The following is a 110737-nucleotide window of genomic DNA, read 5'->3' as shown; positions in this document are numbered from 1 at the left end:
GCCCACCTCTTCCACCCGGCCGGCGATGCCGCCGTTGGTGACCACCTCGTCGCCCTTGGCCAGCGCCGAGACCATCTGGCGATGCTCCTTCTGGCGCTTCATCTGCGGGCGGATCATCAGGAAGTACATCACGCCGAACAGCACGATCAGCGGCAGGAAGGTCAGCAGCGGGTTCGCGGCCTGGCCGGCGGCCGGGGCGGCCTGGGCGATCACGGAGGTCATGGCAAAACTCATCTGGTTGTCCCGTAAGTGACGGCGCCAGCTGCTGTTTCCGCTGAACGCCCGGTAAAAGATCCCGGATTATGCCATGCCCCCCGGGGGGCTGCACCGGAACCGGCCGACAGCCCCTCGCCGCCGGCATGCCGCTCCATGGAGCGCCAGCGGCACCGATTGGTTCCCCGACCCCGCGCCGGTCAGGTCTTCGCGCCCTGGCGCAGGGCGTAGAAGCGTGCGGTGAAATCGTCCAGCGTGCCGGCCTCGATCGCCGCGCGCAGCCCAGCCATCAGCCGCTGGTAGTGCCGCAGGTTGTGCATGGTGGCCAGCTGGCTGGCAAGGATCTCGTTGCAGCGGTCCAGGTGGCGCAGGTAGGCGCGGCTGAAGCCGTTGGCGCAGGCGTAGCAGTCGCAGCCTTCCTCGATCACCCGCGTATCCATGGCGAACTTGGCGTTGCGGATGCGCAGGGTGCCCTCGGGCACGAACAGGAAGCCGTTGCGCGCGTTGCGGGTGGGCATCACGCAGTCGAACATGTCGATGCCGCGACGCACCGCCTCGACGATGTCTTCCGGACGGCCCACGCCCATCAGGTAGCGCGGCTTGTCCGGCGGCAGCAGCGAGACGGTGAAATCCAGCGTGTGGTTGCGCTCGGCCTCCGGCTCGCCCACGGCGAGGCCACCGACCGCGTAGCCGTCGAAGCCGATGGCCACCAGGCCCTCGGCCGAGCGCCGGCGCAGCGGCTCGTACACGCTGCCCTGCACGATGCCGAACAGGTTGTTGGGGTTCTTCAGATCGTCGAACGCACGGCGCGAGCGCTCCGCCCAGCGCAGCGACAGTTCCATCGACTCGGCGGCGACCTTCTCGGTGGCCGGATACGGCGTGCACTCGTCGAAGATCATCGCGATGTCCGAGTCCAGCACGGTCTGGATCTTCATCGACACTTCGGGCGACAGGAACACCTTGGAGCCGTCCACCGGCGAGGCGAAAGTCACGCCCTCCTCGGCCAGCTTGCGCTTGTGCGCGAGCGAGAACACCTGGAAGCCGCCCGAGTCGGTGAGGATCGGCTTGTTCCAGCCGATGAACCGGTGCAGCCCGCCGAACTTCTCCACGATCTCCAGCCCGGGGCGCAGGAACAGGTGGAAGGTGTTGCCGAGAATGATCTCCGCACCGATGTCGACGATGTCGCGCGGAGTCATGGCCTTGACCGAGCCATAGGTGCCCACCGGCATGAACGCCGGGGTCTGCACCGTGCCACGGGCGAAGGTCAGCTGCCCGCGACGGGCCGCGCCGTCGGTGGCCTTGAGATCGAAAGTCAGGGAAGTCATCCGGTGCATTGTAGCCGGGCCGGGTGCAGAGCCGCCCGGTGCCGCCGGCCCGGCCGGCTATACTTGTCGGCCCACACGGCAAGCACAGGCGTCACATGCGCGAGGAACACGTCCGGGAACTGGTCGACCTGCTCGAACTGGAACGGCTCGAAGACAACCTGTTCCGCGGCCAGAGCCGGGACATCGGCACCCGCTACGTGTTCGGTGGCCAGGTGCTCGGCCAGGCGCTGTCCGCCGCCCAGCGCACGGTGGACCCGCGCCGCGAGGCGCACTCGCTGCACGCCTACTTCCTGCGCGCCGGCGACATCGAGGCGCCGATCGTCTACAACGTGGAGCGCACCCGCGACGGCGGCACGTTCTCCTCGCGCCGGGTGGTGGCGATCCAGCACGGCCAGCCGATCCTCAACGGTTCGGTTTCCTTCCAGGAGCCGGAGAAAGGTTTCGAGCACCAGACCTCGATGCCGGAAGTGCCCTCCCCGGAAGACGTCGAACCGATGCGCCACCTGTCGCCGGAGGAACTGGCCAAGTTGCCGGTGAAGCTGCAGCGGTGGCTGGGCATCGACGGGCCGTTCGAGTTCCGCCAGGTGTGGCCGCGCGACGACCTGCACCCGGTCAAGCGTCCGCCGATCCAGCACATCTGGTTCCGCCTGACCGCGCCGATCAGCGACGCGGCGATCCTGCATCGCGCGCTGCTGGCCTACGCCTCTGACTTCCATCTGATCGGCACGGCCACCCTGCCGCACGGCATCTCTTACATGACCCACAACGTGCAGATGGCCAGCCTCGACCATGCGCTGTGGTTCCACCGCCCATTCCGCGTGGACGAGTGGCTGCTGTACTCCTTCGACAGCCCCACGGCGCAGGGCGCGCGCGGCCTGGCGCGCGGACAGATCTTCACCCGCGACGGCCGGCTGGTCGCCTCGACCGCGCAGGAAGGCCTGATCCGCCTTCACGGCGACTGAGCGGAGTCCCTCCATGCGCCAGCTGTTCACCTCGCCCCACCAGGCCAACATCGACCGCCTCGTCGCCCTGCTCAGGGAGCAGGGCATCGAATGCTCGGTACAGAACCTCTCACGCTGGAACAAGCGGGCCCACCAGCGCTTCAGCTACCAGCAACAGCGCGAAAGCCGCGAACAATGGCCACAGGTATGGGTGACCCATGCCGACGACTACACCCGTGCGCGCGAACTGCTGAAGGAGATCGGCCTGGAGCCGGTGATCCGCCACGGCGACGTGTTGGCCGAGGCGCGCAATCCCTCGCCGGTGGCGCAACGCCGCGACACGGTGACCCGGGTGCGCCGGATCGTGCTGCTGGCGGTAGCCGGCGCCTTCCTGCTGGTGATGCTGCGTTACATGGGACTGCTCTGAGGCCAATGCTGGCCTCCTGACGAGGCCCCGGCGCAAACCCGGGGCGTCCCGGCCGAATCCGCCACCGGGGCGGTTGATCCGCATGCCGCGGCGCGGCATAGAATCGAGCCATGCGCTCCGAACGCGTCCGCCTGTTCCAGACCCTGCCCCATGCCTGCGGCTATTTCGCCGATCGCACGGCGCAGAACCTGGTCATCGACCCGGCTGCCCCGCAGTTGGACCAGCTGTATGGGCCGGCGCTGGAGCGCGGCTTCCGCCGGGCGGGCGGGCACCTGTACTACCCCAGTTGCCCGCAGTGCCAGGCCTGCACGCCCTGCCGCATCGACGTCGAGGGCTTCCGGCCGGACCGCGCGCAGAAGCGCTGCCTGCGCCGCAACGCGGATCTGGCCATCACCGAGTCGATCCCGGGCTACAACACCGAGCGCCACGCCCTGTACGAGCGCTACCTGCGCACCCGCCACGCCGGCGGCGGCATGGACGAGGCCGAGGCCAGCGACTTCCGCCGCTTTCTCACCGCACCGTGGAGCCCGACCCTGTTCCTGGAGTTTCGCCAGGGCACGCGGCTGCTCGGCGTGGCGGTGACCGACGTCTGCCTGACCGGCATCTCGGCCGTCTACACGTTTTTCGATCCCGAGGAGACCGCGCGCAGCCTAGGTACCTTCGCCATCCTGCAGCAGGTGGACCTGGCGCGCCGGCGCGGCATTCCCTGGCTGTACCTAGGCTTCTGGATCGAAGGCCACCCGAAGATGGACTACAAGCGGCGATTCCGTCCGCTGCAGATCCGCGGGCCGGACGGCTGGAAGCCGATGCCGGAGCAGGACTGAACGACCACCTCAGCCACGCGCGACCAGGCGCGGCATGGGCAGGATCTCCACGCTGAAGCCGATGCCCGCCTGCATGACAGGGTCGCGTTCGGCCAGCGCCTGGGGGTCGACACCGTCTTCCAGGGTGACCACACCGATACCGTAGGCTCCCCGCGGATCGGCCACCGGACCGAACGCGACCACTTTTCCCTCCGCCAGCAGGGTGCTCCAGTACGCCACGTGCTCCCGCATGGCCGCGGCTTCCGCCGCGGTCAGGGCGCCGTGACCGAAGTCCTGACGCGGCGGGAGCAACCGGAAAAGGTAGCTGGCCATGGTGACCTCCCGGCGTTGGCTCAGGGCCGGTGACCGGCCGGATAGGGGAACAGCTTCACCAGCGGCACCGAGACGCCATCGTCGCCCATCACGCGGCAGTGCGTGCGATCGAGCTGGCGCGGATCGTCCAGCCCGCAGCTGTGCGCGATGATGCCGACCTCATGCATCACGTTGCGCGCGTAGTTGGCCACCTTCTCGCGCTTGTCGGTCACCACCAGGCCGCGCTGCAGCCGCGGGTTCTGCGTGGTGATGCCGGTCGGGCAGGTGTTGCGGTTGCACTGCAGCGACTGGATGCAGCCCAGCGACAGCATGAAGCCGCGCGCCGAGTTGACGAAGTCCGCGCCCATCGCCAGCGCCCACGCCACGTCGTAGGCGGTGATGCACTTGCCCGAGCAGATCACCTTGATGCGCTCGCGCAGGCCGCGCGCGATCAGCGTGTTGACCAGCTCCGGCAGCGCCTCGCGCAGCGGCAGGCCGACGCCCTCCATCAAGGTCTGCGGTGCCGCACCGGTGCCACCCTCGGCGCCGTCGACGATGATGAAATCCGGCGCGCTCTCGATGCCGCGGCGATCGATCTCGTCGCACAGCTGCTCGATCCAGGCCATGCCTCCGAACACCGCCTTGAAGCCGGTCGGCTTGCCGGTGAGTTCGCGGATGTGCGCGGTGGCGTCCATCAGTTCGGCGACGTTGCCGATGTCCAGGTGGCGGTTCGGGCTCTGCGAATCGGTGCCGACCGGGATGCCGCGGATCGCCGCGATCTCCGGCGTCACCTTGGCCGCCGGCAGCAGGCCGCCCATGCCGGGCTTGGCCCCCTGACCGAGCTTGATCGAGACCATCTTGACCTGCCTGTGGGCGCACACCACCTTGAGCTTGTCGTCGTCCAGCCGACCGTCCGGTGTGCGCACGCCGTACTTGGCCGTGCCGATCTCGAAGACGATGTCGCAGCCGCCCTCCAGGTGGTAAGGCGCCAGCCCGCCCTCGCCGGTGTCCATCCAGATGCCGGCCTGTGCCGCGCCCTGCGACAGCGCACGCACCGCCGGCGCCGACAGCGCGCCGAAGCTCATCGCCGAGATGTTGAAGAACGCCGCGTGGTCGTACGGCTCGCGGGCGTAGGGGCCGATCCGCAGCGGCTTCGGCTTGATGTGCCGGTCGCCCAGCGCGGGAAACGGCGCGTTGACGAAGAACGGCACGCCCTCGGCATGCAGGTCGCGGGTGGAACCGAACGCGTTGGTGTTCTCGGCGTTCTTCGCCGCGCGATACACCCACACCCGCTCGGCGCGGTTGAACGGCAGCTCCTCGCGATCGCTGGAATACAGGTACTGGCGGAAGAACTCGCCCAGGCGCAGGAAGCCGTAGCGGAAGTGCCCGATCACCGGGAAGTTGCGCAACACCGAATTGGACGTCTGGTTGCGATCAACGAACCAGGTCACCAGCACCACCAGCACCGCCGCCACCAGCAGCAGCAGGGTCAGCGCGGCGAACACCTCCACCACCACGACCAGCCAATGCGCGAATCCAGACGTCTCCATCCCTGCCTCCGTTGTCTTGCGTGGGTTTGTGTGGGGTGTGTGCGATCAGTCCTGCAGCAACTCCACCTTGAGCGCCGCGGCCGCACGGATCGCCTTGGCCTTGGCCGCCTCGATGCTCTTGTCGCAGGCCAGCGTCACCGCCATGCGCCGGCGGCCCTTCACCGCCGGCTTGCCGAACAGGCGCAGTTGCGTGTCCGGCTCGGCCAGCGCCTCGGCCACGCCGAAGTATTGCGGTGCCACGCCTTCGCCCTCCACCAGCTTCGCGCAGGACGCGGACGGACCGAGCTGGCGAATCGCCGGCACCGGCAGACCGAGGATGGCGCGCGCATGCAGGGCGAACTCGGACAGATCCTGCGAGATCAGCGTGACCAGACCGGTGTCGTGCGGACGCGGGCTGACCTCGGAGAAGATCACCGCGTCGCCCTTGACGAAGAACTCCACGCCGAACACGCCCCAACCGCCCAGCGCGGCGGTGATCGCCGCGGCCTGACGCTGCGCCTCGGCCAGTGCCGCGTCGCTCATCGGCTGCGGCTGCCAGGACTCGCGGTAGTCGCCGTCTTCCTGGCGGTGGCCGATCGGCGCGCAGAAACTGGTGCCGTCGCGGTGGCGCACGGTCAGCAGGGTGATCTCGTAGTCGAAATCGACGAAGCCCTCGACGATCACCCGACCCTTGCCGGCGCGACCGCCGGACTGGGCATAGTCCCAGGCGACCTGCAGCTGCGGGGCGTCGCGCACCACGCTCTGGCCCTTGCCGGACGAGCTCATCACCGGCTTGACCACGAACGGAAAGCCCAGCGCCTCGGCGGCGGCGCGATACTGCGCCTCGTCGTCGCAGAAACGGTAGGGCGAGGTCGGCAGCTGCAGCTCTTCGGCGGCCAGCCGGCGGATGCCCTCGCGATCCATCGTCAGCCACGCCGCGCGCGCGGTCGGTATCACCTTCAGCCCGCCCTGCTCCAGTTCCACCAGGGTCGGCGTGTGGATCGCCTCGATCTCCGGCACCACCAGGTCCGGCTGCTCGGCCTCGATCACCGCACGCAGGGCCGCACCATCGAGCATGTCGATCACGTGGCTGCGATGCGCCACCTGCATCGCCGGCGCATCGGCGTAGCGGTCCACCGCGATCACCTCCACCGCGAAACGCTGCAGTTCGATCGCCACCTCCTTGCCCAGCTCACCGGAACCGAGCAGGAGCACGCGCAGCGCGCGGCGGGAAAGAGGTGTACCGAACGGCTTCATGGGGCGATCTCCAGGCAGGGGCGGCCCCGCATTCTAATGCCCGCTGCACCGCGCATTGACGGATCCGGCACGACACGCTCCACTGGCCGTACCGTTCGGCCCAGGAGCGATCCATGCGCCCGACTGCAGTCATGCTGCTGTACATCGGCCTGGCCGGCCTGTCCCTGGCCCACTCCGCGGCCGACACGCGTCCACCGCACCAGACCACCTGGATGACTGTGCTGATCGACGGCCGCAAGATCGGCTCGCTGCGCGTGGACCGGGACTTCGACGGCGCACGGATCACCACCACGCAGACTTTGTCGATCGAGCTGCTTCGCGCCGGCAAGCCGCTGCGGCTGCAGAGCGTGATCGGCACCACGGAGAGCATCGACGGCGAGCCGCTGGGGTTTTCCGCGACCAGCGCACTGTCCTCGGTCGACAACACGGTCGCGGCCGAACGCCTGGGTCCAGGCACGTTCGAGGTCACCACGAGCGTCGGTGGACAGCACCACGTGGGCAAGGTCACGCTGCCGCCCGGCACGCTGATGTTCGACGGGCAGCGCCGTGCGATGGAGGCGGCCGAGGGAGAAAAAGGCACCACCTACCAGCTGCGCCAGTTCGACCCGGTCAGCCAGCAGATCATGCAGGTGGAGATGCAGGTGATCGGTCCGGAGACCGTGAACCTGCCCGACGGCTCGCGCACGCTGAGCCACCAGCGCCAGCGGTTGCGCCTGCCGAATGGAGACCAGGTCGTCGACCTCTGGCTGGATGACCAGGGCATCGCGCAGAAGGGCGAGCTGCAACTGCTCGGCCAGCGACTGGACATGCTTGCCTGCGACAAGGCATGCGCGCTGGCGCCGGTGCAGCGCGTGGACATGTTCCGCACGGCGATGGTGGAGTCGCCGCGACCGCTCACGGTGAACCTGCGCGCCGTGCCGCTGACCTACCGGATCAGGCTGGGCAAGGCAGCCACCAGACTGCTCATCCAGACCGACGAACAGGACGTCCGCCCGATCGACGCCCGCGAGGTGTTCCTGGACGTCCATCGCGCGCAGGCTGGCAAGGAGGCTGGCCCGGTACCGGCGGACACCGCCGCCAATCCCTGGGTGCAGTCCGATGCACCGGCGATTGCCGACCTCGCGGCCAAAGTGGTCGGGCATGTGCAAGACCCGCGCGACAAGATGCGCCGGCTGCGCATGTTCGTCAGTGGCTACGTGACCGAGCACGGGTTGGACGTGGGCTATGCCTCGGCGCTGGAGGTGCTGAAGAACCGCCGGGGCGACTGCACGGAATTCGCCGTGCTGCTCGCCGCACTCGCGCGCGCGCAGGGCATTCCGACCCGGGTGGTGACCGGCATGGTCTACGCCGACCGCTACGCGGGTACCTTGCGGGTATTCGTTCCGCACGCGTGGGTGCAATCCTGGGTGGACGGTCGCTGGGAGAGCTACGACGCTGCGCTGCGCCAGTTCGACTCGACCCACATCGCGCTCACCACCGGCGATGGCGACCCGTCGAGGTACTTCAGTGCCACCCAGTTGTTCGGGCAACTGAAGATCGAAAGCGTGCGCCCAAGCAACGAGTTCAATCCGCCGGTGTCGCCCCCGACCGCCCCACCACCGACGACGGGTACGCCCACGGGCCGCGGCTAGCACTTGCGATAGATATCTTTTTGATATCAAATCCCCCTAAATCAGAGGGAGACAAGTGTCATGAACGAGCGTCAGGGATTTTCCGTAGCAGGCATTCCGTTCGTGGTGGCGTGCCTGGTACTGGCCGGCTTCGGCATCAGCCAGCTGATCGGCCTGAAGGATGGCGGCGCCCCCGGGACGCCGCTGTTCGTGGGCGTCGGCCTGCTCGTGCTGGACGGCCTCCTGGTGAAGGGTTTCTTCCAGGTCGCGCCGAACGAGGGCCAGGTGCTGCAGCTGTTCGGCAAGTACGCCGGCACCGTGCGCGACGAGGGCCTGCGCTGGACCAACCCGTTCTACAGCCGCCGCCGCGTCTCGCTGCGCGTGCGCAACTTCGAGAGCGGCAAGCTGAAGGTCAACGACAGCGATGGCAACCCGATCGAGATCGCCGCGGTAGTGGTGTGGCAGGTGCTGGACACGGCCGAGGCGGTGTTCTGCGTGGACGACTACGAGAACTTCGTGCACATCCAGAGCGAGTCGGCGCTGCGCCAGATGGCGCAGAACTACCCGTACGACGCGCACGACGACAAGAAACCCTCGCTGCGCAGCCATGGCGAGGTGATCAACAACCACCTGCGCGACGAGATCCAGGCGCGGCTGGAGAAGGCCGGCGTGCAGGTGATCGAGGCACGCATCAGCCATCTGGCCTACGCCCAGGAAATCGCCCAGGCGATGCTGCAGCGCCAGCAGGCCAACGCCATCGTGGCGGCGCGCGAGCGCATCGTCGAGGGCGCCGTGGGAATGGTCGCGATGGCTTTGGACAAGCTGCGCGAACAGGGCGTGGTCGAGCTGGACGAAGAGCGCAAGGCCGCCATGGTCAGCAACCTCTTGGTGGTGCTGTGCGGCGATCGCGCGACCCAGCCGGTGGTGAACGCCGGCAGCCTCTACAACTAATCGACGGAGCCAACCATGTACGCCATCGCCATCTTCATCGTCCTGTTCGTCGCTGCGGCGGCTTCGCGGCGCCATCGCGCCCGCTGAAGGCGCATGGCAGCGGAAAAAAAAGCCTATCCCCTGAGGATAAGCGCGGCCGTGCTCGAAGCGGTGCAGCGCTGGTCCGAGGACGAGCTGCGCAGCGTCAACGCGCAGATCGAGTATCTGCTGCGTGATGCCTTGCGCAAGGCCGGCCGGCTCAAGCCGGCCAGGCCCGACCCGGTGGAAGACGACGAATAGGGAGATTCCTGTGCAGAACCGAGTAATGCAGGCTTGCCTGCTGATGATTGCCACGTTGGCGGGAGCCCCTGCCCACGCCAGGGTCGATGACCCGGCCACACTGTGCCGCACCCGGAGCGCCGCCGTGCTCGAGGCACTGCGCGATGGCCGCTATGCCGATGCCACCCGCCATTTCGACGCGCGCATGTCCGCCGCCCTGCCCGCTTCGAAGCTGGCCGAAGTATGGGGCACGATGCTACCGGCCAAGGCCGGCGGGTTCGTGTCGGGCGGATCGCCGAGCGTGACCCAGGCCGGGGGCATGCCGGTAGTGCAGACTCCGCTGCATTTCGCGCAGGGCGCGCTGATGATGCGGGTCGCCTGCCAGGCAGACGGCAGCATCGGTGGCCTGTTCTTCGCGCCGCTACCCGCCGAAGCCGATGCGGCGCCCGCCGCCGCCCCGTCGCACGGCATCCGCGAGGTGGCAGTGGACGTGCCCTCGCCGCCCGGCAAGCTGCCGGGCGTGCTCACCCTTCCGGCGGGCGAGGGACCGTTCCCGGCCGCCGTGCTGGTGGCCGGCTCCGGTCCGAACGACATGGACGAGACGATCGGCCCGAACAAGCCGCTGCGCGACATCGCGCTCGGCCTGGCCGAAGCCGGCATCGCCACGCTCCGCTACGACAAGCGCACCCATGCCTACGGGCCGCAACTGGCCGGCCAGCCGATCACCATCGACCAGGAAGTGACCGACGATGCGCTGGCCGCACTGCACCAGCTGCGCACGCTGCCGCGTGTCGATCCCTCGCGCATCTTCGTGGTGGGCCACAGTCTGGGGGCGCTCATGGCACCGCGTATTGCGCGGCGGGACGGCCACCTCGCCGGCGCGGTGCTGCTGGCTGCTCCCGAGCGCATGAACCTGGAACTGGTGATCCACCAGATGCGCTACATCGAAAGCCTCGGCGGCGCCTACGCAGCGGCCGGCAAGCAGATCCCCGCGGCGGAAGCCGCACGCGACGCAATGGCCAAGGCCGACTCCGGGCATCCTCCCAAGGGTCTGTACTTCCATGCTCCGGCCGCCTACTGGCTCAGCCTGCGCGACTACGATGCGATCGACACGGCCCGCGCCCTCCACGTGCCACTGCTGGTCCTGCAGGGACTGGCCGACTACCAGGTCGGGCCGGATTTCGCACGGTGGCAGCAGGCGTTCCGCGGCAGCCACCGCGTGAGCCTGCGCGGCTATCCTGGGCTGAGCCACTTGTTCATGCCGGCTGGCACGCCACCCTCGCCGGCCGATTACGGCAAAGCCGGACACGTCGAGCCGGGGGTGATCCGCGACATCGCGGCGTGGATGCTCGCCCGGCACGCCGTGCGCTGAAGCGCCCGGCGCTTGCCCGGCATCAACGCGCGGCCAGGCCCGCGGCGTGCAGATCCGGAAGAATCAGCACTTTTGCCGGTCCCTCGCCCCCCTGCACCAGCAGACGATCGCCGGCACGCGCGATCGAATCGACCTCGCCCAGACCATCGTCGGCGCCCAGCCGCTGCAGCGGCGAGCCGGTGCGAGCGTCGTAGACCACCAGCTCGTGCGACGAGCGATCCGCCACCAGCAACCAGTCGCGCTGGGCGTCCTGCCAATGGACCAGCCGGTTCACCTGCACATCGTCGCGCGTTGGCGCATCGGTCGGAGCGGCTGACGCCAGCCAGAGCCCGGCCAGCACCGCCAGGACGGCCAGCGCGGGCATCAGGGCGCCACGCCATGCGCGCGCGGTCGGGAGCGGGTGGGCAAGTGCAGCCATGGCGCAAGCGTGCGCCATCCCGGTGACAGGGCGATGACGGTCAGGACCGCTCGGACAGGCTCAACGAGCGGCCCAGCGCGATCCAGCCGACGACGAAACCGATCCCGCCCAACGGAGTGATCGCACCGCACCAGCGCGGCGCACCGAGGGCGAGCGCGTAGAGACTGCCGCTGAACAGCACGATGCCGATCGCGAAGGCCACTTCGGCGATGCGCCCGGCGCGCCCGCGTCCGGCATGAACGGCAAGGGCCAGCGCGAGCGCGTGCCACAACTGGTATTCCACCGCGGTGTGCCACCATTCCATCGCCGCGGCGTCGAGCCGACCGCGCAGGGCATGCGCACCAAACGCACCCAGCAGCACTCCGCCACCGCCAGCGAGCGCCAGCCACCAGGCGGCGCCGCGGGCGACAGGATGTCGCAGGCTCCTGCGTTTTCCGGCGTCGTGCGGGTCAGTGCTCATGGGCTGGCGTATGCTGGAAAGATGACGATCTCCGATTCTCGCATGAAGCCATCCGCACTCTTCCGCTGGCTGCTCCTGTCGATGCTCATCGCCACGACCGCGCTGCTCGCCGGCTGCCAGCACGACGAGCCCCTGCCGTTCCGGCTGACCCAGGTGACCGGGCACATGCCCGACCTGGACTTCCAACTGGTCAACGACGAGGGCAAGCCGGTGACCGCAGCGGACTACCGCGGCAAGGTCGTCCTGCTGTACTTCGGCTACACCCACTGTCCGGACGTCTGCCCGCTGACGCTGGCGCACCTGCACGTGGTGATGCAGCGCCTGGGACCGCTGGCCGACGGCGCGCGCATCCTGTTCGTTTCGGTCGATCCGACCCGCGACACGCCGGCGGTGATGCATGCCTACGTCAACGCCTTCGACAAGCACGCGGTCGGCCTGACCGGCTCTCCCGGCAACGTCGAAGCGCTGGTCAAGCGCTACCGTGCCTCGTTCAGCCGCGAGCCCGCCCAGGGCGACGGCAACTACGAGGTCAGCCACAGCTCGGCCATCTACATCTTCGATGCCCAGGGCCATACCCGCCTGCTCGCCACCCCGGCCGACTCGCAGGACACCCTGGTCCACGACCTGCATCTGCTGCTTGCCCCCGGAGTGAAATCATGAAGGCACACCCATACGCCGCCCTGATCGCCGGCCTGCTCCTGGCCGGTGCCGCCCATGCCGACCAGGCCTCGCAGATCCGCGCCGAACATGCCTGGATCCGCGTCATGCCCGCCGGACTGCCCGCCGGTGGCTACGTCACCCTGAGCAACGGCGGCGACGAAGCGGCCACGCTGACCGGTGCCAGCAGCCCGGAGTACGGCCACGTGATGCTGCACGAAAGCACCACCGAGGGCGGCATGGGCCGGATGAAGATGATCGGGAAGCTGGCGATCCCCGCCCACGGCCAAGTCGCCCTGGCGCCGGGCGGCTACCACCTGATGCTGATGCATGGCTCGGCGCAGGTGCATCCCGGCGTGCAGGTGCCGGTCACTCTGCAGTTCGCGGATGGCTCGAAAACCACCGTGCCGTTCCTGGCGCGCCCGGCCAACGCGGTCGATGCCGGTCCGGAATCTGCAACTGGCCACGACCACTGAGTCGTTGCGGGATCAGCCCGCCGAACGAGCCGCGCGCGCGGCCGCCGCGCGCCGGCGCTGCCCGCTCTCGCGCCGGATACGCCCGCTGCGTGACAGCCGCAGCCACTGCTGCAGGGCCAGCAGTCCACCGATCGACTCGATGATCGCCGCGGGCACCCACATGATCACGCCACCGATCAGCTGCCCGGTGAGGACGTTGAAGGTGAAGGCGCGGCCGCAGATCTCGAAGATCGGGTAGAGATCGGTCTTGGAGAACGTGACAATGGCACCGGCGACGATCTGCGGCGTCATCGTGATGCCCGGCGACAGCACCCGCATGCCCGGGATCATGCGTCCCGGCGGACGCGGCCGGTGGTCGAGCACCAGCCACCAGTAGATCAGCCCGCTGACCACCATCGACCAGTTCATGAAGCGATAGACGCGCCAGTCCAGCATCGCCAGCGTCTGCATGTGCGGGATCAGCCAGACCAGGATGAAGGCGACGAAGGTGAGCGTGGCGACGGTGGGATTGAGCAGTACTGCCGCCACCAGTCGCACCGGCCAGGTCCGCGCCAGCCAGCGGAGCCAGATTCGCGCACGCAATGGGACCCCGGCGCGCAGCACGCTGCCCGGATAGGCCGCGATGATGAGCAGCGGTGCCAGGTGATGCAGCAGCACCTGCTGGATGCGGTGCATGAAGAACTCGTGCTCCGCGTAGTAGTCGAAATAGGTGTGCAGCGAGGCGTACACCATCGCCATGCCGATCCAGAACGTCAGCTGCCGCGAGCGCGGCACCGCAAGGCGCCGCGTGCCGCGCACGTACAGCGTGCAGGCAAGCACGAAGGTGACCAGGAACACCCACGAGAACTCCCAGGGCACCAGCCATTTGAGCAGTATCGACATCACCCTTCCGGTCCCGGCCGGCATCCGGCAAGGCCAGCCAGCTTAGCGAGCCGGTCCCGGATGGCGGCGCGACAGATTGCCACCCCTCAGCCCCTGCGACGTCGGCTGCGGCGCGTGCGCCGCCACCCGTAGAGCAGCCCGAACAGCGTCACCAGCGCAGGCATCACCACGATGTTGATGAACTTCACCTTCAGGCCGAGCGCGTCGATCTCGGCGTTGAGCTGGTGCTGCACGTCGCGCAGCTCCTTGCTGATCGCCAGCTTGCGCTGCAGGAACTGTTCGATCTCGCGCTTCTGCTCGGCCGACGCCTGCCCCTCGCGCGAGCCGCGTGCGGGCTGCAGCTCGTCCAGCCGGCTGCGCGTCTCGGCCAGCTCGCGCTCCAGCTCCTGCTTCTTGAGCAGGAATTTCTGGTCGGCGGCGCTCTGCAGGGCCTGCACACGGGTGAACGGCCGCTGCGAGGTCGAGCGTCCGCGAATCGACAGCAGCGCCGACGATCCGCTGAGGTTGTCCACCAGGTTGGCGACGAAGTCGCCATTGCTGGCGAACGCGTTCAGCATCGGCTGGCCGAGGAAACTCTGCGTGTCCACCCACAGGCGGTCGCTGAGCAGGTCGGTGTCGGCGACCAGGATCACTTCCGCATTCGCCGCCGACTCAGCCAGATGCCCCGGCGAGGTGCGCTCGGGAAAGGCGCTGGCGAACGGCCCGCGCAGCCGCGCCGCCAGCACGTAGCGGGTGTTGTCCGGCGTGTAGCCACGCAGCAGCAGCGAGGGATCGCTATTGGCCTCGAGCACCCGCTGCACCGGCACCACGTGTGCTTCGGCACTGGTCTGCAGCAGGGGAATCAGCCGCGTGGTGGCGTCCTGCGCCAAGTCGAAATACCCAGCCGAGGACACATCCACCTGCTGCAGGCTGGCGGTCACCGCGTCATTGCGGTTGAGCTCCTGCGCACCGAGTCCCAGCATCGCCGGATGACTGAAGCTGGTGTCGCCCAGCTCGATCTTCAGCGCGCGCGAGCGGTCCAGCACCACCTTGTGGTCGTCGTAGACCACGCCCCAGGCCTTGAACAGCCGCGGCAGATCGGAGTTGTGGTCGTCGGTGACGCCGGTGGATGCGTCGACGAACGGCGCGTTGTCCAGCTCGGCATCGGGATCGACGAACACCACCAGGTGGCCGCCCCCCAGCACGTACTGGTCAAGCGCGTACTGCGCGTCGTCGGACAGGTGCTTCGGGTGCACCAGCAGCAGGACTTTCAGGCTTCCGTCCACGTGCTTGAGCGTGGCCGGATCGATCGTCTGCACCGAGAACAGCTGCTGCAGCTGGGCCAGCACCGTCCAGGCCGGCTCGCCGATGACCGGGTTGCCGGCGATCGGCAGCGAACTGATCAGCCCGATCTTCGGCTTGCTGGTCTCGTTGAGCTCGTACAGCAGCTTGGCGATGTCGTATTCGAGGAAGGTTTCGCGAGCCGGATCGAAAAACGGCACCGAAAGGGTCTTGCCGCCCGCGCTGCCGGGTGCGGCATCGGCCGGCAGCGTCGTACCGACCAGGCCGAAGAACACCCGCTCCCCGTTGCTGCCGCCGCTGAGCGGAGTGAGTCCGTTGCCCTCGGCACTGGCCTCGTCGTCCGAGTAGGGCACCGGGTCGACGATCTGCAGGCGCAGCTTGCCCGAGGAGCGAGCCACCATCTCCTGCAGCATCTCGCGCACCCGCTGCTCGTAGCTCCGCAGCTGCGGCAGGTCGCGCGCGGCGTGATCGGAGAAGTACAGCGTCAACCGCAGCGGCCGGTGCAGGGTGCCGACGATCTGTACCGTGCCGGGAGACAGCGTGTAGAGGCCGTCGGCGGTCAGATCCACCCGCGGCACATGCACCCAGCGGCTCAGGGCGAGCGTGAGCGCCACGAACAGCACGATCAGGGCCGCGAGCGCGAGGCGCAGGCGGCTGCGGCGGGAAGGCGACCGACGCGACATGCTCAGCGACTCCGGCGCAGGTCGAGCAGCAGCGCGCCGGCGAACAGCCAGGCCACGATGCTGAGCACGAAGTAGGCCAGATCGCGTACGTCCAGCACGCCACGGGCGATCGCCTCGAAATGACGCAGCAGGCTCAGGTGCGCCACCGCGTTCACCAGACGCCGCGGCAGCGCCTCCTGGAAGAAATCCACAACCTGGGCCTGACCGGCGAGCAGCAGCAGCACGCACACCAGCGCGCTCAGGATGAACGCCACCACCTGGCTCTGGGTCACCGTCGAGAGGCATGCCCCGATGGCGAGGAACGCGCCGGCCATCAGCCAGCTGCCGAGGTAGCCGGCGAGGATCACCCCGTTGTCAGGATGCCCGAGGTAGTTCACCGTAAGCCAGATCGGAAAGGTCAACGCCAGCGCCAGCCCGACGAACAGCCATGCAGCGAGGAACTTGCCGAGCATCGCCTGCCACAGCCGTACCGGCAGGGTCAGCAGCAGTTCCAGGCTGCCCGCCTTGGCCTCCTCCGCCCACAGTCGCATCGATACCGCCGGCACCAGGATCAGGTACAGCCACGGATGCATGGCGAAGAACGGCTGAAGATCGGCCTGCCGCCGCTCGTAGAAATCGCCGGCATAGAACGTCAGGATCCCGGCCAGCGCCAGGAAGATCACCAGGAACACGTACGCCACCGGGGTGACGAAATAGCTGCGCAGCTCGCGCCGCACGATGGCCTGGAGCGGGCTCATGACTGCACCTCCGGCGCCGTGGTGATCTGCCGGAACACCTCGTCCAGGCGACCGCGCTCGAGCTGGATCTCGGACACCTCCAGTCCCTGTGCCCGCAGCAGCTGTTCCACCGGCTCGAGAATCCGCTCGCCCGGCCGCGGAAACGCAGTAATGCGCCCGTCGAGCGGGTCGACCTCGATCGCCGCCACCTGCGGCAGCCGGCCGAGCATCTCCTGGGAGACGGCGCTACCTGGCGCACTGAACGACACCGCGCCGTGGTACCGCGAACGGGCCTCCAGTTCTGCCGGCGTGGCATCGGCCAGCAGGCGGCCGCGCGCGACGATCACCACCCGGTTGCACAGTGCGTGCACTTCCTCGAGCAGGTGGGTGGACACCAGGATCGTGCGCTCGCGCGCCATCGCGTCGATCAACTGGCGCACGGCATGCTTCTGGTTGGGGTCCAGGCCATCGGTGGGCTCGTCCAGCATCAGCACCGGCGGGTCGTGCAGGATCGCCTGGGCGAGCCCCACGCGCCGACGCAGACCCTTGGACAGGGTGTCGATGCACTGGTCGAGCACCTCTTCGAGCTGAAGTCGTCCCACCACGTCCTCGAAGCGGCGACGGCCGGCCGCGCCCTTCAGCCCGCGCATGCGGGCGATGAACACCAGGAACTCGCGCACCGTCAGTTCGCCGTAGCTGGGCGCACCTTCAGGCAGGTAGCCCAGCGCACGCTTGGCGGCGATCGGATCGGCCTGCACGTCATGTCCGCACACCCGCGCGGTGCCCGAGGTCGGCGTGAGGAACCCGGAGATCATCCGCATCGCGGTGGTTTTGCCGGCGCCGTTGGGGCCGAGCAGGCCGAGCACCTGCCCGGGCTCGGCACGGATGCTCAGGGCATCGACTGCGGTGAACCTGCCGTAGCGTCGGGTGAGCTGGTCGGTCTCGATCATCGAAGGGCCAGGAAAGCGGGCGGTTGCGCGCCCTGTCCCGGAATATCCGGCGGCAGGCGCGCGTGGCGAATCAATGTAGCGCAAGCGCCGCCGCGAACGAAAAGATCGACGGAGGCAACGCGGACAACAAAAAACCCCGTCCGCGAACGGACGGGGTTCGTTTGACCGGCAACGCGCGGATCAGTTCGACGCTGCGCTGGACGAGTCCGCCGGCGCGGTGGCGGTCGACGACGAGGCCGGGGCGGCGGCGGTGCCCGAGGAGGCCGGCGCGTCGAGGCTCGGCGGCTGCATGCCGGCTTCCTGCTCCGGGGTCTGCTCCGGCGCGTCGCTCAGCGGCAGGTAGACGTCGTAGCGCGCGTACTGGGTGATGTTGTTGTTGGTATCGATCTGTTCCGGGCGGGCCAGGATGTCGTAGAAGCGGTTCACCACGGTGTCGTACTTGTAACCGTGGGTCTGCGCATACGCTTCCAGCTCATCGCGGGTCTGCGGCACGCCAGCGTAGGTGCCATTCCACTCGCCCTTCAGTGCCGGGCCACCGGGCAGCATGGTGGCGCGGACATCCTGGTCGATGATCAGGCGGCCGTACTTGTCGTTGCTGCCCGGGGTATTGACGGCCACGTCGGCCGGCGCGGCGGCGGACGAAGACGAAGCCGGGGCGGCCGCACTGCCGGCGGCTGCCGGAGCGGCGTTCGGCAGCTGCGGCTGGGCCGCGGCAGTCAGGTCATGGCTCTGGCCGGCAACGGTGATCGTGGTCGTGTCGATCGGCAGTGCAATGTCGAAGGTGAAGGTCTGGTCACCGTAGTTGCTCACCACGAGGATGCGCGGACCGGTGACGTTGACGCCCAGCTTCTTGGCGGTGTCGGTCAGCAGCTTGACTGCGTCGTTGGTGGTCTCGTTCAGCGCATCCAGACCGCCCTTGCGCTCGATCTGGGTCGACACCATCAGCACCGGCGTCGGCTTGGTCTGCACGATGTAGGGAATGAGGTCGGAATAGTCGACGTTCTTCACCGAGGCCATCATGTTCTGCAGGCCGCTCAGGCTGTACTCGATGAACGCGTCGGGCGCACCGTGAATGTACAGGTTGGAGTAGCGGTCGATCAGGTTCCAGCCGTACTGCACGTCATAAGCCCAGTTCACGCGGGTCAGCTTGTGCGTGCGGCCCTCGCGCGACAGGTCGAGGGTGAAGTGCTTGTCGGCACCGCGCCAGTCGCTGTCCAGGTTCCAGACGATCTTGGCAGTGTTCACCGAGGCGTCGATCTTGGCGAAGCCAGGTTCGGCGCTGGCCACGGTCAGCTTGCCGTCGCCGGCCTTCTTCGGGTCGCCGGTCCAGTCGATCTCGGCGCCCGGGCCGTAGGCCTTGCCGGCGAACTGGTACTTGATGCTCGGATCGCTGCCGTTCAACTCGGAGTAGTCCGGGAAGCGGCGGAAGTTGTTCAGCACGTCATAGACCTGACGGATGTCCTTGCCGATGACCAGCGACCTCTCCACATGGCCGCTGCCGGGCATCGCAATGCCCACCACCACGGCCAGCACGGCCACGATGACCAGGGCCATAAGTAATTCAAGAACACGCATCATTCCAGGGTTCTCCGAGCGTCTCTACGCAGCACTTGAAAGCATCGCCGTCTCCGCCAAGAAGACTTCCCGGGGAAACCGGCCGTGGGGGGGAGGCATATGCCGAAGCGACGGATGTTACTTGCTCGCGCGGAGGAACGCCATCCGCACCCGCAGCACCCGCGCCATGGCCGAAAACGAGGCGCAGCGGGCCTCTGCGGCCCATGCCCGGACCGCCAACATGCGTTGCCGGATGGACGGCCGGACGCCCGAACCGCTCAGACGATCCCCAGCTCCAGTGCCTTGAGCACGGCCCGCGTGCGATCGCGCACACCCAGCTTGGAGAGGATGTTGGACACGTGGTTCTTGACCGTGCCCTCGGCCACCTTGAGCGAGTTGGCGATCTCCTTGTTAGAGTAGCCACCGGAGAGCAGGCGGAGGATCTCGGTCTCGCGCTCGGTCAGCGGGTCCGGCTGTTCCAGGCTGGTGAACTGGTTCTGGATCCGCCCCACTCCGGCCAGCAGGCGCTGGGTGACCATCGGCGCCACCAGCGAGCCACCGGCGGCGACGGTGCGGACCGCCTCGACCAGCTGCTCCAGCGAGACGTCCTTGAGCAGGTAGCCGCGCGCACCGGCTTTCAGACCCTGCAACACCAGCTGGTCGTCGTCGAAGGTGGTCAGGATGATGGTGGGCGGCAGCTCGTTGCGGGCCGACAGCGCCTGCAGCACTTCCAGCCCGCTCATGTTGGGCATGCGCAGGTCAAGCAGTACCACGTCCGGCTTGATCCGGGGAATCTCCAGCACCGCCTGGGCACCGTCGGCGCACTCGGCCACCACGCGGATGTCCTCGGCCAGGTCCAGCAGCGAGCGCACGCCCTGGCGCACCAGGTTCTGGTCGTCAACGAGACAGACGGAAATCATTGCGGATCCTCAACGCGTGGATGACGATGCCGGCCCGCTCCTGCGGACCGGCGCGGCGGACGCACCACGGCCCCTTGCCGTGGCCATTCTGGCATGGTGCTTTGAAGCAGGGGCGCGACCGCCTCACGGCAGGCTCAGGGCCGGTGGTTCGAAACGGCTGGGGGCATGGGCAATGGCACTGGCCTCGCCCAGCGGCAGGCGCACGGTCAGCGAAAAGCCCTGCATCGGCGCCGTATCCACCATCACGCTGCCGCCGAACTCGGCCAGGCGCTCGCGCATGCCGCTCATCCCGTTGCCGGGAGAGTAGTTGCTGGCTCCACGGCCATCGTCGCGGGCGTGCAGGCCGAGCATGCCGTCCTCGGCGTAGGCGAAATGCAGCCACAGGTTGCGTGCCCCGGCGTGACGCGCGGTGTTGGTGATGATTTCCTGCGCACAGCGCAACAGCACCTGCGCCCGGCGCGGATCCTCCACGCTGAACCGGGGTGGCGTCTGTACGTGCACGGCCAGTCCCGGCACGCCCTCGATCAGGCTGCGCAGGGCCTGGGTCAGGTCGACCGCATCGTCCTGGCGCAACTCGCTGACCGCCTCGCGCACGTCCGAGAGCAGATGCTTGGCGGTGGCCTGGGCCTTGCGCACGTGCTCGCCGGCCTTGGCGTCGGCCAGATGACTGGCGACCTCGAGGTTGAGGCTCAGGGCGGTGAGATGGTGGCCGATCAGGTCGTGCAGCTCGCGGGCGATGCGCATGCGCTCGGCGATGCGAGTGGACTCGGCCAGCAGCGCCCGGGTCGCGCGCAGTTCGGAATTGAGCCGGCGCTGCACCTCGCGCTCCTCGGCCTGCTGGGTCGCTACGGTCGAGGTGATGAACACCAGCGCGGACAGGCCCAGGTACATGCAGACCTGCATGATCGCCATGCCGACTGTCCAGCCCTGGTAGCTGGCGATCACCGGGATCAGCAGCAGATTCTGCCCCAGCATCCAGACCAGGCCGGCGACCACCGGCAGGTGCCACGGCAGAACCACGGCGATCACCAGCATCAGCATCGCCGACAGTCCGCTCTGGCTGAACCAGCCCACCGCCACCGCCGCCAGCGTGATCAGGGTGACCAGCAGCAGCTTGGTCGCGGACAGCCGGGTGCGCCCCGGCTCGAGCTGGCTGGGCCGGGTGAGCAGGACGTAGGCGACCCCGTAGACCAGGTAGGAAACGACCCATCCCGACAGCTTCGGGTTGCTCCACCACCACACGTTGGCCTGTCCCAGCCCCCAGTTGCCCGGCCACAGCGGCAGGCTGACACACAGGTACGTGAACAGCCCCGTGAAACGGAGCACGCGGATATGGTTGAACTGGAACCAGGGCATGCCCCGCATCATAGGCCGCGCCCGGCCCGCTGCAATGCGCGGGAAGTCATGCCGCCGCCGCATTTACAACCGCTTTACATTGATGCGCCGGGCGTGTGGGGGACGGCGCCCCGTGCCATAATGCGCCGCCCTGCCCGCCGACCGGCGCGGCAATCGATTCGACACCCAAGCGGAGCAACGAATGGCCCTTGCCATCCGCGACGTGCGCGAGCACGACCTGGATGCCGTGCTGGCATTGAACAACACCGCCGGCCGCTCCATCCTCGCCATCGACGCGGCGCAACTGCGCTACTTCTACGACCACGCGGATTATTTCCGCGTCGCCGAGATCGACGGCCAGATCGCCGGCTTCCTGATCGCCATGCGCGAAGGCGGCGCCTACGGCAGCCCGAACTATCGCTGGTTCTCCGGGCGCTACCCGCAGTTCGTCTACATCGACCGCATCGTCATCGCCAACGCCTTTCGCCGCCACGGCCTGGGACGCATCTTCTATTGCGACGTCATCAGCTATGCCGAAGTGCGGGTGCCGCTGCTGGCCTGCGAGGTGTTCCTGGAGCCGCGCGACGACGTGGTGGTGCTGTTCCATGGCACCTATGGCTTCCAGGAGGTCGGCCAGCAGCGCATGGGCGAGGACGGCCCGCAGGTCAGCCTGCTGGCCCGCGAGCTGCCCAGCTTCGGCTACGTGCGCGACACCTACCTGGAGCACGGCGGGCTGCCGGACGTTCCATGGCTGGCCGAACGCCTGGCCCGCCCCTCTCAATCACCTGCATGAACGCCAAGATGGAAACCTCCGACGCCTGCGACCTGCGCTTTGGCCAGGTCGGCATCGCCTGCGTGCGCGTGCGCCGACCCGACGCCGCGGCGCTGTGCGACGAACTGGAGCGCCGCGTGCGCTCCGCGCCGCAACTGTTCTCCCGCGCTGCCGTCGTGCTCGACCTCAGTCACCTGCTGGACCTTCCCGACGACGGCACGGTCGATGCCCTGCTCGAAGCCGTGCGCAGTGCAGGCATGCTGCCGGTCGGCCTGGCCTACGGCACCAGCGAGACCGAGGCACTGGCGACCCGAATGGGTTTGCCGCTGATCGCCAAGTTCCGCGCCGCCTACGAGCCGGAACACGGCAACGTGGCGCCGCCGGCCGCGGCCGAACCGGCCCGCCCGGCGCCGGCGGCCAGTGCACCCGCCCAGATCGCACCACCGGCGTCCCCTGCGCTGGGCGCGCAGCACCACGAAGGCGCCGTGCGTTCGGGCCAGCAGGTCTATGCGCGCGACCGCGACCTGATCGTCACCGGCGCCATCGCCAACGGCGCCGAGGTGATCGCCGATGGCCATATCCACGTCTACGGCAGCCTGCGCGGCCGCGCCATGGCCGGCGCCCAGGGCGACGAGAAGGTGCGCATCTACGTGTCGGACTTCCGCGCCGAACTGGTGGCGATCGCCGGGCACTACCGGGTGTTTGAACAGATCCCCAAGGAACTGGAAGGCCACCCTGTGCAATGCTGGCTCGATGGTGAAAAATTGATGATCGCGCGCCTCTGAGCGCGCGATCCATTACTACAAGAACGATTTCCCGGGAGATGAACCCTTGACTGCACAGATCATCGTTGTCACGTCCGGCAAAGGCGGCGTGGGCAAGACCACCACCAGCGCCTCGCTGGCCACCGGCCTGGCCATGGCCGGCAAGAAAGTCGCGGTGATCGATTTCGACGTCGGCCTGCGCAACCTCGACCTGATCATGGGCTGCGAGCGCCGCGTGGTGTACGACTTCGTCAACGTGGTGCACGGCGAGGCGACGCTGAAGCAGGCGCTGATCAAGGACAAGCGCCACGACAACCTGTTCGTGCTGGCCGCCAGCCAGACCCGCGACAAGGACGCGCTCACCCAGGAAGGCGTGGAGAAGGTGCTCGACGGCCTGTCCGAGGACGGCTTCGACTACGTGGTGTGCGACTCCCCTGCCGGCATCGAGAAGGGCGCGCACCTGGCGATGTACTTCGCCGACCAGGCGGTGGTGGTGGTCAACCCCGAGGTCTCCTCGGTGCGCGACTCGGACCGCATCCTCGGCCTGCTGGCGAGCAAGACCCGGCGCGCCGAGCGCGGCGACGGCGCGATCACCCAGCACCTGCTGCTGACCCGCTACAACCCGACCCGTGTGGCCGCGCAGGAAATGCTCAGCGTGAAGGACGTCGAAGAGATCCTCGGCATCAGCGTGATCGGCGTGATCCCCGAGTCGGAGAACGTGCTGGCCGCGTCCAACGCCGGCGTGCCGGTGATCCTCGACGACAACTCGATCGCCGGCCAGGCCTACGGCGATACCGTGGCGCGCATCCTTGGCGAGGAACGCCCGCTGCGCTTCACCGAAGTAACCAAGAAGGGCTTCTTCCAGCGCGTGTTCGGGAGCTGATCGGCATGGGTATCCTCGATTTCCTCAAGCGCAAACCGGAAGCCAGCGCCAGCGTCGCCAAGGAGCGCCTGCGCATCATCGTCGCCCAGGAACGCTCCACCCGGGGCGCGCCGGATTACCTGCCGATGATGCGCAACGAGCTGCTCGAGGTGATCAAGAAGTACGTGCAGGTCGATATCGAGGCGATCTCGATCAATCTCGAGCACGACAGCGGACACGAAGTGCTCGAGCTGTCCGTGGCCCTGCCCGACGGCAAGCCCGGCCCCGCGGCCTGATCCGACCCATCGCCCGGTCCTGCCGGGCGCGTTACTCCCCATGCATTCCGAACATCCCGCTCCCGACCCCGGCAGCGTGCTGCGCCTGGCCGACATCGGTGAGGACGCTCCGCGTTCGCTGCTTGCGCGTTTCGGCCTCATGCTCGCGCCGGTCCCCGACGGCGAGCCGATTCCCGGCAGCTTCTGGGGCGACGAGGAGGCCGGCATCATCGGCACCACCGTCTACGCCCGCGGCGACACGCCGGTGCACTCGCTGCTGCACGAGGCCGGCCACCTGATCGTGCTGCCTGCCGAGCGACGCGCCCAGGTGCATACCGACGCCACCGATTCGGTCGACGAAGAGGACGCCACCTGCTACCTGCAGATCGTGCTCGCCGACGCCCTGCCCGGCGTCGGGCGCGACCGGCTGATGGCCGACATGGATGCCTGGGGCTACACCTTCCGCCTCGGCTCGTCGCGCGCGTGGTTCGAGCGCGACGCCGAGAACGCGCGCCGCTTCCTGCTCGATCGCGGCCTGCCGGTCGACCTGCGCGGCTGAGCCCGGCGCCGCTTCAAAGCTCGAAGCGATACGAGAGCTTGACCAGCAACTGCTCGCTGTCGCGCAGGTCGAAGCTCTGGCGGAATTGCGAACCGGCCTCTTCGTAGCGCGGGTCGAGCAGGTAGCCGCCGCGCGCGTAGACCACATAGAGATCGGACAGCGGCGCCAGTTCGTAGCGGTAGCGCACCTGGAAGCCGAGGTTGCGCACGCTGAAATCGTTGACCGGATCGTTCGTGCGCACGGCACGGGTGTCCGGCATCACGCGGTAGGCGCCGCGCAGGTGCGCATCCAGACCGAGCGCCTGCAGCTTCACCCGCAGCTCCTGGTGACCGCTGATGTTCCAGTTCACCCCCGCGTCGAGCAGGATCGAGTGGCTGTCGAAGCTGCCGATCAGGTTGTCGTGCTGCCACACCAGCCACCCGGGCTGGAACTTGCAGTCCGGCCCACCGAAGAAGCTCAATTCGTCGCTGAAGAAATAGGTCGGCTCAAACATCACCTCGTAGCCGATCCGGCGCATGCCGGCGAAATCGCTGCCGGCGGCAGTCAGTTCGCTCTTCCAGGCCCAGTCGCCCTTGCGCGGGCTGGTGCGCTGCCAGTCCAGCACGTGGATCGCCGGCGTGCGCAGCACGCCGTGGCCACGGGTGAGCAGGTCGTCGTAGGCCGGGGTATTGAGGTTGAGCTGGATGTCTTCCTCGCCGCCGTCGCGCAGCTGGCTCTGGCGGATGATCCGCAGCTGCCGCTCCAGCTTGACGCCGCGGTCGTCGTCGATGCCGATGATGCGGAAGCGCCAGCGATGCGAGGCATACCTGGAGTCAGCCGGCAAGTTACTGTAGCGACGCTGCACCTCCCAGTGCAGGTAGTTCAGGCTGTTGCGCGGCAGGTAGCCGAAGTCGTTGATGTCGAGCCGGTCATCGAAATGCATCGCCAGCCATTGTTGTGTCCACCGCTCGTTCATCTCGTACTCGACGACGCTGGTGGCCCCCATCCCGGTGACCAGATGGCCCTGCTCGTCGATGTGGCTGCCGACCACGTTGCTGGTGACGGTGAGCTTGTCGTTCGGTTGCCAGCGGTGGTCGATGCCGAGCACGTTGGCCTGGCGATCGAGGAACGGCCGGTCCACGCGGGTGGCCAGCAGCCCGAGCGATTGCGTGCCAAAGTCATGCTCCACCCGCAGCGCGCCGAAACTGCGCCCGGCATCGCCGTTCTCCTGCGCCGCCAGCACGCCGTACTCCGTGGCGCCGACGCTGCCGTTGAGCTTGACTGCTCCCGCCACGTCGGCCGCGCCGTGGCCATCGTCCGACGGACCGCCGACGCGACGGGTATAGATCAGCTGGCTGTTGTCGATCAGCAGGCTGAAATCGAAGATGCCCTGGTTCTCGGTGAAGAACGGCCGCTTGTCGGTGAAGAAGGTTTCCTCGGCACCGAAGTTCACCACCAGGTCGTCGCTCTCGACCTGGCCGAAATCCGGATTGATGGTGGCGGTGAGCTGGGTCTGCCCGTTCGGCTTCCAGAAGATGTCCGCACCCGCATTGCCGTGGTTGCGCCCGGCCACCTGGTCGCGCACGCCCACGACATACGGCGTGATCGCCAGCAATGGCTGGTTGTAGGCCGGCAGCGTCACCGGGGTGAAATCGGACAGGAAGCGGGCCCGGGTGAAGCTGGCCACCGGCCAGGCATCGCGTTCGCCGGTGGCGCCGATCACCCGGTCCAGGTACATGTGCACGGTACGCTCGCCGCCATCGGCCGCCTTCATCGGCGCGATGTACCAGGGAATGAGCATCTCCACGCTCCAGCCCTGCGCGTCCTCGCTCACCGCGTGCTTCCAGTTGCCGTCCCAGTCGTTGTTGAACGTGGTCTCGCCGGTGATCACTCCATCGTCGATGTCGTTGCTCAGGGTGACGGTGAAGTCGTAGCCGGTACGGCCATCCCCGTTGAAATCGATCATCAGGTTGACCCGGTCCACCTGGGCGTTCTCGTCGCGGCGGATCCGCTGCCGGGTGCGCGGCACGCCGGGCGGCTGGGTGCAACGGAAGGCGATCGCCAGGCCCTTCGGCGTGGACAGCACCCAGGCTTCCGTCGGCAGGCTGCCCGGCTCGCCGTTGAGCGGCTGCACCTTGCGGAAATCGGTGATGTGCCTGGCACCGCGCCACTCGTCCGGATCGATGTGGCCATCCACCTTGACCGGCAGCGGAGCGGCTGCCGCATTCGCCGCAAGCAGCAGGGGCACGATGACCGGCAGGCGACTTCGGTCGCATGACATGGAGGGTTGTCGGGGCATGGCGTGGGCGCAACGTGGGGAGCACGCAGCCTAAGCGGCCCGTTCGCCACGGCCGAATGGCAGAAGTCATGCCAACCGCGGGGATGCCACATGCGTCGCAACCCGCACGGGAATCGGCGAGGAGGGCGGGCCCACAGCGGCGGGCCCACCCGGGAGCAACCTACCGACGCCCCCTCAGCCACCCGTCGGCGGCGGCGACGCCATGCCGGGGCTCGCCTTGCCCTGGGCCGGCGGCATCTGGCCCACGTGCACCGCCACCACCGCGCCCTTGGCGTCGCAGGCAACCTCGGCACCAAGCTCGCCGCGGGCGTAGGTCATGGGAAGCAGCACCACGGTCACACCGTTGACCTTCTGGCTCTGCGCGGCACCGAAGCCGGCACGCTTGCCGAACTTGTCGGCCAGGGACGACCAGCCCTTCCGCAGGGCGTCGTCGGTGAGCTGCTTGTGCAGCTTGGGATCGAAAGCACGAGTGGCGGTGGCGACGTCGCCGTGATCGAGCGCTCCGATCATCGACTTGGCGGTGTGCGTGCACTGGGCTGCCGCGGCCGGATCGGCCGGTTGCACCCGCGGTGCCGGCGGTGCGGCAGGCGGCTTGGCGCTCTGCGCCGATACGGCGCCGACACCCAGCGCGACGGGAAGTGAAACGAGAATCGAACGGATCGGGGAGGACATGCAAAGTCTCCTGCGTGGAGGCGGAACACGGGACGCCGAGGCGCCGTGCCGTTCCGCGGGGAGTGGCTCCGCCCTCGGCGGGGCGGCGGCTGAACCCGCCAGAGACGGGAGCTTTTCAGCCTCGCAAGCGGTGCCATGCATGTCAAAGATCGGCGCCGCCGCCATTCATCTTCAGCAACTACCCGGCGTCAGCGCGGCTCGGCGATCTGCGCCTGCAGCTCCACGTCGCGCAGCGGTGGCGAAGGCGGCTCCTCGCGCAGGGTCACGTGGTACCAGTGCCAGGCCAGCCAGCCGATCGCCGTGAGCACGCAGCTGCCCAGGGCCAGCGGCAGCAGGCTGGTCGACAGCAGCGGCGACAACACACCGGCCACACCGGCATTGAGCAGCAGGCTGACGAAGGCCTGCACCGAGGAGGCGCCGCCGCGACGATGCGGAAAGCGATCCAGCAGCAGCAGCGTCAGGGTGGGGAACGCGAGCTGCACGCCGATGCCGTGCAGCACCAGCGGCAGCATCGACCAGGGCAGCACGCCGCGCGGCGCCAGCAGCCCACCCGCCAGATGCAGCACGCACGCTGCCCCCATCGAGGCGTAGCCCAGATTCACCGTGAACGCCACGCTGTGCCGCTCGGCCAGGCGTCCGGACAGCCAGGCACCGAACACCAGCCCCACCACCACCGGCAGGAACAGCCAGGGAAACCCCTGCGCCGACAGGTGCAGCAACTCGCGCACGATGCGCGGTGCCGAGGCGATGAACAGGAACAGCCCGCAGAAGTTGATCGTGCTGGAGATCAGCAACGGCAGGAACGGCCGGTCGCGCCCGAACGAGAGGTAGGTCGCCACCAGCTCGCGCGGCACGAACGCGGTCCGGCTCGCCACAGGATGGGTTTCCCTGAGCAGGGCGATCAACGCCACCGCCATGAACACGGTGAACGCGGTGAGCAGCCAGAAGATGCCGTGCCAGCCGTCCAGCCACAGCAGCTGCGCGCCGACCATCGGCGCGATCACCGGCGCGATGCCGAAGATCATCATTACCCGCGACATCAGTCTCTGCGCGGCGGCGCCCTGCAGGCAGTCGCGCACCACCGCGCGCCCCACCACCAGGCCGGCGCCGGCACAGGCGCCCTGCAGGGCGCGACAGCCGAGCAGCATGGCGAACGAGGTCGACAGCGCCGCGCCGGCGGAGGCCAGCGCGTAAAGCAGCATGCCGCCGACGATCACCGGCTTGCGCCCGATCGCATCGGAGATCGCGCCGTGAAACAGGCTCATGGAACCGTACGTCACCAGGTACACGCTGATCAGCTGCTGCAGCGCGGTGTCGTCCACGGCGAAGTGGCCACCGATCAGCGGGAAGGCCGGGAACACCGCGTCGATCGAGAATGGGCCGATCATCGACAACCCCGCCAGCAGCCACGGCAGGCTGCGCGGAACGGTGGGGGCGGCATCGGTCATGGGGCGACAGGCGGGTATCGTCAGGGGCGGCCAGCATATCGCCTGCAGGGCCGCGCTTGACCGGTCCGACCGGCTGTTTGCTAACATCGTGGGACGCAAGGGAGATGGCATGCCTCCCCGAACCGCCGCAAGGCTGATGATGCCTGGTCGAACCCCTCGCGGGGTGGCCGGGCATTTTTTCGGGCGATCCCCGACGATGCCCGCCGCACCCGCTCCACCCTTACTGGAATCCGGATGCGCATGGATCTGATCTCATTGCTGGCCGTCGGCCTCGGTGCCTTCCTCGGTGCCTTGCTGCGCTGGGCCCTGGGCCTGATGCTCAACCCGCTGTTCCCAACCCTGCCGCTGGGCACGCTGAGCGCGAACCTGCTCGGCGGCCTGCTGATGGGCATCGCGATGGGCGTGTTCGCGCAATATGGCGCGCTCTCTCCGGCGACCCGGCTGTTCATCGGCACCGGATTCCTGGGTGGCCTCACCACGTTCTCCACCTTCTCGAGCGAGACCATCACCCTGCTGCTGCGCCAGCAGTACGCCTGGACGGTGGCGATCATCAGCGCCCACCTGTTCGGCACGCTGGCCATGACCGTGGCGGGCCTCAGCCTCGTGCGCGTGCTGACGCGCTGACCGGAACCTGATTGGAGAACCCGACGATGAACGGCTACTCACTGCGCTTCTACATGCACGAAAACCAGAAGCACCACGGCAAGCTGCTTTACGAATGGCTGCTGGAAGCGGCCCGCAAGCAGGGGGTGCATGGTGGCTCGGCGTTCAAGGCGATCGCCGGCTACGGCCGGCACGGCCGCATTCACGAGGCGACCTTCTTCGAGTCGGCGGGTGAGCAGACCGTGCTGGTCGAGTTCCTGGTCAGCGCGGCCGAGGCCGACACGCTGACTGCCCTGGTGCGCGAGGACAAGGCGCCACTGTTCTGGGCGCGCTTCCCGGTGGAATTCGGCGTCGCCGGCACCGACTGACCGGCACGCCGTCGTCACGACGCGCCGCGGTAGCATCCCCTCGACGCGGGCGCCCGCCCCGGGGGCCGCTCCGATCGCGAAGGAGGCGCCATGAGTTCCTACTCGCTGCGACAGAGGGCCGAGCAGTTGCTGGCCCTGGCCGGCATCCGCATCGACGGTGACCGGCCCTGCGACCTGCGGGTACACGACGACAGGCTGTACGCCCGGGTGTTCTCGCACGGTTCGCTGGGCCTGGGCGAGGCCTACATGGACGGTTGGTGGGACGTGGCCGACCTGCCCGGCTTCTTCACCCGCATCCTGGGCGCGCAGCTGGACCAGGAGCTGAAGACCCTCGACACCCTGCTCGCCCACCTCAAGGCCCGCTTCCTCAACCTGCAGCGCGGCGAGCACGCCTACGAGGTAGCCGAGACCCACTACAACCTCGGCAACGACCTGTTCCGCGCCATGCTCGGCAGGCGGCTGGTCTACTCCTGCGGCTACTGGGCGCAGGTGGACAACCTGGACGACGCGCAGGCGGCCAAGCTCGACCTGGTCTGCCGCAAACTGCAGCTCCAGCCAGGCCAGCGCGTGCTGGACATCGGCTGCGGCTGGGGCGAGGCGCTGAAGTTCGCCGCCGAGCGCTATGGGGTGGAGGGCGTCGGCGTGACCGTCTCCAGCGAGCAGGCCGACTACGCTCGGGGGCTGTGCGCAGGCCTGCCGATCGAGATCCGCCTGCAGGACTACCGCGAGATCGAGGACCGCTTCGATGCGATCTGGTCCATCGGCATGTTCGAGCATGTCGGTGGACGCAACTACCGCACCTACTTCGAGACCGTGCGTCGGTGCCTGCGCCCGGACGGCCTGTCGCTGCTGCATTGCATCGGCAGCAACGGCGCGCCGGCGCAGACCGATCCGTGGATCGAAAAGTACATCTTCCCGAACTCGATGATCCCGGCGGCCAGCCAGGTCACCGCCGCGCTGGAAGGGCTGTTCGTGGTGGAGGACTGGCACAACTTCGGCACCGACTACGACCGCACCCTGACCGCCTGGCGGGAGAACTTCGATCGCGCCTGGTCGGACCTGGCGGCGCACTACGACGAACGCTTCCGCCGCATGTGGCACTTCTACCTGGCCTGCTCTGCCGCGGTGTTCCGCAGTCGCCGGGACCAGCTGTGGCAGCTGGTGCTCAGCCCCGACGGCGTCCCCGGCGGCTACCGGTCGCCGCGCTGAGGCGCCTTTGGTCGATCTTGCGGGCCGTGGTCCGGCGAGGGATAGTCCCCCGCACGCTCTGGGGGAGATATCCAATGAACAAGCTTGCCGCCCTGCTGGCAGTCTTGCTGCTGCCGTTCGCCGCCGCCGCGCAGAGCGCGCCGCCGGCCAGCTACTACAGCCACGTCGGCCACGACGACGTGCTCTCCGGCGGGGTCAAGATGGTCCCGATCACCACCCCGCTCGGAAAATTCCGGGTCTGGACCAAGCGAGTGGGCAACAACCCGAAGCTGGCCGTGCTGTTGCTGCACGGCGGCCCGGGCATGACCCACGAGTACTTCGAGGCCTTCGACAGCTACCTGCCGGCGGCGGGCATCGAATACATCTACTACGACCAGCTCGGCTCGGCCTACTCGGACCAGCCCAAGGGGCCGGGCACGGACGCACTGTGGACCACCGACCGCTTCGTCGAGGAGGTCGAGCAGGTGCGCCGGGCGCTGCACCTGGACAGGAACAACTTCTGCCTGCTCGGCCACTCCTGGGGCGGCATCCTCGCCATGGAGTACGCGCTCAAGTACCAGCAGCACCTCAAGTGCCTGGTGATCTCCAACATGGTCGACTCGATCCCCGAGTACAACGACTACGCCAAGCACGTGCTCGAACCGGCGATGGACCCGAAGGAGCTGGCCGAAGTGAAGGCGATGGAGGCCGGGCATCGCACCGACGATCCGCGCTACATGCAGATCCTGATGCGCATGCACTACGAGAAGCACGTGCTGCGCATGCCGGCCGACCAGTGGCCGGAGCCGGTGCTGCGTTCGATGAGCCACGTCAACGAACACATCTACACGCTGATGCAGGGCCCCAGCGAGCTGGGTGCCAGCGGAGTGCTCGAACACTGGGACCGCAGCAGGGACCTGCACACGATCACCGTGCCGACCCTGGTCATCGCCGGTACCTACGACACCATGAATCCGGCGTACATGGCCGACATGGCGAAGAAGCTGCCGCACGGCCAGCTGCTGCTGTGCAGGAAGGGCAGCCACATGGACATGTACGACGACCAGAAGACCTACTTCACGGGACTGGTGAAGTTCCTCAAGGGCGTGGAAAACCGCTGACCGTACGGCGACGCGCCGCTCCGCCGGAGGGCTTTGCCAGCGGCCACCGGGCACTGGCATAGTCACGTCGCCGATCCGGTCCGTCGACCGCACATCGGGAAGGGGGACGGGCATGGAGCATTACCACTTCGGGCGCCTGCGCGCCCTGGCCCACATGGGCGCCGATCGCAGCGGAGCGTTCCGGTACGGCGCCCTGGCCGTTGCCTGGCTGGCGCTGTGGCGCCTGTCCGCCGTGATGCAGTACGACCCGCATGCCAGCCTGTGGTTTCCACCGGCCGGGCTCACCCTCGCGGCCATGCTGGTGATGGGCTGGCGGGCGATTCCGGTGCTGGTGCCCTGCGCGATCGTCGCCACGTTCTGGATCGACCGGATCTACGGTACCGGCCTGCCCGCGCGCGCGCTGCTGGTCTCGGGAATCGTCTTTGCGCTGGCGCATTGCCTGTCCTACGGACTGGGCGCGCTGGTGATGCGGCGGGCCATCCGGCGCAGCACCAGTCCGTCCACGCCGGTGGTGGTGACGGCCTTCCTGCTGGTCAGCGCGCTGGCGTCGCTCAGCGCGACCGTGCTCGGCATCCGCGGGCTGGAAGCGACCGGCCTGATCGCCGCATCCGCCCCGCCACTGTGGCTACCCTGGTGGATCGGAGACCTGGCCGGGGCGCTGGTGCTCACGCCGTTGTTCGTCGGCCTGCTCAGCTGGCGCTATCCGCAGATCGAGCCGTGGCTGGGCGGTCTGTCCTTCCTGCCGCAGAGCCGCGGCAGCGGCACGTACGCCGGCAAGCTGGCGCTGGAGATGCTGGTGGTGATCGTCGTGCTGGCCGCCAATGCCTACCTGGGCACCCCCGAAGCCGCCTTCGCGATGTTCTTCCTGATCCTGCCGCAGATGTGGGTGGTCTACACCGAGAGCCCGTTCCGCGGCGCCCTGAGCATCGCCCTGGTGAGTACCGCGATCGCCGTGCTGGTGGCGCTGTTCGGCATCACTCGCGACGCACTGGTCTACCAGTTCGCGATCTGCGTGATCGCGGCCAGCGCCTACTTTGGCTTCGCCGTACCCGCACTGGTGGCGCAGAACCGCCACCTGAGCGAACTGGCTGCCACCGACGGCCTCACCGGCGCGGCCACCAAGACGCACTTCTTCGAGTGCAGCGAGCGCGAGCTGGCCGACGCGCACAGCCAGGGTCTGCCGGTCTCGCTGCTGGTGATGGATATCGACCGGTTCAAGGCCATCAATGACGGCTACGGCCACGCCGCCGGCGACCAGATCCTGCTGAACCTGGTCCGCACATTGCGCCACCAGTTGCGCCAGTCCGACCTGATCGGCCGCTTTGGTGGCGACGAGTTCATGGTGCTGCTGCCCGGGCTGGCACTGGATCGCGCCGAAGCCACCGCCGAGCGGCTGCGGCGAGCGCTGACCGAACTGCGCATGCCGGGACCGGGGCTCGGCTTCTCGGTCAGCTTCGGCGTGGCCGCGATCGGCGACGGCGAGAGCATCATGGAGGCGTTCCGCCGCGCCGACGAGCGCCTGCTCGCGGCCAAGCGGAGTCCGCACCCTGCCGACGAGACCGTTACCTGACGCCCGGGCCGCTTGCGCAGTGTCGCCGACGACCGTACGGTCGCGGCATGATCAAGCCCCTCTCCCCGACCGATGCCGCCGCCCGGCTCGACGAATGGTGGTCGCCGCGGGTGCTGGCCGAGGTGGACGATGCCTACGTGAAGGTCGCCAGGGTGCAGGGCACCCTGGCCTGGCACAGCCATGCCGACGAGGACGAACTGTTCTATGTGCTCAAGGGCGCGCTGCGGATCGAGCTGGAGGACGGCGTGGTCGAACTCGGCGAAGGCCAGATGTGCGTGGTGCCCAAAGGCGTGCGGCACAACCCGGTGGCCGAGCAGGAGTGCCACCTGCTGCTGATCGAACGCAAATCCACCCGTCACACCGGCGACGAGGTCACCGCGCTCACCCGCTCGATCGGCGAGCAGCGGCGACCACTTTGAATACCCTCACCCGGTTCCGGCGCCTTGGCGCGCGCGTGCTGGTCGCGGTCGCCCTGCTGTTTCCGGCTGGCGCCATCGCCCACCCGGCGCTGTGGGTGGTGCGGGGCGCCGACACCACGATCTACCTGTTCGGCACGGTTCACCTGCTTCCCGGCAACACGCCGTGGCGCTACCCGGCCCTGGATCAGGCGCTCGCCAGCAGCGACGCCCTGGTGGTGGAGATCACCGACGACAGTCCAGCCAACATCACCGCCCTGGTGCTGCGACTGGGCATGGATCCCGCGCATCCGCTGTCCTCGCTGCTGTCGGCCGGCGACTATCACCGGCTGGAGCGCGCCGCGCGGCTGGCCGGCCTGCCCGGCATGGGAGCGCTCGACGCGATGCGTCCCTGGCTGGCCGCGCTGACCATCGCCATGGCCCCGCTGGCCAAGGCCGGACTGGATCCGCAGCAAGGCGTCGACCACCTGCTGCGCGACGAGATGACCAGGGCCGGCAAGCCGGTGCGTGCGCTGGAGACCGCCGAGGAGCAAATCCGCTTCCTCGCCGACATGCCCAGCGCGCTGCAACTGGACATGCTGCGCCAGACCCTGCACGAGACCGACGCGTCGAAGCTCGAGTTCAAAGAGCTGGTCGAGGCCTGGGACAAGGGCGACGTCGAGGCCATCGCGCGACTCGAGAACAGCCTGATGAAGCGCGAGACCCCGGCGCTTTACCAACGCCTGCTGGTGACGCGCAACGCGACCTGGGCAGGGAAGATCAGGGCGATGCTCGACACCCCCGGCACGGTGTTCATCGCCGTCGGGGCCGCGCATCTGGCGGGCCCGGACAGCGTGCAGGCGCAACTCCACAAGCTGGGCGTGGACGCCACGCGCGTCGACACGCCCTGAGCACCCGCTGGCGCTTCAGGCCGCGGCCACCTGCCCGCACACCGACGGCAATCCGGCGGCATCGGCAGCCTGCACCAGCCAGCCGGCGATGCGCTCGCCCCACGCGCGCTGGCCGGCCTCGTCGGCAATCAGGTCCTGGCGCACTTCCAGCTCCACGTGTGGCAGACCGCGCTGCTCGCCATACACGGGGATCGCGTAGTCGGTGGCGTCGCTCACCGCATACGGCTGGTTGTCGCCCACGCACCAGCCGTCGGCCCGCATGACCTCCAGCAGCGGCCGGGCCAGCCGCGCGTCGCGCTGGTACAGCACCCCCAGCTCCCACGCGCGGGCCTGGTCCATGAAAACCGGCGTGAAACTGTGCACGGTGACCAGGATCGTGGAACGGCCTTCGGCGGCGCGCCGGTCCAGCTCCTCCACCGTGCGCCGGTGGTAGGGCATGAAGATTTCCTCGCGTCGCGCGGCGATCGCCGCGCCGGAAAGACCACGGTTGCCGGGCACCTCGGTGCGCTCGCTCGTCGTGACGATCGAACCGGGGGCATCCAGCGGGCGGTTGCAGTCGATCACCAGCCGCGAATAGGTCTGGCAGATCAGCCAGGCATCCAGTGCCTCGGCCATCGCCCGCGCCAGGCCGGCCGCGCCGATGTCCCAGGCGATGTGGCGATCCCACTCCGGCGCCGGCACGCCGAGGTCGCCCAGCGCGGCGGGTACCGCGCGGCCGGCGTGGTCGCAGGTGAGCAAGAACGGCGAGCGCCCTGCGAGCCGGTGGACGGAGAAGGGGGCGGGATCTCGGGGGCCGAGCAGGCTGAGCGATGGCATGGATGGGGAGTGACCGGAAACGTGCGCGTCACGATACGTCCGCCCCCGGGCCGCGGCCAGCCCCCGGCGCAGATTCTGCGACGGCAGCACGGCAGACTGCACTGCGCAAGCTGTCCGCCCCCAGTCCGTTCTGGCACCATCGGCCGGCTATTCGCGCTCCCGGCGCGCCAACCGATTGATCGAAGAAAATGAACCTGCAAGCCAATTTCGAACAGATCCCGCTCAAGGAATACGCCGAGCGCGCGTACCTGGACTACTCCATGTACGTGGTGCTGGACCGCGCCCTGCCCTTCGTCGGCGACGGCCTCAAGCCCGTGCAGCGGCGCATCATCTACGCGATGAGCGAGCTGGGCCTGGCGGCCACCGCCAAGCCGAAGAAATCGGCGCGCACCATTGGCGACGTGATCGGCAAGTTCCATCCGCACGGCGACAGCTCGTGCTACGAGGCGATGGTGCTGATGGCGCAGCCGTTCTCGTACCGCTACCCGCTGGTCGACGGCCAGGGCAACTTCGGCTCGCCGGACGACCCCAAGAGCTTCGCGGCGATGCGCTACACCGAGAGCAAGCTCAGCCCGATCGCCGAGGCGCTGCTGGGCGAGCTGGCGCACGGCACGGTGGACTGGGTGCCGAACTTCGACGGCACCATGGACGAACCCAGCTGGCTGCCCGCGCGCGTGCCACACGTGCTGCTGAACGGCTCGATGGGCATCGCCGTGGGCATGGCCACCGACATCCCGCCGCACAACCTGCGCGAAGTGGTGAGCGCCTGCATCCGCCTGCTGGATGACCCGGACGCCACCGTGGCAGACCTGTGCGAACACGTGCTCGGCCCGGACTACCCGACCGAGGCGGAGATCATCACGCCGCGCAAGGAGCTGCTGGCCATCTACACCACCGGCAACGGCTCGCTGCGCGCCCGCGCGGTGTACGGCGTGGAAGACGGCAACGTGGTGATCACCGCGCTGCCGCACCAGGTGAGCCCGTCGAAGATCCTCGAGCAGATCGCCGCGCAGATGCGCGCCAAGAAGCTGCCGATGATCGAGGACCTGCGCGACGAGTCCGACCACGAGAACCCGATCCGGCTGGTGATCGTGCCGCGCTCCAATCGCGTGGACACCGACGAGATGATGCAGCACCTCTTCGCCACCACCGATCTGGAGAAGAGCTTCCGCGTCAACCTCAACATGATCGGCATGGACGGCCGGCCGCAGGTGAAGGATCTGAAGAAGATCCTCACCGAGTGGCTGAGCTTCCGCACCGCCACGGTCACCCGCCGCCTGGAGCACCGCCTGGGCAAGGTCGAGCGCCGCCTGCACCTGTTGGAAGGCCTGCGCATCGCCTACCTCAACCTGGACGAGGTGATCCGCATCGTCCGCACCGAGGACGAGCCCAAGCCGGTGCTGATGAGCCGCTTCCGGCTCAGCGAAGAGCAGACCGACTACATCCTCGAAACCAAGCTGCGCCAGCTGGCGCGCCTTGAGGAAATGAAGATCACCGCCGAGGCCAACCAGCTCGAGGAGGAGCGCGCGCGCATCAACGTGCTGCTGAAGTCGCCGGCCAAGCTCAAGGGCCTGATCAAGGAAGAGCTGCGCGCCGACGCGGCCAAGTATGGCGACGACCGCCGCTCGCCGCTGGTGCAGCGTGAAACCGCGCAGGCGCTGGACGAGAGCGCGCTGGTGGCCAGCGAACCGGTCACCGTGGTGCTCAGCCAGAAGGGCTGGATCCGCGCCGGCAAGGGCCACGACGTGGATGCCGAGGGGCTGAACTATCGCGAAGGCGACGGCCTGCTCGCCGCGGTGAAGGCGCGCACCACGCAGCAGATCGCGGTGATCGATTCCACTGGGCGCAGCTATTCCACCGCGGCGCACACGCTGCCCTCGGCGCGCGGCAACGGCGAGCCGCTGACCGGCCGCTTCACCCCGCCGGCCGGCGCCAGCTTCGACGCGCTCGCCGCCGGCGACAACGACACGCGACTGATCCTCGCCACCGATTTCGGCTACGGCTTCGTCACCCGCTTCGAGGCGCTCACCGGCCGCAACAAGGCCGGCAAGCAGATCATCAGCCTCAGCGACGGTGCCAAGGTGCTGGCGCCGCAGGTCAGCGCCGATCCGTCGCGCGACCGCATCGTGGTGGTCACCTCCGAAGGCCATCTGCTGATGTTCTCCGTCGCCGAGCTGCCGGAACTGGACAAGGGCAAGGGCAACAAGCTGATCGACATTCCGAAGAAGCAGATGGCGGAAGGCGAGCGCGTGGTGGGCGTAGCGGTGGTCGCCGAGGGCAAGGGCGAGGTCACGCTGTACGCCGGCCAGCGCAAGCTCACGCTGAAGTGGGCCGACCTGGTCGAGTACGGCGGCAACCGCGCCACCCGCGGCGGCGTGCTGCCGCGCGGCCTGCGCCGCGTCGAGCGGATCGAGACCACCAGCTGAGCCGGCACCGCGCTACCCTGCAGGAGCGCGCTCGCGGGCGATGCTCTTCTGCTTCGATGTGGATCAGGAGCAAGAGCATCGCCCGCGAGCGGGCTCCTACGGACAGTTGAACGGATTGGCCACGTTGTCGCGGCGGCAGGAACTTCCGACCACCGCGGCACCCAAAGCATGGCTGTGCACGTCACGCGTCCCCGCGCGTTGACACAGCCCTACCCGCGGAGCGCACATGACCATCCATCGACCCCTCTGCCTGCTCCTTGCCAGTGCGCTAGCAACCTCTGCCGCAGCACAGAGCGCAAGCCAGCCACTCAATCTGAAGCTCCCGCCGGGCGCCGTTCCCGCCGCCAGCAGCAGCGCCGCCAGGCCCGCCAGCGCCAGCACGGCACCGGGTGTCTACTACGGCGACACCAGCGGCACCACCGACGCCAGCCTCGCCGCCAATGCCCCGGCCGATACCTGCGACGACGCCACCTACAACCAGCCCCAGGTGCATGGCAGCGTGGGCATGGGCGTGGTGGCCGGCAACCACCTCAGCGGCAACTACCAGACCGGTACGGTGAGCGTCACCAAGGCGTTCGGTGACTGCGACCATCCGTCCGGCGGCATGAGCTTCACGATCAGCGGCGGCCAAGGTCATTTCAACGACCATCGCTTCGGTCACTGAAGCCGCACCCGCGCAATCACGACCAGCCGAAAACCTCAGTCCGACCCCACCGCACGCCGTCGGCGCAGTTCCGAGTGTCCGACGAAGAAGCCCGCCAGCAGCACCATCAGCGCCATCCCATACCAGGTGATCAGGTAGCTGAGGTGGTTGTTGGGAAAGTGGATGACGGTCAGCCCGCCCTTCGGTGCATGCGGCACGCGGGCTTCCGAGGCCGCGTCCTCGTCCACGAAGTACGGTGCCACGTCTTGCAGCGCCCGCCGCGCAGCGATGGCAGCCACGTCACGGGTGTACCAGTCGTCCTTCGCCGGGTCGTTGTGGCGCAGGAAGCCCGGCGGCTCGCTGAGCCGCAGCAGGCCGGTCACGGTCACCTCCCCGGCGGCACCGGGCGCGCAGCTGCCGCTGCGGCCACACCATTCCGGCGTCACGAAGCCGCGGTTGACCAGCACCAGCGAGCCATCGTCGCGGCGCAGCGGGGTCATCACCCAGAGTCCGCTGCCCTCGGCCGTCGCCGCCCACACGTAGGTCGAGCGGTCGTACAGGAAGGTGCCGTGCAACCGCACGTGCCGGTACTCATCGGTGGCCGCGGTCACGCGCGGCCACTGTGCGGGGCCGGGCGCGTCCACCGGCGGCGCATGCACGCGCGCGTCGACGTGGGCGATCAGCGCCCGCTTCCACCCCAGCCGGTGGACCTGCCAGGTACCCAGCGCGATGAAGCCGGCGAACAGCACCAGGCCGAGCAGCGCCAGCATGGCAAGCGCGAGCGGGCCGCGCGGCTGATCTTTCGCCGCGGGGCTGGAGGATTCATCGGTCATCGGGCGATCCTCATGTCGGAGACAGCGATTCTATTGCCCCGCATGCACCACGCCCTGCGCGCGCGACGATGCGCCCGGAAGGTCCGGAAGGTGCTCCGCCCCAGTCCTGCGGCGAGCGCCAGCTGAACCATGACGTCCGGCCGGAGCGGCAGGCCGACGGCCGGGCGCTGATGCGGCAGCGTCATCTGGCCGGCCCAGCTGAGCCGGCCCAATCCCCCCAGCCGGATCAGCGCAGCAGCACACCCTCGCCGACCTTGCGCCCACCCTCGAGCACCACGAACGACAGCTTGTCGTCTCGCACCTTGAGTACCTCGAAACAGTCCACGCCCACCGTGCGCGTGGCGCCCGGGTCGAGGTGGGCATCATGCCCACCCAGATCGAGCCGGCAACTCACGTCGTCGCTGCCCGGATGGAACGCCAGCACGGGCGCGTAGCCGGTGTAGATCGGCGTTTCGCGACCCACGTCGCCCTGTTTCGGCAGCAGGGTAATCGTCGCGCGCAGCGGCGCATCGGCGGGAAAGCTCAGCCAGTGCGGCTTGGCCGGGGCGCCGGCGATCGCGGCGGTGGAGGCGGCACCGAAGGCAACCAGGCCGATGACGCGCGTCGAAAATCGATCCATGAAAACCTGCTCCTGACGGGTGGAACGCAGGCCACTGCGGCCTGCGGGCGCCGGCATCGTCCGCGCGCGCCCGTGCCGGCGTCAAGCGCGACGCCATTGTCCGTTCAGAGGCGCGGCAGGATGTGTTCGCGACTCAGTCGGGCGATCGGCAGGTCGCCGGGATCGGCCGGATCGATCCAGCGCAGCGTCTCGATCTCGGCGCAGGCGGAGGGGAGCCCCTCGATCGCCACGGCGTACACCTCGCCCTCCACCACGTGCCCCGGCTCGTTCGCCGCCGGCGCGCTGGCCCGCCACAGGTGGCGCGCGGACCCGGACACCAGCGCCACGCCCAGTTCCTCGCGCAGCTCGCGCGCCAGCGTGGCGAGATCATCGGCATCGCCCGGATCGCGCTTGCCGCCGGGTTGCTGGAACACCGTGGCGCCGCGCTTGCGCACCAGCAGCACGCGGCCCGCCTCGTCACGGATCACCGCCACGACGATGCGGATCAACTTTCGCAAGTCGCTCACAGCCGGCTGTACGACCAGGACTGCATGCGCCCGTCCTTGTACGGCATCACGCCGTGGAACGGCCGCGGGTCGTCGTCGAACACCAGCGGCAGGAAGTGGCGATCGCCCTCCCACATCGGCAGGTCCATCAGGCGCGCGCGCTCGACCCACTCCAGCGTGCCTTCCGGATTGCGCTCCAGCGGCGTGCCGGCGTAACCGTCGATGATGAAGATGAAACCCAGCCAGTCCTCGCCCTGCTTGCCGAAGCCGGGCCAGTTGAGGGTGCCGCGCAGCTGCATCGAGGTGCACTCGATGCCTGCCTCCTCGCGGATCTCGCGACGCATGCAGGCGGCGATGTCCTCGCCCGGCTCCATCTTGCCGCCCAGGCCATTGTACTTGCCCAGGTGCTGGTCGTCGGGGCGGGCGTTGCGGTGGATCATCAGCACCCGGCGGCGGTCGGGCGACAGCACGTATCCGAGCGTGGCGACAATGGGGCAGTAAGGCATGGCGCGGCCGGCAAAAAGCGCAGTGTAGCGTCCCGGCGCGGGCCGGCTGAACCGCGCCGCCGGCCGTGCTTGCACCGTGGGCCGCGGGGCGGCGACCATCGGGGGGATGCCGCGCCTTTTTTCCTCCCTTCCCCGCTCCCGCCGCTGGCCCGCCCTGCTGGGTGCCGCCGTGCTGCTGCCGCTGCTCGCCGCCTGCGCCCCGCGCGCGCGCGCCGTGGACAGCGCCGAGCGCGAGTTCGACGGCCAGCGCTTCCACGTGGTGACCATCGACCTCGCCCGCCAGACGCTCTCGCTGCACTGGCGCGATCCGGACAACGGCGTCGCCTTCGGCAGCATCGAGAACCTGCAGCACTGGGGCGAGCGGCACGGCCGGCGGCTGCTGTTCGCCGCCAACGCCGGCATCTACGACCGCCGCAACGCGCCACTGGGACTGTTCGTCGAGGACGGCCACGTCCGCGTGCCGCTGAACATGGCGCATGGCAATCCGGCCGCCGGCAATTTCTCGCTGCGCCCCAACGGGGTGTTCGCGGTGTATCCGGACGGCCATGCCGCGGTACGCACCAGCGAGGCGTTCAAGGCCGAGGGCAAGCCGGTGACGCTGGCCACCCAGTCCGGCCCGATGCTGGTGATCGGCGACCGGCTCAATCCGCAGTTCGAGGATGAGTCGGCCAGCGTGAAATGGCGCAGCGGCGTGTGCGCGGTGACGCCGCACAAGGTGGTGTTCGCGGTCAGCGAGACGCCGGTGAACTTCCACACCTTCGCACGCCTGTTCCGCGACGGCCTCGGCTGCCGCGATGCGCTGTACCTGGACGGCACCATCTCGCAGATGTACGTGGACGGCGAGGGCTACAGCGGCGCGCCGGCCTTCATGCTCAAGCCCTATGCGGGCATCTTCGCGGTATTCGACAACCCATGACGACTCCTCCCCGCCGGCGCTGGCTGCGCCGCAGCCTGATCGCACTCGCCCTGCTGCTGTTCGTCGCCCTCGTCGCCGCCTGGAGCCTGCTGGCATCGGGCCGCGCTCGACTGGACGGCCAGGTCGCCGCAAGCGGACTGACCGCCCCGGTCACCGTGACGCGCGACGCGCTGGGCACCGCCACCTTCGACGGCAGGACGCGCGGCGACATCAGCTACGCGATGGGCTACGTCCACGCACAGGAGCGCTACTTCGACATGGACCTGATGCGCCGGCTGCCGGCCGGCGAGCTGTCGGCGCTGGTCGGTCCCGCAGCGCTCAAGACCGACGAGGCCCACCGCCGCCTGCGCCTGCGCGCGGTGGCCGAACAGGCCTACGCGCAGCTGCCGCCGGACCAGCGGCACACGCTGGACCGCTACCGCGACGGCGTGAACGCCGGGCTGGCCGCGATGAAGGCCCGTCCCTGGGAATACTTCCTGCTCGGTACGAAGCCGAAGCCCTGGCGTTCGGAAGACAGTCTGCTGGTGATCGCCGCGATGTACCTGGACCTCAACAGCGACGGCCGCAATACCCGCGAACTGCGCATCGCCCAGATGCGCGCGGCGCTGCCGGCGCCGGTGGTGGATTTCCTGCTCGCACCTGACCCGTTCTGGGAGGCGCCGCTGGCCGGACCGCTGTCGCGTGATCCGGTGGTACCGGGCGCGGCTGTGCTCGACCTGCGCGCCGCCGCGCCAGCGGCCGGCCACGACCTCGCCTCCGTGCTCGCCCCCGCGCTGGACGACGCCCGCCCCGGCAGCAACAACTTCGCCGTGGCCGGCGTGCTCACCGGCACCGGCGCGGCGATGCTGGCCAACGACATGCACCTGGGCCTGCGCGTGCCGAACCTGTGGTTCCGCGCACGCCTGCGCTACCCCGACTCCACTGCGCCGAACGGCACGCGCGACGCCAGCGGCGTGACCTTGCCCGGCACGCCGGCGCTGGTGGTCGGCTCCAACGGCCAGGTAGCCTGGGGTTTCACCAACAGCTACGGCGACTGGGAGGACTGGGTGCGGGTGCTGCGCGACCCGGCCGATCCCACACGCTACCGCACGCCCGATGGCTGGGCCACGATCGCCAACCACCGCGAGACGATCCACGTGAAGGGCGCACCCGACCGCGTGATCACGGTGCAGGACACCCGCTGGGGCCCGATCACCGCGACCGACACCGACGCCACGCCGCTGGCGCTGGCCTGGACCGGCGATCGCCCGCGCGGCTACAACCTCGCGCTGATGCAGCTCGAGCGCGCCACCGACGTGGACCAGGCCCTCGACCTCGCCCCCACCCTGGGCATGCCCGCGCAGAACCTGCTCGCCGCCGACAACCAGGGCCACATCGGCTGGACCATCGCCAGCAACAGCATCCCGCTGCGCCACGGCTTCGACCCGCAGGTGCCCGCCGACTGGTCCCAGCCCGGCACCGGCTGGACCGGCTGGGCCACCCCGGCGCAGTACCCGCGCATCGAGAATCCACCCGGCGGCCGGCTGTGGACCGCCAACAACCGCACGGTGGGTGGCGACTGGCTGGCCCTGCTCGGCAACGGCGGCCACGACCTCGGCGCCCGTGCGCAGGCGATCCGCGACGACCTGCGCACCCACGCGGCGTTCTCGCCCGGCGACCTGCTGGACATCCAGCTCGACGACCGCAGCGTGCTGCTGGGCCGCTGGCAGCACCTGCTGCAGCAGACCCTGGCCGGCGCCACCGACCCGTCGCTGGTGCAGCTGCGCGAGCTGACCCGTTCGTGGAACGGCCGGGCCGACGTGAACAGCGTCGCCTACCGGCTGGTGCGCGCGTTCCGCCAGCAGGTCCACCAGGCGGTGCTGGCGCCGTTCGCCGCCCGCGTGCAGGCACGCTTTCCCGACTTCGCCTGGCCCGGCCTCGGTGACCCGGAAGCCGCCGTGTGGGCGCTGGTGCAGCAGCAGCCGAAGCACCTACTCGACCCGCGCTATGCCGACTGGCACGCCCTGCTGCTCGCCTCGGCGACGCAGGTGGTCGACACCCTCGGCAAGCAATCCGGCGGCCTCGCCGCCCGCACCTGGGGCGAACGCAACCGCGATGCGGTGAACCACCCGCTGGCGCGGGCTCTGCCCGGCTGGCTGGCCCGCCTGATCGACATGCCCGACCAGCCAGTGCCCGGCGACAGCAACATGCCGCGCGTGGCCGCACCCGGCTTCGGTGCCTCCGAGCGGCTGGACGTCTCGCCCGGCCACGAGGACCGCGGCCTCTTCCACATGCCCGGTGGGCAGAGCGACAACCCGCTGTCGCCGTTCTTCGGCGCCGGCCACGAGGACTGGGTGCACGGCCGCCCGACCCCGCTGCTGCCGGGGCCGGCCCGGCACACGCTGACGCTGGAACCGGCGGCCGGGTGAGGCGCCGGCTCGCTCAGCCGAGGGTGTAGTCGAACGTGTACTCGTGCCGCCCCGAGGCGATGCGGATCGTCATGCTGCCGGCCAGGCCGGTCAGCTCGCCGGTGCCGGTGTCCGGCACCACGCGCACGGTGAGCGCGGCGGTACCGCGATCCATCGTGCCGCTGTGCTGCAGCACGAAGCTGCCTTCACGACCATCGAGCCGCCCGGTCACCCGCTCCAGCGCGACATAGCCCGCCGAGCCGGCGACGTCGCCGCCAGCGGAAAGCATCTCACCCACGCTGTGGGCCTGCAGATCGCCCTCGAAGCGCTTGTCGATGGTGTGCCGCCCCAGGTTGGCCGGTGCACTGACCGCCGCCAGTGGCTGCGACTCCCGCGTGACCTCGAATGTGCCGTTCGCCTGCATCTGCCCCGCCCTCGCTCACGCCATGTCCCCGGCAGCGCGCCAGCATCGCCGGCCCTGCCCCGGGCGCATTCAAGCACAGGCCGCATCGGCACATTTGGCGAGGCCCGACGCGCGCCGCCGACCCGTGATACAGCCGGCGCCGTCGCCGGAGGCGAAGCATGTCGAATTCGCGCCGGACGGTTCGTCGTCAGGACAAGCCCGGCATGTGCCGGCCCGATGTCCCGGTGAAGGAGAACAGCGATGCGATGCATGGTGATGGTGCGGGCCACCGACGAGTCCGAAAGCGAAACCCAGGCGATGCCGAACGCCGAGATCATGGCGGCGATGAATCGCTTCAACGAGGAACTGGTGCAGGCCGGCGTGATGCTGGCCGGCGAGGGGCTCAAGCCCAGCCGCGACGGCAAGCGCGTGCGTTTCGCAGGCGGCCGGCAACAGGTGGTCGACGGTCCGTTTGCCGAGACCCGGGAGTTGATCGCCGGATTCTGGCTCTGGCAGGTGCGTTCGATGGACGAGGCGCTGGAGTGGGCACGCCGCTGCCCGGCCCCGTTCGTGGGCGAGTGCGAGATCGAGATCCGGCCGCTGTACGAGGAGGCCGACTTCGCCGAAATCATGTCTCCCGAACTGCGCGAGTCCGAGGCCCGGCTGCGCGGACAGATTGCCGAACGGACGCGCTGATGCCGCCAGCGTGCTTGCCGCGAACGCCAGGCAGTGCTGTGATCGGCCCTATGGAAACGGCCGAACTGCATCGCCGCATCGATGCCGTATGGCGACTGGAGGCACCGAAGCTGATCGGCGCCCTGGTGCGCGTGGTGCGGGACATCGACCTGGCCGAGGAACTGGCCCAGGACGCCCTGGTCAGTGCGCTCGAGCGCTGGCCGGACAACGGTATCCCGGACAACCCCGGCGCCTGGCTGATGACCACCGCGCGCAACCGCGGCATCGACCTGCTGCGCCACCGCCAGCTTGCCGAGCGCAAGCACGCGATGCTCGGTGGCGATCCGGACTTTGAGCCACACGTGATGCCCGACTTCGACACCCTCGACGACGACATCGGCGACGACCGCCTGCGGCTGATCTTCACCGCCTGCCACCCGGTGCTGCCGCATGAGGCGCGCATCGCGCTGACCCTGCGCCTGCTCGGCGGCCTCACCACCGCCGAGATCGCGCGCGCCTTCCTGCAGCCCGAGCCCACCGTGGCGCAGCGCATCGTGCGCGCCAAGCGGACGCTCGCCGAGAAGCGGGTGCCGTACGACATGCCACGGGGCGAGGAGCGCGGCGAACGGCTGGCCAGCGTGCTCGGCGTGGTCTACCTGATCTTCAACGAGGGCTATGCCGCCACCGCCGGCGAGGACTGGATGCGCCCCGCACTGTGCGAGGAGGCGCTGCGGCTGGGTCGCATGCTGGCGGCGCTGGAACCGCACGAGCCGGAAGTGCTCGGCCTGCTGGCGCTGATGGAACTGCAGGCGTCGCGCACCCACGCGCGGATCGACGCGACCGGGCGGCCGGTCCTGCTGGACCAGCAGGACCGCACGCGCTGGGACCGGCTGGCGATCGCCCGCGGCCAGGCGCTGCTGGCCCGCGCCATCCGCCATCCGGATGGCGCGGGCCCGTACACGCTGCAAGCGGCGATCGCCGCCTGCCACGCCGGCGCACCGACGGCCGCGGCCACCGACTGGCCACGCATCGCCGCCCTCTACGCAGCACTGGCGCAGGTGTCGCCCTCGCCGGTAGTCGAGCTCAACCGCGCCGTGGCGGTGTCGCGGGCACAAGGCCCGGCCGCGGGGCTGGCGCTGGTCGAGGCGATCGCCGATGCGCCGGCACTGTCCCGCTATGCGCCGTTGCCGGCGGTGCTTGGCGATCTGCTTGAGCAACTGGGCCGGCACGACGAGGCACGGGCCGCGTTCCGCCGGGCAACCGAACTCACCGCCAACGCGGGCGAGCGGGAAGTGTTGCAGGCGCGGATCGCGAGGCTGGAAGGCACTGCCGACTGAGCGCTCAGCCGGCTCCCTGCAGCTTGGCCAGCAGGGTCTCAAGCCGGTCCGCCGGCATCGGCGACCGAACGGGTGACCTTGGAGTACGTCTCAGTCCCGTTCCATCAGGAACGCCCACCGGGCCTCAGTTTCCACGCCCTCTGCGACCACCTTCATGCCCAGCCCACGGCCCATCGCGATACTGGTCTGCGCCACCATCGCACCGCCGCCCCCGGGCAGCCGGCTGACGAAGGCGCGGTCGATCTTCAGCTGATCCAGCGGCAAGCGGGGGTGAATCCGGCAGGCTTCCCGCGTGAGGCGGACGTCGCCGATGCGACGCTGGAGGCTCAATGGAAATCCGCGAACCAAAAAAAGGCCCGCCAGGCGGGCCGGGGGGGCCATGCGTGGAGCGTCCGTTACTTGCCGGACGGCCGGTAGGTGAGTTCTTCGTTGTAGCGGTCGACGTGCGCCGAGGCCCGGTCGATCGCATCGCCCAGCGTCTTGCGCAGCGACTTGGCCTGCGCCTCGCCGTACACGTTGGCCACCATCTTCCAGAACGCGGGGTCGGGTTCGGTACCGTAGTCCGCCCAGCTCTTGGCGGGGCCGGCCAGGATGTAGTCCGGCGCGTCCTCGCCGCTGTCGACCACCTGCATGACCTGGTACGGCTGCGGCCATTTGGCCTTCCGGGCAGCTGCGGTGATCTTCTTGACCGTGGTCATGAAGCTCTCGTTGGCGTCGTGGCCGGGCTTGAGCTTGAACAACGTCACGCCGACATAGGCGTGTCCCATGTCGGTGCCCGCCGGCATGTGGCTCATCTCCGGCATCGGCTTCATGAAGCCGCTGGTCTCGCGCTTCAAGTGCGGATTGACGTTCTGCCGGAATGACGCGTCGCACGACTTGCCGCTGTCGCGCATGGCGTCGTAATCCGCCCAGGCCAGCGGATCGCTGACGTACGAATAGGTGTAGACGTCGCCCGTTTCGTGGTTCAGCGCCTTCCATGCGTACTTGAATCCATGCTCGCGCAGGCACTGGTTGTAGGCCTTGATGCCCGCCTCGTAGGCCTGCTGGTCCGCAGGCGCCACCCAGTCCGTGTAGCTGCGGATGACGCGCGGGCTGCCTTCGTCGGCAGCCTGCACGCCGGTGACACAGAACAGGCCGGCCACCAGGGCCAGCCACGCGGTGATGCGCTTCATGAGAGTCTCCCTTCAGGGCGGATCGCCCTGCACAGATGTGGAATAGGGCCCCAAACTCTCTCCGCAACGCGCGAAGGGCTCCGCCAAAGGCGAAGGACCGGCAGCATACGCCGGTCCCCAAAAAATGTGATGCAAATCACATTTACGGGTCAATCAGGGAAACAATCGCTCGCAAACTGCCCTGTATAGGACGGACAAACACTCCAGATCGGCAATCGCTACGCACTCGTCCACCTTGTGGATGGTGGCATTCACCGGCCCCAGCTCCACCACCTCGGCCCCCAGCGGGGCGATGAAGCGGCCGTCGGAGGTGCCTCCGCCGGTGCTCTCCACCGGAGACACGCCGGCCAGCTCGCGGCAGACCGACGCCACCACCCCGCGCAGGCGTCCGCCCGGCGGGGTGAGGAACGGCTCGCCGGAAAGGTTCCAGTCCAGCGTGCAGTCCAGCCCGTGGCGCGCGAGGATCGCCTCGGTGCGGGCCTTCAGCCCCTCGGCCGTGCTGGCGGTGCTGTAGCGGAAGTTGAACAGCGCGGTGAGCGTGCCCGGGATGACATTGGTGGCGCCGGTGCCCGCGTTGAGGTTGGACACCTGGAACGAGGTCGGCGGGAAATCGGCGTTGCCCTCGTCCCAGCGCTCGGCGGCCAGTTCGGCCAGTGCGGGGGCGAAGGCGTGGATCGGGTTCTTCGCCTTCTCCGGATACGCCACGTGTCCCTGCACGCCGCGCACGGTCAGCGTGCCGCTGAGCGAGCCGCGCCGGCCCACGCGGATCAGGTCGCCGAGGCGCGTGGTGGATGACGGCTCGCCGACCACGCACCAGTCGATGCGCTCGCTCTCGGAGCGGAACACCTCGGCGACCCGACGCACGCCGTCGAGGTTGGTCGGCCCTTCCTCGTCGCTGGTCAGCAGCAGGCCCACGCGACCGGCGTGGTCCGGATGCGCGGCGACGAAGGCCTCCAGCGCAACCACCATCGCCGCCACCGAACCCTTCATGTCGGCCGCGCCGCGGCCATACAGCACGCCGTCGACCAGGGTCGGCTCGAACGGATCGAAGCGCCACGCCTCGACCGGCCCGGTCGGCACCACGTCGGTGTGGCCGAGGAAGGCCAGCGTGGGGCCGCCCTCGCCGTGCGTGGCCCAGAGATTGTCGACCTCGCCGAAGCGCAGGTGGCGCACGCGGAAGCCGGCCTTCGCCAGTCGCGCGGCGATCATCGCCTGGCAGCCGGCGTCCTCGGGGGTGACCGAGGCGCGGCGGATCAGGTCGCCGGTGAGGTCGAAGACGTCGCTCATGCGGTGGCCCTGCCCTTGCCGAATCGCTTTTCGTACTGCCCGCCGGTGAAGCCCACCAGCAGCGTGCCATCGGCGAGCACCGCCAGCGGCTGGCGCAGCACGCCGGGATGCTCGCGGATCAGCAGCGTCCATTCCGGATCGCTCTCCGGGTTGCGCCGCTGCGGCAGCAGGTTCTTCCAGGCGCGGCCGCTGCGGTCGGCCAGCGCATCCCAGCCGCCGGCGGCCTGCGCCCAGGCCGTCAGCGCCTCGGGCGCGGGCCGTTCGCGCCCGGTGTCGACGAAGCGGTACGCGTGGCCGAAGCGGTCCAGCCACGCGCAGGCCTTGCGGCACGCATCGGTGCCGGCCAGTCCGTAAAGCACGGCGGCTTCAGCCACCGAACAGCTCCTTGAATTTCTTCTCGGTGAAACCGACGCTCACCGCGCCGTCCTTCACCACCACCGGGCGCTTCACCAGCGCGGGGAATTCCTTGATCAGGGCGAGCCACTGCGCGTCGCTGGAGGCGGCCTTCTGCTGCTCGGTGAGATCGCGCCAGGTGTAGCTGGCGCGGTTGACCAGCTTCTCCCAGGTCAGCTCCTTCGCCCACGCCTTCAGCGTGGCCGGGGCGATCGGCTCGTCGCGGTAGTCGGTGAAGCTGTGCTTGACCTTGTGCGCATCCAGCCAGGCGCGCGCCTTGTCGCAGGTGCCGCACTTGGCCAGGCCATACAGATCGACGCTCATTCGAAACTCCTCAGCAGGTCGTTGATGCCGGTCTTGGACCGGGTCTTCTCGTCCACCTGCTTGACGATCACCGCGGCGTAGAGGCTGTGCGATCCGTCCTCGGCAGGCAGGCTTCCGGATACGACCACGCTGCCCGAAGGGATGCGTCCGTAGCTGATCTCGCCGGTCATGCGGTTGTAGATGCGGGTGCTCTGGCCGAGGAACACGCCCATCCCGATGACGCTGCCCTTCTCCACCACCACGCCCTCGACCACCTCCGAGCGCGCGCCGATGAAGCAGTCGTCCTCGATGATGGTCGGGTTGGCCTGCAGCGGCTCCAGCACCCCGCCGATGCCGACGCCGCCGGACAGGTGCACGCGCGCGCCGATCTGCGCGCAGGAGCCGACCGTGGCCCAGGTGTCGACCATGGTTCCGCTGCCCACGTGCGCGCCGATGTTGACGTAGCTGGGCATCAGCACCACGTCCTTCGCGATGTGCGCGCCGCGGCGCACCAGCGCGCCGGGCACCACCCGCGCACCGAGTTGCTGCAGCGAGGCGTCGTCGCCGTGGGCGAAGCGCAGTGGCACCTTGTCGAAGGCGCCGGCCGGGCCACCGTCGACCACGCGGTTGTCGTTGATGCGGAAGTACAGCAGCACCGCCTTCTTCACCCACTGGTGCACGGTCCAGCCGCCCTGGCCGTCCGGCTCGGCCACGCGCAGCTCGCCGGATTCGAGCAGGTCGAGCACTTGGCCGACGGCCGGGCGCAGATGGGTTTCGATCTCGCTCTGCGACAGCGAGGCGCGACGCTCGAACGCGTCGTCGATGAGGGCCTGGATGGAGGACATGCGGGGGCTTCCGTCGTGCTCGGGACAAGCCCCCAAGAGTACACGCAACGGCCCGGCCGGCACCCGCCCGCCCCTCGAATGGACGCCAGTCCGTCAACACGGATGGCCGTCCAGACGGCCCTTGGCGACGGGCTAGAGTTGCATGAAGGTGTAACCGCGCTGGCCGTAGATCACCGGATCGGTCAGGCCCGACAACGTGACGGTGACACTGGGATCGATGTCGCCGTCCTTCAGCCCCATCCCGGCCATCGCCTGGCTGCACACCATCAGCTTCACGCCGGCCTTCTGCAGCGCGTGCAGCAGCGGCAGATTGGGATTGCTTGACGACTTCTTGTCGTAGCGGCGGTAGGCGGCATCGGTGAGCGCGGCGAGCCCGGCCTCGCGGTCCAGCAGCGCGACGATGTGCACGTGCGAAGGCGGCATCTTCGCGTAGCCCATCAGGTTGACCAGCCGGGCCAGCCGCTGCAGCGAGTGGTAAGGCTGGTCCGAACCGGGATCGGCCGAGACCACGTCGACGAACACCTTGTAGTCGGCCTTCGGATCCAGCTGCATGTCCACGTCCGGCCGCGGGTGCACGCCACCGAACTTCGGCACCAGCGGATACACCCAGGTGACCGCGGGCGCGGCCTTGACCGCCGGCGTCGCGGCGGCGGCGAACGCGCCGGAGGCCGGGATCGCGGCGCCCAGCGCGAAGGCGACAAGGGCAAGCCTGGTGTTCATGGGTGTTCCTCCGGCAACGGCCGCATGGGCGAAGGCCGGAACGATACTCCGCGCCCCCGCTCCCGGTCTCCGGACTCAGGCCGTCGCGGGCGCGAGCCGCTCCAGCAGCGCCTGCCGCAGCCGTTCCTGCAGGTCACCGTCCAGGGGCGCGTCGTGGCGGTCGGTGAGCTGGAAGAAATCCTCCACCCGCTCGCCGAAGGTGGCGATGCGCGCGTCGTGCACGCGCACGCCCACTTCCAGCATCACCTGCGCCACCGCGGCCAGCAGGCCCGGGCGGTCGCTGCACACCAGCGCCATCTGGGTGCGCCCGCCGGTGGCGGTGAAGGCGATCCGCGGCGCCATCTGGAAGTGCTTCAGGTGCCGGTGCAGTCCGCGCCGCGCCGGCAGCACCGGCTTGGTCTCGGCCAGCGCGCGCAACAGGCGCTGGCGCAGCTCGTCGGCGCGCTGCGGCGTGGCCGGCATCTGGCTGTCGGCTTCCAGCAGCAGGAAGGTGTCCATCGCCAGCCCGCTGGGCGAGCTGAGCACGCGCGCCTCCATCACCGAGAAATGCATGCGGTCGAGCATCGCGGTGACGCTGGCGAACAAGCCGTCGCGGTCCGGCGCATAGACGAACAGCTCCGTGCTGCCGCGCACCGAGAACGGATGCACCTCCACCAGCGGCAGCGCCTTGTCCGCCCGCAGGATCGCCGCAGTCTGCCAGGCCACCTGCTCGGGCCGGTGGCGGAGGAAGCTGCGCTCGGGGAAATCGCGCCACACCGCCTCCACCGCCTCGGCGGCGAAGCCCTCCGAAGCCAGCAGCGCCAACGCGCTGGCACGGCATTCGGCGATGCTGGCACTGGCGTCGCGCGGCAGCTCGGTGTCGCTGCGCAGCGCGTAGCGGGTGGCGGTGTAGAGATCGGCCAGCAGGCGGTCCTTCCACGCGTTCCACAGCCGCGGGCTGGTGCCGATGATGTCGGCGATGGTGAGCAGGTAGAGCCGGTCGAGTCGCAGGCGATCGCCGACCGCCTCGGCGAAACGGTTCACCACCTCCGGGTCGGTGATGTCCTGGCGCTGCGCGGTGGTGCTCATCAGTAGGTGCCAGCGCACCAGCCAGGCCACCGTGTCCACGTGCTCGGGCGCCAGCCCCAGCCGGGTGCAGAACACGCGTGCGTCGTCCTCGCCCAGCACCGAGTGGTCGCCGCCGCGGCCCTTGGCGATGTCGTGGAACAGGCCGGCCAGCAGCAGCAGCTCGGGCTTTTCCAGCGAGGCCCAGATCTGGCAGCCGAGCGGGAACTCCTTCACCGCCGCCGGATCGGCGAAGCGCGCCAGGTTGCGCAGCACGCGCAGCGTGTGCTCGTCCACCGTGTAGACGTGAAACAGGTCGTACTGCATGCGCCCGAACACCTTGCCGAACGCCGGCAGGATCGCCGCCAGCAGCCCGTGCCGGTTCATCCGCCACAGCGCGTCCACCGCCGGTGCGCCACGCTGCAGCAGCTTCAGGAACGCGGCCAGCGCGGCCGGGTCGTCGGTCAGCGCCGTCCCGTGCCGGGCGGTGGCCTGGTGGATCCGCCGCATGGTCTCGGCGCTGAAGCCGATCAGCTCGGGGTGGTCCAGTCGCGCCAGGAAAATCTCCACCAGCGCCGCCGGCCGCGTCATGAACAGCTCGGGGTCGGCCGCGGCGATGCGCCGGCCGTGCTGCACGAAGCCGCCACCGATCGGTGTCATCGGGCTGTCCGGTTCGAGCATTTCCTCGAAGCGCTCGACGATCTGCACACCCAGCCGCTCGACCTGGCTGGCGGCGCGGTAGTAGCCCTGCATGAACTGCTCGACGCCGAGGTTCTTCTCGTGCTGGTCGACGAAGCCCATGCGCGCGGCCAGCCCGCGCTGGAAGTCGAACAGCAGCCGCTCCTCGGGCCGCCCCGCCTCCAGGTGCAGGGCAAAGCGATAGCGCCGCAACGTGGCCTCGGCGTCAGCCAGGGTGGCGCGCTCGGCCGGATCGAGCAGACCCTCGGCGACCATCGCGTCGAAGCCGTCGGCATGCGCGAGGCGCAGACCCAGCCAGCGCAACGAGTCGAGCGTGCGCAGTCCGCCGGGGCCGTCCTTGAGGTTGGGTTCGAGGTTGTAGGCGGTGTCGTCGAAGCGGGCGTGGCGGGCATCGCGCTCGGCCAGCCGGGCCGCCAGGTAGGCACGCGGCGGCCACAGCGCGGGATCGTCGACGATGTCGCGCAGCACCGCGTCCAGGGCCGGGTCGCCGGCCAGTCGGCGCGCGTCCAGCAGGCTGGTGAACACGCTCGCCTCTTCCGCCGCCAGCGCCCTGCACTGGGCCGGCTCGCGCACCGCGTGGCCGACCTTCAGGCCGATGTCCCAGAAGGTCGCAAAGCACTGTTCCAGCGCACGGCGCAGGGTCGGGTCGTCACGGGTGGTCAGCACCAGCAGGTCGACGTCCGACTGCGGGAACAGCAGGCCGCGGCCGAAACCGCCGACCGCGAACAGCGCGGTATCCGCCACCTCGCCCAGGCAGGCGTTCCACACGTGGACCACGATGCGCTCCACCGACTCGCCGCGCCGCGCGGCCAGCGCGGTGGCGTCGGCACCGTCGCGGAACGCGGTGGCCAGCGCCCGGTCCATGTCGCCCAGCAGCTGGCGCAGCGCCTTGCGCGCCTCGGTCGAGACGCCCGAGCGGGGCACCGCGATCGGCAGGCGGGGCAGTGGCGGCAGCGGAACGGAAGGGGGAGTCATGAGTAGGAGTGAGTGAAGAGGAGTGAGAAGTGAGTGTAGAGCCCGGGCAAGCCCTGTGCTGAGGCCTGCAACGACGGCTCGAAGGCGCGGGAACGCCCCTCACCGCGAGCCGTTGATCAAAAAGAAAGGGCGCCACGTCAACCGGGCGCCCTCTCTCACTTCTCACTCCTGTTCACTCGCTTCTCGCCCTTCAGGCATCCGGCCAGGGCGTGAGGATCTCGAAGCCGTCGTCGGTCACGGCGATAGTGTGCTCCCACTGGGCCGAGAGCGAGTGGTCCTTGGTGACCACGGTCCAGCCGTCGGGCAGCTGCTTGGTGTGCGGTTTGCCGGCGTTGATCATCGGCTCGACGGTGAAGGTCATGCCCTTCTTCAGCTCGATGCCGGTGCCGGGCTTGCCGTAATGCAGCACCTGCGGCTCGTCGTGGTAGACCTTGCCGATGCCGTGGCCGCAGTACTCGCGCACCACGCTGAAACCGGCCGCCTCGGCGTGCTTCTGGATGGCGGCACCGACGTCGCCCAGCGTGGCGCCCGGACGCACCGCCTGGATGCCGCGCATCATCGCCTCGTGGGTGGTGTCCACCAAGCGCTTGGCCAGCACCGACGGGGTGCCGACGAAGTACATGCGGCTGGTGTCGCCGTGCCAGCCGTCCTTGATGACGGTGACGTCGAGATTGATGATGTCGCCGTCCTTGAGCACCTTGGCTCCGGTCGGGATGCCGTGGCAGATCACGTGGTTGACCGAGGTGCACAGCGTCTTGGGGAAGCCGTGGTAGCCGACGTTGGCCGGGATCGCCTTCTGCCTGTTGACGATGTGCTCGTAGGCGAGGCGGTCCAGGTCTTCGGTAGTGACACCGGGCTTGACGTGTTCTTTCAGCATCGCCAGCACTTCGGCGGCGAGCTGGCCGGCCACGCGCATGGCGGCCAGGTCTTCGGGGGTCTTGAGGGTAATGGCCATGGTTCCACCCAGATGGCGGCGGCGTGACCCGGGGTCAATATCCGGGCCCAACTTGCCGCCTTGCCGGCGTACCGGCTACAATTCGTGAGTTTTGCAGGGCAGATCAGGGCTTTCCGGCCCGCCTCCCTGCACAGCGAGCGGGCATTGTAACCGGCTGCCGGAACAAGCCCAAACCAACGCCACACACGCATCGGCACCGTCTTCGGGGTGCCGCGTCCGTTTCCGCCAATCCCAGGAAACGCCGCGGTCGAAGCCGGGGATGCGTGGAGGTCCCAACCCCCAGGTTCCGTTCGCGGAACCGACAATTCGGAGTTACACCCATGGCCCAAGTCACCATGCGCCAGATGCTCGAAGCGGGCGTCCATTTCGGTCACCAGACCCGTTACTGGAACCCCAAGATGGCGCCGTACATCTTCGGCGCGCGCGGCAAGATCCACATCATCAACCTCGAAAAGACCCTGCCGCTGTTCACCGATGCGATGAACTTCCTGTCGGGTCTGGCGCAGAAGCGCGGCACCATCCTGTTCGTCGGCACCAAGCGCTCCGCCCGTGAGCCGCTGGCCGAAGAGGCCGCCCGCGCCGGCATGCCCTTCGTCACCGCCCGCTGGCTCGGCGGCATGCTGACCAACTTCCGCACCGTGAAGCAGTCGGTCGCCCGCCTGAAGGAGCTGGAAGCAGCCGAGACCGACGGCTCGTTCGACAAGCTGGTCAAGCACGAGGTGCTGTCGCTGCGCCGCGAGCGCGAGAAGCTGGAGAACTCGCTGGGCGGCATCAAGAACATGAACCGCCTGCCCGACGCGCTGTTCATCATCGACATCGGCCACGAAGACATCGCCGTGCAGGAAGCCAAGAAGCTCGGCATCCCGGTGATCGCGGTGGTCGACACCAACTACAACCCGGAGCTGGTGGACTACGCCATCCCGGGCAACGACGACGCGATCCGCGCGATCCAGCTGTACGCCCGCGCCGCCGCCGACGCCATCCTGGAAGGCAAGGCCGCCGCGCCGAACGCCGCCCAGGGCGACGCCGACGAGTTCGTCGAGCTCGACGAGGAAGGCAACCCGGTCGCCAAGGACGAGGAGCGCAAGGCCGCCCCGCGCCGCGCCCCGGCCAAGAAGGGCGCGCCGCGCCGTGACGGTGGTCGTGACGGTGGCCGTGGCCGCCGCGAGTCGGCCGACGCCGAGTAAGCCCGCCGCTTCACCCACCCGATGGCCGCGCGCCGGTCGTCGGGCTCCAAAGCATTCGAGGAACTGACATGAGCAACATCTCCGCCCAGCTGGTGAAGGAACTGCGCGAGCGGTCCGGCGCCGGCATGATGGAATGCAAGAAGGCCCTGGTCGAGAACAACGGTGACATCGAAGTCGCCATCGAGTGGCTGCGCAAGAACGGCCTGGCCAAGGCCGACAAGAAGGCCGACCGCGTCGCTGCCGAAGGTCGCATCGTGACCGCCCAGTCCGCCGGCAAGGCGGTGCTGGTCGAGGTCAACTGCGAGACCGACTTCGTCACCAAGAACCCCGACTTCGTGAAGTTCAGCGACACCGTCGCCACGGTCGCGCTGGAGTCCGGCGCCGCCGACATCGACGCGCTGAAGGCCGCCGCCTTCCCGGGTGCCAGCAACGTCGAGGAAGGCGCCAAGGCGCTGATCGCCACCATCGGCGAGAAGATCGAAGTGCGCCGCATGGCGCGCGTCGAGACCGACGGCGTGATCGGCAGCTACATCCACGGCGGCCGCATCGGCGTGCTGGTGGCCCTGAAGGGCGGCTCCGAGGAGCTGGCCAAGGGTGTAGCCATGCACGTGGCCGCGATGAACCCGCAGTACGTGAAGGCCGAGGACGTCCCGGCCGACTTCGTGCAGAAGGAAAAGGACATCGCGCTGAGCCAGATGTCCGACAAGGACAAGGCCAAGCCGGCCGAGATCCTGGAGAAGATCATCTCCGGCAAGATCAACAAGATCGTGTCCGAGGTGACCCTGCTCGGCCAGGCCTACGTGCTGGACACCAACGTGACCGTCGGCGACGCCCTGAAGAAGGACGGCGCCGAAGTGGTGGCGGTGGCCCGCCTAGCTGTCGGCGAAGGCATCGAGAAGGTGCAGGAAGACTACGCCGCCGAAGTGGCGAAGGCGATGCAGGTCTGATCCTCGCCGCCCGGCGAAACGAAAAAGCCGCGGGAAACCGCGGCTTTTCCTTTTTCAGGGGGACGACTCTGCGCTCAGATCGCGCAGGTGACGGTATCCCGTGAACACCGTGCCCCAGGTCCCCCGGCGCACGTGCAGCGCCACCTCGACCCGGTGTCCGCGATAACGAGCCGCATAGGCGGGATCGACGCACAGGTAATCCACCGACACCCGGGACGACCGGAGCGGACCTCCCACCAGCCGGTTCTCGCACGATCGCCGACGCGATACATGCACGACCCGCATGGTCACCGGCGAGAGCACCCCCGGCTTTCCCGCCACACTGGTAGCCAACGCCGGCAAGCCACGAGCCGAGGCGAGCCAGACCAGCCATGCCAGCAGCGGCAACCATACTGGCAGCAACACCAGGAGCTCCAGCGAGCCGACCTTGCCCGCCGGTGGGCTCGATAGTTCCCGGCGTCGCGCCTGGCGGACCATCGAGAATGCTGCGATCAATGCGATACCGAACGCTGCCGGAAAACCCCAGCGACGAACCGCAGGAGCCTGCACGAAGGGCACCAGCAAGCCATAAACAGCCAGTGCGAGGGTCGCGTAGCACGCATGCACCACTAGCTGCCTGCGCCGCGACGGCGCCGCCACCCCGAAATAGATCTTGCGCCATCCCACGCGGTCTTTCTCCTTCCATGGCGCCGACGGATCAATTCTCAGCTTAACCGCCGGCCCGCCGCCCGCTACAATATGGCGGTTTGCCCCACACAATCCGGAGACCCCATGAGCGAACCGCTTAAGTACCGCCGCATCCTGCTCAAACTCTCCGGTGAAGCCCTGATGGGCGACGAGGACTACGGCATCGATCCGAAGGTGATCGGCCGCCTCGCCGACGAAATCCTCGAAGTGCGCAAGGCCGGCGTCGAGATCGGCGTGGTGATCGGCGGCGGCAACATCTTCCGCGGTGCCGGCCTGGCCGCGGCCGGGATGGACCGGGTCACCGGCGACCACATGGGCATGCTGGCCACAGTGATGAACGCGCTGGCGATGCAGGACGCGATCGAGAAGCGTGGCGGCTTCGCCCGCGTGATGAGCGCACTGCCGATCCACGACGTGGCAGAGGACTTCATCCGCCGCCGCGCCATCCGCCACATAGAGAAGGGCCGCATCGTGCTGTTCGCCGCGGGCATCGGCAATCCGTTCTTCACCACCGACTCGGCCGCCGCGCTGCGCGCCGTGGAAGTGGGCGCGGACCTGCTGCTGAAGGCAACCAAGGTGGACGGCATCTACACCGCCGACCCGGCCAAGCACGCCGACGCCACCCGCTACGACCACCTCACCTACGACCAGGTGATCGAGCGCAAGCTGGCGGTGATGGATACCGCCGCGATCGCGCTGTGCCGCGACCACCGCCTGCCGATGGTGATCTACGACATGACCGTGCCGGGCAACCTGATGCGGGTGATGCGCGGCGAGTCTATCGGCACCACCGTCGGCACCCACTGACCCGGGCTTGCTGCGCCGCCCCAAGGGCGGCTCCGCCTCGCTGGTATACTTGGCGGCTCGCCTGATCCACCGGAAGACGTCCCATGATCAACGACATCAAGACCGATGCCCAGACCCGCATGGGCAAGACCATCGACGCGCTCAAGCACGACCTGACGCGCCTGCGCACCGGCCGTGCGAGCACCGCACTGGTGGACAACATCAAGGTGTCCTACTACGGCTCGGACATGCCGCTGAACCAGGTGGCCTCGGTGGCGCTGGGTGACTCGCGCTCGATCATCATCACCCCGTTCGAGAAGAGCCTGGTGGCGACCATCGAGAAGGCGCTGATGGCCTCAGACATCGGCATCACGCCGACCACTGCCGGCACCGTGATCCGCCTCAACATGCCGCCGCTCACCGAGGAGCGCCGCCGCGAGCTGGCCAAGCACGTGGGCCACGAGGGCGAGAACGCCAAGATCGCGATCCGCAACATCCGTCGCGACGCCCTGCAGCAGATCAAGGACCTCGGCAAGGACAAGCAGATCACCGAGGACGACGAGCGCAAGGCGGACGAGGAGATCCAGAAGATCACCGATCGTTTCGTCAAGGAAGTCGATGCGGTGGTCAAGCACAAGGAAGAAGAGCTGCTGAGCGTCTGACGATGCCGCGCTCGTCCGCCCCGCCCGGCCGGCGTCATCGCGCATGAGCGCGCCGGCGCGGGTGCCCCGCCACATCGCCATCGTGATGGACGGCAACGGCCGCTGGGCCAGGGCCCGCTTCCAGCCGCGCAGTTTCGGCCACAACGCCGGGCGCAAGGCAGTGCGCGACGTGATCGAGGGCTGTGTCCGGCAGGGCGTGGAGGCGCTGACGCTGTTCGCCTTTTCCAGCGAGAACTGGCAACGCCCTGAGGACGAGGTCAGCGCATTGATGTCGCTGTTCCTGCGCGCGCTGGACAAGGAAGTGGACGAGCTGCATGCGCAGGGAGTGCGCCTACGATTCATCGGCGAGCTGTCGGGCTTCGGCGCGGACCTGCAGCAACGCATGCGCGGTGCGATGGAGCGCACCGCCGGCAACACGCGGCTGCAACTGAACATCGCGGTCAACTACGGCGGCCGCTGGGACATCGTGCAGGCCGCGCGCCAGGCCGCCCAGGCAATCGGTCGCGGCGAGCTGACCGCCGAGACCCTCGACGAGGCGGCGCTGGGCCGATGGATGTGCCTGGCCGAACTGCCCCCGCTGGACCTGTTCATCCGCACCGGCGGCGAACAGCGCATCAGCAACTTCCTGCTGTGGCAGGCCGCCTACGCCGAGCTGTACTTCACCGATACCCTGTGGCCGGACTTCGACCAGGCCAGCCTGGCGCAGGCCATCGACGACTTCGCCCGCCGCGAGCGCCGCTATGGGCGCACCAGCGACCAGGTCGCTGCAGCACCTCCGCCCTGACGAACCCAAGGACCTTCATGCTGCTCCAGCGCATCCTCACCGCCCTGCTGCTGCTCCCCTTGGCCCTGTTCATCATCCTCGGGCCGGCGACGCCGGTGTTCGCGGTGATCGTGGCCATCGCGTTCCTCGCTAGCGCCTGGGAATGGATGCGCCTGAGCGGACTGAACAACATGGCCGCCCGCATCGCCGTGCTGCTCGCACTGGCGCTGGTCTACGCCGCCGCTGGCTGGAGCCGCGATCCGCGGCTGTGGGCGGTGATGGCGCTGCTGGGCGTGGCCTGGTGGGTGGTCGCGTCGGCCTGGCTGCGCCATTTCTCCTTCGGTGCCGCGCCGACGCCGGAGAACCGGCGCCTGAAGCTGCTGGCCGGCGCGTTCGTGATGGTGCCGGCGTGGGCCGGCCTGGTGCTGATCCATCGCACCATGCCGCACGGCCACTGGTGGACCTTCCTCGGCCTGGCGATCGTATGGGCCGCCGACATCGGCGCCTACTTCGCCGGCCGCTTCCTGGGCAAGCGCAAGCTGGCGCCGCAGATCAGCCCCGGCAAGACCTGGGCCGGCGTCTACGGCGCGTTCGTCGCGGCCGGCCTGGTGGTGGCGATCGGCGGCTGGCTGCTGGGCGTGCATGACGCGCGGCTGGCCGGCCTGGTCGCGCTGGCCGCGGTTACCGTGGCGGTGTCGATCGTTGGCGACCTGGTCGAGAGCCTGATGAAGCGCCACGCGCAGGTGAAGGATTCCGGCCATCTGTTCCCCGGCCACGGCGGCCTGCTCGACCGGCTCGACAGCGTGTTCGCCGCGATGCCGGTATTCGCGCTCGGCTTGTGGTTGCTCGGCGTCGTGCAGCTGTCATGAGGCAGGTCGGAGTCCTCGGCGCCACTGGCTCCATCGGCGGCAGCACCCTCGACGTCATCGCGCGCCATCCGGAGCGCTTCCGCGCCAGCGTGCTGGTGGCGCACCGACAGGTCGACGCACTGGTGGCGCTGTGCACCAGGCATCGTCCGGATCTGGCCGTGATCGCCGATCCATCGCTGGAGCCGGCACTGGCCAGGAGCCTGGCTGCGGCTGGCGTACGTTGCGAGGTGGCCAGCGGCCCCCAGGCCGTGGCGGAGGCCGCGGCCGGTCCGCTATGCGACACCGTGGTGGCCGCCATCGTCGGCGCCGCCGGACTGGAATCCACCCTGGCTGCCGCGAGGGCCGGCAAGCGCCTGCTGCTGGCCAACAAGGAGTCGATCGTGATGGCCGGCCCGCTGCTGCTGGCCGCGCTGGACGAGGGTGGTGGCGAGCTGATCCCGGTCGACTCCGAGCACAACGCGATCTTCCAGTGCCTGCCGGGCGGCCGCCCGGACCTCGCCAGGAGTGGCGTCCGCCGGCTGATCCTCACTGCCTCCGGCGGCCCGTTCCGCGGCCGTCGCCGCGCCGAACTGGCCCATATCACGCCCGACCAGGCCTGCGCCCACCCGAACTGGGTGATGGGCCGGAAGATCTCTGTCGACTCGGCCACCCTGATGAACAAGGGTCTGGAAGTGATCGAGGCGCACCACCTGTTCGGCGCCCCGGCCGACGCCATCGAAGTGCTGGTGCACCCGCAAAGCCTGGTCCATTCCATGGTCGACTACCTGGACGGCTCGGTACTGGCCCAGCTCGGCAACCCGGACATGCGCACGGCGATCGGCCACGCGCTGGCCTGGCCGGAGCGGATCGACACCGCCGTCGCCCCGCTGGACCTGGCCGCGCTGGCGCCACTGCAGTTCGAACGGCCAGATACCGACACGTTCCGCTGCCTTGCCCTGGCCTTCCAGGCGCTGCGCGCAGGCGGAGACGCACCGGCCATCCTGAACGCCGCCAACGAGGTAGCGGTGGAAGCCTTCCTGGCCGGCGCACTGGGTTTTCTCGATATCGCCAACGTGGTGGAGAGCGTGCTGGCGGAACTGCCGGCCGAAGCCGTGGTCGATGTCCAGACCCTGGTGGATCGGGACCGCGTGGCGCGCGCTGCCGCACGCCGCGTCCTCCGTCACGCATGCTGATAAGCTCTTATCGATGAATCCTTTTTTCGGCTCGGTGTTCTGGCTGCTGGTCACGCTCGGCGTGCTGGTGACCTTTCATGAGTTCGGCCATTTCTGGGTCGCGCGCCGCTGTGGCGTGAAGGTGCTGCGTTTCTCGGTCGGCTTCGGTAAGGCGATCTGGAAGCGCGTAGGCCGGGGCGGCACCGAGTACCAGATCGCGATGATCCCGCTCGGCGGCTACGTGAAGATGCTCGACGCCCGCGAGGGCGACGTGGAACCGCAGATGCAGGGCGAGGAATTCACTGGCAAGCCAGTGTGGAAGCGCATCGCGATCGTCGCGGCCGGCCCGGCCTTCAACCTGATCTTCGCCGTGGCGGCGTTCTGGGTAATGTTCATGATCGGGCGCCCGGATGCGGTGCCGGTCGTTGTCGCCGCCCCCCAAAGCATGGCTGCCGAGGCCGGCGTGCATAACGGCGACCGCATCCTGTCCATCGACGGCCACAAGACGACCACCTGGTCCGGTGTCACCGACGATCTGGTCGATGCACTGCTGGGTCGCGATCCGCTCACCCTGCACGTCCGCGGGACCGATGGCCGGGAACGCGACCTGACCTTGCCGCTCGACCGCCTGCCCGCCGGCCAGGATGTAGGCCAGTATCTCGACCGGCTGGGACTCTCGCTGGCCCCTGCGCCGCCGGTGATCGGCTCGGTCATGCCCGGCAAGCCCGCTGCGCTCGGTGGCATGCAGGCCGGCGACCTCGTCCTCAGCGTCGATGGCCAGCCGGTGGCGAACTATGACGACCTGCAAAAGGCCATCCGCGAGCAGGCCCCGAAGTCACCCTCGCTGGCCTTTGTGGTAAAGCGCGACGGTCGGCAGGTTCCCCTCACCGTCATCGCTCGCCAGGAGTCCCTCGAAGGCCAGCCCTCGAACTGGGTGATCGGCGTGCTGGCCCCGGAAACCGAGACAGCGATCCAGCGTTACGGGCCGTTGCGCGCTATCCGCGAGTCGCTCTCGACGACCCGGGACAGCGCCGCACAAACCTTCCGCATGATCGGAAAGATGCTGGTGGGTGAAGCTTCCACCAGGAACCTCTCCGGCGTGATCGGCATCGCCCAGGTGGCCAACCAGTCGGCCAGCATGGGTCCGGCATGGTTCCTCAACTTCCTCGGCATGGTCTCGCTCAGCCTGTGCATCCTCAACCTGCTGCCCATCCCGCTCTTGGATGGGGGTCACCTGCTGTATTACCTTATCGAGTTGGTCAAGGGCAGCCCGGTCAGCGAGCGGACCATGATCGCCGGCCAGTATGTCGGGCTCGCCCTGCTGTTCACGATGATGGGTCTGGCGTTCTACAACGACCTTCATCGCATCCTGCTGTCGTGACGGATCTTCGCTCTGCCCATGATGCCGGTTCGTACGGCCCGCTCCGGAACGCGGCGCCACGCGCCGCCGGTGCAGGCGGACGTGATCGAGCGTCGGCGTTGCTCCTGCGCCATGCCTTGCCCGGGACGATCACCATGATCGGCCCGTCGAAATAACCCAACGGAATCGACGATGAAGCGTATCGCCGCCCTGCTCCTGCTTGCCTCTCTCTCCGCCAACGCGGTGGCCTTCGAACCGTTCGTGGTGTCCGACATCCGCATCGACGGCCTGAGCCGCATCTCGGCGGGCACGGTCTATAACTACCTGCCGGTGAACAAGGGCGACCAGTTCACCGAGGACGAGGCCCAGCGCGCCATCCGCGCCCTCTACGACACGCACTTCTTCAGCGACGTGGAGATGAGCCGGGAGGGCAACATCCTGGTGATCAAGGTGGTCGAGCGCCCCTCGATCGCCAAGCTGACCATCCGCGGCAACAAGGACATCAAGGAAGAGGACCTGCGCAAGGGCCTGAAGGAAATCGGCCTGTCCGAGGGCGAGACTTTCGATCGCCTCTCGCTGGACCGCGTGAAGCAGGAACTGATCACCCAGTACTACAACCGCGGCAAGTACAACGTGTCGATCGACCCGCACGTGACCCGGCTGGACCGCAACCGCGTGGCGCTGGACATCGAAATCCGCGAGGGCAAGGTCGCCAAGATCAAGGAGATCAACGTCGTCGGCAACACCACGTTCACCGACAAGCAGATCGAGGACAACTTCGAGTCCGGCACCACCAACTGGATGTCCTGGTATTCGAAGAACGACCAGTACTCGCGCGAAAAGCTCTCCGGCGACCTGGAGAAGCTGCAGTCCTACTACATGAACCGCGGCTACGCCGACTTCGGCGTGGACTCCACCCAGGTCACCATCTCGCCCGACAAGCGCGAGATGTACATCGCCGCGAGCATCAAGGAAGGCGAGGTCTACACCGTCTCCGACGTGCACCTGCTGGGCAAGCTGATCCTGCCGGAGAAAACCCTGCGCCAGCTGGTGTTCGTGAAGGCCGGCGACAAGTTCAACCGCGCCGCCGTCGAAGGCACCTCCAACGCCATCAAGGGCATCCTGTCCAACCTCGGTTTCGCCTACGCCAAGGTGACGCCGGTGCCGAAGCTGGACAAGGAAAAGCGCACCGTCGACCTGACCTTCTACATCGAACCCGGCCAGCGCGTGTACGTACGCCGCGTGATCTTCCAGGGCAACACCCGCACCGAGGACGACGTGCTCCGCCGCCAGATGCGCCAGCTGGAGGGCTCCTGGTACTCGCAGGCGCTGATCGACCGCTCGAAGATCCGCCTGCAGCAGCTGGGCTACTTCAAGAAGGTCGACATCGACAAGCAGCGCGTGCCCGGCACCCAGGACCAGGTCGACGTCACCGTGAAGGTGGAAGAACAGTCCGCCGGCAGCCTGCAGTTCGGCGTGGGCTACTCGCAGTACTCGGGCGTGATCCTGTCCGCCTCGGTGTCGCAGAACAACTTCCTCGGCACTGGCGACAGCTTCAGCGTAGGCGCCGAGACCAGCACGTACTACAAGCGCGTCAATGCCAGCTACTACAACCCGTTCCTGACCGACAGCGGCATCGGTATCGGCTACACGGTCGGCTACTCCAAGACCGACTACGGCAACACCGACTTCGCCAACTACGCGACCAGCGCCAAGTCGTTCTCCACCTTCCTCGGCATCCCGATTACCGAGTTCGACAGCCTGCGCGTCGGCCTCGGCGTCAGCAGCAACAAGATCAACCTTTACCCAGGCTACAGCCCGCAGGTGCTGCTGGATTACCAGAACGCGCTCGGCCACCAGACCATCCACGAATGGACCGGCACCCTGGGCTGGAACCACGACACCCGCAACGGCTATTGGGCGCCGACCCGCGGTGGCCTGATGTCGGTGTCCACGGACGTGGCGCTGCCGGGCTCCACCGTGCAGCACTTCCGCGTCAGCGCGGAAGCCAACCACTACTGGCCGATCGGCGGTGGCTTCGTGCTTTACCTGGACGGCCAGGCCCAGTACGGCGCCACCTACGGCAGCCAGACCTACAAGAACTCGTTCGGCCAGTACCTGGCCGGACAGCCGCTGGACTACCCGTTCTGGCAGAACTTCTACTCCGGCGGCGTGCGAGACGTACGCGGCTTCCAGGACAACACCCTGGGCCCGCGCGTGTGCTCCGGTACCGACGCCAGCGGTCATGCGATCCAGCCGAGCTCAAACGGCTACTGCACCGGCAGCTACTACCAGTACGCGCAGCCGATCGGCGGCGCCTTCAAGGTGCTCGGGACGTCCGAGCTGTACCTGCCGCTGCCGTTCCTGAAGGACATCAACACCGCCCGCGTGTCGCTGTTCATGGACGTCGGCAACGCCTACAAGGACTACCAGAGCTTCAAGGCGGCCGACCTGCGCGCCTCGGCCGGTATCTCGCTGCACTGGCAGGCGCCGATCGGTCCGCTGATCATCAACTTCGCCACGCCGATCCGCTCCAAGCCCTCCGATCGTCCGTACGAGGAGCGCATCCAGTTCACCTTCGGCAGTCAGTTCTGATCATTCCCGTCCGCGGAATCACCCCTGCAGAAGCGCGGCTCCGGCCGCGCTTCTGCATTTCAGGCCCCACTCCCTTCGCCGGCGCACGGACACCCGCCCGCGGGTCGCCTACAATGACGCGCTTTCCCGGAGCATCCATGAGCGCGAATTCCTACACGGTCGCAGAGCTGGCCGATCGCTTCGGCCTCGTGGCCCACGGTGATGCTGCACGCGTGATCGACGGCGTGGGCACGCTGGCCGGTGCAGGGCCGAGCCAGCTCACTTTCCTGTCCAACAGCAAGTACGCCGGCCAGTTGGCGGGCACCCGTGCCGGCGTGGTGGTGCTGCGCGAGGCCGATCTGGCGCAATGCCCGGGCGCCGCCCTGATCGCACGCGATCCCTACGTCGCCTACGCGACGATCGCCGCGCTGTTCGAGCACCTGCCGGCCGCTCCGGCGGGCATCCATCCCAGCGCGGTGGTCGCGTCGACGGCGCGGGTCAGCCCGAGCGCCAGCATCGGCCCCTGTAGCGTGGTGGAGGCAGACGCGGTGATCGAGGATGGGGTCGTGCTGGGCCCGCACTGCGTCATTGGCGAGGGTTGCGTGGTCGGCGCCCAATCACGGCTGGTCGCCCGCGTGACCCTGGTCACCCGCGTCACCTTGGGCAAGCGGGTACTGGTGCACCCCGGCGCGGTGATCGGTTCGGACGGCTTCGGCCTCGCCTTCGATCGCGACCACTGGATCAAGCTGCCCCAGCTCGGCGGCGTGCGCATCGGCGACGACTGCGAGATCGGCGCCAACACCACCATCGACCGCGGCGCGCTGGACGACACCGTGCTCGAGGAAGACGTGCGCCTGGACAACCAGATCCAGATCGCCCACAACGTGACCATCGGCGCGCATACGGCCCTGGCCGGCTGCGCGGCGGTAGCCGGCAGCGCGAAGATCGGCCGCTATTGCATGATCGGCGGCAACGCCGGTGTGCTCGGCCATCTGGAGCTGGCCGACCGGGTTACCATCACGGCCAAGAGCCTGGTGACCCATTCGATCCGCGAACCCGGCGAGTACTCGTCGGGGACGCCGCTTCAGGAAAACCGGCAGTGGCGGAAGAACGCCGCCCGCTTCAAGCATCTCGACGACTATGCGCGCCGCCTCGCGGCGCTGGAGAAGGACAGCAGCAATGAGTGATTACACAGCGGATTTCAGCCTGCCGGTCGGTGTCGAACAGATCCAGCAGTTGCTGCCCCACCGCTACCCGTTCCTGCTGGTGGACCGGGTGATCGAACTGGTTCCGGATACCAGCGTGGTGACGCTGAAGAACGTCACGATGAACGAGCCGTTCTTCCAGGGCCACTTCCCCGGCCACCCGGTGATGCCGGGCGTGCTGATCGTCGAGGCGATGGCGCAGAGCGCCGGCCTGCTCACCCAGATTTCCAGCCGGCTGAAGGGTGACCAGGGCAGCCCGTTGTTCTACCTGGCGAAGATCGACAACGCCCGCTTCGCCTGCCCGGTGGTGCCAGGCGACCAGTTGCGCATGGAGGTCTCGCTCAAGCGCCTGATGCGCGGCATGGGCCTGTTCATTGCGCGCACCCTGGTGGACAGCAGGGAAGTGGCCAGCTGCGAACTGATGTGCGCGGCGAGGTCCGACAAATGAGCCACACCGCGTCGATCCACCCCACCGCCCAGATCGATCCCTCGGTCGTGCTGGGCGACAACGTCAGCATCGGCGCATACACGGTGATCGGGCCGGACGTGGAGATCGGCGCCGACACCGTGATCGGACCGCACGTGGTGATCGAGGGCCCGACCCACATCGGTCGCGACAACCGCATCAGCCAGTTCGCCTCGCTCGGCGGCGCGCCGCAGGACAAGAAATTCCAGGGCGAGCGCACCGAACTGGTGATCGGCGACCGCAACCTGATCCGCGAATTCGTCACCATCAACCGCGGCACCGGCGACGGCGGCGGCATCACCCGCATCGGCGACGACAACTGGCTGCTCGCCTACGTGCACGTGGCGCACGACTGCCAGGTCGGCAACCACGTGGTGTTCTCCAACTACTCCGCGCTGGCCGGGCACGCGGAGATCGGCGACTGGGTGATCGTCTCCGGCTACGCCGGCGTGCACCAGTTCTGCAAGGTCGGTGCGCACGCCTTCATCGGCATGGGCTGTCTGGTCGGCAGCGACGTTCCGCCGTTCGTCATGATGGCCAACGAGACCCGCGGTCGCCCACGTGGCATCAACAGCGAGGGCCTCAAGCGCCGCGGCTTCGACAGCACGCGGATCTCGGCGATCAAGCGTGCCTACCGCACGCTTTACATGGCCGGCCTGAGCCTGTCCGAGGCGCGCGAGCAGCTGGCTACGCAGGCGCAAGACAGCGAGGACGTCCGCGCGATGCTGGAGTTTCTGGAGCGCAGCGAGCGCTCGCTGGCACGCTGAAACCACGACGATCGGGGCCGGCCCGTGGCCACGCCCCGTCCGGCCGGACGCCACGCACTACAATGGCGCGCATGAACCAGCCGCCAGCCTCTGCCGACTCGCGCATCTCCGATTCCGACGCCCTGCTCATCGCCATCGTCGCCGGCGAGGACTCCGGCGACCAGCTCGGCGCCGACCTGATCGCCGCCCTGCGCCGCCGCTACCCACAGGCGCGCTTCGCTGGCATCGGCGGCAAGCGCATGCAGGCGCAGGGCTTCCAGTCCTGGTACGACATGGCCGAACTGTCCCTGTTCGGCCTGGCCGAGGTGCTCGGTCATCTGCCGCGCCTGCTCAGGCTGCGCCGGGAACTGCTGGAGCGCCTGATCGCGGCACGGCCGGCCGTGGTGATCGGCATCGATGCGCCGGACTTCAACCTCGGCCTGGAACGGCGCCTGCGCGAAGCCGGGTTGCGCACCGTGCACTACGTCAGTCCCTCGGTCTGGGCCTGGCGCGAGAAGCGCGCCGAGAAGATCGGCCGCAGCGCGGACCGCGTGCTGTGCCTGTTCCCCATGGAGCCGCCGATCTACGACCGCCATGGCGTCGATGCACGCTTCGTCGGCCATCCGCTGGCCGACCGCTTTCCGATGGTCGGCGACCGCCATGGCGCGCGGGAGGCGCTGAACCTCGCGCAGGAACGGCCCGTGCTAGCGGTGCTGCCCGGCAGCCGCGGCTCGGAGATCGAGCGGCTGGGGTCGATCTTCCTCGACGCCGCCGCCCGGGTCGCCGCCGCCGTGCCGGGGTTGCAGGTAGTGATTCCCTCGGCCAACGCCCGCATGCACGAACGCCTGCGGACGCTGCTCAACCAGCCGGGCCTGCGCTGGCCCGAGCCACCCCGCCTGCTCGACGGACAGGCACATGAGGCGATGCTGGCCGCCGACGTGGTACTGCTGGCTTCCGGCACCGCCACGCTGGAGGCGATGCTGGCGAAGCGGCCGATGGTGGTCGGTTATCGCGTGTCGCCGCTCAGCTATCGCATCGCCCGGCTGCTGCGCATGCTCAAGACCGACATCTATTCCCTGCCCAACGTGCTGGCACGCGCCAGCGGCCTGGGCGATCCGTTGCCGGTGTCCGAACGCATGCAGGACGACTGCACCGCGGCGCACCTGGCCAACGACACGCTGGCACTGCTCGACGACAGTGAGCGACGCGGTGCGATCGTCGCCACGTTCGAGCAGTTGCACCGCGCCCTGCAGGTCGACCTGACCGGTCATGCCGGCGACGCCGCGGCCGCCGCGGTGGCCGAGCTGATCGAACGGAATATCGCACATGGCTGACCGGAGCCCGCACCGGATCGCCGGCGTCGACGAGGCCGGTCGTGGACCGCTGGCCGGCCCGGTGGTGGTTGCCGCGGTGATCCTCGACCCGGCGCGACCGATCGCCGGCCTCGACGATTCGAAAAGACTCAGCGAAAAGAAGCGCGACGCGCTTTACCCGCAGGTGATCGCGCACGCGCTCGCCCACTGCGTGGTGGTGGTCGAGGCGGAGGAGATCGACCGGCTGAACATCTTCCAGGCCACCATGGCCGGCATGAGCCGCGCGGTGGCCGGCCTCTCGCCGCAGGCGCACCAGGCGCTGGTCGACGGCAACAAGCTGCCGCGCGACCTGCCCTGCCCGGGACGCGCCATCGTCGGCGGCGACGCGCTGGAGCCGGCGATCAGCGCCGCCTCGATCCTGGCCAAGGTCACCCGCGACCGGTTGATGGTGCAACTCGACGCGGTCCATCCGGGCTACGGCTTCGCCGTGCACAAGGGTTACCCGACGCCCGCGCACCTCGACGCGCTGCAGCGGCTGGGACCGTGCCCGCAGCACCGGCGCAGCTTCGCCCCGGTCGGCCGGGCGCTCGAGCAGATGGCCCTGTTCTGAGCGCCCCAGGCAGCAAGCAACGGGCCAGCGAAGACCTGACCTGTGGCAGGTGCAGGCGCATGCTAGCGGCGTAAAATGCTACGTACAGCCCCTGCCGATGCGGGGCACCGATCCGGACCGGATCCTGCCGGCCGCGCAACGCGGACCGCGTTTCCCGCATCCCATGGGACAGGACAAGGCGACGGCCACCCCATCCGCCCGCCCGATGCAGGGACGCCCCCGGATCCGCTCCGGCGGATCGTTCCAACCGCGGAAAGACCGCGAGGAGCCCCGTCATGACATCGCCCACCGCTCCCTGGCCCGCACCATCCGACGTCCCTGCACCGAACCCGCTGCGCGAAGCGATCGACCGGGCGCTGCCGCGAGGCAAGGCGGACGACACCGCGCATCACGACTACGACGGCCGCGGCCTGCTGATCCAGCCATTCGACCATGTCCTCGGCGAGGACGACTGCCAGCGCTTCACCATCCGTTGAGTCGAACGGCCCGGTCATCGGCTTCCGCCAGCCGTTGCGGCGCGAAGCCTGTGCGGGGCCGGGATGCCGGCCGTACATCGAACCCGTCGACGGGCTCCCCATCGCGGGAGGCTGACCGCCCACGCCCCGCCGCCGCCACCGGCCACGCCCGGCGGATGCGGGATGGTCTGGTTCCCGCAACTGTCAAGCTTGTGGCCCATCCGACCCACGGTTACCTTTCCGGGTCAGCCGCCGAGTCGCCATGCCCGCCCGTTTCGTCCACCTGCACCTGCACAGCGAGTACTCGCTGGTCGACTCGACCATCCGCATCAAGGCGCTGGTCGACGGCTGTGTGCGCGCCGGCATGCCCGCGGTCGCGCTGACCGACGACAGCAACATGTTCGCGCTGGTGAAGTTCTACAAGGCCTGCAGCGCGGCCGGCATCAAGCCGATCGGCGGCTGCGACCTGTGGGTGAACGCCCCGGACGACCCGCGCCCCTGGCGGCTCACCGTGCTGTGCCAGAACCACGCCGGCTACCTGAACCTGTCGCGGATGGTGTCGCGCGCCTGGCGCGACGGCCAGGCCGGCGGCAAGGCGATGGTCGACGCCGCATGGCTCATCCCCGGTGCCACCGAAGGACTGATCGCCCTGCTTGGCCGCGAGAGCGAGGTCGCCCGCATCGCGGTGAACCAGGGCACCGACGCGGCGCTGGCGAAACTGCGCCCACTGGCCCGGCTGTTTCCCGATCGCCTCTACTTGGAGCTCACCCGCACCGGCCGCGACGGCGAGGAAGCCTGGAACGCCGCCGCACTGATCCTGGCCACCGAGCTCGAGCTGCCGGTGATCGCCAGCAACGACGTGCGCTTCCTCAAGCAGGACGACTTCGAGTCGCACGAGGCGCGCGTGTGCATCCACCAGGGTCGCGTGCTGGCCGACCCCAAGCGCCCGCGCGACTACAGCGACCAGCAGTACCTGAAGTCGCCGGAAGAAATGGAGGCGCTGTTCGCCGACCTGCCCGAGGCACTGGAAAACACCGTCGAGCTGGCCAAGCGCTGCAACCTGGAGCTGAAGTTCGGCACCTACTACCTGCCCGACTTCCCGGTGCCGGACGGCCACGATCTGGCCAGCTACATCCGCGAACTGGCGCGCGAAGGCCTGGCCGAGCGCCTCGCCGCCGCGCCGCTGGCCGACGGCAAGACCCTGGCCGACTACGAGGCGCGGCTCGAACGCGAGCTGGACGTCATCATCGAGATGGGCTTCCCCGGCTACTTCCTGATCGTGGCGGACTTCATCAACTGGGGTAAGCAGAACGGCATCCCGGTGGGCCCGGGTCGCGGTTCGGGCGCCGGCTCGCTGGTCGCCTGGGTGCTGAAGATCACCGACCTGGACCCGCTGCAGTACGACCTGCTGTTCGAGCGCTTCCTCAACCCCGAACGCGTGTCGATGCCCGACTTCGACATCGACTTCTGCATGGATCGCCGCGACGAGGTGATCGACTACGTGGCGCGCAAGTACGGCCGCGACCACGTCAGCCAGATCATCACCTACGGCTCGATGGCGGCGAAGGCGGTGCTGCGCGACTCCGGCCGCGTGCTCGGCATGGGCTACAACGCGGTCGACCGCATCGCCAAGCTGATCCCCGCGCGCCCGCTCGACCTGACCCTGTCCGACGCACTGGGCCGCAGCGAGAAGTCGAAGAAGGAGCCGGATCGCGTCGTCAAGGAATTCTGCGAGCTGTACGAGCAGGACGAGGACGAGGCGCGGCCGCTGATCGACCTGGCGCTGAGCCTGGAAAACCTCACCCGCAACGCCGGCAAGCACGCCGGTGGCGTGGTGATCGGCCCCAGGCCGCTGACGGAGTTCGCCCCGCTGTACTGCGAGCCGGGCGGCGGGGGTGTCGTCACCCAGTACGACAAGGACGACGTGGAAGCCGTCGGCCTGGTGAAGTTCGACTTCCTCGGCCTGCGCACGCTGACCATCATCGACTGGGCGGTGAAGGCGATCAACGCGCGTCGCGCCCAGAGCGGCGAGGCGCCGCTGGACATCAGCCAGATTCCGCTGGACGACGTGCCCACCTACGAGCTGCTCAAGCGCGCGCAGACGGTGGCGGTGTTCCAGCTCGAATCCTCCGGCATGCAGCGCATGCTCAAGGACGCCAGGCCCGACCGCTTCGGCGACATCGTGGCGCTGGTGGCGCTGTACCGGCCGGGTCCGATGGACCTGATCCCCAGCTTCGTGGCGCGCAAGCACGGCAAGGAAGAAGTCGAATACCCCGATCCGCGCGTCGAGCCGATCCTGAAAGAGACCTACGGCATCATGGTCTACCAGGAGCAGGTGATGCAGATGGCGCAGATCGTCGGCGGCTACTCGCTCGGCGGCGCCGACCTGCTGCGCCGCGCGATGGGCAAGAAGAAAGTCGAGGAGATGGTCAAGCACCGCGCGACGTTCCGCGAGGGTGCGGCCAAGGACGGGCTCAGCGCATCGAAGGCCGACGAAATCTTCGACCTGATGGAGAAGTTCGCCGGCTACGGCTTCAACAAGTCGCACGCCGCCGCCTACGCCCTGGTTTCCTACCAGACCGCCTGGCTGAAGGCGCACTACCCGGCCGAGTTCATGGCCGCGACGATCTCCTCGGACATGGACAACACCGACAAGGTGGTGACCTTCCTGACCGAGTCCAAGGCGATCGGGCTGACCATCCTGCCGCCGGACGCGAACGCCTCCGAGTACATGTTCGTTGCAGTCGAACCCAAGGTGATCCGCTACGGCCTCGGCGCGATCAAGGGCGTCGGCCAGGGTGCCTGCGAGGCGATCGTCGACGAACGCAAGCGCAACGGGCCCTACAAGGACCTGGCCGACTTCTGCCGCCGGGTCGACCCGACCAAGCTCAACCGTCGCGTGCTCGAAGCGCTGATCCACGCCGGCTCGCTCGACGCGCTGGCGCCGACCCGCGCCAGCCTGATGGAGCAGCTTCCAGACGCGATCAAGGCCGCCGAACAACACCTGCGCGACCGCCAGTCCGGCCAGAACGACATGTTCGGCGCGGCGATGGGGGCGGTGACGCCGGTGGTGCAGATCGACCTGCCGACCGTGCCGGAATGGCCGCTGGAGCGGAAGCTGCAGGGCGAGCGCGACACGCTCGGCCACTACCTGTCCGGCCATCCCACCGATCCGTGGCGCGACGAGCTGGCGCAGCTGTCGAGCTGCCCGCTGGGCGAGATCGCCGAGCGCTACCAGCCGCCGCGTCCGCGCAAGAACGACGACGGCGAGAACAACCGCTTCCGCCGCGGCCCGGACACGCCGTGGACGGTCGCCGGCATGGTCACCGCCGTGCGCAAGCGCGGCGAATCCGACGCCTTCGTGCGGCTGGAGGACGGCACCGGCAGCATCGAGGTGAGTTTCTTCGGCGAGCTGTTCCAGCAGGTCGCGCCGCTGCTCACCCGCGACGAGATGCTGATCGTCGAGGGCGGCCTGCGCATCGACGAGTTCTCCGGCGGCGGCTTCCAGGTCCGGGCGCGCAGTGCAGTCACCCTTGCCGACGCCTGCCGGCGCCATGCCCGCGTGCTGCGGCTGAAGCTCAACGGCATCACCCCTGATTTCCCGGCGCAGTTGCAGCGCACCCTGGCCGGTTTCCGCGGCGGCCGCGCCAGCGTGGTGCTGTACGGCTACCACAACCGCGACGCCCAGGCCGACCTGGAGCTGGGCGAGGACTGGCGGGTCGAGGCGATCCCCGACCTGCTGCGCGCCGTGCGCGCCCTGCCCGGGGTCGAGGCGGCGCGGCTGCGCATCGTGAAAAGCCAGGAGTGAGTGGAGAGAGGTGAGAAGTGAGAGAAAGGCAACGTTCACTCCGACCGCTGCACCACACACTCCTCCCTGGACCTTTTGCGCGCCGTGCGGGCCTTGCCCGGGGGCAAGGCGGCCCGGCTACGCATGGCGAAGGGCCTGTAGTGCGCGGCAGGGCGTTGGAAGCGAGAAAAAGCCATGCCTGCTCCGGAGGCTTGATCTCTCACTCCTCACTCCTCACTCCTCACTCCTCACTCCTCACTCCTCACCCCTCGCCACTCACTCTTCGCTCCAACCCCATACGCCAGCGTTCTCGCGTTTTTCCGCGTACCGCTATACTGCCCCGCTTACTGCCCTGAACCGCGCCGAATGAACCCGAACTTCCTCGATTTCGAACAACCGATTGCCGAGCTGGAAGCGAAGATCGAAGAGCTTCGCCATGCCAGCCATGGCCAGGCGGTGGACATCGACGACGAGGTCGGCCGCCTGCGCGAGAAGCTCAAGGTCAAGACCGCCGACATCTTCCGCAACCTCAATTCCTGGCAGGTGACCCAGCTCTCGCGCCATCCGGCGCGGCCGTACACGCTGGATTACATCAGCGCCATCTGCGAGGAGTTCCACGAGCTGGCCGGCGACCGCGCCTACGCCGACGACGCCGCTATCGTCGGCGGCCTGGGCCGCGTCAACGGCCGGCCGGTGATGATCATCGGCCACCAGAAGGCGCGCGACACCAAGGGCAAGGTGCGCCGCAACTTCGGCATGCCGCGCCCGGAGGGCTACCGCAAGGCGCTGCGCCTGATGAAGCTGGCCGAGCGCTTCGGCCTGCCCATCCTCACGTTCATCGACACCCCCGGCGCCTACCCCGGCGTGGGCGCCGAGGAGCGCGGCCAGAGCGAGGCGATCGCCCGCAACCTGCTGGAGATGGCCGAGCTGAAGGTGCCGGTGGTCTGCACGGTGATCGGCGAGGGTGGCTCCGGCGGCGCGCTGGCGATCGGCGTCGGCGACGCGGTGATCATGCTGCAGTACTCGATCTATTCGGTGATCTCGCCGGAAGGCTGTGCCTCGATCCTGTGGAAGAGCCAGGACAAGGTGCGCGACGCGGCCGACGCGATGGGCGTCACCGCGCCGCGCCTGCTCGAGCTGGGCCTGGTCGACAAGGTGGTACGCGAACCGCTGGGCGGCGCGCACCGCAACCCGCACTCGATGGCGATCCGCCTGAAGGCCGTGCTGCTCAACGAGCTGGACCGGCTCGAGGCGCTGAACGTGCCCGACCTGCTGGCCCGTCGCTACCAGCGTCTGCGCGGTTACGGCGCCTACACCGAGGGCTGATCCCGCCCGGGCAAGGCTGTTATCGTCGGACGCGAACGGAATCGCCGCACGACGGGGCCGCCATGCTTCGCATCGCTCTCGCCACGACGTTCGCGCTGCTCGCGCCCGTCGCCCATGCCACCAGCTCACCGCCCATCGCGACGCCCGCGGCGCTGGCCCGTTACCTGCTCGACACGCCGATCGAACGCTCGCCGCTGGGCGCGCTGCCGCCCGGCGCGCGCAAGCGATTCCTGGCGAGCCTGCGCTTCGGCGACCGCGGCCTCGGCGGTTTCGCCACCGATGACCTCGACCAGACGCTGACCCACGCCCAGACCGAGGCGGTGCTGGCGCTGTTTGGCGACCAGGCCTACGGCGCCGGCCTCGGCCTGTCGCCCGCCGAACACGCGCGCCGCGAGGCCGAGCGGGCTGCCGACGCCGCACGGCGTGGCTGCAAGCCGGACAACTGCCCGGAATCGCCGATCGAGCAGCGCTACGACGCGCTGGTGCTGGCCGAGCGCCACGGCACCGACGCAGCCCGACACGCCGGGCTGGGCGCGGACTACACGCGGCTGTTCGGCAACGCCTTCAGCCCGACGGCACTGGCCCGCGTCAGCGCACCGGACCTGCGCCTGCTGGCGCGCGCCGCCAGACGGGTGCTGGGCGTCGATCCCGACGGCCGCGCCGCGGACGACCTCGGCCGCACGCTGGCCGCCATGCAGTTGCGCGGCATGGCGGGCGACGCGGATTTCGTGCCGCTGTACCGGGCGCGCGTCACCACGCGCCACTTCGATGCCGCACGCGCCCTGGCACGCGAGCATCCGGGCATGCCGGTGGGCGTGCTGCCGGCGCTGGAAAGCCGGCCCACGCGCTCCGGTGTACCGACCGTCCTCACCGTCTCGGCCGATGGCCGGCACATGACGCGCGAAGCGGTCGACCTCGACGTCCCGCTGCGCATCGTGGTGGTCGCCGCCTGCCATTTCTCCGAGGACGCCGCGCGCGACATCGCAGCCGATCCGCGGCTGGATGCGCTGTTCCGCCAGCATGCCATGTGGCTGGCGTCGGACGGCACGCCACTGGCCGATGCCGCCGCCTGGAACCGCGCCTTCCCCACCCAGTCCATCCATGTAGCGTGGCGCAACCGCGAATGGAGGAAACTCGACTCGTGGGCCATGCCGACGTACTACGTGTTCCGCCACGACCGTGAAGTCGCCCGCTGGCACGGCTGGCTGGGACTCGATGCACTGCGCCAGGAACTGGACCGCGCCGGCGTCCGCTACTGACCCAGATCCTCCGCCGCTCTGCCATGATGGACACCGGCTCGCCCACGGAAGCTTCGCCATGGCCAACACCCCATCCGACCGCCTCGCCGTCCTGATCGACGCCGACAACGCCCAGCCGGCCATCGTCGAGGGTCTGCTGGCGGAGATCGCCAAGTACGGCACCGCCCACGCCAAGCGCATCTACGGCGACTGGACCGGCTCGCACCTGAAGGGCTGGAAGGAAACCCTGCTGACCTACTCGATCCAGCCGATCCAGCAGTTCGGCTACACCCGCGGCAAGAACGCCACCGACTCGGCGATGATCATCGATGCGATGGACCTGCTCTACACCGGGCGATTCGACGGTTTCTGCATCGTCTCCAGCGACAGCGACTTCACCCGGCTCGCCGCGCGCATCCGCGAGTCCGGGCTCACCGTCTACGGCTTCGGCGAGAAGAAGACGCCCGAGCCCTTCGTCGCCGCCTGCGACAAGTTCATCTACACCGAGCTGCTGGTGGAGAAGCCGGAGGACGAGGCGCCGGCCAAGCGCCTGTCACAGGCCCAGCTCAAGGGCGACGCACGACTGGTCGGCCTGCTGCGCAACGCCATCGACGCGGTGTCCGACGACAGCGGCTGGGCACACCTGGGCGCGATCGGCTCGTCGGTGGCCAAGCAGGCGCCGGAGTTCGACCCGCGCAATTACGGCTACCGCAAGCTGAGCGAGCTGGTTGATGCGATCGGCCTGTTCGAGATCGACCCGCGGGGAGACGGCGCGACCCGCACGCTCTACGTGCGCGACAAGCGGCGCAAATAGCCCCCCGTCGTCGCGCAGCGGGCGTGACCGCGGCGGCCGCCCTAGACTGTGCGCCTCCCCGGCCACAACACATCGTCTTGTCTCACTCGCTGACCGAACACCTGCTTGCCCGGCTAGCCGACGCGCCGGCAGATGGCCTGTGCGTGGCCTTCAGCGGTGGCCCGGACTCCTCGGCATTGCTGCATGCGCTGGCCTCGCTACCTCGCGAGCGGCCATTGCGTGCGCTGCATGTCGACCACGGCCTGCATCCGGACAGCGCACGGTGGGCCGAACACGCGCAGGCGTTCAGTGCGGCGCTGGACGTCGCCTGCACGGTGCTGCGTGTCACGGTGGACCTGGATGCCGGCCTCGGGATGGAAGGGGCGGCACGCGAGGCTCGCTACGCCGCACTGGCCGCGGAGCTGCAGCCGGGCGAGCAACTGCTCACCGCCCATCATCGCGACGACCAGGTCGAGACGGTGTTGCTGAAACTGCTGCGAGGCGCCGGCCCGGAGGGCCTGGGTGGCATGCGCGAGCGGCGGACACTGGGTGCCGGCACGCTGTGGCGCCCCCTGCTGGACCTGCCCCGCCATGCGTTGCAGACCTATGTGCAGAGCCACGCGCTGACCTGCCTCAATGACCCGGCGAACGCCGATTCGCGACTGGCCCGCCATGCGCTGCGCCACGAGATTCTTCCGCGCCTCGCCCGGCACTGGCCCCAGGCCGCCGACTCGATCGTCCGCAGCGCCGCGCTTTGCCAGGCGGCCGCCGACGCGTTGCGCACCCACTGGCTGGCAGCCTTCGTGCAACTGCACGACCACGTCACCGGCAGCCTGGACGCCGCCGGCTGGCGCGGCCTCGCCGCGGCCCTGCGCGAGCCGCTGCTCGATCACTGGCTGCACGGCCGTGGCCTGCCCGCCCCCACCGGCCGCCAACGGGCGCAGATCCTGCACCAGATCGACGCCCGCGACGGCCGCGTCCCCTGCATCCGCTGGCCAGGCGCCGAGCTGCACGTGTGGCGCGGGCGTCTGTGGGCCCTGCCTCCGGCACCGTCGTTCGACCCGGACTGGCAGGCATGCTGGCACGGCGGTGTGCTGGCCCTGCCGGACGGCGCCTCGCTGCGCGTCGACCGCACGCTGGACACCCCGCTCACGGTCCGCCTGCGCCGGGGCGGCGAGCGGCTCAAGCCGGCCGGCGACCCGCACACCCGCGAACTGCGCGACTTGTTCCAGGCCGGCGCAGTGCCCCCCTGGCAACGCCTGGCCTGCCCGCTGATCTGGGAGGACCATGCGCTCGTGGCCATCGCCGACCGCTGGTTGAGCGACCGCGGGCGGGTCCTGCTCGGCGAAACGCTGCGCTGGGTTCCGGGCCGTTAGCGCAAAAGCCCGATACCATGCGATTTCCAGGGCATGCGCGACGCCTTTTCCATTGATTCCCGTGCCCCGCTGCGTTAGCGTTCCCGGCCATGGCAAAGACCGTTCCCGCCCCTGTCGATACCGCGCCAGCCGCCGACTTCGAGCATTCGCTCGACGAGCTCGAACAGCTCGTGGCGAAGATGGAAGGCGGCGACCTCAGCCTGGACGATTCGCTGGCCTCCTTCGAGCGTGGCATCGGTCTCTACCGTCACTGCCAGCAGGCGCTGGAGAAGGCCGACCTGCGCGTGCGCCTGCTGCTCGACCCCGACGCCCCCGAGAGCGCCGAACCGTTTGAACCCGAACTCTGAGCTGAGCCCGGCGCTGCAGGCGCTGATCGATCGCGCCGACCGCGCCCTCGCCGCGGCACTGCCCGCCGAAGATGCCCCGCCCGCCGAATTGCATCGCGCCATGCGCTACGCCGTACTCGGCGGCGGCAAGCGGCTGCGTCCGCTGCTGGTCTATGCCGCCGGCCACGCGCTGGGCTGCAACGACCCGGTGCTCGACGCGCCGGCCTGCGCGGTGGAACTGATCCATGCCTACTCGCTGGTGCACGACGACCTGCCGGCCATGGACGACGACGCACTGCGCCGCGGCCGCCCCACCTGCCACATCGTGTTCGGCGAGGCGATGGCGATCCTTGCCGGCGACGCGCTGCAGGCGCTGGCCTTCGAACTGCTGGCCAAGGCTCCGGTAGATCCTGCCACCGGCATGGCGATGCAACGCGTACTCGGCCGCGCCTGCGGCGCCGAAGGCATGGCCGGGGGCCAGGCGCTGGATCTTTCCGCCGTTGGCCGCACGCTGTCGCTGGACGAGCTGGAGCACATGCACGCCTGCAAGACCGGCGCGCTGATCCGCGCCTCGGTGCAGCTGGGCGCGATGACCGCCGGCGCCGACACCGCGACGCTGGATGCGCTGGACCATTACGCCCGCGCCGTCGGCCTGGCCTTCCAGGTGCGCGACGACATTCTCGACGTCGAGGGCGAATCGGCGGTGATCGGCAAGACCGCCGGCAAGGATGCAGCGGCCGACAAACCCACCTTCCCGTCGATCCTGGGCCTGGACGCCTCGCGCACACGGCTGGCACAGCTCACCGACGAGGCGCTGGCCGCCATCTCCATGCTGGAGTCGCGTAGCGAGCTGCTGATCGAGCTGGCGCGCTACGCAGCCGGTCGCCAGCACTGAAAAGGGCGGCTTGCGCCGCCCTTTTTGTCACGCTGCGAAGCCTGTTGGTTCAACCCGCCTGCTTGGGATCCGGACCGTACTGGTTGGAGCCCTGGGTACCCTCGAGCACCAGCAGTACCAGCAGCCAGATCGTGCCGATCAGCGGGATCAGGCCAATCAGTATCCACCAGCCCGATCGATCAGTGTCGTGCAATCGGCGCACCGTCACGGCGATACCTGGCAACAGCACTGCCAGCGAGTACAGCGAACCCAGCATCCGCAGATGGATGATCGCCCCGATGACGCCCACCACGATGGCGGCAAGGATGTTCACCAGGGTGAACATCCAGTACTCCTGGCGCCGCGCACGGCCTTCGAAATCGACGTAGTGATCCTTGATACACGACACGTACCAGTCGAAAAATCCCATCCCTATCTCCCCTTTTCCGATTTGTCTGCCAGTCCCGGTGGCGCTGGCTCCCGATCGGTGTGCGGACCCGTTCGCTGATGGCCCCGCACACCGCACCGCCGATTCTGGCAGGTTCTCTCATGCCGCTGCTTTGCAGCGGGGTTACTTGATCAGACGCAGCGCGAACGGATAGCGGTAGGCCACGCCCTCATTGGCCTTGATCGCCGCGATGATGGTGAACACGATCCACACGATCGCCAGTGCCCACAGCAACAGGAAGCCAATCAGCACGAACACCAGGATCCAGCAGATCGCGCCGGCGATCATCACCGTGATGTTGAAATTCAGCGCTTCCTTCGCCTGGTCGTCGACGAAAGGCATGGTGTCCTTCTTCACCAGCCAGATGACCAGCGGCCCCAGGAAGCAGGCCCAACCTGCGGTGACCAGACCGAGCAAGGCCGACAGGTGGGCGAACATCGCCCATTGACGCTGCTCGGCGGAAGGTCCACCGGCAACCGGCGGTTCGGATGGCGGCGGATCGCTCGGCGGCGGCGCGGCCGGCGGGGGCGGAGGAGGTACGACGTCTTCGGGGGGAATGCTCATGGCCTGACCCTCGGTAGTGGCAAAGCATCGCGCGACGCGGCGATGTCCTGTCGATGCTACCGCGAGCGCAGACTTTTGCGCAGGGGACCGATCGGCTATTCGCCGGCGACGGTCATGCGATCGAGCAGGATCGAGCCGGTGAGGATGTGCGAACGCGGATCCACATCCGACCCCACCGCCACGATGCCGGCGAACATGTCGCGCAGGTTGGCCGCAATGGTGATTTCCTCGACCGGGAACGCGATCGCACCATTCTCCACCCAGAACCCCGAAGCGCCGCGCGAGTAATCGCCGGTGGTGGTGTTGACGCCCTGCCCCATCAGCTCGGTGACCAGCAGACCGGTACCCAGGCGCGCCAACATGCCGGCGAAGTCGCTGGCCTCGCCGTCGCTGCTGCCTGGCGTGACGACCAGATTGTGGATGCCGCCGGCATTGCCGGTGGTGGCCAGGCCCAGCTTGCGCGCGGAGTAACTGCCGAGCACGTAGCGCGCCAGGACACCATCCTCGACCAGTGCGCTGTCGCGGGTGGCCACGCCCTCGGCATCGAACGCGCCGGATGCCTGACCGCCGCATAGCAGCGGCCGCTCGACGATCTGCATCCACGGCGGCATCACCGGCTTGCCGGCATGGTCGACGAGGAAACTGGAGCGCCGGTAAAGCGCCCCGCCGCTGACCGCACTGACCAGGTGACCGACCAGCCCGCGCGCCAGCTCCGGCGCGAACAGCACCGGGCACTGCCGCGTCGACAGGCTGCGCGCACCTAGCCGCGCCAGGGTGCGCTCGGCGGCCTTGTCGCCCAGCGCCTTCGCGTCCATGAACTTCGCCGCATCGCGCACGCTGTCGTACCAGTAGTCGCGCTGCATGCCGGCCTCGTCGCCGGCGATCAGCGACAGCGAGATCGAGTGCCGGGTGCCTCGCTCACGTCCGACGAAGCCGTGCGAATTGGCATAGACCGACAGGCTCTCGCCCATCTGCACGCCTGCGCCGTCGGAATTGCTGATGCCGGCGTGGGCGCGGCCCGCGTCCTCGATCCGCTGGCCCAGCACGATGGCTCCGGCGGTATCGATCGCCCACGGATGCCACAGGTCCAGATCGGGGAACTCGGTGGCCATCAGCGACGCGTCGGCGAGGCCGGCCGCCGGGTCTTCCTCGGTGAAGCGGGCGATCGCGCAGGCCTGGTCCAGCGTGGCCTGGATCGAGTCCGGGTTCAGGTCGGCGGTACTGGCCGAGCCCTTGCGCTGGCCGAAGTACACGGTGAGGCCGAAGCCGCGGTCGCGGGTGTGCTCGACCGTTTCCACCTCGCCCAGCCGCACGTTCACGCTCAGGCCGGTGTCGATGCTGGCGGCCACCTCGGCCTGGCTGGCACCGGCGGCGCGCGCGCGGCGGATCACGTCCTGCGCCAGGTCGGCCAGGCGATCCAGCTCCTCGCGGCTGCGGTCGGGATGGAGAGTGATGTCGCTCACGTGGGATTCCTGCAGGATGGACGGGTAGAATGGACGACCCGCGCCGCCCAGCCCCTGTACATGGGGCCTGCCGGCCGGCATGAAAAGAGCGCGCCAGTCTGGCCGCTGTGGAGAGTCCCATGCAACCTGCCGCCGGCATCTACCGCCACTACAAGGGTCAGCGCTACCGCGTGCTGGGCACCGCCCGCCACAGCGAGACGATGGAGCCGCTGGTGGTCTACCAGGCGCTCTATGGCGAACACGGCCTGTGGGTGCGCCCCGCGGCCATGTTCTGCGAGACGGTGGAGCTTGAGGGCGAGCCGATCCCGCGCTTCGCGCTGGAGCAGGCCGACGACCACGACCCGCTCTCCCTCGCCACCCCGCCGGAATCCGCCCCGTGAGCCCCAGCCGCAGCCGCAGCCAGTACGAACTGGACGAAAACGAATACGGTCCCAGCCGCACCCAGCAACGGCGCGACGCACTGGCCGTGCTGACGCTGGCCACGCAACTGGTGGAAATGATCCCGTCCAGGCTGGCCAAGCTGGAGCTGCCGGACGACGTGCGCGACGAGATCGCCAACGTGCGGAAGATCACCTCGCACATCGCACGCAAGCGCCAACTCGGCTTCCTCGCCAAGCTGATGCGCCGCCACGACGAAGCTACCTTCGACGCAGTGCGGGCCGCGCTGGGCGAAAACCGCGACAAGCAGCGCCAGGAGACCGCGGCGATGCACCGGCTGGAATCGCTGCGTGAACGCCTGCTCGGCGACGAGGGGGATGCCGCCCTGTCCGAGCTGGCCGACAAGCATCCGACGCTCGACCGCCAGCACCTGCGCTCGCTGGTGCGCCAGGCGCGCATCGAGAAAAGCACCCCAAACAAGCCGCCGCGGGCCTATCGCGAGATCTTCCAGGTGCTCAAGACGCTGGAAGAAGCCGATGTCGACGAAGGCTCCGCCGACTGACGGGGAAATGCCCGCGGCTCAGAAGTCGGTGGAACGCTCCATGGCGTCTGCATCGCCGTCGTGCAGGGCCATGTCGCGGACATTCTTCTGCACGGCCACTGCGGCGAACAGGCTGAGCAGGAAAGCCATGGCGTAGAAGCCCTTTTCGCTGAGACTGAGCGTGGCGTTCCACAGTCCGATCACCAGCAGCACGATGGCGATGCCAAGCGAGACCCAGCACAGGCCAAAGTACAGGCCTGTCACCCGTAGCCCCTCCAGCCGGTCGCGTACCGATTTCTGCAGCGACACCGCTGAAAACAGCCCGTACAGCAGCAGGGTCAGGTAGTAACCCTTTTCGTTGAGCGCCATCTGGGCATTCCACAACCCGATGAGATAGGCCAGCGAGCCGACCATCAGGGCCAGCCAGGAAGCACCGACGAAGGCCGCCGTCGGGCGTTGGATCTGCGGGACCGGCATGCTCACTCTCCTTAGGTCGCATGGAAGGCGTCGCTACTCTAGCAGCGTCACACCGACGGTAGCGGCCGGAAGAGCCGTCGGCTCAGGACGCGGTGCCGCCCACGGTCATCGAGTCGATGCGCAGGGTCGGCTGGCCCACGCCTACCGGCACGCTCTGGCCGTCCTTGCCGCACACGCCCACGCCCTCGTCCAGCGCCATGTCGTTGCCGATCATCGAGACGCGATTGAGCACCTCGGGGCCGGAGCCGATCAGGGTGGCGCCCTTGACCGGGGCGGTGATCCTGCCGTCCTCGATCAGGTAGGCCTCGCTGGCGGAGAAGGTGAACTTGCCATTGGTGATGTCGACCTGGCCGCCGCCGAAGTTCGGCGCGTACAGGCCCTTCTTCACCGAGCGGATGATCTCGGCCGGGTCCATGCTGCCGCCGCGCATGTAGGTGTTGGTCATGCGCGGCATCGGCAACTGGGTGAACGACTCGCGGCGGCCGTTGCCGGTGGGCTGCATGCCCATCAGGCGGGCGTTGAGCTTGTCCTGCATGTAGCCGACCAAGATGCCGTCCTCGATCAGCGTGGTGCACTCGGTAGGCGTGCCCTCGTCGTCGATGCTGAGCGAACCGCGGCGACCCGGCAGCGTGCCGTCGTCGACCACGGTGACGCCCTTGGCCGCCACGCGCTGGCCGATGCGACCGGCGAAGGCGGAGCTGCCCTTGCGGTTGAAGTCACCCTCCAGACCGTGGCCGATCGCCTCGTGCAGCAGCACGCCGGGCCAGCCCGGGCCGAGCACCACGGTCATCTGGCCGGCCGGCGCGTCGATCGACTCCAGGTTCACCAGCGCCTGGCGCACCGCCTCGTCGGCGAACGCCAGCGCGCGGCCGTTGGCGATCAGCTCGCCGTAGCTGTAGCGCCCGCCGCCACCGGCGTAGCCCTGCTCGCGGCGGCCGTTGGCCTCGGCGATCACCTGCACGTTGATGCGCACCAGCGGGCGCACGTCGGCGGCCAGGGTGCCGTCGGAGGCGGCGATCAGGATGGTATCCAGCGTGGCGGCGAGGCTGACGATCACCTGGGTGATGCGCGGGTCGCGCGAGCGCGCGTAGGCGTCCACTTCCCGCAGCAGCGCGATCTTGTCCGGATTGGGCAGGCTTTCGACCGGGTCGATCGCCGGATACAGCGACCGCGCGTTGCCCAGCGCCAGCGGGCGCCCGGCGCCACGGCCGTCCTGCGCGATGGCGCGGGCGGCCTTCGAGGCTTCCAGCAGCTGTGGCAGCACGATCTCGTCGGAATAGGCGAAGCCGGTCTTCTCGCCACTGATCGCGCGCACGCCCACGCCCTGCTCGATCGAGTGGCTGCCGTCCTTGACGATGCCCTCCTCCAGCAGCCACGACTCGCTGCGCGAGTGCTGGAAATACAGGTCCGCGGCGTCGATCGACGGCGCCATCAGCTGGTCGAACACCCGCTCCAGGTCGCCGGTGGCGAGGCCGCCGGGGGTAAGCAGGCGTTGCTGGGCGTGGTCGAGAAGGGAGGACATGGGCATCTGCGTCGGGGTCTGGTGGTGACGATGAAACGTGGGGGCGGCGGCGGCAGCTTTAAAGCGCACCGGCCAGCGGGCATCCGCTACGATGCGCCAAAGCAAGGACAGCGTCCACGGAGTAACGATCCATGTCGTCAGACACCTCGCGCAAGCGCCCGCTGGAAGTCATCGAACACACCCTGCAGCAGCCCGTTGCCGAGACCCGCGAACTGCTGCGCAGCGACGGCGAACTCAAGCCCGGCCTGGGCCGGGTCAGCGGCGTGATCGCCCTGTCGCTGGGCGTGCTGAGCCTGCTCGCGGTGCTCGCTTTCCACTTTCCGCAGTACCTGACCACACCCGACCTGCGCCACAAATACTCGGTGGACGTGCTGCGCCAGCTGCTGCTGGGCGGCCTGCTGGTGGCCGGTGGCATCTCACTGGGCAACGTGGTGCTGGGCCGCTCGCGCAACATCAACGCGGTCGCCTTCGCCTTCGTGCTGGCGGCCACCGCGCTGGGCGGCTCGCGCGTGCCGGTGGGCAACTTCCCGGACCACACGCCGTACATCGGGCTGGACTGGTTCATCCTCGACCTGCTCGGCTCCACCCTGGTGTTCGTGGTGATCGAGAAGCTGTTCCCGCTGTACAAGGGCCAAGCCGTGTTCCGCAAGGAATGGCAGACCGACCTGAAGCACTTCGCGGTGAACCACTTCATCGTGGGGCTGGCGCTGCTGACGGTGAACTTCCTGCTGCACCACCTGTTCGGCTGGCTCACCGCCAGCGCGTTCCAGCAGACCGTGCAGCACATCGCCTTCGTGCCGCAGCTGCTGCTGTGCATCCTGATCGCCGACCTGGCGCAGTACTGGACGCACCGGGCGTACCACGAGGTGCCCTTCCTGTGGCGCTTCCACGCCGTGCACCACAGCACCAAGACGATGGACTGGCTGGCCGGCTCGCGCCAGCACATGCTCGAGCTCATCGTGACCCGGGTGGCGGTGCTGGCGCCGCTCTACATCCTGGGTTTCAGCGAGGGCGTGATGAACGCCTACATCCTCGTGGTGGGCTTCCAGGCGGTGTTCAACCACGCCAACGTGCACCTGCCGTGGGGGCCGCTGAAATACCTGGTGGTGACGCCGGATTTCCACCACTGGCACCACGCCTCCGACGACGAAGCGATCGACCGCAACTACGCCGCGCACTACGCCTTCCTCGACTACCTGTTCGGCACCGCGGTGAAGTCGACGCGCCGGTTCCCGGAGAAGTACGGCGTGGTCGGCGACTACATGCCCGACGGCTTTGTCCGGCAGCAGCTGTTCCCGTTCCGCGGCCCGCCGAAGAGGGCCGGCTCCCCGGACTGAGGGCTCAGCGCGCCGGAACCGTCGACGCCGGCGCGGGCAGCAGCGGAGGCGTCGGCGCCGTCGAGCTGGCCGGTGCCGGCAGCAGCGGCAGGGGCTTGGGCACGCGCTTCTCGATCAGGGTGATCTTCGGCTTGTCCCAGCTGCCGGTGATCGCGTAGCGCGCGCTGGCCGCCTTGTTCAGGCCGCGGCCGAGCAGACCCTGCACCGCCAGGCCCGCCGCGGCCCCCACTGGCCCACCGACCACCGCGCCGACCACCGGCAGGCTGTTGCCGACGTGCGGCACCACCAGCAGCTGCTGGTCGTAGTCACGCGCGCGCAGGCCGGTGCGGCCGGTCACGGTGATCTCCGCGGCCGGCCCCTTGATCTTCATGTTCTGCGTGGTGGCGTTGCCGTCGGCGAAGACGAAGCTGCCGTCGATGCTGTCGAACGCGAGGCCCTTGCCGAACACGTCGCCGAAGTCGAGCGTGAGCCGGCGCGGCAGTTCGGCCAGCGAGACCAGTCCCAGCAGCCGCCCCACGCCCGGCGAGTCGGCCTCGGGGATGCGCCCGTCGGTCACGTGCACCTGCAGCCTGCCTTCGAGATTGGCCAGGGTGATCGCCGACGGGCTGCCCGGCCAGGTGCCGTCCAGGTGCGCCCGCGTCTTGCCGCCGTTGAACAGGCCGTCGAAACCCAGCGCATCGAGCATCTTGCCGATATCCTCGGCGGAGAAATCGATCGCCAGGTGGGTCTGGCTGTCCTCGGGAGTGCCGTTCCAGTCGCCCGAGGCGGTGATCTGCACGCTGGGCGACAGCGCCCGCAGCTGGTCCAGGTGCATGCCCTTGGCGGTCGGCCAGCTTTCCAGCCGGGCCTGGCCGAGGTGGGCATTGCCCAGCCGCAGGTCATCCACCAGCAGGTGGAAGGGCGGCAGGCTGGCCGGATTCACGCCGGTGCGCGTGGCCTGCGCCGGGGTCGGGCCGGTATCCGGCAGCGCCTTGCCGCTGGCGTCCTTCGGCGGCTCGGCCTTGGGCCAGTACAGACGCTTCAGCCGCGCGGTGATGCCACGCTTGCCGAGGTCGGCGCCGGGCACGTCGAAATGCCCGGCCAGCGTGGCGCCGTCGGCGTCGATGCCCAGGCCGTCCGGCTTGGGCGTCACCCGCATGTGCAGGTTGGGGAAATCGTTGCCAAACAGCATCGCGTGATCGGCGGTGATGTCGATGCCTTCGAGCGCGGGCGCGCTGCCGCTACCCTGCCCGCCGACCACCTGCTGGATCCAGCCGCTGACATCCACCCGGCCACCATGGCCCTGCACGCGCAGCCCTTGCTGCGGAAGCGTGTCGGGCATCCGGTCGCCCAGCGCCACGGTTCCGGCCAGCGGCTGGCCGTAACCGCCCGGCAGGCGGAAGCGCGCGCGCATCACGTCATCCAGCGAAACCTGCAGATCGGCCGAATCGGTGGGCAGGCCGAGCTCCACATGCAGCGGCATCATCACGCCCGCGGGCTTGTCCAGCGGCGCCGGCAGCTTGATCGCGATCTCCTGCAGCGCCGAGTCGACGGTCAGCCGCTGGTGCAGCGGCGTATTGGCCGCATCGCGACCGATGTCCAGCCCGATGCGGAATTCGCTGCGCCCCTCGGACGCGGCGCCGAGCCAGGCCATGGCCGGCTGGTCCTGCAGCAGCTCAGGCAGGGTGTAGCGTCCGTCCAGGCTGGCCGAAAGCACCGCATCGGGGTCGCCGGTAGCGCCGGCAATGCGCATCTGCAGGGTGGATGGCTGGCCACGGAACATTCCCTGCAGCGGGCCGGCGGCCAGGCCCTTGGCGTCGAACTGCATCGGCCCGGAAAGCTGCCCCAGCTGGAGGTTCCAGTCCGGCGCGCTGAGATCGGCACGGGTCAATTGCGCGGTGCCGTTGAGCTGCAGCGAGGCATCGTCCTTGAACGGCAGCAGCAGGTGGAAATCGAAGTCGCCCTTGCCACCGAGCCTAAGCTTAGACAGCGTGTCAGCCTCGCGCGCGGCGATCGGGCTGTGACTGACGAAGCCCAGCAGGCTCGCCCCGCTGCCGCTGCCACTGACGTTGAGATCCAGCGCGGCGTCGCCGAAATCGGGGATCAGCGCCACCGCGTGCTGCGCCTTCACCCCCATCGCATCGCCCCCGCTGGCCTGGACCAGCATGCCGTTGTCGACGAAGCTGGCCACCGCCGCGACGTGCTCGGCGCGCGGCCAGCCCTCGCCGTAGTCCAGCGTGAGGTCGCTCAGTCGCGCCTGCGCCTCGAAGCGGCCCTCGTTGTGCAGGAACGGCCAGTCGGCCAGGCTGCCGCGGACCAGCGCATCGCCGCCGTCGATGGTGCCGCTGACCAGGCCGCGGTCCAGCCAGGCCATCGCCTTCGGCGGCATCGTCAACGGCCAGAACAACTTGGCGGCCGTGACGTCACCGCGGTCGATATGGGCATACAGGTCGAGGAACGGCCGGCCGCCACCTGCCGGCAACAGCACCTCGCCCCGCGCCTGGCCGGCGTAGCCGACACCGGTGAAGTCCAGCGGATCGGCGCCGAGGTGTACGCCATCGTCGTCGTGCCACACCGCGATCGTGCCGGCCAGCCGGGACAGCGCGAACGGCTGGCGGAACGCCTTGGGAAAACGCAGCACCGTGGCCTGCTCCGGCAGCTCCAGCGAGAGCGCCTCGGCGTCGCCACGCAGCGTCCCGGATAGCCGGTCGATACCCGGCATCGCGCCGACCGGATCGATGCCCAGCCCCTGGAACGCAGCATCCAGCCGCGTAAGCCCGACCCCCTGCTGCCACTGCACGGCGGCGCGGGTGATTTCCCCGCGTGGCTTGCCCTCGCCCAGCCAGTGGGCCAGGCCGGCGGACATGTCCGGCTTGAGCGCAAGCCAAGGCACCAGCGGCGCCAGTTGCAGGCGGCTGGCGGCGATGCCGATGCGGATCGCCTCGGCCGAAGGCCGATGCATCACCGCCACCAGGGCGCTGCCATCGTAACCGGCCCAGGCCAGCCGATAGCCGTCACCGGTCTGGCGGATCTCCATCACGCCGCGGATCGCCGCCACGTCGACCCGGCTGCCTGCCGGTGTGCCGAGCGACACACCGGTCAGGTCGGCCTGCAGGACGCTGCGCACCACGTTGCCGTTGCGCCAGTCCAGCCAGGCCTCCAGATGCCCGTGCCCCTGCTCGGCGGTGTAGCCGGCCAGGCTGGCGTCGCCCAGCATGGCGTTCACGTCGAGGTTGTCCCCAGCCAGCCAGACCCGCCCGCTGCTGCCATCGTCGCGGAACTGCCCGGCCGCGGTGAGTACGCCATCGGCACCGGCGCGCCGCAGGCGTGCCCCCACCCGCACCTCGCCCGAACCCAGCCATGCCCGCAACTGGTCGGCCAGCACCGCGTAGTGCCGACCGGTGCGCTCGTCGGCGACGTCGATGCGCACGTCGTCCAGCCACAGGTCGAGCGAGAGGCGTCCCGGCGACATCGGCTGTTCGGAGCTGCCGCCAGCCGTGCCGATGCCGCGGATCGACCAGTGCCCGTCCTTGCTGCGGGCCACGTCCAACTGCACGCCGCGCACGTGCAGGTTGAGCAGGTGCCGTGAGGGCAGCAGCCAGCCACCGAAATCCAGCGTCGCGTCTACTTCGGGGAGGCGCAGTGGCGCCTGCCCCGCAGTGGCACCGCCGAGCGTGACCCCGCGCAGGGCGAAGGTAGGTCCTGCCGGGGTCCAGCGCCCCTGCATCGAATCGAACGACACCGGACGATGCAGGCGTGCACCCAGCTGGGCGGCGACCCATTCCGGATGCTGCGCCAACGCCGGCAATAGCAGCTGCGCCAGCGCCGCGACCACCGCCAGGGTGATCAGGCCGACGCCGATCGTCCATCCGAACGCCCGGCTAAGCCGGTGCGCGTGCCACGACCAGGTCGCCGTCACGGTCGGCGACCTGCGCCGCATCGCCGGTTACAGCAACACCACATCGAACTGTTCCTGGGAATAATGCTCTTCGGCCTGGAAGCGTATGCTCTTGGAGATGAACTCCTCCAGTTCGGCTACCGCGGAGGACTCCTCCTCCAGGATGCGGTTGACCACCGAGGGGCTGGCCATCACCAGCAGCTTGGCCGCGCTGAACTGGCGCACCGCGCGGGTGATCTCGCGGAAGATCTCGTAGGTCACCGTCTCGGCGGTCTTCACCGTACCGCGACCGGAACAGGCCGGGCACGGCTCGCACAGCTGGCGCTCCAGGCTCTCGGTGGTGCGCTTGCGGGTCATCTCCACCAGCCCCAGCGCCGACATCGGGTAGACGGTGGTCTTGGCATGGTCGCGCGACAAGCCCTTCTCGAGCGTGCGCAGCACCTGGCGCTTGTGCTCCTCGTCGGTCATGTCGATGAAGTCGATGATGATGATGCCGCCCAGGTTGCGCAGGCGCAGCTGGCGCGCCGCGGCCTGCGCCGCTTCCAGATTGGTGCGGTAGACGGTCTCTTCGAGGTTGCGCGTGCCGAGGTAGCCGCCGGTGTTGACGTCGATGGTGGTCATCGCCTCGGTCTGGTCGACGATCAGGTAGCCGCCAGACTTCAGCGGCACCTCCTTCCTAAGCGCGCGCTGGATCTCGTCCTCGGCGCCGTACAGGTCGAAGATCGGCCGCTCGCCGTCGTAGTGCTCGACCCGGTCGTCCAGGCTGGGCATGAACTTGTGCACGAACTTCACCACCTTCTCGAAGGTCTCGCGCGAATCCACGCGCACCTTTTCGATGGTCTCGTTGAGCGAGTCGCGCAGGCAGCGCAGCGGCAGCGAGAGCTCCTCGTAGACGCGTTCGCCCACCTTCGCCCGGGCGATGTTTTCCTGCACCACACGCCAGACCTTGCCGAGGTAGGTCACGTCGAACGCCAGCGATTCGGCCGACTGGCCTTCGGCGTTGGTGCGCACGATGTAGCCGAGCGGGTTCTCGCCGAGCAGCGGCGCCAGCACGTCCTTCAGGCGCTGGCGCTCGGCCTCGTCCTCGATGCGCGCGGAAATGCCCAGCGTGCGCGCATGCGGCAGCAGCACCAGGTAGCGCGAGGGGATCGACAGGTGGGTGGACAGCCGCGCGCCCTTGGTGCTGATCGGGTCCTTCACCACCTGCACCACGATCTCCTGGCCCTCATGGACCAATTCGCTGATCGACGGTACCGAGCCATTGCCGCCGCCATCTCCCTCGCCGCCCGGAATGGCGGGACGAATGATGTCCGAGGCGTGCAGGAAGGCCGCCCGGTCCAGGCCGATGTCCACGAACACCGCCTGCATGCCGGGCATCACCCGCTGCACCCGGCCCTTGTAGATGTTGCCCACGTAGCCGCGGCGGGAGGCGCGCTCGACATGGACCTCCTGCAGCATGCCGTTCTCGACGATGCCGACGCGGGTCTCGCGAGGCGTTACATTGATCAGGATCTCTTCACTCACCGCACTACCCCCGCCCAGGGCAACCTTTATAACGGCTGGCTCGGGGCACTGTCGATGCGCACCAGCCCTTGACTTTGGCGGCCCGTGAAGCGTGTCGCCGGCCGCCTCAGACCGGCCCCGGAAGCCCGCCTGCACCGTCCTCGGGGTGGGGACTGCGCTGCGGCTGCGGGGACGGTCGCACGCGCGTGCCGTCGTCCGTGGGCGCGTTGGCCCGCGTGCGCGACCATTCACCGCGCCAGCGCGGCAGCGCGTCCGGATGGTGCGACTGCACAAACGCCAGCAGGCCCTCGCGCACCCGGCAGCGAAGGTCCCAGTTGCGCCCGGAGTCGCCCGAACTGACCAGCGCACGCAGCTTCATGGCGCGATCGCTGGCATCGGTGACCTGCAGCACGCACACCCGACCGTCCCATTCGACCGCCTCGCGGCACAGTCGCTGCAGCTCCTCGCGCAAAGGCGCCAGCGGCACGCGATAGTCCAGCCACAGGAACACCGTTCCGACGATCTGCGCGGTGCGCCGGGTCCAGTTCTGGAACGGGTGCTCCATGAACCAGTTCAGCGGCACCACCAGCCGCCGCTCGTCCCAGATGCGCACCACCACGTAAGTGCCGGTGATCTCCTCGACCCGGCCCCACTCGCCTTCGATGATCACCACGTCGTCCAGCCGGATCGGCTGGGCCAGCGCGATCTGCAGGCCGGCGATCAGGTTGCCCAGCACCGGCTTGGCGGCAAGGCCCACCGCCAGTCCGGCCAATCCGGCCGAGGCAAGCAGGCTGGCGCCGATCTGGCGCACCAGCGGCAGGGTCATCAGCGCCGTCGCGAACCCGAGCAGCACGATCAGCACGGTAGCGGTGCGGCCGAGCACGCGCGACTGGGTCAGCACCCGGCGCGCGTGCAGGTTGTCGGCCACGTCCACCGGGAAACGCCGGGTGAAGAACGCCTCGGCCGCCTGCACGCAACGCACGGCCAGCCAGGTAACGACACCGATCAATACGACGACCAATCCGTGCGACAGCACCGGCACCGGGGCAAGCAGCGTCGACTCGGGGCGGGCATGCAGCACCACCGCCAGTGCGACCATCGGCACCAGCCAGCCCATCGGTGCCTGCGCGAAGCGCAGCATGTCGCGCACCATCGGATGATCCTCGCTCCACCGCCACAGCAGGGCGCGGATGGCGCGATGAACCAGCATCGCCATGACCAGCGCCACCGCGGCACAGCCGATCAGGCGGAACGCGGGAGAGCGGGCCCACAGGTCGTCGAGGAATCCGATCATCGTCACATCGTGCCAAGCCGGACGTCCATGCCATGTGGTCGGCATGATCACGTAGAGTTAGCGGATGACTCCGACACCGATCCTGCTCGCCTGGAGTGGGGGCAAAGATTGCCTGATGGCCCTGCAGCGGCTTCGCGCCGATCCGCACTGGCAGGTGGTCGCGCTGCTCACCACGGTCAATCGCACCTATGAGCGCATCGCCATGCACGGCGTGCGGCGCGACATCCTGGAAGCCCAGGCCGCGTCGCTCCGCCTGCCGCTGCTGGTGGTGGAGATGGACTGGCCCGGTTCGAACGAGGCCTATGAGCAAGCCCACGCCAAGGCGCTGATCGAGGCGCGCATGCGCTGGCCGGGCATCCGCCACTGCGCGTTCGGCGACCTGTTCCTGCAGGATGTGCGCGACTACCGCGTCCGCCAGCTCGGCCAGGCCGAATGGCGCGCGGTATTTCCGATCTGGGGTGAGGACACCACCGAACTGTCCCGCCGCTTCGTCGCCGAGGGCCATAGGGCGATGTTGTGCTGCGTCGACACGCAGCAGCTCGACGCTGCGTTTTGCGGCCGTGCCTACGACGGTGCCCTGCTCGACGCACTGCCGGTCGGTGTCGACCCCTGCGGCGAGCGGGGCGAATTCCATACGCTGAGCTGCGGCGGCCCGCTGTTCCGCACGCCACTGCGCCTGCGGCGCGGCGAGTCGGTGCTGCGCGACGAACGCTTCCAGTTCACCGATTTCCTGCTCGATGACGCGGCCGGCTGACGACCCCATCCTGCCCGACGTGCTGCGGCCGGGCCTGGCACTGGTGTTCTGCGGTACGGCGGCGGGCAAGCGCTCGGCGGCCGAGGGGGCCTACTACGCGCATCCGGGCAACCTGTTCTGGCGGGCGCTGGCCGAGATCGGCCTGACCCCGCGGCGGTATGCGCCGGAGGAGTTCCCCACGCTGCCCGCGCTGGGCATCGGCTTCACCGACCTGGCCAAGTTCCACAGCGGCAACGACAGCGAGCTGCCGCGCGACGCGTTCGACGTGCCGGCGCTGGTGGCCAAGATCGAGCGCTTCGCGCCGCGCTGGCTGGCCTTCACCAGCAAGCACGGGGCAAAGGCGGCGCTGGGGCGCGGCATCCCAGCTTATGGCGTGCAGCCGGAGCGCATCGGCACCACGCAGGTATTCGTGCTGCCCTCGCCGTCGGGACAGGCGCGCGGGCATTGGTCGATCGGGCCGTGGGTTGAGTTGGCTGACTTGGTGCGTGGGGATTAAAGACGCCGGATCCCGGCTTTCGCCGGGATGACGGTAAGGGAAGTGGAGGTCGTCGAAGAGGAGGCGAGCGAGCAGCGAGCTCTCAACCCATCATCCCAGCAAAAGCCGGGATCCAGCGTCTCTTACCCGCCCCAAACAAAACGGGCGCCCGAAGGCGCCCGCTCGTCTGCTGCGCGCACGCCGCGTTACATCTCGACGCAATCGAACCGCACGTCCGAGGCCACGTCCTGGATGTAGTCCACGTCGCTGCGGTCGAAGCCGAACAGCTTGAGGAAGTCGTGGCGGTAGCCCGCGTAGTCGGTGAGCTGGTTGAGGTTCTCGGTGGTCACCGTCGGCCACAGCGCCTTGCACTCGGACTGCACGTCGTCGCGCAGCTCCCAGTCGTCCAGGCGCAGGCGATGCTCCGCGTCCACCGGCGGCGCGCTGCCATCGGCGCGGTAGAGGAAGTCGCGGAACAGGCGGTTGGCCTGCTCGATGGTGCCCTCGTGGATGCCCTTGGCCTTCATGATCTTGAAGACCATCGACACGTACAGCGGGATCACCGGAATCGCCGCGCTGGCCTGGGTCACCACCGACTTCATCACCCCGACGTAGGCCTTCAGGCCGTTGGTGGCATAACGCTCGCGCATGGTCTTGGCGGTGTTGTCCAGGTGCTGCTTGGCGCGACCCAGCGTGCCGTGCCAGTAGATCGGCCAGGTTATCGAGGTGCCGACGTAGCTGTAGGCAATGGTGGTGGCGTCCTTGGCCAGCACGCCGGCCTGGTTCAGCGCCTCGATCCACAGCGCCCAGTCCTCGCCGCCCATCACGGCGACGGTGTCGGCGATCTCCTGCTCGGTGGCCGGTTCGACCGTGGCGGTGATCACCGTGTCGCGGTTGGTGTCGATCGAGGTGGCGCTGAAGGTCTCGCCGATGGTCTTGAGCGCCGAGCGCTTCACTTCGCCGGTACCCGGCAGCTTGCGCACCGGCGAGGCCAGCGAATACACCACCAGGTCGATCGGACCGCCCATCTCCGCCTTGATCATCTCGATGGTGCGCGCGCGCGTCTCGTCGGAAAACGCGTCGCCATTGATCGACTTGGCGGTCAGACCCGCCGCCTTGGCGGCCTGGTCGAACGCGGCGGAGTTGTACCAGCCGGCGGTGCCGGTCTTGGTGTCGCTCGAGGGCTTCTCGAAGAACACGCCCAGCGTGGCCGCGCCATAACCGAACGCGGCGGTGATGCGCGAAGCCAGCCCGTAGCCGGTGGAGGCGCCGATGACCAGCACGCGCTTCGGGCCCTGCCCGCTCTGGCCGCTGGCCTGGGTGATGTCGATCTGCTCGAGCACGTTCTTCGCGCAGCCCACCGGGTGCGCCGTGATGCAGATGAAACCGCGGACTTTCGGATTGATGATCATGCGTTCGCTTCGATCGTGGTCAGGCAAAGACCCATATTACCCGTGCGCGCCGGCCATGCGCCTCCGTAGGGTTGCCGGGGCCCGGCATGCGGAAGGCCCGCCGAAGCGGGCCATTCGCGCGATGCGGTACGCATCGATGGACTCAGTCGATCGGGGTCTGGCGATACTTGCCCACGTCACGCTCGAGCACCGGCGATGCGCGGTTGCTCCAGGCGTGGCGGATGTAGCTGACCACCGCCGCCACGTCGGCGTCGCTGAGCGACTGGGCGAACGGCGGCATCGAGTATGGCCGCGGGTTGCCGGCGGTCACCGGAGGAAAGCCGCCGAGCAGCACCACGCGGATCGCGTTGATGCCGGTCGGCTCGTCGACCGAGGAGTTGCCGTTGAGCGGCGGGTAGACCCCGGCCACGCCATTGCCGTCCTTGCCGTGGCAGGCGGCACAACGCCGGCCGTAGATTTCCTCGCCCTTGTGCCGCATTACCGTTGCGTCGATCGCCGGATCGGCCACCTGCGGCTGCGGCCGCGGCGGCAGCGACTCGAGATAGCTGGCGATCGCCGCGAGATCGGCGTCGGTCATGTGCTGGGTGCTGCGCGCGACCACCTCGGCCATCGGGCCGAATGCGCTGCCTTTCGCCGACTGCCCCGTCTTGAGCAACTGCACGATGTCCTGCCCGCTCCAGCCCTCCAGCCCACCGTGGGCCTGCGTGCCGAGGTCGGGCGCATACCAGTCCTGTGCGGGAATCTCGCCGCCGGACAACGGCGGCTGCGCCGGGATGCCACCGAGCGCATCGCGCCGGGCGTGACACTCGTTGCAGTGGCCCAGGCCCTGCACCAGATAGGCACCCCGATTCCACTCGGCGGACCGGGCCGGATCGGGCTGATACACACCGGGACGGAAGTACATCGCGCGCCAGGCGGCCAGTCCCTGACGGACGCTGTAGGGAAATTTCAGTTCCGGTGTCGCGGAGGGACGGTGCACCGCCGTCAGCGATTTCAGGTAGGCGAAGATCGCCAGCGCATCCCCGCGGGTGACCTTGGTGTACGAGGTGTAGGAGAACGCCGGGTAGAGGAACTCGCCGTGGCGCCCCTTGCCCTCGTGCAGCGCGCGCCAGAAATCGGCAAACGTCCACCGACCCAGTCCGGTCTCGTCGTCAGGCGTGATGTTCGGCGCCGGGATATTGCCGAATGGAGTCGGTACTTCGTGGCCACCGGCGAACGGCACGCCGTCGCGCGCGGTGTGGCAGGCCGCACAATCGCCGACCGTGGCGAGATAGCGACCGCGTTCGATCAGCGCCGGGTCGGCCAGGTTTTCGCTGGCGGCAAGGCGGCCTGCATCGCGTGTCGCAGCATCGTCGGGGTGCGGCCCGAACAGCCACCAGGCGACGCCGCCCACCATCAGCAAGAGGACAATCAGGAAACCGCGCAGCAGCCACTTCATGCGCCGTCTCCCTTGACCGGCGCCTCCGCCGGCGGGGCATTGCCCAGCACGCCGCACTGCAGCGGCGGCGTCACCGAGCCGGGCGGCTGCGCATGCATGTCCGCCGGCAACTGCCGCGTGGCCAGGAATGCGGACACCGCGGTGATGTCCTCCGGGGTGAGCCGGTTGGCGACGGTCGCCATGCAATCCGGTGCGGCAGCGGCGCGGGTACCGGTGCGCCAGGAGCCGAGCTGCGAACTCACGTAGTCGTAGGGCAGGCCGACCAGGCCGGGCGTGGACGGCTGCACGCCGGTCAGCTGGCTGCCATGGCAAGCCTGGCACGGCGGGATCTTGCGTTCAGGGTCGCCATGCTCGGTCAGCGCCTGTCCGCGTGCCAGCAGCGCGGCGGACACCTTGGGTGTGGGTGACGGCGAGTACGGCACCTCCTGTTGGGCGAAGTAGCTGGCGATCTCGTGCATGTAGGTGTCGGTGAGCGGGCGCACGGTGTATTCCATCGGGCCGTACCTGCGCAGGCCAAGCTGGAAATAGCGCAACTGGCGCGCCAGGTATTCCGCCGGCTTGCCGGCCAGACGCGGGAAGAAGCCGGTACCCGGCGAACCCTCGCCGTGCTCGCCATGACAGGCCGTGCACGAGGCGATGCGCTGGGCCAGGGTGTTCGGCACGGTGTGCGTCGGCGTGTTATCGGCGGCGTGTGCGACCGGCAGCAGCAGGGCTGCCAGCAGAAGGACTCCGCGGAGCGGGATACGGAAGCATCGGGTCATCCGTGAAGTATAGGCGCCCGGCATGGTGAAGCCGCCAAACGCTCCGGCCGTCGCCCGGACGCCGCGACAACCTGCCACAAGCCCCACACCGCTCCGGCCCTCGCGATCCCGGAAGCACCCGGGTTCCAACTGCCCGCGGAAGCGCCGAAGGTGCCAGCGCCACGCCCGGGAACCGGCCGCCTGCGCGTGGCGCCAGACCCCAAGCTGGCCTGCCTTCGACTGCTCCGCGAGCCCCCTTGAGCATCCCCTTCCCCGGCGCCCTCGCGGCGGCCATCGCGATCGCCCTGCCCCTGCCCGCCACTCCGGTTGCGCCGGGTTCCCACCCCACCTGGCGCCAGCCACAGGCGCCGCTGCGCATCTACGGCAACACCTGGTACGTCGGCAGCCGCGGACTCAGCGCGATCCTGGTGACCTCGCCACGGGGACACGTGCTGATCGATGGCACGCTGCCCGAAAATGCGGCGATGGTCGAAGCAAACATCCGATCGCTCGGCTTCCGCCTGCACGACGTCCGGGTGATCCTCGACTCGCATGCGCACGGGGACCACGCCGGCGCCTTGGCAGCGATCGCCCGGGACAGCGGGGCCACGGTCCGGGCCCCCGCCGCCCAGGCACGAGCGCTGCGTGTGGGCGGCAGGGACCCGGAAGATCCGCAGTACGGCGACGCGCCGCTGTTCCCGCCCATCGGGCACGTGCAGGTGATCGGTGACGAGGCCACGGTACACGTCGGGCCACTGGCGATCCGCGCCCATCCGACGCCGGGGCACACCCCCGGAAGCACCACCTGGAGCTGGACCTCCTGCGAGCGCGGCCGCTGTCTGCATATGGTATATGCCGACAGCCTCACGCCCATGGCGGCCGGCAGCTACCGCTTCTCCGATCCGGACCATCCGGAGCGTCTGGCATCCTTCCGCCGCGGCATCGCCACGCTGTCCATCCTCCCCTGCGACATCCTGATGACCCCGCATCCGGAAGCCAGCCGCTTCTGGCAACGCATGACGGCACGCGCGCTGGGGCATGCGGATGCGCTGCGTGATCCGGACGCCTGCCGCGCCTATGCGCGCCTGGGCGGGCAGATGATGGACCAGCGCATCACCGTCGAGCGGGAGGCCACTCCCTGAGCTGCGCGCAGGACCTGCATGTGACAAGGATCACTTCGCTCGGGCTACCCGGCGTGGTCCGACAGGCAACCTCGCCCTGCCCCGGAACCTCACCGATGAGTGCAAAGCAACGATCGCCTGAAGCGCCCGCCGAGCTGCCGCATGTCGATCGCTGGACGCTGATCGGCCTGGCTCTGCTGCTTTCGCCTTTGCTGACCATGGCCCACGAGCTGCTGGGCCACGCCGTGACCTGCGCGGCCTCCGGACACCGCCCAAGCGAGTCGGGGGCCCACTACGTCGAATGCCCGGCCACCTGGTGGCCATGGCCGGCACGACGGTCGATGTCGTCGTGGCGGCGCTGGCCTACCTCGCCCGGCATATCGTCCACACGCCGCTGCTGCGACGGGCGCTCTGGATCACCTTCACCGTGAAGGCGATGGTGGCTGCCGGCTACCGGCTGTTCTCCGGGGTGCTGGGCCTGGGCGACTGGAGCCCGGTCGGCGATGGCGGACTTGCGCCGCTGCGGCATCCTTGGCTGCAGCGGTTCGCCCTGACCGCGTTGGGCCTGGTGGCCTACATCGGCGCCATCCGCCTCGCCAACCGCAGCATCGACGCGATGCTCGGTGGCGGCGCGGCAGCCCGCGCCACCCGCATGCGCATGGCCATGACCGTCTACCGGATCGGTGGCGCGGGTGCGCTGCTGGTCGGCCTGTTCAACCCGCACGGGCTGGTGATCACGCTGATCTCCGTCGTGGCGTCGACCTTCAGCGGCACCGCGGGGCTGTTCAATGTGGCCTATCGCTCAACGCCGGCGATTCCACCCCGCCCCCTGGCGATCGGCCGACACCCCGCGCTGCTCATCGCAGGCGCCGTGGTGATGGCTGCGTTTGCCGCAGTGCTCGGCTCCACCGTCTACCTGCGCTGACCGATGCCTCAGCCTCGGCTGACGGATTTGCGCACGATCAGCATCGCCAACTCCAGCGACTGCTCGTAGTTCAGCCGTGGATCGACCGTCGACTTGTAGGCCCGCGAGAGATCCGACTCGGACAGGTCGCGTGCGCCGCCCATGCACTCGGTGACGTTCTCGCCGGTCAGCTCGAGGTGGACGCCACCCAGTCGCGTGCCGGCGGCGGCGTGGATGTCGAAGGCCTGATCGAGTTCGCCGCGGATGTTGTCGAAACGACGCGTCTTGTAGCCGTTGGATGTGCTTTCGGTGTTGCCATGCATCGGGTCGGCCACCCACAGCACACGACGCCCTTCGCGCTTCACCGCGTCCAGCAGCGGCGGCAGGCGCTCGGCAATGGCGGCGTTGCCCATGCGATGGACCAGCGTCAACCGCCCGGGCTCGTCGTCGGGATTGAGTGCGTCCATCAATGGCAGCAACTGCTCAGGTGTGACCGATGGCCCCACTTTTACCGCGATCGGATTGCGGATGCCGCGGAAATACTCCACGTGCGCACCGTCGAGCGCCGCAGTGCGCATGCCGATCCACGGGAAATGCGTGGACAGGTTGAACCAGCCCGGGTGGCGCGGCACCTGGCGGGTCAACGCCTGTTCGTAGTGCAGCAGCAGCGCCTCGTGCGAGGTAAAGAAATCGACACGCGAAAAGCTGGCGATCGGTCCGGCAAGCGTCTCCATGAAACGCAGCGAGTCACCGATCGAGGCGACCATCTGGCGATACTCGGCAGCCAGCGGCGAGTGCTCCACCCAGGCAAGATCCCAGTACTCCGGATGATGCAGGTCGGCAAAACCGCCATCGATCAGCGCACGCACGAAATTCATCGTGAGCGCCGAATGTGCGTGTGCCTGGATCAGGCGCTGCGGATCGGCGCGGCGGGCCGCGGCGGTAAACGCTGGCGCATTGACTACGTCCCCGCGAAAGCTGGGCAAGGTCACGCCGTCCCGCGTCTCGGTATCGGCCGACCGTGGCTTGGCGTATTGCCCGGCGAAGCGGCCCACGCGCAGCACCGGCTTCTTGAGCCCATGCACCATCACCAGGCTCATCTGCAGCAGCACCTTGAGCCGGTTGGAGATGATCGGGCTGGTGCAGTCGGTGAAACTCTCCGCGCAATCGCCGCCCTGCAGCAGGAAGCTGTGGCCATCCTGGGCCTCGGCCAGCGCCTGCTTGAGCGCGAGCACCTCCCACGAGGTCACCAGCGGAGGCAGCGAGGCCAGCTGGGCCGTCGCGGTGGCCAGTTCGGCCGGATCGTCGTAGCGGGGCTGCTGCAGTGCCTCGCGCTGTTGCCAGGAAGCGGGAGACCAGTCCACCGGGGCGGATGGGCTCGTAGGCCGGATCGCCATGTCAGACGCCCCGCCGCCGCGTGGCCAGTACCGCCCAGATCCCCAGCGCGATGAACCACAACAGCGTCCAGGCAGGCATCGGCAGGCCGAGAATGGGCTCGACCTTGGCGCACTCGCCCGACCCGGTGAACACGAGCTTGAGCACCTTGGCGAAAGGAAAGGCGCTCATCAGGTAACCGAGATCACCGCCGCAGGAGGGCACTTCATCGGCGGGCAGCGACTGGATCCACAAGTGGCGCCCGGCCACCGCAATGCCCCAGAGCGCGCCAAGCAGAACGCCAGCCGTATAGATCCAGCGCGCGCCGCTCCTGGGCGCATGGATCGAGCCGGCCAGGAAAAACAGGCCCATCACCATGAAACCGATGCGCTGGAAGATGCACAGTGGGCAGGGAATCATCGCCCAGACGTACTGCGCGTAGAACGCAAATCCGAGCAGCCCCGCACAGAGAACGAAGCCGGCGAGGAAGGTGGTGCGGTAGGACCAATGGAGGGGATTCATGGCTTGTGGATAGCGGGGAGTGACCGACATTAACCCGTCCCGCGGTGTGCTGTCAGCACACCCCATCGCCCCGGACCGACAAACAAAAAGCCCCGGCAGACCAGCTGTCGGGGCTTTTGTTGGCATGGACGTCCAGACGCCCGCCCGGGGCAACGCTTACTCGACGTCGACGGCCTCGGCGCGCGGACGATCCACCAGCTCGACATACGCCATCGGAGCGTTGTCGCCGGGACGGAAACCGCACTTCAGGATGCGCAGGTAACCGCCGGGACGCTCTCGGTAGCGCGGGCCCAGCTCGACGAACAGCTTGCCCACGGCCTGCTTGTCGCGCAGACGGGCGAACGCGAGACGGCGGTTGGCGACGCCGTCGGTCTTGCTGAGGGTGATCAGCGGCTCGGCGACGCGGCGAAGTTCCTTCGCCTTCGGCAGGGTGGTACGGATCAGCTCGTGCTTGATCAGCGACGCGGCCATGTTGCGGAACATGGCTTCGCGGTGGCTGCTGGTGCGGTTGAGCTTGCGACCGCTCTTCATATGGCGCATGGCGATAATCTCTGTCTGTTGTTATGAGAGGCCGGACGTTGCCGGCTTCCCGCGGTTGCCCGCTATAGGAGTATTGAAGATCGATTGCTGCGAAAGCCCCGGGAAGTCCCCGCGGCGGACGATCAAGCGGACCGTCGGAAGATGCCGGAAACAGGCAGGCCGCAGCAGCCCCCTCACGGCAAGATGCCGCGATCGCCAAGGCGACCGCGGCATGTGTTGCATCAGCCCAGCTGCATGCCGTGCGACAGGCCCGGCGGCGGCCAGTTCTCGAGCTTCATGCCGAGCGCCAGACCGCGGCTGCCCAGCACATCCTTGATCTCGGTCAGCGACTTCTTGCCGAGGTTCGGGGTCTTCAGCAGCTCGACTTCGGTCTTCTGCACCAGATCGCCGATGTAGTAGATGCTCTCGGCCTTCAGGCAGTTCGCCGAACGCACGGTGAGCTCCAGGTCGTCGATCGGACGCAACAGCAGCGGGTCGAAACCGCTCTTCTCGGCCGTGTCGGTCGCGCTCTCGCGACGCGAGAAGTCACCGAACACCGACAGCTGGTCGTTGAGGATCTCGGCCGCCTTGCGGACCGCGTCCTCGGCGCCGATGGTGCCGTTGGTCTCGATGTCCAGCACCAGCTTGTCGAGGTTGGTGCGCTGCTCTACGCGAGCGGCGTCCACCTCGTAGGCCACACGCAGCACCGGCGCGAACGACGCGTCGAGCTGCAGGCGACCGATCGGACGCGCTTCATCGTCCGGGTGCTGGCGGGCGCTGGCCGGCTGGTAGCCGACACCGCGACGCACCTTCAGGCGCATACTGAGCGCGATGTCCTTGGTCAGGTGGCAGATCACGTGTTCCGGGTTGATGATCTCGACCGTGTGATCCACGGTGATATCGCCGGCGGTCACCACGCCCTTGCCCTTCTTCGACAGGGTCAAGGTGACCTCGTCGCCGGAGTGCTGGCGGATCGCGACATCCTTGAGGTTCAGCAGGACTTCGATCACGTCCTCCTGCAGGCCCTCGAGGGTGGTGTACTCGTGGAGCACGCCATCGATCTCGACCTCGACAATGGCGCTGCCGGGGATCGAGGAGAGCAGTACGCGACGCAGCGCGTTGCCCAGGGTGTGGCCGAAGCCACGCTCGAGCGGCTCGACCACCACCTTGGCGCGGTTGGCTCCGAGCTGTTCGACGCTGAGGCCACGAGGCCGCAGCACGCTAGTTGACGAAACTGCCATGCAGAGCTCCGGTTGATTACTTCGAGTAAAGCTCGACGATCAGCGCTTCGTTGATGTCGGTGGGCAGGTCGCCACGATCCGGCACCGACTTGAACGTGCCGGCGAACTTCTTGGCATCCACTTCCACCCACTGCGGGCGCAGATCCATGGTGTCGAATACGGTCGCCGCTTCCTGAACGCGCAGCTGGTTGCGCGCGCGCTCGGTCAGGGCGATTTCGTCACCCGGCTTGACCTGGTAGGACGGGATATTGACCTTCTTGCCGTTGACCAGCACCGCCTTGTGGGCGACCAGCTGGCGGGCCTGGGCGCGGGTGACCGCGAAGCCCATACGGTAGACGACGTTGTCCAGGCGGCTCTCGAGCAGGCGCAGCAGGTTCTCACCGGTGTTGCCCTTGAGGGTCGACGCCTTGGTGTAGTAGTTGCCGAACTGGCGCTCGAGCACGCCATAGATGCGCTTGACCTTCTGCTTTTCGCGCAGCTGGACGGCATAGTCGGACATGCGCATGCGCTTGTTGGCGCCATGCTGGCCGGGCTTGTTCTCCAGCTTGCACTTGGAATCCAGCGCGCGGGCCGGGCTCTTCAGGCTGAGGTCGGAACCCTCACGACGGGCGAGCTTGCAGGTAGCTCCACGATAACGGGCCATGGGTATGCTCCTTAGACTCGACGCTTCTTGGGGGGACGGCAGCCGTTGTGCGGGATCGGCGTGACGTCGATGATGTTCAGCACCTTGTAGCCGAGGGCGTTCAGCGAACGCACCGCCGACTCGCGACCCGGGCCCGGCCCCTTGATGCGCACTTCGACGGTCTTCACGCCGTAGTCGCCCGCGGCGCGGCCGGCCTTCTCGGCGGCCACCTGGGCAGCGAACGGGGTCGACTTGCGCGAGCCGCGGAAACCCGCGCCGCCGGCAGTCGCCCACGACAGCGCGTTGCCCTGGCGATCGGTGATGGTGACGATGGTGTTGTTGAAGGAGGCCTGCACGTGGGCCACGGCATCCGTGACAACGCGCTTGATCTTCTTCTTGGTCTTGACTGGCTTGGCCATGATTCGAATCCGTTACTTCTTGATGGCGCGACGCGGACCCTTGCGGGTACGGGCGTTGGTGCGCGTGCGCTGGCCGCGCACCGGCAGGCCACGACGGTGACGCAGACCGCGGTAGCAACCCAGATCCATCAGACGCTTGATGGCGATGCCAACTTCGCGACGCAGATCACCTTCGACAACGTACTTGCCGATTTCGTGGCGGAGCTTCTCCACCTCGCCCTCACTGAGGGACTTGATCGGCGTGGTCGGAACCACGCCGGCGTCCGCGCAGACCTTCTTGGCCCGGCTGCGGCCGATGCCGTAGATGCTCTGCAGACCGACCCAGACATGCTTCTGGACCGGCAAATTGACACCCGCGATGCGCGCCATGATGTACTTTCTCCGATGCTTTCGTGCGCGGTAAACGCGCAATTCTAACCTGAATCAACCCTGCTGGAAAGTCCCGCGGCCAGCGCCGCAACTTTCCCGTTTATCCGGCCCCACTCCTACGCCCCAGCAGCCACTAGCTGCGCCGGAGATTGGCCTTCTTGAGCAAACCTTCGTACTGGTGGCTCACCAGATGCGCCTGCACCTGCGAGGTGAAGTCCATGACCACCACCACTACGATCAGCAGCGAGGTACCGCCGAAGTAGAAGGGCACGTTCCACGACTTCTGCATGAACGTGGGTACCAGACAGACCAGCACCAGGTAGAGCGCGCCCACACCGGTGAGGCGAGTCATCACCGCATCGATGTAGCTGGCGGTCGCCTTGCCCGGACGGATGCCCGGGATCAGCGCGCCGGAGCGCTTGAGATTGTCGGCCGTCTCCTGGGAGTTGAAGACGATGGCCGTGTAAAAGAACGCGAACGTGATCACCAGCACGGCGAACACTACGTCATGCAGCGGCTCGCCCTGGTTCAGCGCCTGGGTCAGCGACTGCAGCCAGCGGGCCTGGTGGCCGGTGCCGAACCAGGTCAGCGCGGTGGCCGGGAACATCAGCAGGCTCGAGGCGAAGATCGGCGGGATCACGCCCGACATGTTGATCTTCAGCGGCAGGTGCGAGCTCTGGTTCATGTACGCCTGCTGGCCGCCGGAGCGCCGCGCGTAGTTGACCGTGATCCGTCGCTGCGCCCGCTCCATGAACACCACGAAGGCGGTCACGGCCAGCACCATGGCGACGATCAGGATCAGCTTCAGGCCGTTACCCAGCTCACCGTTCGCCTGCATGGTCAGCGTGTGCGCCACCGCACCGGGCAGGCCCGCCACGATACCTGCGAAGATCAGCAGCGAGATGCCGTTGCCGATGCCGCGCTCGGTGATCTGCTCACCCAGCCACATCAGGAACATGGTGCCGGCGGTCAGGCCGACGACGGACGACAGCACGAAACCCATGCCCGGCATGTAGACCACCGGCACGCCGCCGGAAGCGACCTGCTTCTGCAGCGCAACGGCGATGCCGAACGCCTGGAAGGCCGCGAGGCCGACCGTGCCGAAGCGGGTGTACATGGTCATCTTGCGCCGCCCTGCCTCGCCTTCCTTGCGGAGGTTCTGCAGGCTGGGAATCACCGACCCCATCATCTGCACCACGATCGAGGCGGAGATGTAGGGGACGACGCCCAGGGCGAAGACCGACATGCGGGACAGCGAGCCACCCGAGAACATGTTGAACATGCTCAGGAGGCCGCCGCCCTGCTGCTCGATGAGGCGGGTCATCGCCTCGGGATTCACGCCCGGCACCGGGATGAACGAACCGAGGCGGAAGACGATCAGCGCACCGATCACGAAAAAGATGCGCTGACGCAGCTCGGTCAACTTGCCGAGCGAGCCGAGCTGGTTGCCCTTGGCAGCAGCCACCGGGTTACTCCACGCTGCCGCCGGCCGCCTCGATCGCGGCCTTGGCACCGACCGTGGCGAGGATGCCGGAGAGCTTCACGGCGCGACCGATCTCACCCTTGGCCACGACCTTGACCTTCTTCGCACGGCTATCGACCAGGCCGGCCTTGTGCAGCGTCACCAGATCGATCACCTCGGCGTCGAGGGTGGCAAGCTGGTACAGGAACACCTGCTGGCTCTCGGCCTTCTTCTGCGAGCGGAAGCCGACCTTCGGGAGGCGACGCTGCAGCGGCATCTGGCCGCCTTCGAAGCCGAACTTGTGGGTGCCGCCGGCACGGGCGTGCTGACCCTTGTGGCCGCGGCCTGCGGTCTTGCCGAGGCCCGAGCCGATGCCGCGACCGACGCGCAGGCGCGACTTGCGCGAACCGGCGGCGGGCTTGATGTCGTTGAGACGCATGATGATTACTCCTCGACCCGGACCAGGTAGTAGACCGTGTTGATCAGGCCACGCACCTGCGGGCTGTCCTTCAGTTCACGCACGTCGTTGGTCTTGTTCAGACCGAGCGCCTTGACGCTCAGACGATGACGGCTCTGCACGCCACGCAGGCCCTTGACCAGGCGTACGCGCACGGTCTTTTCGGCAGTCTCTTTCTTAGCCATTGCCCAGCACCTCATCCAGGGTCTTGCCACGCTTGGCGGCGATCTTCTTGGGCGAGGCCACGGCCTGCAGGCCCTTGATGGTGGCGCGCACCAGGTTGATCGGGTTGCGCGAACCCACCGCCTTGGCCAGCACGTTCTTAACGCCGACCACTTCCAGCACGGCGCGCATCGCACCGCCGGCAATCACGCCGGTACCTTCGGCGGCCGGCTGCATGTACACGCGGGCGGCGCCGTGGTTGGCCTTGACGGCGTACCACAGGGTGCCGTTGTTCAGCTCGATGTTGACCATCTGGCGCCGGGCACGCTCCATCGCCTTGGAGATGGCGACCGGCACTTCGCGCGCCTTGCCATAGCCGAAGCCGACGCGGCCTTCGCCATCACCCACCACCGTCAGGGCGGTGAAGCTCATCTGGCGGCCACCCTTCACGGTCTTGGCCACGCGGTTGACGGCGATCAGCTTCTCGAGCAGGCCGTCCGAATTTTCGCGATCGTTAGAGGACATGTTGGTTTCCGTATGCCCGGAGCTCCGGGACTTCTGCTTGCGGCTTGGCCGCTTGGAGTTGTAGGTGGAGCTCGGGGCGCGTCTATCGCCGCGCCCCGGTGGATCAGAACTTCAGGCCGGCTTCGCGGGCCGCATCGGCCAGCGCCTTGATGCGACCGTGGTAGCGGAAGCCCGAGCGGTCGAAAGCGACCGATTCGATGCCCGCGGCCATCGCACGCTCGGCAACAGCCTTGCCGACGGCCGCGGCCGCCTCGAGGTTTTTGGTGCCCTTCAGACCCTCGGCGACCGCCTTCTGCACGGTCGATGCAGCGGCCACCACCTTGGTGCCGGACGCATCGAACACCTGCGCGTAGAGGTGCTGCCCCGTGCGATGCACCGAAAGGCGCGGCACGGCGAGCTTGCGGATGTGCGCGCGAGTGGACTTGGCGCGGCGCAGACGGGATTCATTCTTGTTCATCGTCATGATTCTCCAGGAAGCGGATCGGCCCTTGCCTACCCCCGGGGTTCGCCCCGGGAGGCGGATTAGGCCTTCTTGGCTTCCTTCAGCGTGATCTTCTCGCCGGCGTAACGCACACCCTTGCCCTTGTAGGGCTCCGGCGGACGGTAGGCGCGGATCTTGGCAGCCACCTGGCCCACGCTCTGCTTGTCCGAGCCCTTGATCAGGATCTCGGTTTGCGTAGGCGTCTCGATGGTCACGCCTTCCGGCGCGTTGAACACCACCGGGTGGGAAAAACCGAGGCTCAGGTTCAGCGCCTTGCCGGTCATCGACGCGCGATAGCCCACGCCGACCAGTTCAAGCTTGCGCTCGTAGCCGTCGGAGACGCCCTTGACCATATTGGCCAGCAGCGCGCGGGCAGTGCCGCCGAACTTGTCGTCGGCACCTTCGGCCAGGACGATCGTCGCCACGCCGTTCTCGACGGATACGTTGACGCCCGGCAATGCATGCACTGACAGGGAGCCCTTCGGGCCCTTCACGGAGATGCCGTCTTCGGCAACCTTCAGCTCGACACCCTTCGGCAGGCTGATCGGCTTCTTAGCAACACGGGACATCGTCGACTCCTTAAGCCACTTGGCCGATGACTTCGCCACCGAGACCCTTGGCGCGGGCCTGGGCGTCGGTCAGCAGACCGGCGGAAGTCGAAATGATCGAGATACCAAGACCGCCGAGCACCTTCGGCAGCTCGTCCTTACCGCGATAGACGCGGAGGCCGGAGCGGCTGACTCGGGAGATGGCCTCGATGGCCGGACGGCCTTCGAAATACTTGAGCTTGATCTCGAGCACCGGCTTGCCCTCCGCGTCGGAGGTCTTGGCGTCGAGGATGTAGCCCTCGTTCTTGAGAAGGTCGGCGATCGCCACCTTCAGCTTCGACGACGGCATGGTCACGGTCTGCTTGCCCGAAAGCTGGGCATTGCGCACGCGCGTGAACATATCGGCGATGGGATCAGTCATGCTCATGAAAACATCCTTCAGAGTGCACCGATATCCGATAAAACCGGAAATCAATTCTAGATTGTGAGCCGCAACAAGCCGGCCTGCATTATGCAGACCGACGAGTGTAGCAGCCTTTTCCAGCTTTGGCGAATATCAGAGCGCCAACGTCGTGGACGGCGGGAGATGCCACCGTCGGGGGCTAGTGGACCGAGCCGGCCCGCTTCCCGGTCGGGGATTACCAGCTGGCCTTGCGCAGACCCGGAACTTCACCGCGCATGGTAGCTTCACGCAGCTTGTTGCGGCCCAGGCCGAACTTCTTGTACACCGCA

115 protein-coding genes and 1 riboswitch (2 of these 116 cut by a window edge) are annotated in these 110737 nt (G+C 68.5%); of the genes, 56 read left to right on the top strand and 59 right to left on the bottom strand.

Features of this window, described 5'->3' with window-relative positions; all coding sequences use genetic code 11:
* Positions 1-234, bottom strand: the 5' portion of a protein-coding gene (gene yajC / locus NC595_RS09935) for a preprotein translocase subunit YajC (protein ID WP_063672189.1). 102 nt of this gene lie to the left of the window's left edge; only the first 234 of its 336 coding nucleotides appear in the window; the start codon lies at positions 232-234; the stop codon falls past the left edge of the window.
* A gap of 179 nt (positions 235-413) precedes the next feature.
* Positions 414-1538, bottom strand: a complete 1125-nt coding sequence (gene tgt, locus NC595_RS09930) for a tRNA guanosine(34) transglycosylase Tgt (protein WP_253566159.1) — start codon at positions 1536-1538, stop codon at positions 414-416.
* A 95-nt stretch (positions 1539-1633) separates the two neighbouring features.
* Between tgt and tesB the strand changes: the two genes are divergently transcribed.
* From tesB to NC595_RS09915, 3 genes are all read left to right on the top strand, one after another.
* On the top strand, positions 1634-2500 hold the full coding sequence (tesB, locus tag NC595_RS09925) for an acyl-CoA thioesterase II (protein ID WP_253566158.1): 867 nt from the start codon (positions 1634-1636) through the stop codon (positions 2498-2500).
* Positions 2501-2513: 13 nt separating this feature from the next.
* Complete coding sequence (locus NC595_RS09920; protein ID WP_253566157.1) at positions 2514-2906, top strand: putative signal transducing protein; 393 nt, start codon at positions 2514-2516, stop codon at positions 2904-2906.
* Between the two features lie 110 nt (positions 2907-3016).
* The gene (locus NC595_RS09915; protein WP_253566156.1) at positions 3017-3730 is read left to right on the top strand and encodes an arginyltransferase; all 714 of its coding nucleotides are present in this window, start codon (positions 3017-3019) and stop codon (positions 3728-3730) included.
* Positions 3731-3739: 9 nt separating this feature from the next.
* Here NC595_RS09915 and NC595_RS09910 read toward each other — a convergent pair whose 3' ends face one another.
* The 3 genes from NC595_RS09910 to purT are packed head-to-tail and all read right to left on the bottom strand — an operon-like array spanning position 3740 to position 6807.
* The gene (locus NC595_RS09910; protein ID WP_253566155.1) at positions 3740-4042 is read right to left on the bottom strand and encodes a YciI family protein; all 303 of its coding nucleotides are present in this window, start codon (positions 4040-4042) and stop codon (positions 3740-3742) included.
* Positions 4043-4062: 20 nt separating this feature from the next.
* Complete coding sequence (locus NC595_RS09905; RefSeq protein ID WP_253566154.1) at positions 4063-5571, bottom strand: FMN-binding glutamate synthase family protein; 1509 nt, start codon at positions 5569-5571, stop codon at positions 4063-4065.
* 45 nt (positions 5572-5616) lie between these two features.
* Positions 5617-6807 (bottom strand): formate-dependent phosphoribosylglycinamide formyltransferase, encoded by a 1191-nt coding sequence (purT, locus tag NC595_RS09900; protein WP_253566153.1) that lies wholly within the window; start codon positions 6805-6807, stop codon positions 5617-5619.
* Positions 6808-6920: 113 nt separating this feature from the next.
* Between purT and NC595_RS09895 the strand changes: the two genes are divergently transcribed.
* The 4 genes from NC595_RS09895 to NC595_RS20475 all read left to right on the top strand — a co-directional run bounded on the left by NC595_RS09895 (position 6921) and on the right by NC595_RS20475 (position 10998).
* Entirely contained in the window at positions 6921-8438 is a 1518-nt protein-coding gene (locus NC595_RS09895) for a transglutaminase-like domain-containing protein (RefSeq protein WP_253566152.1), read from the top strand.
* Positions 8439-8498: 60 nt separating this feature from the next.
* The gene (locus NC595_RS09890; RefSeq protein WP_253566151.1) at positions 8499-9368 is read left to right on the top strand and encodes an SPFH domain-containing protein; all 870 of its coding nucleotides are present in this window, start codon (positions 8499-8501) and stop codon (positions 9366-9368) included.
* Positions 9369-9461: 93 nt separating this feature from the next.
* Positions 9462-9647 carry a type II toxin-antitoxin system antitoxin gene (locus NC595_RS09885; RefSeq protein WP_253566150.1) on the top strand — a complete coding sequence of 62 codons (186 nt, stop codon included), beginning with the start codon at positions 9462-9464 and terminating at the stop codon, positions 9645-9647.
* 10 nt (positions 9648-9657) lie between these two features.
* Complete coding sequence (locus NC595_RS20475) at positions 9658-10998, top strand: alpha/beta fold hydrolase (protein ID WP_253566149.1); 1341 nt, start codon at positions 9658-9660, stop codon at positions 10996-10998.
* 22 nt (positions 10999-11020) lie between these two features.
* On the opposite strand, the gene NC595_RS09875 is transcribed toward NC595_RS20475, so the two are convergent.
* A complete protein-coding gene (locus NC595_RS09875) occupies positions 11021-11416 on the bottom strand; it encodes a hypothetical protein (protein WP_253566148.1) in 396 nt (131 codons plus the stop codon).
* 40 nt (positions 11417-11456) lie between these two features.
* Complete coding sequence (locus NC595_RS09870) at positions 11457-11837, bottom strand: DUF423 domain-containing protein (protein WP_425493115.1); 381 nt, start codon at positions 11835-11837, stop codon at positions 11457-11459.
* Between the two features lie 81 nt (positions 11838-11918).
* Between NC595_RS09870 and NC595_RS09865 the strand changes: the two genes are divergently transcribed.
* Both NC595_RS09865 and NC595_RS09860 read left to right on the top strand, forming a co-directional pair.
* Entirely contained in the window at positions 11919-12536 is a 618-nt protein-coding gene (locus NC595_RS09865; protein ID WP_253566147.1) for an SCO family protein, read from the top strand.
* Positions 12533-13009, top strand: coding sequence for a copper chaperone PCu(A)C (locus NC595_RS09860; RefSeq protein WP_253566146.1), 477 nt, complete (start codon positions 12533-12535; stop codon positions 13007-13009). Before NC595_RS09865 ends, NC595_RS09860 begins: the two co-directional genes overlap by 4 nt.
* A gap of 12 nt (positions 13010-13021) precedes the next feature.
* Here the strand turns inward: NC595_RS09860 and NC595_RS09855 are convergent, their stop codons facing one another.
* From NC595_RS09855 to NC595_RS09825, 7 genes are all read right to left on the bottom strand, one after another.
* Entirely contained in the window at positions 13022-13894 is an 873-nt protein-coding gene (locus NC595_RS09855; protein WP_253566145.1) for a cytochrome c oxidase assembly protein, read from the bottom strand.
* 83 nt (positions 13895-13977) lie between these two features.
* Positions 13978-15855: a Gldg family protein gene (locus NC595_RS09850; protein WP_253566144.1), complete on the bottom strand. Its 1878-nt coding sequence runs from the start codon at positions 15853-15855 to the stop codon at positions 13978-13980.
* A gap of 2 nt (positions 15856-15857) precedes the next feature.
* Positions 15858-16592, bottom strand: a complete 735-nt coding sequence (locus NC595_RS09845; protein WP_253566143.1) for an ABC transporter permease subunit — start codon at positions 16590-16592, stop codon at positions 15858-15860.
* A complete protein-coding gene (locus NC595_RS09840) occupies positions 16589-17521 on the bottom strand; it encodes an ABC transporter ATP-binding protein (RefSeq protein WP_253566142.1) in 933 nt (310 codons plus the stop codon). Before NC595_RS09840 ends, NC595_RS09845 begins: the two co-directional genes overlap by 4 nt.
* A 180-nt stretch (positions 17522-17701) precedes the next feature.
* Entirely contained in the window at positions 17702-19075 is a 1374-nt protein-coding gene (locus NC595_RS09835) for an SRPBCC family protein (protein ID WP_253566141.1), read from the bottom strand.
* Positions 19076-19353: 278 nt separating this feature from the next.
* Positions 19354-19995, bottom strand: a complete 642-nt coding sequence (locus NC595_RS09830; RefSeq protein ID WP_017461331.1) for a response regulator — start codon at positions 19993-19995, stop codon at positions 19354-19356.
* A gap of 123 nt (positions 19996-20118) precedes the next feature.
* Positions 20119-21351, bottom strand: a complete 1233-nt coding sequence (locus tag NC595_RS09825) for a sensor histidine kinase (RefSeq protein WP_253566140.1) — start codon at positions 21349-21351, stop codon at positions 20119-20121.
* A 181-nt stretch (positions 21352-21532) separates the two neighbouring features.
* On the opposite strand from NC595_RS09825, the gene NC595_RS09820 reads away from it, so the two are divergent.
* From NC595_RS09820 to NC595_RS09800, 5 genes are read left to right on the top strand one after another with little or no spacing between them, the layout of a single operon-like run.
* A complete protein-coding gene (locus tag NC595_RS09820; RefSeq protein WP_253566139.1) occupies positions 21533-22123 on the top strand; it encodes a GNAT family N-acetyltransferase in 591 nt (196 codons plus the stop codon).
* On the top strand, positions 22120-22887 hold the full coding sequence (gene minC, locus NC595_RS09815) for a septum site-determining protein MinC (protein ID WP_253566138.1): 768 nt from the start codon (positions 22120-22122) through the stop codon (positions 22885-22887). Before NC595_RS09820 ends, minC begins: the two co-directional genes overlap by 4 nt.
* Before the next feature lie 46 nt (positions 22888-22933).
* On the top strand, positions 22934-23749 hold the full coding sequence (gene minD, locus NC595_RS09810) for a septum site-determining protein MinD (RefSeq protein ID WP_253566137.1): 816 nt from the start codon (positions 22934-22936) through the stop codon (positions 23747-23749).
* 5 nt (positions 23750-23754) lie between these two features.
* Positions 23755-24024, top strand: a complete 270-nt coding sequence (minE, locus tag NC595_RS09805) for a cell division topological specificity factor MinE (protein ID WP_063672226.1) — start codon at positions 23755-23757, stop codon at positions 24022-24024.
* 40 nt (positions 24025-24064) lie between these two features.
* Positions 24065-24562, top strand: coding sequence for a hypothetical protein (locus NC595_RS09800; protein ID WP_253566136.1), 498 nt, complete (start codon positions 24065-24067; stop codon positions 24560-24562).
* Positions 24563-24575: 13 nt separating this feature from the next.
* On the opposite strand, the gene NC595_RS09795 is transcribed toward NC595_RS09800, so the two are convergent.
* The 3 genes from NC595_RS09795 to NC595_RS09785 form a co-directional block, all read right to left on the bottom strand.
* Positions 24576-26822: a DUF5916 domain-containing protein gene (locus NC595_RS09795; protein ID WP_253566135.1), complete on the bottom strand. Its 2247-nt coding sequence runs from the start codon at positions 26820-26822 to the stop codon at positions 24576-24578.
* A gap of 192 nt (positions 26823-27014) precedes the next feature.
* Entirely contained in the window at positions 27015-27512 is a 498-nt protein-coding gene (locus NC595_RS09790; RefSeq protein WP_253566134.1) for a DUF3887 domain-containing protein, read from the bottom strand.
* 188 nt (positions 27513-27700) lie between these two features.
* A complete protein-coding gene (locus tag NC595_RS09785; protein WP_253566133.1) occupies positions 27701-28960 on the bottom strand; it encodes a multidrug effflux MFS transporter in 1260 nt (419 codons plus the stop codon).
* Positions 28961-29051: 91 nt separating this feature from the next.
* Positions 29052-29113: riboswitch (Fluoride riboswitch) on the top strand.
* Between the two features lie 87 nt (positions 29114-29200).
* Between NC595_RS09785 and crcB the strand changes: the two genes are divergently transcribed.
* The 7 genes from crcB to NC595_RS09750 all read left to right on the top strand — a co-directional run bounded on the left by crcB (position 29201) and on the right by NC595_RS09750 (position 35116).
* Entirely contained in the window at positions 29201-29584 is a 384-nt protein-coding gene (gene crcB, locus NC595_RS09780) for a fluoride efflux transporter CrcB (protein WP_425493101.1), read from the top strand.
* Positions 29585-29610: 26 nt separating this feature from the next.
* The gene (locus NC595_RS09775) at positions 29611-29931 is read left to right on the top strand and encodes a DUF190 domain-containing protein (protein ID WP_253566131.1); all 321 of its coding nucleotides are present in this window, start codon (positions 29611-29613) and stop codon (positions 29929-29931) included.
* Between the two features lie 90 nt (positions 29932-30021).
* Positions 30022-31140 carry a cyclopropane fatty acyl phospholipid synthase gene (cfa, locus tag NC595_RS09770; RefSeq protein WP_253566130.1) on the top strand — a complete coding sequence of 373 codons (1119 nt, stop codon included), beginning with the start codon at positions 30022-30024 and terminating at the stop codon, positions 31138-31140.
* Positions 31141-31214: 74 nt separating this feature from the next.
* On the top strand, positions 31215-32240 hold the full coding sequence (locus NC595_RS09765) for a proline iminopeptidase-family hydrolase (RefSeq protein WP_253566129.1): 1026 nt from the start codon (positions 31215-31217) through the stop codon (positions 32238-32240).
* A 112-nt stretch (positions 32241-32352) separates the two neighbouring features.
* Positions 32353-33810, top strand: a complete 1458-nt coding sequence (locus tag NC595_RS09760; protein ID WP_253566128.1) for a sensor domain-containing diguanylate cyclase — start codon at positions 32353-32355, stop codon at positions 33808-33810.
* Between the two features lie 47 nt (positions 33811-33857).
* A complete protein-coding gene (locus NC595_RS09755) occupies positions 33858-34229 on the top strand; it encodes a cupin domain-containing protein (protein WP_253566127.1) in 372 nt (123 codons plus the stop codon).
* A complete protein-coding gene (locus NC595_RS09750) occupies positions 34226-35116 on the top strand; it encodes a TraB/GumN family protein (protein WP_253566126.1) in 891 nt (296 codons plus the stop codon). Before NC595_RS09755 ends, NC595_RS09750 begins: the two co-directional genes overlap by 4 nt.
* 15 nt (positions 35117-35131) lie before the next feature.
* On the opposite strand, the gene NC595_RS09745 is transcribed toward NC595_RS09750, so the two are convergent.
* Positions 35132-35932 (bottom strand): N-formylglutamate amidohydrolase, encoded by an 801-nt coding sequence (locus NC595_RS09745; RefSeq protein ID WP_253566125.1) that lies wholly within the window; start codon positions 35930-35932, stop codon positions 35132-35134.
* A gap of 188 nt (positions 35933-36120) precedes the next feature.
* Between NC595_RS09745 and parC the strand changes: the two genes are divergently transcribed.
* Positions 36121-38358 carry a DNA topoisomerase IV subunit A gene (gene parC / locus NC595_RS09740; protein ID WP_253566124.1) on the top strand — a complete coding sequence of 746 codons (2238 nt, stop codon included), beginning with the start codon at positions 36121-36123 and terminating at the stop codon, positions 38356-38358.
* A 226-nt stretch (positions 38359-38584) separates the two neighbouring features.
* Positions 38585-39022 (top strand): hypothetical protein, encoded by a 438-nt coding sequence (locus NC595_RS09735; protein WP_253566123.1) that lies wholly within the window; start codon positions 38585-38587, stop codon positions 39020-39022.
* A gap of 35 nt (positions 39023-39057) precedes the next feature.
* Here NC595_RS09735 and NC595_RS09730 read toward each other — a convergent pair whose 3' ends face one another.
* From NC595_RS09730 to NC595_RS09715, 4 genes are all read right to left on the bottom strand, one after another.
* Positions 39058-39834, bottom strand: coding sequence for an SURF1 family protein (locus NC595_RS09730; protein WP_253566122.1), 777 nt, complete (start codon positions 39832-39834; stop codon positions 39058-39060).
* 226 nt (positions 39835-40060) lie between these two features.
* Complete coding sequence (locus tag NC595_RS09725) at positions 40061-40453, bottom strand: hypothetical protein (protein ID WP_253566121.1); 393 nt, start codon at positions 40451-40453, stop codon at positions 40061-40063.
* A 104-nt stretch (positions 40454-40557) separates the two neighbouring features.
* Positions 40558-40959, bottom strand: a complete 402-nt coding sequence (locus NC595_RS09720; RefSeq protein WP_253566120.1) for an NUDIX hydrolase — start codon at positions 40957-40959, stop codon at positions 40558-40560.
* Positions 40956-41444: an NUDIX hydrolase gene (locus NC595_RS09715; RefSeq protein WP_253566119.1), complete on the bottom strand. Its 489-nt coding sequence runs from the start codon at positions 41442-41444 to the stop codon at positions 40956-40958. The genes NC595_RS09720 and NC595_RS09715 overlap by 4 nt, the downstream gene beginning before the upstream one ends.
* 106 nt (positions 41445-41550) lie before the next feature.
* On the opposite strand from NC595_RS09715, the gene NC595_RS09710 reads away from it, so the two are divergent.
* Complete coding sequence (locus NC595_RS09710) at positions 41551-42360, top strand: phosphodiester glycosidase family protein (protein WP_253566118.1); 810 nt, start codon at positions 41551-41553, stop codon at positions 42358-42360.
* Entirely contained in the window at positions 42357-44768 is a 2412-nt protein-coding gene (locus NC595_RS09705; RefSeq protein WP_253566117.1) for a penicillin acylase family protein, read from the top strand. The genes NC595_RS09710 and NC595_RS09705 overlap by 4 nt, the downstream gene beginning before the upstream one ends.
* 13 nt (positions 44769-44781) lie before the next feature.
* Here NC595_RS09705 and NC595_RS09700 read toward each other — a convergent pair whose 3' ends face one another.
* Complete coding sequence (locus tag NC595_RS09700; RefSeq protein ID WP_253566116.1) at positions 44782-45171, bottom strand: DUF3224 domain-containing protein; 390 nt, start codon at positions 45169-45171, stop codon at positions 44782-44784.
* A gap of 240 nt (positions 45172-45411) precedes the next feature.
* Here NC595_RS09700 and NC595_RS09695 point away from each other — a divergent pair, with 240 nt between their 5' ends.
* Entirely contained in the window at positions 45412-45846 is a 435-nt protein-coding gene (locus tag NC595_RS09695; protein WP_253566115.1) for a YciI family protein, read from the top strand.
* A gap of 50 nt (positions 45847-45896) precedes the next feature.
* Positions 45897-47162 carry an RNA polymerase sigma factor gene (locus NC595_RS09690; protein WP_253566114.1) on the top strand — a complete coding sequence of 422 codons (1266 nt, stop codon included), beginning with the start codon at positions 45897-45899 and terminating at the stop codon, positions 47160-47162.
* Between the two features lie 90 nt (positions 47163-47252).
* Here NC595_RS09690 and NC595_RS09685 read toward each other — a convergent pair whose 3' ends face one another.
* The 9 genes from NC595_RS09685 to map all read right to left on the bottom strand — a co-directional run bounded on the left by NC595_RS09685 (position 47253) and on the right by map (position 55555).
* Positions 47253-47543 carry an EAL domain-containing protein gene (locus tag NC595_RS09685; protein ID WP_253566113.1) on the bottom strand — a complete coding sequence of 97 codons (291 nt, stop codon included), beginning with the start codon at positions 47541-47543 and terminating at the stop codon, positions 47253-47255.
* A gap of 14 nt (positions 47544-47557) precedes the next feature.
* Positions 47558-48334, bottom strand: coding sequence for a hypothetical protein (locus NC595_RS09680; RefSeq protein WP_253566112.1), 777 nt, complete (start codon positions 48332-48334; stop codon positions 47558-47560).
* A 153-nt stretch (positions 48335-48487) separates the two neighbouring features.
* The gene (gene dapE / locus NC595_RS09675; RefSeq protein WP_253566111.1) at positions 48488-49621 is read right to left on the bottom strand and encodes a succinyl-diaminopimelate desuccinylase; all 1134 of its coding nucleotides are present in this window, start codon (positions 49619-49621) and stop codon (positions 48488-48490) included.
* Positions 49618-49995: an ArsC/Spx/MgsR family protein gene (locus NC595_RS09670; protein ID WP_253566110.1), complete on the bottom strand. Its 378-nt coding sequence runs from the start codon at positions 49993-49995 to the stop codon at positions 49618-49620. The genes dapE and NC595_RS09670 overlap by 4 nt, the downstream gene beginning before the upstream one ends.
* Positions 49988-50338 carry a Spx/MgsR family RNA polymerase-binding regulatory protein gene (locus NC595_RS09665; RefSeq protein WP_253566109.1) on the bottom strand — a complete coding sequence of 117 codons (351 nt, stop codon included), beginning with the start codon at positions 50336-50338 and terminating at the stop codon, positions 49988-49990. Before NC595_RS09665 ends, NC595_RS09670 begins: the two co-directional genes overlap by 8 nt.
* The gene (gene dapD / locus NC595_RS09660) at positions 50335-51162 is read right to left on the bottom strand and encodes a 2,3,4,5-tetrahydropyridine-2,6-dicarboxylate N-succinyltransferase (protein WP_253566108.1); all 828 of its coding nucleotides are present in this window, start codon (positions 51160-51162) and stop codon (positions 50335-50337) included. The genes NC595_RS09665 and dapD overlap by 4 nt, the downstream gene beginning before the upstream one ends.
* 132 nt (positions 51163-51294) lie before the next feature.
* A complete protein-coding gene (locus NC595_RS09655; RefSeq protein ID WP_253566107.1) occupies positions 51295-51882 on the bottom strand; it encodes a DsrE family protein in 588 nt (195 codons plus the stop codon).
* A gap of 75 nt (positions 51883-51957) precedes the next feature.
* The gene (gene glnD / locus NC595_RS09650) at positions 51958-54600 is read right to left on the bottom strand and encodes a [protein-PII] uridylyltransferase (protein ID WP_253566106.1); all 2643 of its coding nucleotides are present in this window, start codon (positions 54598-54600) and stop codon (positions 51958-51960) included.
* Between the two features lie 190 nt (positions 54601-54790).
* Entirely contained in the window at positions 54791-55555 is a 765-nt protein-coding gene (map, locus tag NC595_RS09645; protein ID WP_253566105.1) for a type I methionyl aminopeptidase, read from the bottom strand.
* A 320-nt stretch (positions 55556-55875) separates the two neighbouring features.
* Here map and rpsB point away from each other — a divergent pair, with 320 nt between their 5' ends.
* Positions 55876-56742 (top strand): 30S ribosomal protein S2, encoded by an 867-nt coding sequence (rpsB, locus tag NC595_RS09640; RefSeq protein WP_253566104.1) that lies wholly within the window; start codon positions 55876-55878, stop codon positions 56740-56742.
* A gap of 68 nt (positions 56743-56810) precedes the next feature.
* Positions 56811-57689 (top strand): translation elongation factor Ts, encoded by an 879-nt coding sequence (tsf, locus tag NC595_RS09635; protein WP_253566103.1) that lies wholly within the window; start codon positions 56811-56813, stop codon positions 57687-57689.
* Between the two features lie 54 nt (positions 57690-57743).
* On the opposite strand, the gene NC595_RS09630 is transcribed toward tsf, so the two are convergent.
* The gene (locus NC595_RS09630; protein ID WP_253566102.1) at positions 57744-58355 is read right to left on the bottom strand and encodes a hypothetical protein; all 612 of its coding nucleotides are present in this window, start codon (positions 58353-58355) and stop codon (positions 57744-57746) included.
* Positions 58356-58460: 105 nt separating this feature from the next.
* Between NC595_RS09630 and pyrH the strand changes: the two genes are divergently transcribed.
* The 20 genes from pyrH to NC595_RS09530 all read left to right on the top strand — a co-directional run bounded on the left by pyrH (position 58461) and on the right by NC595_RS09530 (position 81077).
* A complete protein-coding gene (gene pyrH / locus NC595_RS09625) occupies positions 58461-59183 on the top strand; it encodes a UMP kinase (protein WP_253566101.1) in 723 nt (240 codons plus the stop codon).
* Positions 59184-59266: 83 nt separating this feature from the next.
* Entirely contained in the window at positions 59267-59824 is a 558-nt protein-coding gene (frr, locus tag NC595_RS09620) for a ribosome recycling factor (protein ID WP_017461811.1), read from the top strand.
* Between the two features lie 43 nt (positions 59825-59867).
* Positions 59868-60608 carry a polyprenyl diphosphate synthase gene (gene uppS, locus NC595_RS09615; protein WP_253566100.1) on the top strand — a complete coding sequence of 247 codons (741 nt, stop codon included), beginning with the start codon at positions 59868-59870 and terminating at the stop codon, positions 60606-60608.
* Positions 60609-60625: 17 nt separating this feature from the next.
* Positions 60626-61456 carry a phosphatidate cytidylyltransferase gene (locus NC595_RS09610; protein ID WP_253566099.1) on the top strand — a complete coding sequence of 277 codons (831 nt, stop codon included), beginning with the start codon at positions 60626-60628 and terminating at the stop codon, positions 61454-61456.
* Entirely contained in the window at positions 61453-62628 is a 1176-nt protein-coding gene (locus tag NC595_RS09605) for a 1-deoxy-D-xylulose-5-phosphate reductoisomerase (RefSeq protein ID WP_253566098.1), read from the top strand. The genes NC595_RS09610 and NC595_RS09605 overlap by 4 nt, the downstream gene beginning before the upstream one ends.
* Positions 62629-62641: 13 nt before the next feature.
* Complete coding sequence (rseP, locus tag NC595_RS09600) at positions 62642-63988, top strand: RIP metalloprotease RseP (protein WP_253566810.1); 1347 nt, start codon at positions 62642-62644, stop codon at positions 63986-63988.
* A 171-nt stretch (positions 63989-64159) separates the two neighbouring features.
* Positions 64160-66562: an outer membrane protein assembly factor BamA gene (bamA, locus tag NC595_RS09595; protein ID WP_253566097.1), complete on the top strand. Its 2403-nt coding sequence runs from the start codon at positions 64160-64162 to the stop codon at positions 66560-66562.
* Between the two features lie 137 nt (positions 66563-66699).
* Positions 66700-67728, top strand: coding sequence for a UDP-3-O-(3-hydroxymyristoyl)glucosamine N-acyltransferase (lpxD, locus tag NC595_RS09590; protein WP_253566096.1), 1029 nt, complete (start codon positions 66700-66702; stop codon positions 67726-67728).
* On the top strand, positions 67721-68194 hold the full coding sequence (gene fabZ / locus NC595_RS09585) for a 3-hydroxyacyl-ACP dehydratase FabZ (RefSeq protein ID WP_253566095.1): 474 nt from the start codon (positions 67721-67723) through the stop codon (positions 68192-68194). The genes lpxD and fabZ overlap by 8 nt, the downstream gene beginning before the upstream one ends.
* Positions 68191-68979: an acyl-ACP--UDP-N-acetylglucosamine O-acyltransferase gene (gene lpxA / locus NC595_RS09580; protein ID WP_253566094.1), complete on the top strand. Its 789-nt coding sequence runs from the start codon at positions 68191-68193 to the stop codon at positions 68977-68979. Before fabZ ends, lpxA begins: the two co-directional genes overlap by 4 nt.
* A gap of 71 nt (positions 68980-69050) precedes the next feature.
* Positions 69051-70292 carry a lipid-A-disaccharide synthase gene (lpxB, locus tag NC595_RS09575; protein WP_253566093.1) on the top strand — a complete coding sequence of 414 codons (1242 nt, stop codon included), beginning with the start codon at positions 69051-69053 and terminating at the stop codon, positions 70290-70292.
* Positions 70285-70881 carry a ribonuclease HII gene (gene rnhB, locus NC595_RS09570; protein WP_253566092.1) on the top strand — a complete coding sequence of 199 codons (597 nt, stop codon included), beginning with the start codon at positions 70285-70287 and terminating at the stop codon, positions 70879-70881. The genes lpxB and rnhB overlap by 8 nt, the downstream gene beginning before the upstream one ends.
* A gap of 275 nt (positions 70882-71156) precedes the next feature.
* The gene (locus NC595_RS09565; RefSeq protein WP_253566091.1) at positions 71157-71357 is read left to right on the top strand and encodes a hypothetical protein; all 201 of its coding nucleotides are present in this window, start codon (positions 71157-71159) and stop codon (positions 71355-71357) included.
* A 241-nt stretch (positions 71358-71598) separates the two neighbouring features.
* The gene (dnaE, locus tag NC595_RS09560; protein ID WP_253566090.1) at positions 71599-75144 is read left to right on the top strand and encodes a DNA polymerase III subunit alpha; all 3546 of its coding nucleotides are present in this window, start codon (positions 71599-71601) and stop codon (positions 75142-75144) included.
* Between the two features lie 345 nt (positions 75145-75489).
* Complete coding sequence (accA, locus tag NC595_RS09555; RefSeq protein WP_253566089.1) at positions 75490-76449, top strand: acetyl-CoA carboxylase carboxyl transferase subunit alpha; 960 nt, start codon at positions 75490-75492, stop codon at positions 76447-76449.
* A gap of 62 nt (positions 76450-76511) precedes the next feature.
* Positions 76512-77708 carry a TlpA family protein disulfide reductase gene (locus tag NC595_RS09550; protein ID WP_253566088.1) on the top strand — a complete coding sequence of 399 codons (1197 nt, stop codon included), beginning with the start codon at positions 76512-76514 and terminating at the stop codon, positions 77706-77708.
* Between the two features lie 58 nt (positions 77709-77766).
* Positions 77767-78501 (top strand): NYN domain-containing protein, encoded by a 735-nt coding sequence (locus NC595_RS09545; protein WP_017461826.1) that lies wholly within the window; start codon positions 77767-77769, stop codon positions 78499-78501.
* 77 nt (positions 78502-78578) lie between these two features.
* Entirely contained in the window at positions 78579-79856 is a 1278-nt protein-coding gene (gene tilS / locus NC595_RS09540) for a tRNA lysidine(34) synthetase TilS (RefSeq protein WP_253566087.1), read from the top strand.
* Positions 79857-79945: 89 nt separating this feature from the next.
* Positions 79946-80203 carry an exodeoxyribonuclease VII small subunit gene (locus tag NC595_RS09535; RefSeq protein WP_063672288.1) on the top strand — a complete coding sequence of 86 codons (258 nt, stop codon included), beginning with the start codon at positions 79946-79948 and terminating at the stop codon, positions 80201-80203.
* A gap of 1 nt (position 80204) precedes the next feature.
* The gene (locus NC595_RS09530; RefSeq protein WP_425493114.1) at positions 80205-81077 is read left to right on the top strand and encodes a polyprenyl synthetase family protein; all 873 of its coding nucleotides are present in this window, start codon (positions 80205-80207) and stop codon (positions 81075-81077) included.
* A 49-nt stretch (positions 81078-81126) separates the two neighbouring features.
* Here NC595_RS09530 and NC595_RS09525 read toward each other — a convergent pair whose 3' ends face one another.
* The 3 genes from NC595_RS09525 to pmbA form a co-directional block, all read right to left on the bottom strand.
* Positions 81127-81486, bottom strand: coding sequence for a DUF805 domain-containing protein (locus NC595_RS09525; RefSeq protein ID WP_253566085.1), 360 nt, complete (start codon positions 81484-81486; stop codon positions 81127-81129).
* Positions 81487-81627: 141 nt separating this feature from the next.
* Positions 81628-82068, bottom strand: a complete 441-nt coding sequence (locus NC595_RS09520; RefSeq protein ID WP_043598573.1) for a DUF4870 domain-containing protein — start codon at positions 82066-82068, stop codon at positions 81628-81630.
* A gap of 95 nt (positions 82069-82163) precedes the next feature.
* Entirely contained in the window at positions 82164-83531 is a 1368-nt protein-coding gene (pmbA, locus tag NC595_RS09515) for a metalloprotease PmbA (protein ID WP_253566084.1), read from the bottom strand.
* A gap of 119 nt (positions 83532-83650) precedes the next feature.
* Here pmbA and NC595_RS09510 point away from each other — a divergent pair, with 119 nt between their 5' ends.
* Both NC595_RS09510 and yjgA read left to right on the top strand, forming a co-directional pair.
* Positions 83651-83911 (top strand): DUF1653 domain-containing protein, encoded by a 261-nt coding sequence (locus tag NC595_RS09510; protein WP_253566083.1) that lies wholly within the window; start codon positions 83651-83653, stop codon positions 83909-83911.
* Complete coding sequence (gene yjgA / locus NC595_RS09505) at positions 83908-84471, top strand: ribosome biogenesis factor YjgA (protein WP_253566082.1); 564 nt, start codon at positions 83908-83910, stop codon at positions 84469-84471. The genes NC595_RS09510 and yjgA overlap by 4 nt, the downstream gene beginning before the upstream one ends.
* Positions 84472-84489: 18 nt before the next feature.
* Here the strand turns inward: yjgA and yiaA are convergent, their stop codons facing one another.
* Positions 84490-84927 (bottom strand): inner membrane protein YiaA, encoded by a 438-nt coding sequence (yiaA, locus tag NC595_RS09500; RefSeq protein WP_253566081.1) that lies wholly within the window; start codon positions 84925-84927, stop codon positions 84490-84492.
* 82 nt (positions 84928-85009) lie between these two features.
* Positions 85010-86455 (bottom strand): metalloprotease TldD, encoded by a 1446-nt coding sequence (tldD, locus tag NC595_RS09495; RefSeq protein WP_425493100.1) that lies wholly within the window; start codon positions 86453-86455, stop codon positions 85010-85012.
* A 125-nt stretch (positions 86456-86580) separates the two neighbouring features.
* Here tldD and NC595_RS09490 point away from each other — a divergent pair, with 125 nt between their 5' ends.
* Positions 86581-87786, top strand: coding sequence for a sterol desaturase family protein (locus tag NC595_RS09490; protein WP_253566079.1), 1206 nt, complete (start codon positions 86581-86583; stop codon positions 87784-87786).
* 4 nt (positions 87787-87790) lie between these two features.
* On the opposite strand, the gene NC595_RS09485 is transcribed toward NC595_RS09490, so the two are convergent.
* The 3 genes from NC595_RS09485 to NC595_RS09475 form a co-directional block, all read right to left on the bottom strand.
* Positions 87791-91684: a YhdP family protein gene (locus NC595_RS09485; RefSeq protein ID WP_253566078.1), complete on the bottom strand. Its 3894-nt coding sequence runs from the start codon at positions 91682-91684 to the stop codon at positions 87791-87793.
* 27 nt (positions 91685-91711) lie between these two features.
* Entirely contained in the window at positions 91712-93187 is a 1476-nt protein-coding gene (gene rng / locus NC595_RS09480) for a ribonuclease G (RefSeq protein ID WP_253566077.1), read from the bottom strand.
* A gap of 106 nt (positions 93188-93293) precedes the next feature.
* A complete protein-coding gene (locus NC595_RS09475; protein ID WP_253566076.1) occupies positions 93294-94460 on the bottom strand; it encodes a mechanosensitive ion channel family protein in 1167 nt (388 codons plus the stop codon).
* Between the two features lie 64 nt (positions 94461-94524).
* Here NC595_RS09475 and NC595_RS09470 point away from each other — a divergent pair, with 64 nt between their 5' ends.
* The gene (locus NC595_RS09470; protein ID WP_253566075.1) at positions 94525-95214 is read left to right on the top strand and encodes a Dph6-related ATP pyrophosphatase; all 690 of its coding nucleotides are present in this window, start codon (positions 94525-94527) and stop codon (positions 95212-95214) included.
* The gene (locus tag NC595_RS09465; RefSeq protein WP_253566074.1) at positions 95198-95710 is read left to right on the top strand and encodes a mismatch-specific DNA-glycosylase; all 513 of its coding nucleotides are present in this window, start codon (positions 95198-95200) and stop codon (positions 95708-95710) included. The genes NC595_RS09470 and NC595_RS09465 overlap by 17 nt, the downstream gene beginning before the upstream one ends.
* A gap of 185 nt (positions 95711-95895) precedes the next feature.
* On the opposite strand, the gene fabV is transcribed toward NC595_RS09465, so the two are convergent.
* From fabV to NC595_RS09450, 3 genes are all read right to left on the bottom strand, one after another.
* Positions 95896-97101 carry an enoyl-ACP reductase FabV gene (gene fabV, locus NC595_RS09460; RefSeq protein WP_253566073.1) on the bottom strand — a complete coding sequence of 402 codons (1206 nt, stop codon included), beginning with the start codon at positions 97099-97101 and terminating at the stop codon, positions 95896-95898.
* Positions 97102-97243: 142 nt separating this feature from the next.
* On the bottom strand, positions 97244-98539 hold the full coding sequence (locus NC595_RS09455; RefSeq protein WP_253566072.1) for a c-type cytochrome: 1296 nt from the start codon (positions 98537-98539) through the stop codon (positions 97244-97246).
* The gene (locus NC595_RS09450; protein ID WP_425493099.1) at positions 98536-99201 is read right to left on the bottom strand and encodes a cytochrome c4; all 666 of its coding nucleotides are present in this window, start codon (positions 99199-99201) and stop codon (positions 98536-98538) included. Before NC595_RS09450 ends, NC595_RS09455 begins: the two co-directional genes overlap by 4 nt.
* A 335-nt stretch (positions 99202-99536) precedes the next feature.
* Here NC595_RS09450 and bla point away from each other — a divergent pair, with 335 nt between their 5' ends.
* A complete protein-coding gene (bla, locus tag NC595_RS09445) occupies positions 99537-100421 on the top strand; it encodes a subclass B3 metallo-beta-lactamase (RefSeq protein ID WP_253566070.1) in 885 nt (294 codons plus the stop codon).
* Between the two features lie 280 nt (positions 100422-100701).
* On the top strand, positions 100702-101325 hold the full coding sequence (locus NC595_RS09440) for a hypothetical protein (protein ID WP_253566069.1): 624 nt from the start codon (positions 100702-100704) through the stop codon (positions 101323-101325).
* An 8-nt stretch (positions 101326-101333) separates the two neighbouring features.
* Here NC595_RS09440 and NC595_RS09435 read toward each other — a convergent pair whose 3' ends face one another.
* The 15 genes from NC595_RS09435 to rpsN all read right to left on the bottom strand — a co-directional run.
* A complete protein-coding gene (locus NC595_RS09435) occupies positions 101334-102701 on the bottom strand; it encodes a class II 3-deoxy-7-phosphoheptulonate synthase (RefSeq protein ID WP_253566068.1) in 1368 nt (455 codons plus the stop codon).
* A 1-nt stretch (position 102702) separates the two neighbouring features.
* Positions 102703-103200, bottom strand: coding sequence for a disulfide bond formation protein B (locus tag NC595_RS09430; protein ID WP_253566809.1), 498 nt, complete (start codon positions 103198-103200; stop codon positions 102703-102705).
* 156 nt (positions 103201-103356) lie between these two features.
* Positions 103357-103740: a 50S ribosomal protein L17 gene (gene rplQ, locus NC595_RS09425; RefSeq protein WP_253566067.1), complete on the bottom strand. Its 384-nt coding sequence runs from the start codon at positions 103738-103740 to the stop codon at positions 103357-103359.
* Positions 103741-103961: 221 nt separating this feature from the next.
* On the bottom strand, positions 103962-104960 hold the full coding sequence (locus NC595_RS09420) for a DNA-directed RNA polymerase subunit alpha (protein ID WP_063672306.1): 999 nt from the start codon (positions 104958-104960) through the stop codon (positions 103962-103964).
* A 16-nt stretch (positions 104961-104976) separates the two neighbouring features.
* Positions 104977-105603, bottom strand: a complete 627-nt coding sequence (gene rpsD, locus NC595_RS09415) for a 30S ribosomal protein S4 (RefSeq protein WP_253566066.1) — start codon at positions 105601-105603, stop codon at positions 104977-104979.
* Between the two features lie 11 nt (positions 105604-105614).
* Positions 105615-106001, bottom strand: a complete 387-nt coding sequence (rpsK, locus tag NC595_RS09410; protein WP_007513384.1) for a 30S ribosomal protein S11 — start codon at positions 105999-106001, stop codon at positions 105615-105617.
* Between the two features lie 12 nt (positions 106002-106013).
* Entirely contained in the window at positions 106014-106370 is a 357-nt protein-coding gene (gene rpsM, locus NC595_RS09405; protein ID WP_017461853.1) for a 30S ribosomal protein S13, read from the bottom strand.
* A gap of 133 nt (positions 106371-106503) precedes the next feature.
* Positions 106504-107835 carry a preprotein translocase subunit SecY gene (secY, locus tag NC595_RS09400; RefSeq protein ID WP_017461854.1) on the bottom strand — a complete coding sequence of 444 codons (1332 nt, stop codon included), beginning with the start codon at positions 107833-107835 and terminating at the stop codon, positions 106504-106506.
* A gap of 4 nt (positions 107836-107839) precedes the next feature.
* Positions 107840-108277 (bottom strand): 50S ribosomal protein L15, encoded by a 438-nt coding sequence (rplO, locus tag NC595_RS09395; protein WP_241762649.1) that lies wholly within the window; start codon positions 108275-108277, stop codon positions 107840-107842.
* Positions 108277-108474, bottom strand: coding sequence for a 50S ribosomal protein L30 (rpmD, locus tag NC595_RS09390; RefSeq protein WP_253566065.1), 198 nt, complete (start codon positions 108472-108474; stop codon positions 108277-108279). The genes rplO and rpmD overlap by 1 nt, the downstream gene beginning before the upstream one ends.
* Positions 108467-108976, bottom strand: coding sequence for a 30S ribosomal protein S5 (gene rpsE / locus NC595_RS09385; protein WP_017461857.1), 510 nt, complete (start codon positions 108974-108976; stop codon positions 108467-108469). The genes rpmD and rpsE overlap by 8 nt, the downstream gene beginning before the upstream one ends.
* 103 nt (positions 108977-109079) lie before the next feature.
* Positions 109080-109439 (bottom strand): 50S ribosomal protein L18, encoded by a 360-nt coding sequence (gene rplR, locus NC595_RS09380; RefSeq protein ID WP_063672312.1) that lies wholly within the window; start codon positions 109437-109439, stop codon positions 109080-109082.
* Positions 109440-109498: 59 nt separating this feature from the next.
* A complete protein-coding gene (rplF, locus tag NC595_RS09375) occupies positions 109499-110026 on the bottom strand; it encodes a 50S ribosomal protein L6 (RefSeq protein WP_017461859.1) in 528 nt (175 codons plus the stop codon).
* Positions 110027-110036: 10 nt separating this feature from the next.
* The gene (gene rpsH / locus NC595_RS09370) at positions 110037-110432 is read right to left on the bottom strand and encodes a 30S ribosomal protein S8 (RefSeq protein WP_063672314.1); all 396 of its coding nucleotides are present in this window, start codon (positions 110430-110432) and stop codon (positions 110037-110039) included.
* Positions 110433-110643: 211 nt separating this feature from the next.
* A protein-coding gene (gene rpsN / locus NC595_RS09365) for a 30S ribosomal protein S14 (RefSeq protein ID WP_063672316.1) crosses the window boundary here: on the bottom strand, positions 110644-110737 show its 3' end. The gene runs 212 nt beyond the window's last position; only the last 94 of its 306 coding nucleotides appear in the window; its start codon lies off the right edge, out of view; it ends in the stop codon at positions 110644-110646.

Source organism: Dyella lutea (genome assembly GCF_024158035.1).
Lineage (GTDB): Bacteria > Pseudomonadota > Gammaproteobacteria > Xanthomonadales > Rhodanobacteraceae > Dyella_A > Dyella_A lutea.
This window is presented reverse-complemented; position numbering and strand designations above follow the sequence as displayed.

What these genes read in the sequence shown, in the direction of transcription:
- NC595_RS09435 (WP_253566068.1), bottom strand. Translation starts at nt 102,701, where the DNA reads ATGGCGATCCGGCCTACGAGCCCATCCGCCCCGGTGGACTGGTCTCCC.
- NC595_RS09785 (WP_253566133.1), bottom strand. Translation starts at nt 28,960, where the DNA reads ATGACCGATGCCGCCCCCACCGTTCCGCGCAGCCTGCCGTGGCTGCTG.
- NC595_RS09910 (WP_253566155.1), bottom strand. Translation starts at nt 4,042, where the DNA reads ATGGCCAGCTACCTTTTCCGGTTGCTCCCGCCGCGTCAGGACTTCGGT.
- fabV (WP_253566073.1), bottom strand. Translation starts at nt 97,101, where the DNA reads ATGATCATCAATCCGAAAGTCCGCGGTTTCATCTGCATCACGGCGCAC.
- lpxB (WP_253566093.1), top strand. Translation starts at nt 69,051, where the DNA reads ATGAACCAGCCGCCAGCCTCTGCCGACTCGCGCATCTCCGATTCCGAC.
- NC595_RS09605 (WP_253566098.1), top strand. Translation starts at nt 61,453, where the DNA reads ATGAGGCAGGTCGGAGTCCTCGGCGCCACTGGCTCCATCGGCGGCAGC.
- NC595_RS09755 (WP_253566127.1), top strand. Translation starts at nt 33,858, where the DNA reads ATGATCAAGCCCCTCTCCCCGACCGATGCCGCCGCCCGGCTCGACGAA.
- NC595_RS09905 (WP_253566154.1), bottom strand. Translation starts at nt 5,571, where the DNA reads ATGGAGACGTCTGGATTCGCGCATTGGCTGGTCGTGGTGGTGGAGGTG.
- crcB (WP_425493101.1), top strand. Translation starts at nt 29,201, where the DNA reads ATGGATCTGATCTCATTGCTGGCCGTCGGCCTCGGTGCCTTCCTCGGT.
- NC595_RS09865 (WP_253566147.1), top strand. Translation starts at nt 11,919, where the DNA reads ATGAAGCCATCCGCACTCTTCCGCTGGCTGCTCCTGTCGATGCTCATC.
- minC (WP_253566138.1), top strand. Translation starts at nt 22,120, where the DNA reads ATGAACGCCAAGATGGAAACCTCCGACGCCTGCGACCTGCGCTTTGGC.
- NC595_RS09915 (WP_253566156.1), top strand. Translation starts at nt 3,017, where the DNA reads ATGCGCTCCGAACGCGTCCGCCTGTTCCAGACCCTGCCCCATGCCTGC.
- tesB (WP_253566158.1), top strand. Translation starts at nt 1,634, where the DNA reads ATGCGCGAGGAACACGTCCGGGAACTGGTCGACCTGCTCGAACTGGAA.
- NC595_RS09535 (WP_063672288.1), top strand. Translation starts at nt 79,946, where the DNA reads ATGGCAAAGACCGTTCCCGCCCCTGTCGATACCGCGCCAGCCGCCGAC.
- cfa (WP_253566130.1), top strand. Translation starts at nt 30,022, where the DNA reads ATGAGTTCCTACTCGCTGCGACAGAGGGCCGAGCAGTTGCTGGCCCTG.
- NC595_RS09835 (WP_253566141.1), bottom strand. Translation starts at nt 19,075, where the DNA reads ATGGCCCTGGTCATCGTGGCCGTGCTGGCCGTGGTGGTGGGCATTGCG.
- NC595_RS09710 (WP_253566118.1), top strand. Translation starts at nt 41,551, where the DNA reads ATGCCGCGCCTTTTTTCCTCCCTTCCCCGCTCCCGCCGCTGGCCCGCC.
- NC595_RS09440 (WP_253566069.1), top strand. Translation starts at nt 100,702, where the DNA reads ATGCCCGGCCACCTGGTGGCCATGGCCGGCACGACGGTCGATGTCGTC.
- dapD (WP_253566108.1), bottom strand. Translation starts at nt 51,162, where the DNA reads ATGTCCTCCATCCAGGCCCTCATCGACGACGCGTTCGAGCGTCGCGCC.
- NC595_RS09775 (WP_253566131.1), top strand. Translation starts at nt 29,611, where the DNA reads ATGAACGGCTACTCACTGCGCTTCTACATGCACGAAAACCAGAAGCAC.
- rpsB (WP_253566104.1), top strand. Translation starts at nt 55,876, where the DNA reads ATGGCCCAAGTCACCATGCGCCAGATGCTCGAAGCGGGCGTCCATTTC.
- NC595_RS09735 (WP_253566123.1), top strand. Translation starts at nt 38,585, where the DNA reads ATGACCATCCATCGACCCCTCTGCCTGCTCCTTGCCAGTGCGCTAGCA.
- NC595_RS09890 (WP_253566151.1), top strand. Translation starts at nt 8,499, where the DNA reads ATGAACGAGCGTCAGGGATTTTCCGTAGCAGGCATTCCGTTCGTGGTG.
- purT (WP_253566153.1), bottom strand. Translation starts at nt 6,807, where the DNA reads ATGAAGCCGTTCGGTACACCTCTTTCCCGCCGCGCGCTGCGCGTGCTC.
- NC595_RS09680 (WP_253566112.1), bottom strand. Translation starts at nt 48,334, where the DNA reads ATGAAGCGCATCACCGCGTGGCTGGCCCTGGTGGCCGGCCTGTTCTGT.
- fabZ (WP_253566095.1), top strand. Translation starts at nt 67,721, where the DNA reads ATGAGTGATTACACAGCGGATTTCAGCCTGCCGGTCGGTGTCGAACAG.
- NC595_RS09685 (WP_253566113.1), bottom strand. Translation starts at nt 47,543, where the DNA reads ATGGCCCCCCCGGCCCGCCTGGCGGGCCTTTTTTTGGTTCGCGGATTT.
- NC595_RS09790 (WP_253566134.1), bottom strand. Translation starts at nt 27,512, where the DNA reads ATGTCCTCCCCGATCCGTTCGATTCTCGTTTCACTTCCCGTCGCGCTG.
- NC595_RS09875 (WP_253566148.1), bottom strand. Translation starts at nt 11,416, where the DNA reads ATGGCTGCACTTGCCCACCCGCTCCCGACCGCGCGCGCATGGCGTGGC.
- NC595_RS09745 (WP_253566125.1), bottom strand. Translation starts at nt 35,932, where the DNA reads ATGCCATCGCTCAGCCTGCTCGGCCCCCGAGATCCCGCCCCCTTCTCC.
- NC595_RS09840 (WP_253566142.1), bottom strand. Translation starts at nt 17,521, where the DNA reads ATGATCGAGACCGACCAGCTCACCCGACGCTACGGCAGGTTCACCGCA.
- pyrH (WP_253566101.1), top strand. Translation starts at nt 58,461, where the DNA reads ATGAGCGAACCGCTTAAGTACCGCCGCATCCTGCTCAAACTCTCCGGT.
- NC595_RS09690 (WP_253566114.1), top strand. Translation starts at nt 45,897, where the DNA reads ATGGAAACGGCCGAACTGCATCGCCGCATCGATGCCGTATGGCGACTG.
- NC595_RS09665 (WP_253566109.1), bottom strand. Translation starts at nt 50,338, where the DNA reads ATGAGCGTCGATCTGTATGGCCTGGCCAAGTGCGGCACCTGCGACAAG.
- NC595_RS09820 (WP_253566139.1), top strand. Translation starts at nt 21,533, where the DNA reads ATGGCCCTTGCCATCCGCGACGTGCGCGAGCACGACCTGGATGCCGTG.
- rpsK (WP_007513384.1), bottom strand. Translation starts at nt 106,001, where the DNA reads ATGGCCAAGCCAGTCAAGACCAAGAAGAAGATCAAGCGCGTTGTCACG.
- accA (WP_253566089.1), top strand. Translation starts at nt 75,490, where the DNA reads ATGAACCCGAACTTCCTCGATTTCGAACAACCGATTGCCGAGCTGGAA.
- NC595_RS09430 (WP_253566809.1), bottom strand. Translation starts at nt 103,200, where the DNA reads ATGAATCCCCTCCATTGGTCCTACCGCACCACCTTCCTCGCCGGCTTC.
- bamA (WP_253566097.1), top strand. Translation starts at nt 64,160, where the DNA reads ATGAAGCGTATCGCCGCCCTGCTCCTGCTTGCCTCTCTCTCCGCCAAC.
- NC595_RS09895 (WP_253566152.1), top strand. Translation starts at nt 6,921, where the DNA reads ATGCGCCCGACTGCAGTCATGCTGCTGTACATCGGCCTGGCCGGCCTG.
- NC595_RS09545 (WP_017461826.1), top strand. Translation starts at nt 77,767, where the DNA reads ATGGCCAACACCCCATCCGACCGCCTCGCCGTCCTGATCGACGCCGAC.
- NC595_RS09465 (WP_253566074.1), top strand. Translation starts at nt 95,198, where the DNA reads ATGACGCGGCCGGCTGACGACCCCATCCTGCCCGACGTGCTGCGGCCG.
- NC595_RS09860 (WP_253566146.1), top strand. Translation starts at nt 12,533, where the DNA reads ATGAAGGCACACCCATACGCCGCCCTGATCGCCGGCCTGCTCCTGGCC.
- NC595_RS09525 (WP_253566085.1), bottom strand. Translation starts at nt 81,486, where the DNA reads ATGGGATTTTTCGACTGGTACGTGTCGTGTATCAAGGATCACTACGTC.
- lpxA (WP_253566094.1), top strand. Translation starts at nt 68,191, where the DNA reads ATGAGCCACACCGCGTCGATCCACCCCACCGCCCAGATCGATCCCTCG.
- rpsE (WP_017461857.1), bottom strand. Translation starts at nt 108,976, where the DNA reads ATGTCCTCTAACGATCGCGAAAATTCGGACGGCCTGCTCGAGAAGCTG.
- NC595_RS09730 (WP_253566122.1), bottom strand. Translation starts at nt 39,834, where the DNA reads ATGACCGATGAATCCTCCAGCCCCGCGGCGAAAGATCAGCCGCGCGGC.
- NC595_RS09760 (WP_253566128.1), top strand. Translation starts at nt 32,353, where the DNA reads ATGGAGCATTACCACTTCGGGCGCCTGCGCGCCCTGGCCCACATGGGC.
- map (WP_253566105.1), bottom strand. Translation starts at nt 55,555, where the DNA reads ATGGCCATTACCCTCAAGACCCCCGAAGACCTGGCCGCCATGCGCGTG.
- NC595_RS09725 (WP_253566121.1), bottom strand. Translation starts at nt 40,453, where the DNA reads ATGGATCGATTTTCGACGCGCGTCATCGGCCTGGTTGCCTTCGGTGCC.
- NC595_RS09800 (WP_253566136.1), top strand. Translation starts at nt 24,065, where the DNA reads ATGCATTCCGAACATCCCGCTCCCGACCCCGGCAGCGTGCTGCGCCTG.
- NC595_RS09655 (WP_253566107.1), bottom strand. Translation starts at nt 51,882, where the DNA reads ATGAACACCAGGCTTGCCCTTGTCGCCTTCGCGCTGGGCGCCGCGATC.
- rplR (WP_063672312.1), bottom strand. Translation starts at nt 109,439, where the DNA reads ATGACGATGAACAAGAATGAATCCCGTCTGCGCCGCGCCAAGTCCACT.
- rpsD (WP_253566066.1), bottom strand. Translation starts at nt 105,603, where the DNA reads ATGGCCCGTTATCGTGGAGCTACCTGCAAGCTCGCCCGTCGTGAGGGT.
- NC595_RS09845 (WP_253566143.1), bottom strand. Translation starts at nt 16,592, where the DNA reads ATGAGCCCGCTCCAGGCCATCGTGCGGCGCGAGCTGCGCAGCTATTTC.
- minE (WP_063672226.1), top strand. Translation starts at nt 23,755, where the DNA reads ATGGGTATCCTCGATTTCCTCAAGCGCAAACCGGAAGCCAGCGCCAGC.
- NC595_RS09520 (WP_043598573.1), bottom strand. Translation starts at nt 82,068, where the DNA reads ATGAGCATTCCCCCCGAAGACGTCGTACCTCCTCCGCCCCCGCCGGCC.
- rplF (WP_017461859.1), bottom strand. Translation starts at nt 110,026, where the DNA reads ATGTCCCGTGTTGCTAAGAAGCCGATCAGCCTGCCGAAGGGTGTCGAG.
- NC595_RS09830 (WP_017461331.1), bottom strand. Translation starts at nt 19,995, where the DNA reads ATGATTTCCGTCTGTCTCGTTGACGACCAGAACCTGGTGCGCCAGGGC.
- dapE (WP_253566111.1), bottom strand. Translation starts at nt 49,621, where the DNA reads ATGAGCGACGTCTTCGACCTCACCGGCGACCTGATCCGCCGCGCCTCG.
- NC595_RS09920 (WP_253566157.1), top strand. Translation starts at nt 2,514, where the DNA reads ATGCGCCAGCTGTTCACCTCGCCCCACCAGGCCAACATCGACCGCCTC.
- NC595_RS09695 (WP_253566115.1), top strand. Translation starts at nt 45,412, where the DNA reads ATGCGATGCATGGTGATGGTGCGGGCCACCGACGAGTCCGAAAGCGAA.
- rpsH (WP_063672314.1), bottom strand. Translation starts at nt 110,432, where the DNA reads ATGAGCATGACTGATCCCATCGCCGATATGTTCACGCGCGTGCGCAAT.
- NC595_RS09885 (WP_253566150.1), top strand. Translation starts at nt 9,462, where the DNA reads ATGGCAGCGGAAAAAAAAGCCTATCCCCTGAGGATAAGCGCGGCCGTG.
- uppS (WP_253566100.1), top strand. Translation starts at nt 59,868, where the DNA reads ATGAGCGCGCCGGCGCGGGTGCCCCGCCACATCGCCATCGTGATGGAC.
- yiaA (WP_253566081.1), bottom strand. Translation starts at nt 84,927, where the DNA reads ATGCCGGTCCCGCAGATCCAACGCCCGACGGCGGCCTTCGTCGGTGCT.
- lpxD (WP_253566096.1), top strand. Translation starts at nt 66,700, where the DNA reads ATGAGCGCGAATTCCTACACGGTCGCAGAGCTGGCCGATCGCTTCGGC.
- NC595_RS09565 (WP_253566091.1), top strand. Translation starts at nt 71,157, where the DNA reads ATGACATCGCCCACCGCTCCCTGGCCCGCACCATCCGACGTCCCTGCA.
- rplQ (WP_253566067.1), bottom strand. Translation starts at nt 103,740, where the DNA reads ATGCGCCATATGAAGAGCGGTCGCAAGCTCAACCGCACCAGCAGCCAC.
- NC595_RS09470 (WP_253566075.1), top strand. Translation starts at nt 94,525, where the DNA reads ATGACTCCGACACCGATCCTGCTCGCCTGGAGTGGGGGCAAAGATTGC.
- parC (WP_253566124.1), top strand. Translation starts at nt 36,121, where the DNA reads ATGAACCTGCAAGCCAATTTCGAACAGATCCCGCTCAAGGAATACGCC.
- NC595_RS09850 (WP_253566144.1), bottom strand. Translation starts at nt 15,855, where the DNA reads ATGTCGCGTCGGTCGCCTTCCCGCCGCAGCCGCCTGCGCCTCGCGCTC.
- NC595_RS09475 (WP_253566076.1), bottom strand. Translation starts at nt 94,460, where the DNA reads ATGATCGGATTCCTCGACGACCTGTGGGCCCGCTCTCCCGCGTTCCGC.
- NC595_RS09610 (WP_253566099.1), top strand. Translation starts at nt 60,626, where the DNA reads ATGCTGCTCCAGCGCATCCTCACCGCCCTGCTGCTGCTCCCCTTGGCC.
- NC595_RS09795 (WP_253566135.1), bottom strand. Translation starts at nt 26,822, where the DNA reads ATGTCATGCGACCGAAGTCGCCTGCCGGTCATCGTGCCCCTGCTGCTT.
- NC595_RS09420 (WP_063672306.1), bottom strand. Translation starts at nt 104,960, where the DNA reads ATGGCAGTTTCGTCAACTAGCGTGCTGCGGCCTCGTGGCCTCAGCGTC.
- NC595_RS09455 (WP_253566072.1), bottom strand. Translation starts at nt 98,539, where the DNA reads ATGAAGTGGCTGCTGCGCGGTTTCCTGATTGTCCTCTTGCTGATGGTG.
- NC595_RS09765 (WP_253566129.1), top strand. Translation starts at nt 31,215, where the DNA reads ATGAACAAGCTTGCCGCCCTGCTGGCAGTCTTGCTGCTGCCGTTCGCC.
- NC595_RS09825 (WP_253566140.1), bottom strand. Translation starts at nt 21,351, where the DNA reads ATGCCCTGGTTCCAGTTCAACCATATCCGCGTGCTCCGTTTCACGGGG.
- glnD (WP_253566106.1), bottom strand. Translation starts at nt 54,600, where the DNA reads ATGACTCCCCCTTCCGTTCCGCTGCCGCCACTGCCCCGCCTGCCGATC.
- NC595_RS09705 (WP_253566117.1), top strand. Translation starts at nt 42,357, where the DNA reads ATGACGACTCCTCCCCGCCGGCGCTGGCTGCGCCGCAGCCTGATCGCA.
- rnhB (WP_253566092.1), top strand. Translation starts at nt 70,285, where the DNA reads ATGGCTGACCGGAGCCCGCACCGGATCGCCGGCGTCGACGAGGCCGGT.
- tsf (WP_253566103.1), top strand. Translation starts at nt 56,811, where the DNA reads ATGAGCAACATCTCCGCCCAGCTGGTGAAGGAACTGCGCGAGCGGTCC.
- dnaE (WP_253566090.1), top strand. Translation starts at nt 71,599, where the DNA reads ATGCCCGCCCGTTTCGTCCACCTGCACCTGCACAGCGAGTACTCGCTG.
- NC595_RS09715 (WP_253566119.1), bottom strand. Translation starts at nt 41,444, where the DNA reads ATGCCTTACTGCCCCATTGTCGCCACGCTCGGATACGTGCTGTCGCCC.
- tldD (WP_425493100.1), bottom strand. Translation starts at nt 86,455, where the DNA reads ATGCCCATGTCCTCCCTTCTCGACCACGCCCAGCAACGCCTGCTTACC.
- rpsM (WP_017461853.1), bottom strand. Translation starts at nt 106,370, where the DNA reads ATGGCGCGCATCGCGGGTGTCAATTTGCCGGTCCAGAAGCATGTCTGG.
- rpmD (WP_253566065.1), bottom strand. Translation starts at nt 108,474, where the DNA reads ATGGCTAAGAAAGAGACTGCCGAAAAGACCGTGCGCGTACGCCTGGTC.
- frr (WP_017461811.1), top strand. Translation starts at nt 59,267, where the DNA reads ATGATCAACGACATCAAGACCGATGCCCAGACCCGCATGGGCAAGACC.
- rseP (WP_253566810.1), top strand. Translation starts at nt 62,642, where the DNA reads ATGAATCCTTTTTTCGGCTCGGTGTTCTGGCTGCTGGTCACGCTCGGC.
- NC595_RS09700 (WP_253566116.1), bottom strand. Translation starts at nt 45,171, where the DNA reads ATGCAGGCGAACGGCACATTCGAGGTCACGCGGGAGTCGCAGCCACTG.
- tgt (WP_253566159.1), bottom strand. Translation starts at nt 1,538, where the DNA reads ATGACTTCCCTGACTTTCGATCTCAAGGCCACCGACGGCGCGGCCCGT.
- NC595_RS09510 (WP_253566083.1), top strand. Translation starts at nt 83,651, where the DNA reads ATGCAACCTGCCGCCGGCATCTACCGCCACTACAAGGGTCAGCGCTAC.
- NC595_RS09550 (WP_253566088.1), top strand. Translation starts at nt 76,512, where the DNA reads ATGCTTCGCATCGCTCTCGCCACGACGTTCGCGCTGCTCGCGCCCGTC.
- NC595_RS09490 (WP_253566079.1), top strand. Translation starts at nt 86,581, where the DNA reads ATGTCGTCAGACACCTCGCGCAAGCGCCCGCTGGAAGTCATCGAACAC.